Annotated in this window: 103 protein-coding genes (1 of these 103 running past the window's edge); 61 read left to right on the top strand and 42 right to left on the bottom strand. The window is 67.4% G+C overall.

What is annotated here, in order from left to right:
- Positions 1-926 carry the 5' portion of a hypothetical protein gene (locus ABD231_RS28160; RefSeq protein ID WP_344158452.1) on the bottom strand. The gene continues 400 nt to the left of window position 1, outside the view, so the window shows 926 of its 1,326 coding nt (coding positions 1-926); it begins with the start codon at positions 924-926; its stop codon lies beyond the left edge, outside the window.
- 258 nt (positions 927-1,184) lie between these two features.
- On the opposite strand from ABD231_RS28160, the gene ABD231_RS28155 reads away from it, so the two are divergent.
- The 3 genes from ABD231_RS28155 to ABD231_RS28145 all read left to right on the top strand — a co-directional run bounded on the left by ABD231_RS28155 (position 1,185) and on the right by ABD231_RS28145 (position 13,192).
- Positions 1,185-4,736, top strand: coding sequence for a LamG-like jellyroll fold domain-containing protein (locus ABD231_RS28155; protein WP_344158450.1), 3,552 nt, complete (start codon positions 1,185-1,187; stop codon positions 4,734-4,736).
- A gap of 12 nt (positions 4,737-4,748) precedes the next feature.
- Positions 4,749-11,561, top strand: coding sequence for a polymorphic toxin-type HINT domain-containing protein (locus ABD231_RS28150; protein ID WP_344158448.1), 6,813 nt, complete (start codon positions 4,749-4,751; stop codon positions 11,559-11,561).
- A gap of 974 nt (positions 11,562-12,535) precedes the next feature.
- Positions 12,536-13,192 (top strand): RraA family protein, encoded by a 657-nt coding sequence (locus ABD231_RS28145; protein ID WP_344158446.1) that lies wholly within the window; start codon positions 12,536-12,538, stop codon positions 13,190-13,192.
- A gap of 238 nt (positions 13,193-13,430) precedes the next feature.
- On the opposite strand, the gene ABD231_RS28140 is transcribed toward ABD231_RS28145, so the two are convergent.
- A complete protein-coding gene (locus tag ABD231_RS28140) occupies positions 13,431-13,937 on the bottom strand; it encodes a DUF402 domain-containing protein (RefSeq protein WP_344158444.1) in 507 nt (168 codons plus the stop codon).
- 148 nt (positions 13,938-14,085) lie between these two features.
- Between ABD231_RS28140 and dxs the strand changes: the two genes are divergently transcribed.
- The 5 genes from dxs to ABD231_RS28115 all read left to right on the top strand — a co-directional run bounded on the left by dxs (position 14,086) and on the right by ABD231_RS28115 (position 21,653).
- The gene (gene dxs, locus ABD231_RS28135) at positions 14,086-15,972 is read left to right on the top strand and encodes a 1-deoxy-D-xylulose-5-phosphate synthase (RefSeq protein WP_344158780.1); all 1,887 of its coding nucleotides are present in this window, start codon (positions 14,086-14,088) and stop codon (positions 15,970-15,972) included.
- Positions 15,973-15,985: 13 nt separating this feature from the next.
- Entirely contained in the window at positions 15,986-17,323 is a 1,338-nt protein-coding gene (locus ABD231_RS28130; RefSeq protein ID WP_344158442.1) for a gluzincin family metallopeptidase, read from the top strand.
- A gap of 83 nt (positions 17,324-17,406) precedes the next feature.
- Positions 17,407-18,762: a hypothetical protein gene (locus ABD231_RS28125; protein WP_344158440.1), complete on the top strand. Its 1,356-nt coding sequence runs from the start codon at positions 17,407-17,409 to the stop codon at positions 18,760-18,762.
- A 69-nt stretch (positions 18,763-18,831) separates the two neighbouring features.
- Positions 18,832-20,313 carry an amino acid permease gene (locus ABD231_RS28120; protein ID WP_344158438.1) on the top strand — a complete coding sequence of 494 codons (1,482 nt, stop codon included), beginning with the start codon at positions 18,832-18,834 and terminating at the stop codon, positions 20,311-20,313.
- Positions 20,314-20,372: 59 nt separating this feature from the next.
- Positions 20,373-21,653: a gluzincin family metallopeptidase gene (locus ABD231_RS28115; RefSeq protein ID WP_344158436.1), complete on the top strand. Its 1,281-nt coding sequence runs from the start codon at positions 20,373-20,375 to the stop codon at positions 21,651-21,653.
- Here ABD231_RS28115 and ABD231_RS28110 read toward each other — a convergent pair.
- Entirely contained in the window at positions 21,643-23,751 is a 2,109-nt protein-coding gene (locus ABD231_RS28110; RefSeq protein WP_344158434.1) for a 3-hydroxyacyl-CoA dehydrogenase NAD-binding domain-containing protein, read from the bottom strand. The genes ABD231_RS28115 and ABD231_RS28110 overlap by 11 nt on opposite strands.
- Complete coding sequence (locus tag ABD231_RS28105) at positions 23,748-24,947, bottom strand: thiolase family protein (protein WP_344158432.1); 1,200 nt, start codon at positions 24,945-24,947, stop codon at positions 23,748-23,750. Before ABD231_RS28105 ends, ABD231_RS28110 begins: the two co-directional genes overlap by 4 nt.
- A gap of 134 nt (positions 24,948-25,081) precedes the next feature.
- On the opposite strand from ABD231_RS28105, the gene ABD231_RS28100 reads away from it, so the two are divergent.
- The 4 genes from ABD231_RS28100 (at position 25,082) to ABD231_RS28085 (ending at position 27,490) form a co-directional block, all read left to right on the top strand.
- A complete protein-coding gene (locus tag ABD231_RS28100) occupies positions 25,082-25,744 on the top strand; it encodes a hypothetical protein (RefSeq protein ID WP_344158430.1) in 663 nt (220 codons plus the stop codon).
- Complete coding sequence (locus ABD231_RS28095; RefSeq protein WP_344158428.1) at positions 25,741-26,409, top strand: dienelactone hydrolase family protein; 669 nt, start codon at positions 25,741-25,743, stop codon at positions 26,407-26,409. The genes ABD231_RS28100 and ABD231_RS28095 overlap by 4 nt, the downstream gene beginning before the upstream one ends.
- On the top strand, positions 26,406-26,894 hold the full coding sequence (locus ABD231_RS28090; protein ID WP_344158426.1) for a glutathione peroxidase: 489 nt from the start codon (positions 26,406-26,408) through the stop codon (positions 26,892-26,894). The genes ABD231_RS28095 and ABD231_RS28090 overlap by 4 nt, the downstream gene beginning before the upstream one ends.
- A 62-nt stretch (positions 26,895-26,956) precedes the next feature.
- On the top strand, positions 26,957-27,490 hold the full coding sequence (locus tag ABD231_RS28085) for a VOC family protein (protein ID WP_344158424.1): 534 nt from the start codon (positions 26,957-26,959) through the stop codon (positions 27,488-27,490).
- Here ABD231_RS28085 and ABD231_RS28080 read toward each other — a convergent pair.
- Both ABD231_RS28080 and ABD231_RS28075 read right to left on the bottom strand, forming a co-directional pair.
- Positions 27,487-28,743, bottom strand: a complete 1,257-nt coding sequence (locus tag ABD231_RS28080; RefSeq protein ID WP_344158422.1) for an HRDC domain-containing protein — start codon at positions 28,741-28,743, stop codon at positions 27,487-27,489. The genes ABD231_RS28085 and ABD231_RS28080 overlap by 4 nt on opposite strands.
- On the bottom strand, positions 28,740-29,342 hold the full coding sequence (locus tag ABD231_RS28075) for a DUF3000 domain-containing protein (protein ID WP_344158420.1): 603 nt from the start codon (positions 29,340-29,342) through the stop codon (positions 28,740-28,742). Before ABD231_RS28075 ends, ABD231_RS28080 begins: the two co-directional genes overlap by 4 nt.
- A 131-nt stretch (positions 29,343-29,473) precedes the next feature.
- Here ABD231_RS28075 and hemE point away from each other — a divergent pair, with 131 nt between their 5' ends.
- From hemE to ABD231_RS28050, 5 genes are read left to right on the top strand one after another with little or no spacing between them, the layout of a single operon-like run.
- Positions 29,474-30,514, top strand: a complete 1,041-nt coding sequence (gene hemE, locus ABD231_RS28070) for a uroporphyrinogen decarboxylase (protein ID WP_344158418.1) — start codon at positions 29,474-29,476, stop codon at positions 30,512-30,514.
- Positions 30,504-31,004 carry a GNAT family N-acetyltransferase gene (locus tag ABD231_RS28065; protein WP_344158416.1) on the top strand — a complete coding sequence of 167 codons (501 nt, stop codon included), beginning with the start codon at positions 30,504-30,506 and terminating at the stop codon, positions 31,002-31,004. Before hemE ends, ABD231_RS28065 begins: the two co-directional genes overlap by 11 nt.
- Positions 31,001-32,410 (top strand): protoporphyrinogen oxidase, encoded by a 1,410-nt coding sequence (hemG, locus tag ABD231_RS28060; protein WP_344158414.1) that lies wholly within the window; start codon positions 31,001-31,003, stop codon positions 32,408-32,410. The genes ABD231_RS28065 and hemG overlap by 4 nt, the downstream gene beginning before the upstream one ends.
- The gene (hemQ, locus tag ABD231_RS28055; protein ID WP_344158412.1) at positions 32,407-33,102 is read left to right on the top strand and encodes a hydrogen peroxide-dependent heme synthase; all 696 of its coding nucleotides are present in this window, start codon (positions 32,407-32,409) and stop codon (positions 33,100-33,102) included. Before hemG ends, hemQ begins: the two co-directional genes overlap by 4 nt.
- 4 nt (positions 33,103-33,106) lie before the next feature.
- On the top strand, positions 33,107-33,484 hold the full coding sequence (locus ABD231_RS28050) for a VOC family protein (protein WP_344158410.1): 378 nt from the start codon (positions 33,107-33,109) through the stop codon (positions 33,482-33,484).
- Here ABD231_RS28050 and ABD231_RS28045 read toward each other — a convergent pair.
- The 4 genes from ABD231_RS28045 to ABD231_RS28030 all read right to left on the bottom strand — a co-directional run bounded on the left by ABD231_RS28045 (position 33,481) and on the right by ABD231_RS28030 (position 40,259).
- The gene (locus ABD231_RS28045) at positions 33,481-35,457 is read right to left on the bottom strand and encodes an AAA family ATPase (RefSeq protein WP_344158408.1); all 1,977 of its coding nucleotides are present in this window, start codon (positions 35,455-35,457) and stop codon (positions 33,481-33,483) included. The genes ABD231_RS28050 and ABD231_RS28045 overlap by 4 nt on opposite strands.
- Positions 35,458-35,651: 194 nt before the next feature.
- Positions 35,652-36,068: a peptide-methionine (R)-S-oxide reductase MsrB gene (msrB, locus tag ABD231_RS28040; RefSeq protein ID WP_344158406.1), complete on the bottom strand. Its 417-nt coding sequence runs from the start codon at positions 36,066-36,068 to the stop codon at positions 35,652-35,654.
- Positions 36,069-36,134: 66 nt separating this feature from the next.
- On the bottom strand, positions 36,135-38,525 hold the full coding sequence (locus ABD231_RS28035) for a lamin tail domain-containing protein (RefSeq protein WP_344158404.1): 2,391 nt from the start codon (positions 38,523-38,525) through the stop codon (positions 36,135-36,137).
- A 138-nt stretch (positions 38,526-38,663) separates the two neighbouring features.
- Positions 38,664-40,259, bottom strand: a complete 1,596-nt coding sequence (locus tag ABD231_RS28030) for a M4 family metallopeptidase (RefSeq protein WP_344158402.1) — start codon at positions 40,257-40,259, stop codon at positions 38,664-38,666.
- Between the two features lie 157 nt (positions 40,260-40,416).
- On the opposite strand from ABD231_RS28030, the gene ligD reads away from it, so the two are divergent.
- Entirely contained in the window at positions 40,417-41,478 is a 1,062-nt protein-coding gene (ligD, locus tag ABD231_RS28025; RefSeq protein ID WP_344158400.1) for a non-homologous end-joining DNA ligase, read from the top strand.
- On the opposite strand, the gene ABD231_RS28020 is transcribed toward ligD, so the two are convergent.
- The 3 genes from ABD231_RS28020 to ABD231_RS28010 form a co-directional block, all read right to left on the bottom strand.
- Positions 41,475-41,891 (bottom strand): hypothetical protein, encoded by a 417-nt coding sequence (locus tag ABD231_RS28020; protein ID WP_344158398.1) that lies wholly within the window; start codon positions 41,889-41,891, stop codon positions 41,475-41,477. The two genes, ligD and ABD231_RS28020, sit on opposite strands and share 4 nt — an antisense overlap.
- 101 nt (positions 41,892-41,992) lie before the next feature.
- Positions 41,993-42,748 (bottom strand): SDR family oxidoreductase, encoded by a 756-nt coding sequence (locus tag ABD231_RS28015; protein WP_344158396.1) that lies wholly within the window; start codon positions 42,746-42,748, stop codon positions 41,993-41,995.
- A gap of 71 nt (positions 42,749-42,819) precedes the next feature.
- Positions 42,820-43,602: an SURF1 family cytochrome oxidase biogenesis protein gene (locus ABD231_RS28010; protein WP_344158394.1), complete on the bottom strand. Its 783-nt coding sequence runs from the start codon at positions 43,600-43,602 to the stop codon at positions 42,820-42,822.
- 91 nt (positions 43,603-43,693) lie between these two features.
- Between ABD231_RS28010 and moaA the strand changes: the two genes are divergently transcribed.
- Positions 43,694-44,716 (top strand): GTP 3',8-cyclase MoaA, encoded by a 1,023-nt coding sequence (gene moaA, locus ABD231_RS28005; protein ID WP_344158392.1) that lies wholly within the window; start codon positions 43,694-43,696, stop codon positions 44,714-44,716.
- Between the two features lie 19 nt (positions 44,717-44,735).
- Here the strand turns inward: moaA and ABD231_RS28000 are convergent, their stop codons facing one another.
- Both ABD231_RS28000 and ABD231_RS27995 read right to left on the bottom strand, forming a co-directional pair.
- Positions 44,736-44,942: a hypothetical protein gene (locus ABD231_RS28000; RefSeq protein ID WP_344158390.1), complete on the bottom strand. Its 207-nt coding sequence runs from the start codon at positions 44,940-44,942 to the stop codon at positions 44,736-44,738.
- A gap of 189 nt (positions 44,943-45,131) precedes the next feature.
- Entirely contained in the window at positions 45,132-45,491 is a 360-nt protein-coding gene (locus ABD231_RS27995) for a DUF3099 domain-containing protein (protein ID WP_344158388.1), read from the bottom strand.
- A gap of 49 nt (positions 45,492-45,540) precedes the next feature.
- Here ABD231_RS27995 and ABD231_RS27990 point away from each other — a divergent pair, with 49 nt between their 5' ends.
- The 6 genes from ABD231_RS27990 to ABD231_RS27965 all read left to right on the top strand — a co-directional run bounded on the left by ABD231_RS27990 (position 45,541) and on the right by ABD231_RS27965 (position 50,309).
- Positions 45,541-45,753: a dodecin gene (locus ABD231_RS27990; RefSeq protein WP_344158386.1), complete on the top strand. Its 213-nt coding sequence runs from the start codon at positions 45,541-45,543 to the stop codon at positions 45,751-45,753.
- A 42-nt stretch (positions 45,754-45,795) separates the two neighbouring features.
- A complete protein-coding gene (fabG, locus tag ABD231_RS27985; protein ID WP_344158384.1) occupies positions 45,796-46,500 on the top strand; it encodes a 3-oxoacyl-[acyl-carrier-protein] reductase in 705 nt (234 codons plus the stop codon).
- Positions 46,501-46,527: 27 nt separating this feature from the next.
- Entirely contained in the window at positions 46,528-47,298 is a 771-nt protein-coding gene (fabI, locus tag ABD231_RS27980; RefSeq protein WP_344158382.1) for an enoyl-ACP reductase FabI, read from the top strand.
- A complete protein-coding gene (locus tag ABD231_RS27975; RefSeq protein WP_344158380.1) occupies positions 47,298-49,004 on the top strand; it encodes a Mur ligase family protein in 1,707 nt (568 codons plus the stop codon). The genes fabI and ABD231_RS27975 overlap by 1 nt, the downstream gene beginning before the upstream one ends.
- Positions 49,005-49,047: 43 nt before the next feature.
- Complete coding sequence (locus ABD231_RS27970) at positions 49,048-49,911, top strand: hypothetical protein (RefSeq protein ID WP_344158378.1); 864 nt, start codon at positions 49,048-49,050, stop codon at positions 49,909-49,911.
- A 65-nt stretch (positions 49,912-49,976) separates the two neighbouring features.
- On the top strand, positions 49,977-50,309 hold the full coding sequence (locus ABD231_RS27965) for a peptidase inhibitor family I36 protein (protein ID WP_344158376.1): 333 nt from the start codon (positions 49,977-49,979) through the stop codon (positions 50,307-50,309).
- A 1,055-nt stretch (positions 50,310-51,364) separates the two neighbouring features.
- Here ABD231_RS27965 and ABD231_RS27960 read toward each other — a convergent pair.
- The 11 genes from ABD231_RS27960 to ABD231_RS27910 form a co-directional block, all read right to left on the bottom strand.
- Positions 51,365-52,099: a hypothetical protein gene (locus tag ABD231_RS27960; protein ID WP_344158374.1), complete on the bottom strand. Its 735-nt coding sequence runs from the start codon at positions 52,097-52,099 to the stop codon at positions 51,365-51,367.
- A complete protein-coding gene (locus tag ABD231_RS27955) occupies positions 52,096-52,626 on the bottom strand; it encodes a SigE family RNA polymerase sigma factor (RefSeq protein ID WP_344158372.1) in 531 nt (176 codons plus the stop codon). The genes ABD231_RS27960 and ABD231_RS27955 overlap by 4 nt, the downstream gene beginning before the upstream one ends.
- A 54-nt stretch (positions 52,627-52,680) precedes the next feature.
- On the bottom strand, positions 52,681-53,823 hold the full coding sequence (locus ABD231_RS27950; protein ID WP_344158370.1) for a Dyp-type peroxidase: 1,143 nt from the start codon (positions 53,821-53,823) through the stop codon (positions 52,681-52,683).
- The gene (locus tag ABD231_RS27945) at positions 53,820-54,320 is read right to left on the bottom strand and encodes a copper chaperone PCu(A)C (RefSeq protein WP_344158778.1); all 501 of its coding nucleotides are present in this window, start codon (positions 54,318-54,320) and stop codon (positions 53,820-53,822) included. The genes ABD231_RS27950 and ABD231_RS27945 overlap by 4 nt, the downstream gene beginning before the upstream one ends.
- A gap of 42 nt (positions 54,321-54,362) precedes the next feature.
- On the bottom strand, positions 54,363-57,167 hold the full coding sequence (gene cphA / locus ABD231_RS27940; RefSeq protein WP_344158368.1) for a cyanophycin synthetase: 2,805 nt from the start codon (positions 57,165-57,167) through the stop codon (positions 54,363-54,365).
- Positions 57,164-58,240, bottom strand: a complete 1,077-nt coding sequence (locus tag ABD231_RS27935) for a cyanophycinase (protein WP_344158366.1) — start codon at positions 58,238-58,240, stop codon at positions 57,164-57,166. Before ABD231_RS27935 ends, cphA begins: the two co-directional genes overlap by 4 nt.
- Before the next feature lie 45 nt (positions 58,241-58,285).
- Positions 58,286-59,236 (bottom strand): DUF1996 domain-containing protein, encoded by a 951-nt coding sequence (locus ABD231_RS27930; protein ID WP_344158364.1) that lies wholly within the window; start codon positions 59,234-59,236, stop codon positions 58,286-58,288.
- A 1-nt stretch (position 59,237) separates the two neighbouring features.
- On the bottom strand, positions 59,238-60,626 hold the full coding sequence (locus ABD231_RS27925) for a glycoside hydrolase family 16 protein (RefSeq protein WP_344158362.1): 1,389 nt from the start codon (positions 60,624-60,626) through the stop codon (positions 59,238-59,240).
- Between the two features lie 72 nt (positions 60,627-60,698).
- Entirely contained in the window at positions 60,699-61,571 is an 873-nt protein-coding gene (locus tag ABD231_RS27920; RefSeq protein WP_344158360.1) for a GNAT family N-acetyltransferase, read from the bottom strand.
- A 60-nt stretch (positions 61,572-61,631) separates the two neighbouring features.
- Positions 61,632-62,849, bottom strand: a complete 1,218-nt coding sequence (serB, locus tag ABD231_RS27915; protein WP_344158358.1) for a phosphoserine phosphatase SerB — start codon at positions 62,847-62,849, stop codon at positions 61,632-61,634.
- A 69-nt stretch (positions 62,850-62,918) separates the two neighbouring features.
- The gene (locus ABD231_RS27910; protein WP_344158356.1) at positions 62,919-63,653 is read right to left on the bottom strand and encodes a hypothetical protein; all 735 of its coding nucleotides are present in this window, start codon (positions 63,651-63,653) and stop codon (positions 62,919-62,921) included.
- Positions 63,654-63,720: 67 nt separating this feature from the next.
- Between ABD231_RS27910 and ABD231_RS27905 the strand changes: the two genes are divergently transcribed.
- The 4 genes from ABD231_RS27905 (at position 63,721) to ABD231_RS27890 (ending at position 67,340) form a co-directional block, all read left to right on the top strand.
- Positions 63,721-64,503 (top strand): ABC transporter ATP-binding protein, encoded by a 783-nt coding sequence (locus ABD231_RS27905; RefSeq protein ID WP_344158354.1) that lies wholly within the window; start codon positions 63,721-63,723, stop codon positions 64,501-64,503.
- A gap of 173 nt (positions 64,504-64,676) precedes the next feature.
- Complete coding sequence (locus tag ABD231_RS27900) at positions 64,677-65,213, top strand: NfeD family protein (RefSeq protein ID WP_344158352.1); 537 nt, start codon at positions 64,677-64,679, stop codon at positions 65,211-65,213.
- A gap of 132 nt (positions 65,214-65,345) precedes the next feature.
- The gene (locus ABD231_RS27895; protein ID WP_344158776.1) at positions 65,346-66,485 is read left to right on the top strand and encodes an SPFH domain-containing protein; all 1,140 of its coding nucleotides are present in this window, start codon (positions 65,346-65,348) and stop codon (positions 66,483-66,485) included.
- 108 nt (positions 66,486-66,593) lie between these two features.
- Positions 66,594-67,340 carry a sulfite exporter TauE/SafE family protein gene (locus tag ABD231_RS27890; RefSeq protein ID WP_344158350.1) on the top strand — a complete coding sequence of 249 codons (747 nt, stop codon included), beginning with the start codon at positions 66,594-66,596 and terminating at the stop codon, positions 67,338-67,340.
- Here ABD231_RS27890 and ABD231_RS27885 read toward each other — a convergent pair.
- Positions 67,324-67,974, bottom strand: coding sequence for a TetR/AcrR family transcriptional regulator (locus ABD231_RS27885; RefSeq protein WP_344158348.1), 651 nt, complete (start codon positions 67,972-67,974; stop codon positions 67,324-67,326). The two genes, ABD231_RS27890 and ABD231_RS27885, sit on opposite strands and share 17 nt — an antisense overlap.
- 50 nt (positions 67,975-68,024) lie before the next feature.
- On the opposite strand from ABD231_RS27885, the gene ABD231_RS27880 reads away from it, so the two are divergent.
- Together ABD231_RS27880 and ABD231_RS27875 are read left to right on the top strand one after the other, a co-directional pair.
- On the top strand, positions 68,025-68,978 hold the full coding sequence (locus ABD231_RS27880) for a quinone oxidoreductase family protein (RefSeq protein WP_344158346.1): 954 nt from the start codon (positions 68,025-68,027) through the stop codon (positions 68,976-68,978).
- An 11-nt stretch (positions 68,979-68,989) separates the two neighbouring features.
- The gene (locus ABD231_RS27875; protein ID WP_344158344.1) at positions 68,990-69,418 is read left to right on the top strand and encodes an organic hydroperoxide resistance protein; all 429 of its coding nucleotides are present in this window, start codon (positions 68,990-68,992) and stop codon (positions 69,416-69,418) included.
- 24 nt (positions 69,419-69,442) lie between these two features.
- On the opposite strand, the gene ABD231_RS27870 is transcribed toward ABD231_RS27875, so the two are convergent.
- The 3 genes from ABD231_RS27870 to ABD231_RS27860 all read right to left on the bottom strand — a co-directional run bounded on the left by ABD231_RS27870 (position 69,443) and on the right by ABD231_RS27860 (position 71,238).
- Positions 69,443-70,267 carry a helix-turn-helix domain-containing protein gene (locus ABD231_RS27870; protein ID WP_344158774.1) on the bottom strand — a complete coding sequence of 275 codons (825 nt, stop codon included), beginning with the start codon at positions 70,265-70,267 and terminating at the stop codon, positions 69,443-69,445.
- A gap of 150 nt (positions 70,268-70,417) precedes the next feature.
- Positions 70,418-70,948, bottom strand: a complete 531-nt coding sequence (locus ABD231_RS27865) for a YbaK/EbsC family protein (RefSeq protein WP_344158342.1) — start codon at positions 70,946-70,948, stop codon at positions 70,418-70,420.
- Positions 70,945-71,238, bottom strand: a complete 294-nt coding sequence (locus tag ABD231_RS27860) for a GNAT family N-acetyltransferase (protein ID WP_344158340.1) — start codon at positions 71,236-71,238, stop codon at positions 70,945-70,947. Before ABD231_RS27860 ends, ABD231_RS27865 begins: the two co-directional genes overlap by 4 nt.
- A gap of 264 nt (positions 71,239-71,502) precedes the next feature.
- Here ABD231_RS27860 and ABD231_RS27855 point away from each other — a divergent pair, with 264 nt between their 5' ends.
- Positions 71,503-73,083 (top strand): MFS transporter, encoded by a 1,581-nt coding sequence (locus ABD231_RS27855; protein ID WP_344158338.1) that lies wholly within the window; start codon positions 71,503-71,505, stop codon positions 73,081-73,083.
- Here ABD231_RS27855 and ABD231_RS27850 read toward each other — a convergent pair.
- Positions 73,076-74,011, bottom strand: a complete 936-nt coding sequence (locus tag ABD231_RS27850; protein ID WP_344158336.1) for an alpha/beta hydrolase — start codon at positions 74,009-74,011, stop codon at positions 73,076-73,078. The two genes, ABD231_RS27855 and ABD231_RS27850, sit on opposite strands and share 8 nt — an antisense overlap.
- A gap of 117 nt (positions 74,012-74,128) precedes the next feature.
- Between ABD231_RS27850 and ABD231_RS27845 the strand changes: the two genes are divergently transcribed.
- The 3 genes from ABD231_RS27845 (at position 74,129) to ABD231_RS27835 (ending at position 77,789) form a co-directional block, all read left to right on the top strand.
- Positions 74,129-75,391, top strand: a complete 1,263-nt coding sequence (locus tag ABD231_RS27845) for a PucR family transcriptional regulator (RefSeq protein WP_344158334.1) — start codon at positions 74,129-74,131, stop codon at positions 75,389-75,391.
- Positions 75,376-76,839, top strand: a complete 1,464-nt coding sequence (locus tag ABD231_RS27840) for a cobyric acid synthase (RefSeq protein ID WP_344158332.1) — start codon at positions 75,376-75,378, stop codon at positions 76,837-76,839. The genes ABD231_RS27845 and ABD231_RS27840 overlap by 16 nt, the downstream gene beginning before the upstream one ends.
- Positions 76,840-77,231: 392 nt before the next feature.
- The gene (locus ABD231_RS27835) at positions 77,232-77,789 is read left to right on the top strand and encodes a DinB family protein (RefSeq protein ID WP_344158330.1); all 558 of its coding nucleotides are present in this window, start codon (positions 77,232-77,234) and stop codon (positions 77,787-77,789) included.
- Between the two features lies 1 nt (position 77,790).
- Here the strand turns inward: ABD231_RS27835 and ABD231_RS27830 are convergent, their stop codons facing one another.
- The gene (locus tag ABD231_RS27830; protein ID WP_344158328.1) at positions 77,791-80,328 is read right to left on the bottom strand and encodes a phosphocholine-specific phospholipase C; all 2,538 of its coding nucleotides are present in this window, start codon (positions 80,326-80,328) and stop codon (positions 77,791-77,793) included.
- 496 nt (positions 80,329-80,824) lie between these two features.
- On the opposite strand from ABD231_RS27830, the gene ABD231_RS27825 reads away from it, so the two are divergent.
- From ABD231_RS27825 to ABD231_RS27795, 7 genes are all read left to right on the top strand, one after another.
- Complete coding sequence (locus tag ABD231_RS27825; RefSeq protein ID WP_344158326.1) at positions 80,825-81,946, top strand: CaiB/BaiF CoA transferase family protein; 1,122 nt, start codon at positions 80,825-80,827, stop codon at positions 81,944-81,946.
- A 13-nt stretch (positions 81,947-81,959) separates the two neighbouring features.
- On the top strand, positions 81,960-83,102 hold the full coding sequence (locus tag ABD231_RS27820) for an acyl-CoA dehydrogenase family protein (RefSeq protein ID WP_344158324.1): 1,143 nt from the start codon (positions 81,960-81,962) through the stop codon (positions 83,100-83,102).
- A 48-nt stretch (positions 83,103-83,150) separates the two neighbouring features.
- Entirely contained in the window at positions 83,151-83,747 is a 597-nt protein-coding gene (locus tag ABD231_RS27815; protein WP_344158322.1) for a sulfite oxidase-like oxidoreductase, read from the top strand.
- On the top strand, positions 83,717-84,457 hold the full coding sequence (locus ABD231_RS27810) for a ferredoxin reductase (protein ID WP_344158320.1): 741 nt from the start codon (positions 83,717-83,719) through the stop codon (positions 84,455-84,457). The genes ABD231_RS27815 and ABD231_RS27810 overlap by 31 nt, the downstream gene beginning before the upstream one ends.
- 169 nt (positions 84,458-84,626) lie before the next feature.
- Positions 84,627-84,887 carry a DUF6510 family protein gene (locus ABD231_RS27805; protein WP_132408755.1) on the top strand — a complete coding sequence of 87 codons (261 nt, stop codon included), beginning with the start codon at positions 84,627-84,629 and terminating at the stop codon, positions 84,885-84,887.
- Positions 84,888-84,989: 102 nt separating this feature from the next.
- Positions 84,990-85,208: a hypothetical protein gene (locus ABD231_RS27800; RefSeq protein WP_344158316.1), complete on the top strand. Its 219-nt coding sequence runs from the start codon at positions 84,990-84,992 to the stop codon at positions 85,206-85,208.
- A 22-nt stretch (positions 85,209-85,230) separates the two neighbouring features.
- A complete protein-coding gene (locus ABD231_RS27795; RefSeq protein WP_344158314.1) occupies positions 85,231-85,950 on the top strand; it encodes a GAF and ANTAR domain-containing protein in 720 nt (239 codons plus the stop codon).
- Here ABD231_RS27795 and ABD231_RS27790 read toward each other — a convergent pair.
- On the bottom strand, positions 85,947-86,708 hold the full coding sequence (locus ABD231_RS27790) for a MerR family transcriptional regulator (protein WP_344158312.1): 762 nt from the start codon (positions 86,706-86,708) through the stop codon (positions 85,947-85,949). The two genes, ABD231_RS27795 and ABD231_RS27790, sit on opposite strands and share 4 nt — an antisense overlap.
- An 85-nt stretch (positions 86,709-86,793) precedes the next feature.
- On the opposite strand from ABD231_RS27790, the gene ABD231_RS27785 reads away from it, so the two are divergent.
- From ABD231_RS27785 to aac(3), 6 genes are all read left to right on the top strand, one after another.
- Positions 86,794-88,011: an acetyl-CoA C-acetyltransferase gene (locus tag ABD231_RS27785; RefSeq protein WP_344158310.1), complete on the top strand. Its 1,218-nt coding sequence runs from the start codon at positions 86,794-86,796 to the stop codon at positions 88,009-88,011.
- Positions 88,008-90,143 carry a 3-hydroxyacyl-CoA dehydrogenase NAD-binding domain-containing protein gene (locus ABD231_RS27780; protein WP_344158308.1) on the top strand — a complete coding sequence of 712 codons (2,136 nt, stop codon included), beginning with the start codon at positions 88,008-88,010 and terminating at the stop codon, positions 90,141-90,143. The genes ABD231_RS27785 and ABD231_RS27780 overlap by 4 nt, the downstream gene beginning before the upstream one ends.
- 263 nt (positions 90,144-90,406) lie before the next feature.
- Entirely contained in the window at positions 90,407-91,690 is a 1,284-nt protein-coding gene (locus ABD231_RS27775; protein WP_344158306.1) for an ABC transporter substrate-binding protein, read from the top strand.
- A complete protein-coding gene (locus ABD231_RS27770; protein WP_344158304.1) occupies positions 91,687-92,649 on the top strand; it encodes a carbohydrate ABC transporter permease in 963 nt (320 codons plus the stop codon). The genes ABD231_RS27775 and ABD231_RS27770 overlap by 4 nt, the downstream gene beginning before the upstream one ends.
- Positions 92,649-93,533, top strand: a complete 885-nt coding sequence (locus ABD231_RS27765) for a carbohydrate ABC transporter permease (protein ID WP_344158302.1) — start codon at positions 92,649-92,651, stop codon at positions 93,531-93,533. Before ABD231_RS27770 ends, ABD231_RS27765 begins: the two co-directional genes overlap by 1 nt.
- A gap of 219 nt (positions 93,534-93,752) precedes the next feature.
- A complete protein-coding gene (aac(3), locus tag ABD231_RS27760) occupies positions 93,753-94,553 on the top strand; it encodes an aminoglycoside 3-N-acetyltransferase (RefSeq protein ID WP_425554216.1) in 801 nt (266 codons plus the stop codon).
- 512 nt (positions 94,554-95,065) lie between these two features.
- Here the strand turns inward: aac(3) and ABD231_RS27755 are convergent.
- Complete coding sequence (locus ABD231_RS27755; RefSeq protein ID WP_344158298.1) at positions 95,066-95,596, bottom strand: YbhB/YbcL family Raf kinase inhibitor-like protein; 531 nt, start codon at positions 95,594-95,596, stop codon at positions 95,066-95,068.
- A gap of 135 nt (positions 95,597-95,731) precedes the next feature.
- Between ABD231_RS27755 and cobT the strand changes: the two genes are divergently transcribed.
- Genes cobT through ABD231_RS27740 form a run of 3 tightly spaced genes read left to right on the top strand, consistent with a single transcriptional unit; the run spans position 95,732 to position 98,816 of the window.
- Positions 95,732-96,772: a nicotinate-nucleotide--dimethylbenzimidazole phosphoribosyltransferase gene (gene cobT, locus ABD231_RS27750; RefSeq protein WP_344158296.1), complete on the top strand. Its 1,041-nt coding sequence runs from the start codon at positions 95,732-95,734 to the stop codon at positions 96,770-96,772.
- Positions 96,769-97,995: a uroporphyrinogen-III C-methyltransferase gene (gene cobA / locus ABD231_RS27745; RefSeq protein ID WP_344158294.1), complete on the top strand. Its 1,227-nt coding sequence runs from the start codon at positions 96,769-96,771 to the stop codon at positions 97,993-97,995. Before cobT ends, cobA begins: the two co-directional genes overlap by 4 nt.
- Positions 97,992-98,816, top strand: a complete 825-nt coding sequence (locus tag ABD231_RS27740) for a TrmH family RNA methyltransferase (RefSeq protein WP_344158292.1) — start codon at positions 97,992-97,994, stop codon at positions 98,814-98,816. Before cobA ends, ABD231_RS27740 begins: the two co-directional genes overlap by 4 nt.
- On the opposite strand, the gene ABD231_RS27735 is transcribed toward ABD231_RS27740, so the two are convergent.
- Positions 98,810-99,655: an SCO6745 family protein gene (locus tag ABD231_RS27735; protein ID WP_344158290.1), complete on the bottom strand. Its 846-nt coding sequence runs from the start codon at positions 99,653-99,655 to the stop codon at positions 98,810-98,812. The genes ABD231_RS27740 and ABD231_RS27735 overlap by 7 nt on opposite strands.
- 193 nt (positions 99,656-99,848) lie before the next feature.
- Here ABD231_RS27735 and ABD231_RS27730 point away from each other — a divergent pair, with 193 nt between their 5' ends.
- Genes ABD231_RS27730 through ABD231_RS27715 form a run of 4 tightly spaced genes read left to right on the top strand, consistent with a single transcriptional unit; the run spans position 99,849 to position 104,296 of the window.
- Positions 99,849-101,255, top strand: coding sequence for an aldehyde dehydrogenase family protein (locus ABD231_RS27730; RefSeq protein WP_344158288.1), 1,407 nt, complete (start codon positions 99,849-99,851; stop codon positions 101,253-101,255).
- An 8-nt stretch (positions 101,256-101,263) separates the two neighbouring features.
- Positions 101,264-102,571, top strand: a complete 1,308-nt coding sequence (locus ABD231_RS27725; protein ID WP_344158286.1) for an ABC transporter substrate-binding protein — start codon at positions 101,264-101,266, stop codon at positions 102,569-102,571.
- A gap of 1 nt (position 102,572) precedes the next feature.
- The gene (locus tag ABD231_RS27720) at positions 102,573-103,460 is read left to right on the top strand and encodes a carbohydrate ABC transporter permease (protein WP_344158284.1); all 888 of its coding nucleotides are present in this window, start codon (positions 102,573-102,575) and stop codon (positions 103,458-103,460) included.
- On the top strand, positions 103,457-104,296 hold the full coding sequence (locus ABD231_RS27715; RefSeq protein WP_344158282.1) for a carbohydrate ABC transporter permease: 840 nt from the start codon (positions 103,457-103,459) through the stop codon (positions 104,294-104,296). Before ABD231_RS27720 ends, ABD231_RS27715 begins: the two co-directional genes overlap by 4 nt.
- On the opposite strand, the gene ABD231_RS27710 is transcribed toward ABD231_RS27715, so the two are convergent.
- A complete protein-coding gene (locus ABD231_RS27710) occupies positions 104,286-105,044 on the bottom strand; it encodes a helix-turn-helix domain-containing protein (RefSeq protein WP_344158280.1) in 759 nt (252 codons plus the stop codon). The genes ABD231_RS27715 and ABD231_RS27710 overlap by 11 nt on opposite strands.
- 87 nt (positions 105,045-105,131) lie before the next feature.
- Here ABD231_RS27710 and ABD231_RS27705 point away from each other — a divergent pair, with 87 nt between their 5' ends.
- Positions 105,132-105,512: a nuclear transport factor 2 family protein gene (locus ABD231_RS27705; protein WP_344158278.1), complete on the top strand. Its 381-nt coding sequence runs from the start codon at positions 105,132-105,134 to the stop codon at positions 105,510-105,512.
- Here ABD231_RS27705 and ABD231_RS27700 read toward each other — a convergent pair.
- A complete protein-coding gene (locus ABD231_RS27700) occupies positions 105,507-106,544 on the bottom strand; it encodes a LacI family DNA-binding transcriptional regulator (protein WP_344158276.1) in 1,038 nt (345 codons plus the stop codon). The genes ABD231_RS27705 and ABD231_RS27700 overlap by 6 nt on opposite strands.
- Positions 106,545-106,571: 27 nt before the next feature.
- Here ABD231_RS27700 and ABD231_RS27695 point away from each other — a divergent pair, with 27 nt between their 5' ends.
- Both ABD231_RS27695 and ABD231_RS27690 read left to right on the top strand, forming a co-directional pair.
- Complete coding sequence (locus ABD231_RS27695) at positions 106,572-107,093, top strand: GNAT family N-acetyltransferase (protein WP_344158274.1); 522 nt, start codon at positions 106,572-106,574, stop codon at positions 107,091-107,093.
- 7 nt (positions 107,094-107,100) lie between these two features.
- The gene (locus ABD231_RS27690) at positions 107,101-107,655 is read left to right on the top strand and encodes a phosphotransferase-like protein (protein ID WP_344158272.1); all 555 of its coding nucleotides are present in this window, start codon (positions 107,101-107,103) and stop codon (positions 107,653-107,655) included.
- Between the two features lie 4 nt (positions 107,656-107,659).
- On the opposite strand, the gene def is transcribed toward ABD231_RS27690, so the two are convergent.
- Positions 107,660-108,259 (bottom strand): peptide deformylase, encoded by a 600-nt coding sequence (gene def / locus ABD231_RS27685; protein WP_344158270.1) that lies wholly within the window; start codon positions 108,257-108,259, stop codon positions 107,660-107,662.
- A gap of 42 nt (positions 108,260-108,301) precedes the next feature.
- Positions 108,302-109,117, bottom strand: coding sequence for an LLM class F420-dependent oxidoreductase (locus ABD231_RS27680; protein ID WP_344158268.1), 816 nt, complete (start codon positions 109,115-109,117; stop codon positions 108,302-108,304).
- A gap of 77 nt (positions 109,118-109,194) precedes the next feature.
- Here ABD231_RS27680 and ABD231_RS27675 point away from each other — a divergent pair, with 77 nt between their 5' ends.
- A complete protein-coding gene (locus ABD231_RS27675; protein ID WP_344158266.1) occupies positions 109,195-110,679 on the top strand; it encodes an AAA family ATPase in 1,485 nt (494 codons plus the stop codon).
- Here the strand turns inward: ABD231_RS27675 and ABD231_RS27670 are convergent.
- Positions 110,676-111,023 (bottom strand): winged helix-turn-helix transcriptional regulator, encoded by a 348-nt coding sequence (locus ABD231_RS27670; RefSeq protein ID WP_344158264.1) that lies wholly within the window; start codon positions 111,021-111,023, stop codon positions 110,676-110,678. The genes ABD231_RS27675 and ABD231_RS27670 overlap by 4 nt on opposite strands.
- A gap of 65 nt (positions 111,024-111,088) precedes the next feature.
- Here ABD231_RS27670 and ABD231_RS27665 point away from each other — a divergent pair, with 65 nt between their 5' ends.
- Positions 111,089-111,775: an NADPH-dependent F420 reductase gene (locus ABD231_RS27665; protein ID WP_344158261.1), complete on the top strand. Its 687-nt coding sequence runs from the start codon at positions 111,089-111,091 to the stop codon at positions 111,773-111,775.
- Here the strand turns inward: ABD231_RS27665 and ABD231_RS27660 are convergent.
- Entirely contained in the window at positions 111,715-112,554 is an 840-nt protein-coding gene (locus tag ABD231_RS27660; RefSeq protein WP_344158258.1) for a helix-turn-helix transcriptional regulator, read from the bottom strand. The genes ABD231_RS27665 and ABD231_RS27660 overlap by 61 nt on opposite strands.
- Positions 112,555-112,655: 101 nt before the next feature.
- Between ABD231_RS27660 and ABD231_RS27655 the strand changes: the two genes are divergently transcribed.
- On the top strand, positions 112,656-114,107 hold the full coding sequence (locus ABD231_RS27655; protein ID WP_344158255.1) for an MFS transporter: 1,452 nt from the start codon (positions 112,656-112,658) through the stop codon (positions 114,105-114,107).
- On the opposite strand, the gene ABD231_RS27650 is transcribed toward ABD231_RS27655, so the two are convergent.
- Positions 114,093-114,911 carry an isocitrate lyase/PEP mutase family protein gene (locus tag ABD231_RS27650; protein WP_344158250.1) on the bottom strand — a complete coding sequence of 273 codons (819 nt, stop codon included), beginning with the start codon at positions 114,909-114,911 and terminating at the stop codon, positions 114,093-114,095. The two genes, ABD231_RS27655 and ABD231_RS27650, sit on opposite strands and share 15 nt — an antisense overlap.
- Between the last annotated feature and the right edge of the window lie 432 nt (positions 114,912-115,343).

The raw sequence follows: 115,343 nt of genomic DNA, 5'->3' as shown, positions 1-115,343 counted from the left end.
TGGTAATAGCCGGTGGCGGTGGGCACCGAGGTGACCGAGAAGTGGCCGTCGGCGTCGGTCTTCGGGACGTCGGGGACGAACTCGCAGCGCTCGAACTCCTCGCACCGCTGCAGTCCGAACTGGCGGTTCGCCATTGGTTGCCAGCCGTCCGGGGACTTCCAGGTCAGTTGGCCGCTGATCGTGACCGGCTCGCCGTACTTGACCTGGCGCGGGGCGACCCTGATCGGGAAGCGGGTCGGTGCGGGCTGCACCGAGATGCGCTGGGTCTGCGACTCGGCGAACGAATACCCGCTGGCGTGCTCGACCCGGGCGGTGATGTCGGCTTCCTGGGTGAGCGGCACCTGGGCGGTGAAGCGTCCGTCTGCGGCGGTCTGTACTTCGACGGTCGGGTCCCACGTGGCTGTGATTCGGACTGTGTGTCCCGAGATCGGCCGGACCAGGCCGTCTGTCGGCCAAAGGCCCGTCAGCGTGCCTTGCACCTGCACCGTACGGCGGCTGTAGGTGATCGTCGTGTGATCGAAGGCCAGCGCGCTGAAGATCGGCTGGATGACGTAGTAGAGCGACCCGGCGTCCCGCTTGGAGGCTCGCTGGCCCAGCGTGTCCATCGCGTCGACATCGATCTGATAGCTGCCCAGCTTGTCGAGCTGAACCCTCGTGCCTGCGGTGAACACGCCGTCCTGAACCGTGCCGCTGGACAGGCTGAAGTCGGTCACGGTGGCGAGCTCCTCGCCGGTCGCATAGGACCGAATGTGTGCCGTCAACCCTTCGATGCCCGCCTCGGCGCTCGCGCTGATCTGCACGAACCCCTTGTCGCTCAGTCCGTTGAACGCCCGCCCGATCTGCGGCGGACTCGCCGCCGTCGCCACCGACGGCACCACGGCGATCATGGCCAAGGCCATCACAAATGCCAGTACCAGACGCCTCATTCGGCTTCCCCCAGATCCCCAGCGGCCCCACTAGCGCGCCGCCAAAAGTAGACACCGGCAGCACATGCCCCGCAACACAACCGACTTGCAGGAACGTGCAACCTTGCCCCGAGATCGCCCACGGACCTTCCAACCCAGCACCTTGCAGTTGGCGGAACTTGTATGGGTCGTTTGTATGGGTTGTCGCTGTTGGTGCTCACGCAGACGACCTAGAGTGACCACTCTCGGGATGATGTAACTGACAGTGGGGTGGGGAACGTGAGGCGGGGATCTCGTGCTGCTTCGGCATGCCTATGGCGTGGCCGGACTTCAATAGTCGTACTGGCGGCACTCGCCGTGCTGACCACCAATCTGCACGCGCTTCCGGCGATTGCCACATCGCCGCCGGTGCCCAAGGTCGGCCGCGACGCCGACGAGGCATCCAGGTTCGCCGTCGCCGGCAACGCCCCGGTCGAGGTCGCGGACCGAACGACAGAGACATCGCTGACGTTCGCCAATCCGGACGGTTCCTTGACCTCTGAGATCTCGAACGGTCCGGTTCGGGTCAAACGCGACGGTGCCTGGCGTGCGATCGACACCACACTGGAGTTCCGCGCCGACGGGTCGGTCGGGCCGAAGGCCGCAGCGTCCGAGATCTCGCTCTCCGGTGGTGGAGCGGGCCGGATCGGGAAGATGGGCGTCAGGGCTGGTACCTGGACACTGAAGTCACCGTGGACGCTCCCGCGTCCGACGCTGGCCGGTTCGACCGCCACCTACGCCGAGGTCCTGCAAGGCATCGACCTGGTCCTCGACGCCACCTCCGAAGGCTTCAGCTACAACCTGGTCGTCAAGACCCGGGAAGCGGCGTCCAACCCGGCGCTGAAGTCGATCCATTTCCCGGTCGAGACCGCCGGCCTGTCACTGCGGACGAACCGCCCCGAAGGTCCGGCGTACGTCGGTGCCGACGGCCGCTTGGTCCTCACCGCCGGCGACGCGATCATGTGGGACGCGGCAAAATCGAGCCCGCAGGGAAAGACCGCCGTGCCGCGCAAGTCAGCCCAGCTCGTCGAGGACGGCCCCGCCGGCGCCCACTCGGCCGAGATGGAACTCCGCGGCGACGAGAACGGCCTCACGATGGTCCCCGACGCCACCCTCCTGACGGCCCCGTCTACCGTCTACCCGGTCGTACTGGACCCGGAAACGAAACCGGTCGGCAGGAGCGCATGGGCGGCCGCCTGGCAGCTCTACCCCACAACGTCGTTCTACAAGACTAGCCACAGCCTCGGCGTCGGTTACGAGGACTACGAGCAGCACAAGATCGTCCGCTCGTTCTTCCAGTACGACACAACGGCGTTCCGCGGCAAGAAGATCTTGGGCGCGGTCATGACGGCCTTCGAAACGCATTCCGCGAGCTGCACACCCAAATCGGTGACAGTCAGCCGCACCACAACCATCACGACCCGAACCACCTGGAACAACCAGCCGGGTGTCCAGATGCAGGCCGGTCCCAACCAGATCTTCGCGCACGGTTACAACTCCGCATGTCCCGACGCCTATGTCGAGTTCCCGGTGACGAACGCCATCGTCGACACGGCCGCCCACGGCTACGGAACCGCGACCTTCAGACTCAGCGCCACCAACGAGACCGACGGCCTGGCCTGGAAGCAGTTCAAATCCGACAGCATTCTCCGCGTCGACTACGTGACGCCGCCGGACGTACCCCGCCAGCTCGGCCTCACCGATCCCGCCACCGGCTGCGACACCGCGGCAGATCCGGTGAACGTAGGCTCGTTCAGCCTCCAGTTCGCGGTAGAGCCAATCCTCCAGGGCCGCGTCAGCGAGCCCAACGCCCGTCTCCAGTCCGAACTCGAGATCTACAGCAGCACCGGCCATCTGCACATGACGCGGAAGCTGGGTCCTGACAGCCCTGGCACTGTCCAAAAGATCTCGATCCCGAACACGAAAGAGTCGGGCACCTTTACGGACGGTGCGACCTATCACTACCGGGCGCGAACGCTCTATCCGCTCCCGGGCGGGGCGACTCTATACTCGGACTACCGGGGATGGTGCTACTTCAAGGTGGACCGGTCGGCGCCGGATCCGCCGACCGTGACGGCCGCGTTCGGCGGTACCCAAATCAAGAACTGTATGGATGCATCCACGGTTTGCGACGAGGTTGCCCCTTTCGCCAGTGCCGTCGACTTCACGGTCAAAGCAGCGGCAACGTCAACCGACGTGGTCCGTCACGAGTACTGGTTCGACGGGCAGGCAGCACGCGGGTCGATAACCGGGAAGACCGGCACCGTGGCGCTGAAGCCACCTCATGAGGGCCGGAACACCTTGCACGTCCGGAGCTTCGACAGCGCCAACCACGCCGGCCGGCCCGCCGACTTCCGTCTCTTTGTGAAGGCTGCCTCGCCGCCCGTCGGTGACTGGTCGTTCGATGACGGGACCGGGACGAGTGCGGCCGACGCCTCGGCAACTCCGCATCCGTTGACTCTCTACGGTGGGGCCACCTTCGATGATGCAGGCCGTGATGGCAAGTCTCTTCAGCTCGACGGTGTGAACGACTACGCCGAGACTGCAGCGCCAGTCGTCGACACGTCCAAAGGCTTCACCATCTCGGCCTGGGCTCGTCTCTGGACTTCCTCTGACGCCGTGGTCCTTGGCCAGGCCGGAAACATCGCGAGTGCTTACCAGTTGGGCTACTCGGCTTCGGCGAAGCGATGGATCTTCCAACGAGCCACAACCGACACGATGTCTCCGGCGATCATCAAAGCCAGCTCGGACGAACCTGCAGTACTCGGTGCCTGGACCCATCTCGCAGGTGTGTACGACAGCGGGACCTCACAGCTTCAGTTGTACGTCAACGGCCGTCTGCAAACGCAGGGCACGGCAACTTACCCGTTCGACAAAGCCTGGAAGGCCGCCGGTTCGTTCAGTGTCGGGCGTGGCCAGTACAACGACGTCTTCCAGCATCATTTCCCGGGTTCGATCGACCGGGTTCAGGTCTGGCAGCGTGCCTTGTACGACTACCAAACGATGGCCGGCACGAACGTCAAGCAGGACGAGGTGGCTGTGGTCAGCGCCGCGGCGAAATGGCCGCTCGACGGCGCCTCCCAAGGAAGCGATCAAGTGTGGCGCACCACCGAGTCCGTTTACGGCGCGAACATGGTGATCTCGGGATTCGGCTCCACTGCTGATCAGTCGACGCCGTTCGTAGAGGATGACCAACGCGGCAAGGTTCTCCAGTTCACCGGCGCGGCCAGCGAGGCGCTCTCGTTGCCCCGGCCGGTGGTCGATGCGGGGACCACGTTCTCGGTAGCAGCCTGGATCAAGCTTGCGGATCCCACAAAGCCGGCTGTGGTCGCTCGCCAAGCGGGCAGCGATCGCGATGCCTGGCGCTTGGAATGGAAGCCCGGCGCACCCGGCGCTTTCGGCGGGCAATGGCAGTTCTCACATGCACGTGCGAGCGTCAACCAGGAGGACACAGCGATCTTTCCTGAGGACTACGACAACTTCGCCAACGATGAGTGGCGGCTCCTGATCGGCACCTACAACGCCAACGCGCCATCGCCGACGAACGAGCGCGAATTGGGCGCGATCGACCTGACGATGAATATGAGAACGAGGGATCAGGGACTGGTGGCACACACCTCGCCCTACCGGCTCGGTAGCACCGTGGTCGGCAAGGGACGCACGGCCGGTGGTGAGTTCGCCGGTTTGATCGACGACTTCCGCATGTACGTCGGTCCACTGGCGGGTCCGGCAGCGATTTGCAGAGAGTTCCCCGAGATCGGCAGCGATGTCTGCCCCGCATCGGCCGGCTGAGAGGAAGACGACATGTCTCGACGTTTGAGTGGCTTTGTCTTCGGCCTTACGGCGTTTTCGCTGCTGGCGGCGGGTCTGGCCGTTCAAGAGACCAGCGCGCGAGCCGACTCGCAGACATCCGGTCTCCCGCCGGCCGTTCCGCGCCACGATGCCAAGGTGCTGGCAATGAATTCGGCGGCCGCTGAGAAGTCCGCGGCGGCCCGGGCGGAAACGATGCGGCCTTCGGATGCTGTGCGCCCGCCGACGTGGCCAGCGCCGATGGATCGGATCGTGCAGCTGTCTGGAATCCCCAGCCTGGCGCGGAAGACGCCGCCGGATACAGACGCCGTTCGGCTCGTGGCGCCTGCCCGCCAGGCTGATAAGGCGCCAAGCACTGCGCGCCTGAAGGTGTTGGACCAAGGAAAAGCGTCCGCTGCCGGTATTACTGGCTTCCTGGTGACCATCGCTCGCGCAGATGGACAGAAAGGCCAGTCGAAGGCGGAGTTGACTGTCGACTACTCGGCCTTCGCGCGGGCCGTCGGTGGCGACTGGGCCGCGCGGCTCGAGCTTGTCTCACTCCCCAAATGTGTTCTGACGACGCCGACCAAGGCAGGCTGCTCGACCCCGAGCCCGACTGGGTCTGTCAACAACCAGGACAAGGGCACGCTCATGGCACCGGTCTCGGTTGGGGCCGACGAGCAGGTATTCGGCGTCACGGCGGCATCCGCTTCGAGTAATGGCGACTACACGGCGACGCCATTGTCGCCCGCGTCCTCGTGGTCCGCCGGCCGCAACAGCGGCGATTTCACCTGGAACTACCCGCTCCGGGTCCCGCCGGCACCGGCAGGCCCAGTCCCTAGCCTCTCCATCGACTACTCCGCTCAGTCGGTCGACGGTCGTACGGCCGCCTCGAACAACCAGCCGTCCTGGATCGGTGAGGGCTTCGACCTGAGCGAGTCCTACATCGAGCGCAAGTACGGGTCGTGCAACGACGACGGCCAAGCCGGCAAGTACGACCTGTGCTGGAAGTACGACAATGCGACGCTCGTCCTGAACGGCCAAGGCGGCGAGCTCGTCAAGGGCGAGAACGGGTGGCGTGTCAAGAATGACGACGGCTCGAAGATCCAACGAGTCGTGACGTCGACAGGCGCTGATGGCGATGAGAAGGAGCAGTGGCTCGTCACCACCCTCGATGGCACGAAGTACTACTTCGGCCGCGAGAAGGTCCTGCCAGGCAGCTCGGACCCCACTACGAACTCGGTCTGGACGGTCCCGGTTGCCGGTGACGACAGCGGTGAGCCTTGCCACAAGGCGACCTTCGCCACGTCGTTCTGCGACAACCAGGAGTGGCGCTGGAATCTCGACTATGTCGAGGACACGCATGGCAACACGATGTCGTTGTGGTATGAGAAGGAGACCAACTACTACGCGAAGAACGGCGCTACGACCGCGACGAAACCCTACGTCCGTGACGGGTATCCCACCAAGATCCTGTACGGGCAACGCAAAGAGGCCATGTCCCTGAACGCACCGATGCAGGTGTGGTTCACCACGCAGGAGCGGTGCCTCAAGGATTGCTCTTCCCTGACAAGCGCTACGAAGCAGCGCTGGCCAGATGTTCCGTTCGACCAGATTTGTGCCGCGGGTGCGACCTGCACGAAGACGGGGCCGTCGTTCTTTTCACGCCGTCGCCTCGAGCAGGTGACGACCAAGGTCCTCAAGGGCTCCACACCACTGGACGTCGATCGTTGGCAGTTGGTCCACGACTTCCCTCCCTCGGGCGATGAGATGTCGGGAAGTTCCTTGTGGCTGAACGCGATCACACACACCGGACTCGCATCCGGCACGGCAGCGTCTCCGCTGACGGTCACATTCGGCAAGTTCGGGCTGCCGAACCGTGTCGACTCGTTGGAGGACGGCATCTCGCCGATGCGAAAGCTTCGCGTTGGCGAGATCTGGACCGAGACAGGTGCCCACATCGTCGTGAACTACGCCGAGCCGGAGTGCATTGCCAAGACGAAGACAGATCCCGGCAAGCTGCCCGCATCAGCGGCGTCCAACACGATGCGTTGCTACCCGGTGAACTGGCAACCGCCGCAGTCGGAACCGCGTGACGACTGGTTCCACCGGCACGTCGTCACCCAGATCCGGGTGAACGACGCCACCGGCGGAGCCGATCCGGTCGTGACGAATTACACCTACGGTGGCGGCGGTGCTTGGCACTACCAGGAAAGTCCTCTGGTGCCGCCGAAGGAGCGCAACTGGTCCGAGTGGCGCGGCTTCCGTACCGTGACGACCAGCTCCGGGGATCCGGTCGCCGAAGGCCCGAAGTCGCGGACGGTCACGTCGTACTTCCGCGGTATGGACGACGACTGGGCGAATGCCAATGGCGATCGCAAATCGGTTGCGATACCCGACAGTCAAGGCGGTTCCCGAGTGGACGCGCCGCCGCTGGCCGGCCTGGTACGAGAGGCGATTACCTACGCGGCGATCAACAGCAACGCTGAGATCTCCGGGTCGCTGACGGACTATTGGGTCGGGGAAACCGCCGTACAGACTGTCGACCCGACCACCGTGCCAGTCACCAAACAGATCGTCCGGCGAGCGAACTTCGTCAAGCCGTCCACCGTGACGTCGCGGATCCCACGCGACGGCGGTCGAGTCGATCTGCTGCACACGGCGACGACAACCTATGACACCGACACCGGTCTGCCGACCACGTCCGAGGACCTCGGAGACCCGGACAGGGCAGACGAGGTCTGCACCGTCACGTCGTACGCAAAGAATGCCAGCACCGGACTGCGTGGCCTGGTGTCGCGAGTCGTCGTGTCGAAGGGACGCTGTGACGCGGACTCCGCAAACCCGCCGCAGAGCCGGTTCGTCGCGGACGAGCGGAAGATCTACGACGAGGGCACTTTCGGCACAGCGCCGACCAAAGGCGAACTCCGCTCGACTCAGCGGGCAACCAGCTACACGCCGGCGGGGACACTGAACTATCAGACCACCGGTACCACGCACTACGACACGCTCGGCCGGCCAGTGTCCACGACGGATGCACTGGAACGCACCTCGACGACCAGTTACGTGCCCACGGGCGCCGGTGCTCTCCTGGAGACGACCACGACCTCGCCGCCGATAACTCCGGGCAGCCCGAACAGTCCGGCTCTCAAGACGAAGGTCACCTATCGCCCGGAGTGGGGGAGCAAGGCGCAGGAGACCGACCCGAACGGCAAGGTCACCGACCTCGACTACGACGCTCTGGGGCGGTTGGCCGCTGTCTGGCTCCCGAACCAGTCGAAGGCCGAGAAGAAGCTCGCCAACATGCGCTACACCTACAACTTGTCGTCCTCAGCCCCGTCCTATGTGCGCACTGATGACCTCAACATCACCGCCGACGGCTACTTGTCCGGTTACGCCATCTACGACTCGCTGCTGCGCAGTCGGCAGACTCAGGCGGTCGCGCCGAACGGCGGTCGTCTGATCAGCGAGACGAAGTACGACACACGCGGTCTCGCAGTTCTCCAGAACAAGGACCTATGGAACTCGGCAGCGCCTTCGGGCGGCCTCGCGGTGATCTTTGATACGGAGGTTCCCAACCAGACCCTCACGGCCTTTGACGGTGCCGGTCGCCAGACGATCTCCACTTTCGCATCGTCGGCGGTCCCCAGATGGTCGACCCGCACCCTCTACGCCGGCGACAGGGTCACCACGCTGCCCCCGAACGGAGCACCTGCCACTGCTGAGATCAAGGATGCACGCGGTCAGGTGGTCGAGCGGCGCGAGTACGACGGATCGACAGTGACACCGGGTTTCATCGCAACGAAGTACGCCTACGACGTCGCCGGCAAGCTGACCCAGATGACCTCGGCCGGGTCAACCTGGTCGTATGGCTTCGACATGCTCGGTCGCACGGTCAGTTCAACCGACCCGGACTCCGGCACGACGGCCTACGAGTACGACGGTGCTGACCGTTTGATCGCTCTGACCAACGCCAACCAGAAGAAGCTGATCACCAGCTACGACAACCTCGACCGGAAGACGGCGATCCACGAAGGCTCGAAGACCGATGACAACTTGAGGATGGGCTGGGACTACGACGCACCAGGCAACCTCGGGCAGCTCTACCAAAGTGTCCGGTACCCGGGCGGCAAGGCAGGTGCGGCGTACAAGTCGAAGATCACCGCTCGCAACGTTCTCTATAAGCCCACCGTGACGCAACTTGTCATTCCCGGTGTGGAGGGATCCGAATTGGCGGGCACCTACGAGACGAGCATCGGCTTCATGCCTGATGCCGAGACCATCCGGTTCACCGAGGTCCCAGGTAAGGGCAACCTCGGTCTCGAGCGACTGCAGTACAGCTACAACAACCTCGGCCAGCCGGTCGTGATGCAGAACTCGCAAAACTTCGTCTATGTGAAGGACGCGCAGTACTCGGCGGTCGGAGACCCTGAGAAGTACATGCTCGGCGAACAGCTCGTCGACATCTCCTATACCTACGACCCTGGAACCCGTCGTCTCCTGACGAGTTCGGCAGCCCGCTCGCAGATCTTCACGAACCACCAGTACGCGTACGATCCCGCCGGAAACCTGCTCCAGGACGACAACAAGGTCGACGGCGATGCCCAGTGCTACAAGTACGACGGGCACGCCCGGCTGACCGATGCGTGGTCGCCTGGCAACGCGAACTGTGCGGTTGCCCCCTCGGTTACCGGCCTTGGTGGACCAGCGCCGTACTGGCAGTCCTGGACCTACACCCCGAGCGGTCTCCGGCAGACCCAGACCGATCACGCCTCGGCCGGCACCACGACCGAGACCTCTACCTATGACCCTGCCCAACCCCACACCTTGAAGTCCGTCACTACAACCGGCGCGGCTCCGAAACCGCCCGCGAACTACACGTACGACGACGCCGGCAACACCACACAGCGGCCCGATCCCGACAGCGGAGTCCAGGCTCTGACCTGGAACGCGGAGAACAAGCTGCAGAAGCTCGAGAACGCGGCAGGTGACACGTCCTACGTATACGACGCCGACGGTGGCCTCATCCTGCGCAAGAGCCCGGGCGAGACTACCCTTTATGTGGGTTCCCTCGAAGTCACGCTCGACACGACGACCAGGACTGTCACGTCGAAACGCGAGTACGCGATCAACAACCAGCCGATCGCGGTCCGCTCAAGCAGTTCTGACCTCGACTGGCTGGCTCCGGACCACCACGGAACATCCAGCGTTGCCATCGACTCGAGGACGCTGGTTCCGACCAAGCGCTACACGACACCGTTCGGTGAAACCCGAGGAACCGAACCCACCACCTGGCCCGACAATCACGGCTTCCTGGGCAAGCCCGAAGACAAGACCACCGGCTTGACCCACATCGGAGCCCGCGAGTACGACCCATCCGTCGGCAGCTTCATCAGCGTCGACCCCCTGATGGACACCTCCGACCCGCACCAAATGCTGGGCTACACCTACGGTTCCAACAACCCTGCGACTGTCTCCGACCCCACTGGTCTCAGGGAGCGCGAAGAAACCGGCGGCGGCGTCGGCTGCTCAGGCCCGTGCGGTGGCAGCACCACCAGCACCACCCGTCCTACCAACGACCGCGGTACCAACGACGGTGGCTCCGGCGGCGACAACGGCGGCAGCAACGGTGGTGACGGTTCGGACAATGACAACTCCGGTGGCGGAGGCTTCTTCGGAAACCTTAGTAAGGCCGCTCACAAGATTGCGCACAACATCGACCGCAGCAGTGAGATGTTCCTCGACTACCAAGGCGGCATCGGTGCCCAAGCGATCGACACAGCGAAGGGCCTGTACGCCAGCAGCCAGCAAAGCTTCCAGTGCTACGCCTTGCTGAACTGCTCGTCCCAAATTGAGACAGCCAAAACCATTGTGCGTGACCCAAAGTCCCTCTGGGATGCGATGGTCGCTCCAGTCAAACAAGACTGGGCCAACGGCGAGAAGTCCAAGGCATCAGGCCGAGTCGCCTTCATGGTCGGCGAGGCAATCGTCGGTACCAAGGGCGGCAGCAAGCTAGCCTCCACCCTCGCGGCCACGAGCCGAACGGCGGCGTCGGGCACCGGTAGAGGATTCCTGGGCGGGCTTCGGAGCCTAGTCACAAGAAACCGAGGAAAGTGTAGTTTCGCGGGCGCCACCGCGGTGTTGATGGCCAACGGCGCGCAGAAGCCAATCAACGAGATCAAACCCGGCGAGAAGGTCGTCGCCACTGACCCAAAAACCGGCCAGCGAGCTGTGAAGACCGTCCTGCAGGTGTGGGTACATAACGACACGCTGACAGATCTCGTAGTCGACGGTGGAAAGGTGACGACTACAGAGGATCACCCCTTCTGGTCGATCACTGACAACCGTTTTGAGCGTGCTGACGAACTGTCGCCAGGCGAGAAGGCCCTCAATGCTGCCGGACGCCCGGTGGCGGTCGTGGGGCTCGCGCCACAGACCGCCCGTCAGGCGCTGGCCTACAACCTGACAGTCGCAGACATCCACACGTACTATGTGCTGGCTGGTGTGACTCCGATCCTCGTTCACAACACAGGACCGAACTGCAAGATTCCGCTCGGAGGCAAGAATGGTGATGACCGCGGCGGAGACGACTTCCATGGTAGTGACTATTCATTGGATGAGATCGCCGAGTTCGTGAATGGGCATACCGGTGATGGAAATCCAGCCATGGGTCGGCCCACTGCGGTCGAGGTGGAAACTGCAATGAGGCAAGCTGGTCCTCATCAAATTGAGGGACAGAATTCGTCCCGGTTTGACCACGATGGGGTTCGCGTCATCGTGAACTGGGACAAGCCGTGGAAGTCAACGGCCTACTATCCGGGAAGGTGATTTGATGCCGCAGAATCAGGCGCGTGACTGGCTGGGCCGCCACCTTGGAGCGGCTGAGATAGATCGGTTCGAGCGTGTGTCGGTGCAAGTGACTCCTGGCCGATCATTGGATCTGGTTACGCTGGTGCTCGGATGGTATGAGCATGTGACGCGGATAGAGAGAGAGCTTGGCCTCCCCGACTCTGATAGGTCGGTCTGGGGTGCGCATGACTTGATTGCAGCTGACATCCTTCGGGATTTGATTGACAGAGCACTGGAAATGGTTCCGCTAGGGGAGCTTGGAAATCTTCTCGCCGCGCTCGATGAGGTGGGTTCGAGGTTTCGCTCATATACGGAAGCCGACCAACGTGGGGCACTTCTTCGGCTTCATGGCGAGGAGCCCGACCCGCGCGGATGGTGGTGGGATCGCATTCCGTGCGCCGGGCCGATTCGTAGGGAACTGGACCGGTTGCCTGCGTCCTTCTGAAACCTTGAGGCCAACGCGGCCATCGACCTTGCAGTGGGTCCCAGAGAGGTCGCCGTCAGGATGTGAATCCGCAAGTCTGCTAGGGCTGAATGGGCGCGGCATTCCGGACGAGAGGGTTCTGGCGGACGGTCAGGGGCGGATCGACTGGTTGACGTGCCGCGGCGGCGCCTGGGGTGCGCTTCATTCGGCGAACCATCGTGGTGACTGGCACTGATGGCTAGCGCGAATGCGGAGTTGCCGGGTTTCCAGATCGTGCTGGAGATCCAGCGGCTGCGTGACTCTGTTGCCCGGATAGCCGAGTTGCAGGAAGGTGCAAGTTTGCTGTGGGGGGTGGATTGTGTACGGGGAGTGGTTGAGGATAGGTCGGGTCGCGTTCCGAGAGGGCGCGGGTTGATCGGCCCTTGTCGGCTCAGGGGGGCTCCTAGCCGGCGGGGGCCGGTTGCTGTCTGGGGGTGGGTGGTGCTGGTCCGGTGGCGATGCTGCTGGTTTCGGATGTGAGGATCGGAGTATGACGACCGGTACCCTGCTTGACCGCTTGCGGGAACTGTCCACGACGAGCCTCGTCGATGCTGCGCCGACGTTGCGGATTCTGCCGCCGGGCCTGCGTCCGGTCGCGCCGGGCGGTCGGCCGGTGGGGCGGGTCGTTACCGTACGGGCGAATCGGGACCTGATGTCGGTGATTCAGGGGTTGCGGGAGTCGGGTTCTGGGGACGTGCTGGTGGTTGACGCCGGTGGGGACGACAGGGCTGTCGCGGGTGAACTGTTCTGCACCGAGGCTCAGCGTCGCGGGCTGGCTGGGCTCGTGATTGCGGGACGCTCTCGCGATACGGCCACTGTGGCCCGGCTGTCGATGCCGGTGTGGTCCATGGGATTCGCCCCGAACGCGTATCCGGCGAAGGCTCTCCCCGAGACCGGAATCGATCTTGTTCTCGAGGGCGTCCGGGTTCGGCCGGGGGATCTGATCGTCGGCGACGACGACGGGTTGGTGGTGGGTTCCGAGCAGGAGTTCGCTTCCGCCGTTGACGGGGCAGAGGCGATCGAGGCCCGCGAGCGGGACTTGCAGGCGCGCTTGCTCGACGGTTCGTCCCTCTTTGACACCTTGAACTACGACGATCACCTGGCCGCCCTCCGCGAGGGCCGTCCGACCGCACTCGCCTTCGGCTGAGGGCCAGTTGCTGTCCGGACTGAATTCGGTGGTCCTCGACGCGCTACGACAAGCTGTTCGGCCTCGACTGTGGGCAGATTGCTGCCGGTAAACGATGGAAAGCGGCACGGAGGTCACACTCGACCGCCACTTCTCACAGTCGGCGGATTTGCCGGCCATCACAAGTGGGCGAATTCCGCCGGTGTGGGCGGGACGCGTCGGATGGTGGTCCCTTTGGCCTGGCGGTCCGGTGGGTCGGCTACCTGGAGAGGGCTCGGACTGCTTCCAGGTAGGGCTGGTACGCGGACTTGAAGGGCTCGGCGGTGGTGATGTTGGCGGCCAGCCAGGTGCAGGTGGCTTGGGCGGTGGCTACTACCTGGGGTGGGTAGGCGTATTTGACGCGGTGGGCCTCGAACTCGTCCTCGTCCATGACTCGTACGGCGCCGGTGCGGAGCAGGCGGATGTCGAGGTCGAGGTCTACGAGGGTGACGGTGTCTACGCCGAAGACGGGCGGCATGGTGACGTCGCAGTAGATCCTCGTCGCATGCGGGTCGTCGTTGAAGAGGGCGGACCACCATTGGCCTCGGGGGAAGAGGCGGACCCGGTGGTGGTCGACGGTGATCCAGGTGCCGTCGGCGCGGCGGGCTCGTTGGCCGGGGCGGGAGCCTACCCAGAGGCCGTGTTCGTCTTCGCCTAGGTGGACGGCCTCCATCAGGCGGTGTGGGGTGCCGTCGTACTTGGTGAACAGGGTGGTCACCTGATGCATGCGGTCACTGTAGGGGAGACCCCGAACTAATCACGGTCAGTGAGCGTCTCGAAGAGTGAGATTCACCGCACGTGCCCGGCCAGTTCGGAATCGCGGGGGGCGCATGCATAGACTCAAGCATTCGAGGATGACCGGTGGAAGGGGCTCGATGCGCGTGCTGGAGACGGTCGGCGGTCCGGCAGATCTGAAGAAGCTGACGCCGAGGGAGCTCACCGATCTGGCGGCGGAGATCCGCGACGTACTGGTGGAGACCGTGTCGCGGACCGGGGGGCATCTCGGGCCCAATCTGGGCATGGTGGAGATCACGCTGGCGATGCACCGGGTGTTCGACTCGCCGACGGATCGGCTGGTCTACGACACCGGGCACCAGACGTATGTGCACAAGTTGCTGACCGGACGGGCACCGAAGTTCGACAGCTTGCGGCAGGAGGGTGGTCTGAGCGGCTACCCGAGCCAGGCCGAGTCCGAGCACGACATCGTGGAGAACAGCCACGCCAGCACGAGCCTCTCGTACGCCGATGGTCTGGCGAAGGCCTACCGGCTCCGCAAGGAGAACCGGCATGTCGTCGCGCTGATAGGTGACGGTGGTCTGACCGGCGGCATGGCGTGGGAAGCGCTGAACAACATCGCGGCCGAGAAGGACCTGAAGCTCGTCATCATCGTCAACGACAACGGCCGGTCGTACAGTCCGACCGTCGGTGGCCTGGCGACGCACCTGACCGCGCTGCGCACCAACCCGCGGTACGAGAAGATCCTCGACCTGATCAAGAAGAACCTCGGCCGGACGCCGTATGTCGGCCCCCCGATGTACGAGGTGCTGCACGGGGTGAAGAAGGGGCTGAAGGACATGCTCGCCCCGCAGGGCATGTTCGAGGACCTCGGCCTCAAGTACGTCGGTCCTGTCGATGGCCATGACCGCGAGGCGATGGAGGACGCGCTTCGCAAGGCGAAGGCGTTCGGCGGCCCGGTGATCGTGCACGCGGTCACCCAGAAGGGCTTCGGGTACGCGGCGGCCGAGCAGGACGAGGAGGACAACTTCCACCAGATGCGCCCGGCCAACAAGCCGCGCGGCTGGACGGATGTGTTCGCCGAGGAGCTGGTCCGGATCGGTCACCGCCGGCCGGACGTGGTGGCGATCACCGCCGCCATGATGAACCCAACCGGCCTCAACCAGTTCGCGCAGGCCTTCCCCGACCGCACATTCGACGTCGGGATCGCCGAGCAGCACGCGGTCACCAGTGCCGCGGGTCTCGCGATGGGCGGCATGCACCCGGTCGTCGGTCTGTACGCGACCTTCCTGAACCGGGCGTTCGACCAGCTGCTGCTCGACGTCGCGCTGCACAAGTGCGGTGTCACCTTCGTGCTCGACCGTGCCGGCGTGACCGGTGACGACGGCGCGAGCCACAACGGCATGTGGGACATGTCGCTCCTCCAGCTCGTCCCGGGTCTGAGACTGGCCGCGCCGCGGGACAGCACGCGCTTGGTCGAGCTGCTGAACGAGGCGGTCGACGTGAGCGACGCCCCGACCGTACTGCGCTATGCCAAGGGCGAGGTGTTCCCGGACATCGACCCGATCGACCAGGTCGGCGGACTCGACGTACTGCATCGTTCCGGCACGGATGTCCTCCTTGTCGGGATCGGCTCGATGGCCGCCACCGCGATGGATGTCGCGCAGCGGCTGCAGGCGCAGGGCATCGGCGTCACCGTGGTGGACCCGCGCTGGGTGAAGCCGGTCGATCCGAAGCTGGTCGAGCTGGCGCCGCAGTTCAAGCTGGTCGTCACGGTCGAGGACAACGGCCGCGCCGGTGGTTGCGGCGTGATGATCGCCCAGGCGCTGCGCGACCACAACATCACGACGCCGGTGCGTGACTTCGGCATCCCTCAGCAGTTCTTGGAGCATGCGAAGCGTGCGGCGGTTTTGCAGGAGATCGGCCTCACCGGTCAACAGATCGCGAGAGACGTCATCGAGGCCGTTGCCCAGACGCAGGGTGAGTCGATCAGTGAGCCAGCGACTGGTCGGCCAGGCGGAGTCTGAGCAGGCGGCCTGAGTGGGCCGCCATGCGGCACCCGCGCGGCGTCGGGCGGCGGGACGAGCCCGTACGCCGCTGTGGCCTTTCCTGCTGTCATTCGTCCTGGTCGCGGCGGCGGTCGCGGGCGGCCTCGCGCTGCATCAATCCACCACCCAGGCCGAGCAGCCGGCCAAGACCGCCCCGAAGACACCGGATATCGATCTGGTCGCCCGGGCCGCGGCCGTCGACAAGGTCCTGAAGCGCCGCGCCCAGGCCGTCCTCCAGGATGACCAGGCCGCCTTCCTCGCCGATGTCGATCAGGCCAACCTGACCCTGATCGCCCGGCAGCGCACGCTCTTCACCAACCTGACCCAGTTCGGCTTCGCGAAGCTCGCCTATCAGCAGCTCGCCCAGCAGTACGACGACGCCGTCACCCGCAAGTACGGCCCTTCGACCTACGTGGTGGCGGTCGCCATGACCTACCAGATCCGCGGGATCGACACCGTCCCGGTGAAAACCATGCTCGGTTACACCTTCCGCGAGCGCGCGGCCGGCCGTTGGACCCTCGTCTCCGACCAGGACATCGACAAGCGCTTGCCCCGGGGTTCGCACGAGGAGGCCTGGGACACGGGCGAGGTCCTCGTGAAACGCGCTACACGGGTCCTTGTCGTCGTCGAGAAGGGCCAGCAGCAGCTGGCGACCAAGCTGACCGGGATCGCGACCAGCGCGGTGAAGGCGGTCAGCAAGAGCTGGCCGGGCGGTTGGACCGGCTCCGGTGTGGTGATCGCGCTCGACGACAAGATCGTCCGCGGCGCCGACTACACCGTCCCGAAGAACGCCGAGGACGCACTCGCGATGGCGACCTGGGTCTACCGCACCTTGCCCGGCGAGGTGAGCGGAGCCGGCGAACGCGCCGACTCGTACGTCGTGATCAATCCGCGCAACCGCGGCCGGATCGACGCCCGCACCCTCGCCCACGAGTTCACCCACGTCGCCACGGCGTCGTACGGGCCCTATGCGCCGCGCTGGCTGGTCGAGGGCGCGGCCACGTACGTCGAGTTCCTGCCGATGGACGGTGCCCAGGACCTGGCGCTCCCGAAGTACCGGCAGGAGGTGCGGACGAAGTACCTGGCGAAGGCGAAGAGTCTGCCGGCCGACGCGGTCTTCTTCCAGCGCCCCGACAGTTCGTACCCGCTGTCCTGGCTCGCGGTCGACTACCTGTTCGACCGCTTCGGTGGCACAGAAGTCGCCACGCTGTATCAGGAGCTGGCCGCGCTGGGCTCCAACCAGGAGGAGCGGGACCGGATCATGACCGAGCATGTCGGCCTCACGGAGACTGCTCTGTTCCGGGCCCTGAAGACCGCCGCCGCTTCGTGACCGGCGTGTTGGTGGCGGAACGCCGCGAAACGAGTAAGGTGGCCGGGCTGTAGACAGACGGGTACTCGGAGGAACGACCCGACGTGAGTGCGACCATCCCTAGCGCCCCACCGCCAGGCGCATCGGCTGGCCCTGGCCGCTGGCTGGGGTTGCTGCTGGCGGTAGCACTCGTGTCCGGCGGTGTGGCCTACGCCGTGAACGAGCGGTCCGAGGACGCCCGGGCCCGGGTGACTGCGCCCGAAACCCCGCCCGAGACGCCGCGATCGCCGTCGAAGGCGTCGACGGCCGCGACCGCTCGCCGGGTGGCGATCGACACGATCCTGATCCGCCGCGCCCAGGCAGTGCAGACCGGGAACCTGACGCTGTTCCTCAAGGATCTCGATCCGTCGAACACCAAGCTGATCGCGCGGCAGAAGGTGCTGTTCGCGAACCTGGTCGAGCTGGGTTTCACCGAGCTCGGGTACAGCCAGGCCGAGGAGCGCTTCGACCCCGCGGTCGTCAAGGCGCGCGGACGAGCGACGTACCTGGTCCGGATCCTGATGCGCTACCAGATCCCCAAGGTCGACGTGGCGCCGGTGACGACCGAGCTCGGCTACACGTTCATCAGCCGGGCCGGCCGCTGGGTGCTGACCGATGACGACGACCTGGACAAGGACCTCGGCCCCGGCGCGCACCGCGAGGCCTGGGACCTCGGCCGGATCGAGGTACTGCGGGGGCCGCGCGTCCTGGTCGTGGTCGAGAAGGGTGACCACGAGCGCGGTCGCGCGATCCTGACCGAGGCGGCCGAAGGGCTGACCGAGGTGCGGGACTACTGGCCGCGCCGCTGGCGTGGATCGGCGCTGATCATCGCGCTCGACGACACCGAGGTCCGCGACGCGCGGTTCGCCGACGAGGACATCGAGTCGGCGGCCAGTGCGGGGTCGACGTTCTCGTCGCTGCCCGGTCAGGACACGGCCGACGGCACCGTGGCCGGCGCCTACATCGTGATCAACCCGAACCAGCGCGACCAGGTCGACGAGATCCTGCTGTCGCACGAGCTCACCCATGTCGCGACCGCCGACCTTGGCGGGTACGAACCGCTGTGGCTGGCCGAGGGCGCCGCGGAGTACGTCTCCTGGCGCGGTATCGAGGCGCTCGGCGGTCCCGGCGAGGTGTCCAAGTGGGAGCAGGAGGTCATCGACGACGCGCTGCCGACACTGCACTCGCTGCCGACCGACGCCGGCTTCTACGAGAGCTCAGCCGACGTGTACGGCGTGAGCTGGCTGGCCGTCCGCTACCTGGTGCAGCGGATCGGTCTGGACGCGGTCGAGGAACTGTACGAGGACATGGCTGCCCACGGCATCAACCAGGTGTCCCGCGACCGCATCCTGCTCAGCCGCAGTGGTCTCACCGAGGTCACGTTATGGACATCACTGCGGACATACCGGCCGCAACGCTGAGTGCCGAATTGACCTCGCGCTGTCAGAGAGGCAGGCTCGGAGGGTTCCGTCCATCCTGAGGAGGCGCAGATGAGTCTTGTGCGGAAGAAGTCGATCGAACAGTCGATCGCGGACACCGACGAGCCGGAGTACCAGCTCAAAAAACGCCTCACCGCTCTAGACCTGACAGTCTTCGGTATCGGTGTGATCATCGGTGCCGGCATCTTCACCCTCACCGGCCGGGCCGCCAAGGCCTTCGCCGGCCCGGGTATCGCCCTGTCCTTCGTGCTGGCCGCGGTCTGCTGCGCGCTGGCCGCCCTGTGTTACGCCGAGTTCTCCTCGACCGTCCCGGTGTCGGGATCGGCGTACACGTTCTCGTACTTCTCCCTCGGTGAGATCTTCGCCTGGATCATCGGCTGGGACCTGCTGCTCGAGTTGATGCTCGGGGCAAGCGTCGTGGCCCAGGGCTGGTCGACGTACGCCGCCTTGTTCCTGGAACAGATCGGGTTGGGCTGGCCCGAGTCGATCGGGCCGGACAGCAGCGTGAACGTGCTGGCGATGCTGCTCGTGGTCGTCCTGGCCACGCTCGCGACGATCGGTATCAAGGAGTCGATGCGCGTCAACCTGGTGCTGGTCGCGATCAAGCTCTTCGTGGTGCTGTTCGTGATCGTCGCCGGCCTGTTCTACATCAAGGGCTCGAACCTGACCCCGTTCATCCCGCCGAGCGTGCCGGCTCCGAGTGGCGATGTGACGATCACGACGCCGTTGTTCCAGGCACTGTTCGGGTTCACGCCGTCGACGTTCGGTGTGATGGGTCTGGTCTCCGGTGCGTCGCTGGTGTTCTTCGCGTTCATCGGGTTCGACGTGGTCGCCACAACCGCCGAAGAGGCGAAGAACCCGCAGCGCGATCTGCCGCGCGGCATCATCGGTTCGCTGGCGATCTGCACCGTCCTGTACGTCGCCGTCTGCCTGGTGATCACCGGCATGGTCAAGTACACCGACATCAGTGGTGAGGCGGCGCTCGCCGAGGCGTTCCGCTCGGTCGGTCAAGGTGGGTTCGCCACGCTGATCTCGGCAGGTGCGGTCGCCGGTCTGACCACCGTCGTACTGACGCTGATGATCGGCGCGGCCCGCGTGGTGTTCGCGATGAGCCGTGACCACCTGATGCCGCGTCAGCTCGGCAAGGTGCACGCCAAGTGGGGTACGCCGTACCGGTTGACGATCGGTATCGGTGTCGTCGTCGCGATCGTGGCCGGCGTGACCCCGATCGGCAAGCTCGAGGAGATGGTGAACATCGGCACCTTGGCCGCGTTCACCCTGGTGTCGATCGCGGTGCCGCTGCTGCGTAAGAGCCGTCCGGACATCAAGCGTTCCTTCCGGGTGCCGTGGAGCCCGGTGATCCCGATCGTGGCGGCGCTGATCTGCCTCTACCTGATGCTGAACCTGTCGCTGGAGACCTGGCTGCGGTTCGCGATCTGGATGGCGATCGGCTTCGCGATCTACGCCGTCTACGGCTACCGCAAGAGCCGCGTCGGCATCGAGCAGAAGACCGGGGAACAGGTCCAGGCCTGATTCACTCTCCGATGGTCGGCTGTGGATAGGATCAGCCGACCATCGGAGGGGGAGTACCCATGAAGCACCCGCGGCGTCTGGTCGCCGGGCTCACCACGCTGGCGATCGCCGGTGCGGTGGCTGTGGTCGGCGTACGGCTGCAGCAAGGCGCCGCGGCACCGGGCGGGCAGGCTGTCGCGGTCAAGGCGAAGCCCGGCGCCGACACGGCGGCGCGCAAGCAGCAGATCAACAAGCTGCTGAGCGCGCGGGCCGCCGCAGTGCGCAAGGGTGATGTGAAGGCCTTCCTCGCCTCGGTGGACAGCAAGGACGCCAAGCTGGTGGCGCGGCAGCGGATGCTGTTCGCGAACCTGCGCCAGCTCGGATTCCTCAAGCTCGAGTACTCGCTGGCCAACGAGCACGAGGTCCCGCGGCTGGTCGCCAAGTACGGCCCCACGGCGTTCTCGTCCCGGGTGCTGATGCGGTACCAACTGGCCGGCCTGGATGCCAAGCCGGTCCAGACCGACGTCGCCTACACCTTCGTACGACGCGCTACCGGCTGGATGCTGGTCGAGGACGGCGCGATCGACGAGGTGCTCAGCCCCGACGGTCACCGGCAGCCGTGGGACTTCGGGCCGATCAAGGTCATCCGCCGCGGCAAGGTCGCGGTCGTGGTCGCCCAGCGCGAGGCCGCCCTCGGTCAGAAGATCGCCATCGCGTCCCAGAAGGCAGCCACCGGCGTACGACGGCATTGGTCGCGGCCGTGGGACGGCTCGGTGATGGTCGTGGCGATGCCCGACGCCCAGGTGCTGTCCCTGCTGTGGACCTCCGGAACCGGCCGCGGCTGGACGATCGCGGCGAAGGCCGTCCCGGTGTACGAAGGGGATCCGACCGGGATGCGGAAGGCCGCACCGGCCGGCACGCGGATCGTGGTGAACCCGTCGGTCCGCAAGGAGCTCGACGAGGACCTGCTGGTCCACGAGATGACGCACGCCGCCACGCAGCGGCTTGGCCGCCAGGGCCCGATGTGGATGGTCGAGGGTCTCGCGGAGTACATCCGCTGCGCGGTGATCGAGGACGACCCAGCGTGGACGGTCGACCCGTACCGCAAGCAGGTCCGGAAGACGCTGCCCTCGATGAAGGCACTCCCTGGCCGGGCGGAGTTCGGCGCGGCCGGCAGTCGCTCGTACGGGCAGAGCTGGTGGGTGGTCGAGTACCTGGTCGACAAGCTGGGGGAGAAGAAGGTGGCCGCCCTGTACGCCGACCTGGCCAGTCACGAGAACGGGGCCGACGCCATCCTGAAGAAACACTCCGGGATGACGCCGGCCCAGTTGCTCGCAGCCGTCAAGAAGTTCAGAGGCTAGCGAGCCCACGCGGCAGGAATCGGCTGCCGTTGACCTTCTCGGCGATACCGGAACGGTCCAGGTACGGCGTGATGCCGCCGAGGTGGAACGGCCAGCCGGCACCGAGTAGCAGGCACAGGTCGATGTCCTGCGCCTCGGCCACGACACCCTCGTCGAGCATGATCTTGATTTCTTCGGCGAGTGCGGTGAGCACGCGCGTGCGCAGGTCCTCGGCGGACGACGGCTTGTCGCCAACGGTGACGAGCGCCTCGATCTCCGGGTCGACGACCGGCTTGCCCTCGGGCCAGATGTAGAACGACGGCTTGCCGGCGGCAACGACCTTGGCCAGGTTCTCCGAGACCGCGAACCGGTCCGGGTACGCCCGGTTCATCGTCTCCGCGACGTGCAGCGCGACCGGGAGGCCGACCAGCTGGAGCAGCACGAACGGCGGCATCGGCAGACCGAGCGCCGACAGCGCCTTGTCCGCCTCGGGGATCGGCGTACCCTCATCAACCGCCGCACTGACCTCACCGAGGAAGCGCGTCAGCAACCGGTTCACCACGAAAGCCGGGGCGTCCTTGACCAGCACACACGACTTCTTCAGCTTCTTGCCGACCGCGAACGCGGTGGCCAGCGTGGCGTCGTCGGTCTGCGCGGCGCGGATGATCTCCAGCAGCGGCAGTACGGCGACCGGGTTGAAGAAGTGGAACCCGACCACGCGCTCCGGGTGCTCCAGGTCCGCGGCCATGTCGGTGATCGACAGCGACGAGGTGTTGGTCGCGAGGATCGCGTCCGGCCGGACGATCTTCTCCAGGTCGGCGAAGATCGTCTTCTTCAGCTGCAACTCCTCGAAGACGGCCTCGATCACGAAGTCGGCGTCGGCGAAGACCGCGCGATCCACGGAGCCGGTGACGAGCGCCTTCAGCTGGTTCGCCTTGTCCGGCCGGATCCGCCCCTTGCCGAGCAGCTTGTCGATCTCACCGTGCACGTAGCCGACACCGCGGTCGACGCGCTCCTGGTCGAGGTCGGTCAACACGACCGGCACCTCGAGCCGCCGTACGAACAGCAGCGCCAGCTGGCCGGCCATCAGGCCCGCGCCGACGACGCCGACCTTGTTCACCGGGCGCGCCAGCGACTTGTCCGGCGCACCGGCCGGCCGCTTGGCCCGCTTGTTGACCAGGTCGAAGGCGTAGAGGCCGCTGCGCAGCTCCTCGCTCATGATCAGGTCGGCCAGCGCCTCGTCCTCGCCCGCGAACCCGCGGTCGCGGTCGTTGTCCTTGGCCGCCGCGATCAGATCCAGAGCCCGGTACGGCGCGGGCGCCGCGCCGCTGACCTTGATGTCGGCAAATCCCTTGCCTCGGGCAACGGCTGCGTCCCACGCGTCGCCACGATCGATCTCGGCGCGTTCGACGACGATCTCGCCGTTCAGCACCTTCGACGCCCAGAGCAGCGACTGCTCGAGGAAATCGGCCGAGTCCAGCAGCACGTCGCCGATCCCGAGCTTGACCGCCTCCGGACCGCTGAGCATCTTGTTCTGGTTCAGCGCGTTCTCGACGACGACCTTGACGGCCTTGTCGGCGCCGATCAGGTTCGGCAGCAGGAAGTTGCCGCCCCAGCCCGGGATCAGGCCGAGGAAGACCTCGGGCGTGGACAGCATCCCGGCCGCGACCGAGATCGTCCGGTACGTCGCGTGCAGGGCGACCTCGAGGCCGCCACCGAGCGCGACGCCGTTCACGAAGGCGAACGACGGCTTGCCACCGTCGACCAGCTTGCGCATCACGCCGTGGCCGATCTTGCCGAGCGCCAGCGCCTGCTCCCGGTCGGTCAGCTTCGGTACGCCGGTCAGGTCGGCGCCGGCGGCCAGGATGAACGGCTTGCCGGTGACACCGATCGCGACGATGTCCTCGCGGGCCAGCGCCGCGTCGATGGCCGCGTTCAGCGAGCCGAGACCCTTGGGTCCGAACGTGTTCGGCTTGGTGTGGTCGTGCCCGTTGTCCAGCGTGATCAGCGCGAGAGTCCCGGCCTTGTTCGGCAGGACGACGTCCCGCGAGTGCGCCAGCGTGACGACCTCGTCGGTCGAAAGGGCCGAAGCCGAGTCGATCAGTTCCTGCAAGCTCATGCGGCTGCGCCTTCCCAGTTCGGGTTCTCCCAGATGACCGTTCCACCCATGCCGAGGCCGACGCACATCGTGGTCAGGCCGTAGCGGACCTCGGGCTTGAGCTCGAACTGCTTGGCCAGCTGGGTCATCAGCCGGATGCCGGACGAGGCGAGCGGGTGACCGTAGGCGATCGCGCCGCCGTACGGGTTGACCCGCGGGTCGTCGTCGGCGATGCCGTAGTGCTCGAGGAACGCCAGCACCTGCACGGCGAACGCCTCGTTCACCTCGAAGGCCTGGATGTCGTCGATGGTCAGCCCGGCCAGCTTCAGCGCCTTCTCGGTCGCCGGCACCGGACCGAAGCCCATCACCTCGGGCTCGACGCCGACGAAGCCGTAGGAGACCAGCTTCATCTTCGGCTTCAGGCCCAGCTCCTCAGCAGCCTCGGCCGAGGTGATCAGCGCGGCGGTGGCGCCGTCGTTGATACCGGCCGAGTTGCCCGCGGTGACCCGGCCGTGCGGCCGGAACGGGGTCTTCAGCTTGGCCAGGTCCTCCAGCGTGGTGCCCGGGCGCATCGGCTCGTCGGTGCTCGCCAGACCCCAGCCGAGCTCGGCCGAGCGGGTCGCGATCGGCACCAGGTCCGGCTGGATCAGGTCGTTCGCGTAGGCCTTGGCGGCGCGCTCCTGGGACAGTACGGCGAACGCGTCCGTGCGCGCCTTGGTGATCGAGGGGTACCGGTCGTGCAGGTTCTCCGCGGTCGACCCCATCACCAACGCGCTGGTGTCGACGAGCTTCTCGGAGATGATCCGCGGGTTCGGGTCCACGCCCTCACCCATCGGGTGCCGGCCCATGTGCTCGACGCCGCCGGCCACGACCACGTCGTACGCGCCGAAGGCGATCCCCGAGGCGAGCGTGGTGACAGCCGTCATCGCGCCGGCGCACATCCGGTCGATCGCGTAGCCCGGGGTGGTGTTCGGCAGACCGGCCAGCAGAGCCGCCGTCCGGCCGATGGTCAGGCCCTGGTCACCGATCTGGGTGGTGGCCGCGATCGCGACCTCCTCGACCTTCTCCGGCGGCAGCGCGGGGTTGCGGCGCAGCAGCTCGCGGATGCACTTGATCACCAAGTCGTCGGCGCGGGTTTCGGCGTACTGGCCCTTGGCCTTGCCGAACGGGGTGCGAACGCCGTCGACGAAGACGACATCGCGGATCTCACGGGGCACGGGAGCGCTCCTCTGGGGTTGGGAAAGCTAAGGCGATGCTACCCGTCGGTAACAGAACTGCCCAACCGCCGCGCGTTGTGCGGCTGCTCACACAGGCGCATGCTGAGACGACAGGTACTTATCGGGAGCGTTCAATGAACGACTTTGATCTCTCAGTCCCGGTTCTGAGCCGGGGGAAGCACCGCAATCCGCGCAAGGGCGCGTGCTTCATGGAATTCGCCTCGTATCTGGCCGGGGAGCCGTGGTCCGACCATCCGGCCTGTACGCATCCCTTGCTGGCCGGCGTGGCCCGCGACGTCAACGACTGTACGTCGGACGCCGGGCGGACCCGGCTCGCGCCACTGATCCCGTCGGTGATCGGGCTGACCCCGGACGACCCACACGTCGTACCGCGGGTGACTGCTCGTTGCATCCAGCACGCGCTGCCGGTGGTGTCGCAGGAGCGTCAGTACATCCTGGCCGTTGCGCTGATCGTGGGGGAGCGCCAGCTCGCGCTGATCGACGGGCGTCCGCTCGACGACCTCGAGCCGGAGTCGCGTGAGGTGCTGGAGTCGGTTCCGGCCGCTACCAAGTGGGCGCGTTCCTTCACTGGACGGAACCACCGCGGTACGCCGGACTTCGCGCGCCGGACCGCTCCACGGGCAGTGTCGTGTGCGGTCGAGGGGATTTCGCAGGCGTGTGTGCGGAACCCGGATGAGCGGCTGTTCGATCTGCTGACCGCGGCGATCGAGGAAACCAAGAGCTGGGTGCCCGTGACACGGTCGATTCGGCAGGAGGCCGTACCCTTCACTGTGTGACTTTGGAGATCGATACCGCTACAGGTTTGATGCCAGTCCGCGAGTGGGGAGACCCTGACTCGTCCGCGCCCGGAATCCTGCTGCTGCAGGAGATCTTCGGGATCTCGCCGTACATCGAGCAGCGCGCTGTCGACCTGGCCGCGCTCGGGTACTACGTGGTCGCCCCGGAGATCTACTGGCGCCTGGACGACGTCGACCTGGACGAGGACGCCGACGATCTGCTCGAACGCGCCATCGCGACGATGCAGCGGCTCGACTGGGACCAGGCGGTGACGGATTCGGTGGCTGCGCTGGACTACCTGCGCGGCCGCGATCGCCGTACCGGGCTGGTCGGCTTTTGCTTCGGCGGTGGGCTCGCGTTCAACGTGGCCGCGGTGTCGCCGGCCGATGCGCTTGTCAGTTACTACGGCTCGGCGCTGCCGAATCTTCTGCACCTCGCGCCGGATGTGACCGCGCCGAGCCTCCACCACTTCGGTGACGCCGACGACTACTTGTCGGTGGATGACGTGGTGGCTGGTTTGCCTGGTACCGAAATCCACCGTTACCCGGGGGCGGGTCACGCCTTCGACAACCCGATGCCGGCCTTCCACGACATCGACGCCTCGGTGCTTGCGTGGAAGCGCACGACCGATTTCCTCTCTCGCAAACTGCAAGGAGCCGCATGAGCCTGTATGACATCCCGCTGACCACGCTGTCCGGTGCACCGACTTCGCTCGGTGACTACAAGGGCAAGGCCGTCCTCCTGGTGAACGTGGCGTCCAAGTGCGGGCTCACCCCGCAGTACGAAGGCTTGGAGAACCTGCAGAAGACGTACGCGTCGCGCGGTTTCACGGTCCTCGGTGCGCCGTGTAACCAGTTCGGTGGCCAGGAGCCGGGGACCGCGGAAGAGATCGACACCTTCTGCTCGATGACCTACGGCGTCACCTTCCCGATGCTGGACAAGCTCGAGGTGAACGGCGACGACCGCCACCCCCTGTACGCCGAGCTCACGCAGACCGCGGACGCGGCCGGCGAGGCCGGTGACATCCAGTGGAACTTCGAGAAGTTCCTGATCAGCCCCGAGGGCACGGTCGCCGCGCGGTTCCGCCCGCAGACCACCCCGGAGTCGGTCGAGGTCGTGTCAGCGATCGAAGCACAGCTCGCGAAGTAGCGGACAAAAATTGGCCGCTTCTCCTCATAGGGTCGGACCAACCGATCACGAGGAGAAGCGCCATGACCGTCACCCCGGCCTCCGAGCCCACGACGCCCGCCCCGGAGGCGTCTGCCGCCGTCACCCCGATCCCGGACGGGTACCACTCGGTGACCCCGTGGATCATCGGCCACGACACCGCCGGCCTGATGGACTTCCTCGCCGCGGCCTTCGACGCCGAGGACCTCGGTGGCCGGATGGTCGACGAGCAGGGCCGGATCGGCCACGCCGAGATGCGGATCGGCGACTCGATCGTGATGATGTTCGACAAGCCCGACTGGCCGCCGACCCCGGCGTTCCTCCGGCTCTACGTCCCGGACATCCACCAGACCCTGAAGAACGCCGTCGCCGCCGGCGCCACCGTCGTCACCGAACCGACCCACCTCTTCTGGGGTGACCTGGTAGCCCGCCTCCACGACCCCTTCGGCAACCTCTACTGGCTCCAGTCCCGCATCGAGCTCGTCGACGAAACCGAAATCAACCGCCGCTTCGCCGACCCCAAATTCACCGAAGCGATGACCTACGTCACCAGCTCAATCTTCAAACCCAAGGTCTAGTCGATTTTTGCGGCTGGTTCGGTGGCTATGGCGTTGGTGAGGGTTTCGGCGGTGAGGGCTATTTGCCAGTCGCGGGCGTGGTGGTCGCGGAGGAAGGTGGAGACCGCGGTCAGGTCGGCGTCGGCGGGTGGGGCCCAGGCCAGGCGGCGGATCGTGTCGGGGGACAGGAGGTTCTCCGTGGGGAGGCGGTGGGCCTCGGCGATCTCGGAGACTGCGGTGCGGGCGGCGGAGAGGCGGGCGGCCGCATCGGGGTCGCGGTCGGCCCAGGCGCGAGCGGGGGGCGGGCCGTCGTACCGGGGGCCTTGTTTGGGGAGTTCGGTGTCGGGGAGGTGGCGGGCGTGGTCGACTGCCTCCCACCAGGTGCGCATGTGGCGGTGAGCGCCGCGGCCCTTGAAAGCGGTGAGCTTCTGGAGGGTGTCGCGGTCGGCGGGCATCGCAGCCGCGGCCTCGACGATCGCGGCGTCCGGGAGGATCCTGCCGGGGGAGATGTCGGCTGACGACGCGATCTGGTCGCGGGCCTCCCACAACGCCCGTACGACGGCCAGGCTGCGGCGATTGCGGACTCGGTGCATGCCTGAGGTCCGGCGCCAAGGATCTGGCTTCGGTTCACGCGGTGGCGCGGACAGGATCGCGGCGAACTCCTGCTCGGCCCACTCCCACTTGCCTTCGCGGCGCAACTCGGCCTCGATGGCGTCGCGGAGCTCGATCAGCATCTCGACGTCCAGAGCGGCGTACACGAGCCAGGGTGCGGGCAGCGGCCGGGTCGACCAGTCGGCCGCCGAGTGCTCCTTGCGCATCCGGTAGCCGAGGACCTCGCTGACGAGTGAGGCGAGACCGACCTTCGGGTAGCCGAGGAGGCGGCCGGCGAGCTCGGTGTCGAACACCTTGCGCGGGATCATGCCGACCTCGGCGAGGCAGGCCAGGTCCTGGTTGGCGGCGTGGATGATCCACTCCGCGTCGATGATCGCGTCACCGAGTGCGGATAGGTCACCGAACGGGATCGGGTCGACCAGCGCGGAACCGGAGCCCTCGCGGCGCAGCTGCACCAGGTAGGCGCGGTGCGAGTAGCGGTAGCCGGAGGCGCGCTCGGCGTCGACGGCGACCGAACCGGTACCGGCCCGGAAGGCCTCGATGATCTCGGTCAGCGCAGGGTCGGTGTCGACGACATCGGACAGGCCGTCGCGGAGTTCGAGGAGCGGCAGCTCAACTGTCGGCTCTTCCGGTACTGGCGGCTGGGGGTCGGCCTGGCTCATCGGCCCCGCTGTCCGCGCCGGGTCGGCATCGCGACCACCCCCGGCGGAACCGGCGGCAGCCCGGCCGCCGTACAGAGCACTTCGCCCCAGGCCTCGGCGTGCTTGGTCACGTCCACGAGTCCACCGGGTCCGGGCACGGGGCTCCAGGACGCACGGATCTCGATCTCCGCCGTCGCGTCGTCGTCGGCCATCCCGCCGAAGCTCTCCGATACCACGCGAGTGACGGTACCGCTCGGGGCCAGGTACTCCGCACCCCGGTCCGCCAGCGCCTCCATCAGCCAGGTCCAGCCCACGCCACCGAGCAGCGCGTCCGTCACCATCTCCGGTTCGACGGCAGCGCGCACATACGCGACACAGCGGAAGGTCGACTGCCAGGCGTCGTTACCGGCCGGGTCGTAGAGGACGACGAGCCGACCGGTGGCGACATCGTCACCGTCGATCGTCACATCGGCGCTGACCGCGGCCGCATGCGGAGCGATCCGCTGCGGTGCAGGCATCTCCTCGACGAATACTTCTGGCCGGAACCGGGCACCGCGCAACTGCGTCACGGCCTCGGCAAACTCCGCGGGTGGCGCGTCGACCTGCTTGCGGGCACCCATGCTCCGCAGCCTACGACTGATTACGCACCGACGCGCGTTTAGACGCGCCGGTAACGGCCCGTACGCGGAGCGAAAACCTGCACTGGCCAGGCCCGGAAAACCCGTTGTGCGGTGCGTGGGATCATCGTGGGGTGCCCTCGACGCTTGCCCGTTCCCCCTTCTTGCTCGCCGCCCGTGGTGAGCCCGGCCCGCACACTCCGGTGTGGTTCATGCGCCAGGCCGGCCGTTCGCTGCCCGAGTACCGCGCGGTCCGGGAGGGGACCACGATGCTCGAGTCGTGTATGCGGCCCGACCTCGTCGTCGAGATAACGCTGCAGCCGGTACGCCGTTACGGCGTCGACGCGGCGATCTTCTACTCCGACATCGTGACGCCGCTGAAGTCGACCGGGTTCGGGGTGGAGATCAAGCCCGGTGTCGGACCGGTGGTCGCGGACCCGATCCGGGACCTGGCCGGGGTGGATGCGGTCCGCCCGGTGACGCCGGCGGACGTGCCGTACATCACGGAGTCGGTGCAGGAGCTCGTACGGCAATTGGGGGAGACCCCGCTGATCGGATTCGCGGGCGCGCCGTTCACGGTGGCGTCGTACCTGGTCGAGGGTGGGCCGAGCAAGGACCACGCCAAGACGAAGGCGCTGATGCACAGCGACCCGAAGCTGTGGCACGCGCTGGCGGATCGGTTGGCGGATGTGGCGATCGCGTATCTGACCGTGCAGGTCGAGGCGGGGGCGTCGGCGATTCAGCTGTTCGACTCGTGGGCCGGTGGGTTGTCGCCGCGCGACTACGAGCGGTTCGTGCTGCCGCATTCGGCGAAGGTGTTCGAGGCGCTGGCTGCGTACGACGTACCGAAGATCCACTTCGGGGTGAATACCGGTGAGCTGCTTGGCCTGATGAGCGCCGCTGGTGCTGATGTCGTAGGTGCCGATTGGCGGGTGCCGCTCGGCGAGGCCACGCGGCGGATCGGTGGGAAGCCGGTGCAGGGGAACCTCGATCCGGCGCTGCTGCACGCGGGCTGGGAGGTGCTGGAGGCGGAGATCGACCGGATCCTGGTCGAAGGGCAGGCGGCTCCGGGGCATATCTTCAACCTCGGCCATGGGGTTCCGCCGGATGCCGATCCCGAGGTGCTGAACCGGATCGTCAAGCACGTGCAGTCGAAGTCCGCTCGTGCTGTCTGAGTACGGCGTCACTCTCGAACGCCTGACCGCGGATCACGCCGACGCGCTGCTGGCTTTTGAGCGCGAGAACCGTTCGTACTTCGCCTTGTCGATCGCCGACCGTGGTGACGAGTTCTTCGAGCATTTCGCGGAGATCCTGGACGCACGGTTGGTGGAGCAAGCCGAGGGTGTCTGCCAGTTCCACGTGCTCGTGGAGCCGAGCGGTGCCGTCGTCGGCCGGGTGAACCTCGTCGATGTCGAGGACAGGTCGGCCGAGCTGGGTTACCGCCTCGCCGAACGCGTCACCGGCCGCGGGCTGGCGACAGCCGCCGTACGAGCGATCGTGCGGATCGCGGCGAGCGACTACGCCCTTAAGCAACTGACCGCAGGCGCAGCACGCGCAAACGTTGCCTCGTGGACCGTGCTGGAACGAACGGGCTTCCAACGTATTGCGGAAACCGAAGGGCCGAGGCCGCAGGTGGCGTATGAGCTGAGCTTGGAGGGTTTGTGAGTCGGGTTGTTGTGGTGGGTGGCGGGATCAGCGGGTTGGCGGCTGCGCATGCGTTGGCGAATGGGCCCAATCCGCCGCAGATCACGGTGCTCGAGGGGTCGCCGCGGCTGGGTGGGAAGTTGGCCGGGGCTGAGGTTGAGGGGGTGCCGGTTGATTTGGGGGCTGAGTCGGTGCTGGCTCGGCGGCCGGAGGCTGTGGAGCTGATCAAGGCGGTTGGGCTCGCTGACGAGCTGGTGCATCCGGCAACTACCTCGGCTGGGTTGTGGGTCGGCGATCGGATTCGGGCGATTCCGCCGACGGTGATGGGCGTTCCGGTCGACCCGGCCGCGGCGGCCGACGTACTGGGGGAGGCGGCGGCTGAGCAGGTTGCGCGGGAGGCGGAGTTGGGGCCGCCTGCGCTCGAACAAGATGTGGCGATCGGGCGGTTTGTGGCCGAGCGCATGGGGTCGGCGGTGACGGAGAAGTTGATCGATCCGTTGCTTGGTGGGGTGTACGCGGGCAAGGCGGATGAGATCTCGCTGGCCGCAGCGGTCCCGGATCTGTACGCGAAGTTGCGGACGGCACCTAGCCTGCTCGCCGCGACGGGCGAGTTGCGGGAGGCGGGCCAGAAGCGGGCGGGTGAGCCCGTGTTCGCCGGGATCGTCGGTGGCGTGAACCGGCTGATCACCGCGCTGGAGCAAGACCTCCTCGCCCGCGGCGTCACCATCCAACGACAACTCGCCGTACGGCGGATCACCCGCACGCCGGACGGGTTCGAACTGGAAGCCGGTCCGGTACCGGCGCCGACGTACCTGACCGCCGACGCGGTGATCGTCGCGACCCCGGCCGCGCCTGCGAGCCGGATGCTGGCCGACCTGGTGCCGACGGCATCGACCGAGCTGGCCGCGATCGAGTACGCGAGTATGGCGATCGTCACGCTCGCGGTCCGCAAGGACGACTGGCCCGCCGACGCGACTGGCTCCGGCTTCCTGGTCCCTTCGGTCGAGGGCCGGACCATCAAGGCCTCGACGTACTCACACGCCAAGTGGCAGTGGTCGAACGACGCCGGGGGAGACCTCGCCGTACTGCGGACCTCGGTCGGCCGGCTCGGTGAGGAATACGTGCTGCAGCGGTCCGACGAGGAGCTCGTCCGGCTGGCCGTGTCCGATCTGAAGCAGGCGATCGGCCTCCAAGGACCGATCGTCGGCTCGATCGTGACTCGCTGGGGCGGCGGGCTTCCGCAGTACGCCGTCGGTCACCTCGACCGCGTCGACCGCGTGGAAGCGGCCATCGCCGACGTACCGGGGTTGGCCGTGGCAGGCGCGGCGTACCGGGGTGTCGGGATCGCCGCCTGTGTGGCCTCGGGTGTGAAAGCGGCCACCCGGGTGCGTGGTTTCACCGATTCATTGGAGAGAATGGTCCCGTGACGGACAAGCCGAAGGCGCGCGAGCTGAACAATGTGATCCGCTACACCATGTGGTCGGTCTTCAAAGTCGAGACCCCGCTCGGTGACGCGGACCGTGACGAGCTGACCGCGGAGCTGTCCGAGCTGGTCGGCAAGCTCGCGGCCGACGACGTGGTGATCCGCGGGATCTACGACGTCGAGGGTTTCCGCGCCGACGCCGACTTCCTGGTCTGGTGGCACGCGCCGACCTCGGACGCGTTGCAGAAGGCGTACCACGCGCTGCGCCGGTCCCGGCTCGGCCGGCACCTGGCCCCGGTCTGGTCGCAGCTCGCGCTGCACCGGCCGGCCGAGTTCAACAAGAGCCACATCCCGGCCTTCCTCGCCGACGAGGAGCCGCGCGCGTACGTCTGCGTGTATCCGTTCGTCCGCTCCTACGAGTGGTACCTGCTCCCCGACGAGGAGCGCCGGTTCATGCTGGCCGAGCACGGCAAGATGGCCCGCGGCTACCCGGATGTGCGGGCCAACACGGTCGCCTCGTTCGCGCTCGGCGACTACGAGTGGATGCTGGCCTTCGAGGCCGACGAGCTGCACCGGATGGTCGACCTGATGCGCGACCTGCGGGCGTCCACCGCGCGTCGGCACGTGCGTGAGGAAGTGCCGTTCTACACCGGCAAGCGCACCGAGCTGGGCGACCTGATCGCCAACCTGGCCTGACATCATGCACCGCAAGGCGTTCCCGGTGCTCTACGTGAGCAATGTCCGGCGGTCGGTCGAGTTCTACGCGCTGCTCGGCTACGAGATGACATACCAGTTCCCGCTCGAGGGCGACCCGCACTATGTCGGCCTCGAGCGCGGCGAATCCTCGCTCGGGATCGCCGACTCCAACTGGCCGGAGGCGACCCTCGGCATCACCGTCGGTACGGCGCCGCGCTTCGAACTCTTCGTGTACGTCGACGATGTCGAGGCCGAGGTGGAGATGTTCCGCAAGCACGGCCACCCGATCCTCCAGGAGCCGGCGACCATGCCGTGGGGCGAACGCCAGGCCTACCTCGCCGACCCCGAAGGCAACCCGGTCGCCCTGGCCACTCCGGTTTAAGTGCCGGGCTTCTGGAACAGGTAGTCCTCGGCCCGCATCGACATCGGCGGCCGGACGTCCTCCGGCAGCAGCTCGCGGAGGTCCTTCTCCGTGAGGGAGTCGGGGTCGCGGGCGGACAATCGCGTGGCCTGGTTGGAGATCGCCTCTTCCAGAACGTTCCGGATGAAGCGGCCGTTGCCGAAGTTGTGGCCACGTGGTGACGGCGGAATGATCGACCGGACGACATCCAGTACGTCGTCGCTGTACGTCATCCCCTTGTACCGCGCCTGCAGCTCGAAGATCGCGACCAGCTGGTTCGTGTCGTACTCGGCGAATGACAGCAGCTTCGGGAACCGCGATGCCAGACCGGTGTTGGACTCCATGAACCGCTGCATCTCGCGGTGGTACCCGGCCACGATCACGATGCAGTCGTTGCGGTGGTCCTCCATCAGCTTCAGGATCGTCGCGATGGCCTCCAGCCCGTAGTCACCCGGGCTGTTCTCGGGCACCAGCGTGTACGCCTCGTCGACGAACAGCACGCCGCCGATCGCCTCGCGGAACTTCTCCGCGGTCATCGGCGCCGTCGTACCGGTGCTGGAGCCGACCAGGTCGGAGCGGTCGACCTCGACCACGTGACCCTTCTCCAGTACGCCGAGCTGGTGGTACATGCGGCTCAGCAGCCGCGCGATCGTCGTCTTCGCCGTACCGGGTTTGCCGACGAAGACCATGTGTCGTGCCCGCTCGTGGCTCGGCAGGCCGAGCTCCTGGCGACGCAGGTTGGTCTTGACCTCGGCCACCATCTTGCGGACCGAGTCCTTCACCGATTCCAGCCCGACCAGCGAGTCGAGCTCGGCGAGCGGGTCGTTCGTGAAGTCGACCGGTCCCAGCGCAACAGGCTTGGCAGCCGCCTGCGGTGTGGTCTGCGCGTTGTCCCAGGCAGAGGAGAGAGAGGTCTCCGCCTGCTCGGCTACGGCCACGGGACGGCGGTCCCGATCGAGGAGCCGGAAGAGCGCGTCGAGGTCCGGAATGAGCGGATCCGGCCAGGGCGCGTCGCCGAGCGCACCGGACAGGTGGACCGAGACACGGGTCGCCGCAGCGGCCCAGGTCTGGGCGGCCGCGCGCTGGTCATGCCGTACGGCGCGACCCAGCCACTCGGTGTTCGCCTCCAGCCAGGCTTGCGGACGGAACCCGGTCCGCGCGGACGCGAACGCCTTCTCGACGTCCTGAGCGGCCGGGCCGAGAATCTGCGCGACCCCCGGCGGGAGGTTGGTGAGCCGCCCGGCCAGAATCATCCCGGCCATCAGCTGCGCGAAGTCACCGGCGTACTCGTCCGGGATCGTCATCAGCAGCTTGGCGTGCGCGTCCCGCAGCGAGTTCAGCGAGTACTTCAGAGCGGCGTTCGGGCCGGCCAGCTCCGGCAGTACGGCGTGCTCCGCGTCCGTGAGCGCGGTCGTCCGCCAGTACTGCACGATCGCGGGGTAGTCAGCGGTCATGTGCAGGTGGATCGCATCGCGGTCGGCGAGGACCCGGTCGAACGCAGCCGTCAACGCCTTTGCCCGGGCCGCCAGCGGCGGCGCGTCGGTGAACATGGCCACCACGTCCCGCGACACCTCGACGGCGTGCTTCCGCCCCTGCTCACGGAACCCCTGCGCGCCCGCGATCACCTGCAACGGCCAGTCGGTCGGTGCGACCCGCACAATGTGCCCGGCACCACCGATCCGGTACGTCGGCCGCTGGAACTCGCGCGCGAGGACCGCACCGAGATCGGCGTGGTCGCCGTGCAGCACCGGAATCCATCCGCCGAGCAGCGGAGCCACCTGATTTGTGAACCAGACCGCGGCCGGGGTCCCCTTCGCGAATCCCGCGAACGCATCCGGACGCAGCGGCCGCAACGACCGCTGGTCCTGGCCCCACGCATGCAACCTCTGCCGGACGGCCGTCACCCAGGCCCCCGGCACCTCCCACGCCTGCTCAGCACCCAGGACATCCAGCACGGTCGCAGTCTAGTGGTCGAGGGGGTGTCTCTTGGGCCCACGCCTACTGCGCTGCACTCGGCACGGCACCTCGCCGCACTGGAGGAAAGGCCACGATGGAAAAGCATCGAGGCCTCCCCTCCAGCACACCGAGCTACCGCACCGAGCACATGCTCGCTACGGCGCGGACCCAAGAGACACCCCCTAGCAGTCGATCACTCCGGCTGCAGCGCCAGGCTGACGCTGTTGATGCAGTACCGGAGGTCGGTCGGCGTGCCGTAGCCCTCGCCCTCGAACACGTGGCCCAGGTGCGAGCCGCAGTTCGCGCAGCGGACCTCGACGCGCTTCATCCCGAGGGCGGTGTCCTCGATGTACTCGACCCGGTCCTCGGCCAGCGGCGCGAAGAACGACGGCCAGCCGCAGTGCGAGTCGAACTTGGTCTCGCTGCGGAACAGCTCCGCGTCACAGGCCCGGCACTTGTAGACACCGATGGTCTTGGTGTCGGTGTACTCACCGGTGAAGGCTCGCTCCGTACCGGCCTTGCGCAGCACCTGGAACTCCGCGGGGGACAGCTGCGCCTTCCACTCCGCGTCTGACTTCTCTACGGCGTACTGCTTGGTCGAATCAGTCACGTCCCCAGTATCGGCGGTAGCGCAAGGAAAACCTTGCACTACCGCCAACACGTAAGACTCCGGCAATCAGCGCACCCAGGACGGGAGCGGGATCACCCGCACCACCTGGGGGTCGTGGTCACTGATCTGGTCCGGGAACTCCGCGTTCATGTGCACCACGTCGTACGACGAGGCCGGCTGCAGGTTCTTCGAGATCAGGATCTGGTCGAGGATCTGGCTGTTGCCCTCGAACACGTAGCTGTAGCGCTCCTTCAGCGGCAGCGTCCGGGGCATGTCGATCAGTGCGGTCTTGCCCGACCCGACCAGGATGTCCGTGGTCTCGGAGAAGTCGAAGTCGTTCAGGTCACCGAGCACGATCACGTTCGCCCCGGTGTCCTTGGCGAAGATCTGGTCGACGAAGCCACGGACCGCCTGCGCCTGCTGGTGCCGCTTGGCCGCGGTCACCTGGACCGGCGGCTGGGTCCGGCCCCAGAGCGGGTTGTCGCCGCCCTTGGAGCTGAAGTGGTTGACCACCACGAACAGGCTCTGGCCGTGCCAGGTGAACTCGCCCGCGAGCGGGACCCGGGTCGCGGCCCACGCCGGGTTGGCCGGGTCGACGCGACCGGGGGAGGCGCTCAGGTGCGGCCGGCCCCGCCGGTCGGTGGTGATCGTGGTCGCGACCGCCGAACCGCCGCCGGCCCGGTCGACGAACTTGACCGCCTTGTCGGTGCGGTAGAGGAACGCGACCCGGATGTTGCCGCCCGGCTCACCGCCCTCGGCGTTGTTCACCGGGTCGATCTGGCGGTAGGCGTACTGCGGTCCGCCCGCCTTCACGATCGCCGCGGTCAGCAGATCCAGGGTCACGTTCGCGGCCGTCGTACCGGAGTTGGTCGCGCCGTCGTTGTCCTGAACTTCCTCGAGGCCGATGATGTCCGGCGATGCGAGGTTCTTGACCACGGCCTGCGCGAGCCCGTCGAACTTGGCGTCGCCGTCGGACGGGTCGAGGTTCTCCACGTTGAAGGTCGCGACCGACACCTGCAGCGGCGAGGACGCCTTGGTCGTCTCGCGCTTCACGCCACCGTCGATCACGGTCGGCGTCGTGGTCGGCAGCAGCTTGAAGTTGCCGAACCCGTAGTCGACGACACCCGCGACCGTCCCGGCGAGCTTGTCACCGGTCTTGGCGTCCGGGATCGGGGTCAGCAGGTCGTCGAGCAGGATGCGCTCGGGGTTGCTGTCGGTCTTCTGCAGCACGATGCCGCCACGGACCGTCCGCACCCCAGCCCCAGCCGGTACGACGGACAGCTCGCGGAAGGAGGATGTCGGGCCGGTGACCTGCGGCTGGTCGATCCCGGTCCACATACCCTCGAGCGACTCCCAGAAGTCCAGACCGTCCTCGGCCGGATCAAAAGTCCCAGTCGTCTCGACATCACCGGACGAGTCGTTGTCGATCACAGTCGACGGCGGCACTCGCCCACCCGGGCCGACCAGCGTCGGAGCCGGTACGGCGGCAGTCCCGGTGACCGTGATCTTCGCCTGCGTCAGCTCGGTCGTGGTGAGGTTCGTGACACCGCCTGAGCCACCCGGCCGGAACTCGGTCACGGTGCCCTGCACGGTCACGGCGTCACCCACCGACACGGTCGGCGCGGAACTCGTGAAGACGAACAGGCCCTCGCTGGTGGCCGGGTTGTCGTCCGGCTGCGGGTCCTGGAACCAGAAGCCGTTGCCGCTCTTGGCGATCACGACACCGGTCACATTGCCGACCAGCTTGCCGACGAGCGGCGAGAGGTGCGCGGCACCCTGGATGTCGTGGATCTTGGCGTCGATCGGGTCCGGCGGCGGCGGAGTGTTGGTGAGCACCTTCGGCGTCGGCGCGAGCTCGGCGAACTCGGTGCCGTTGTTGTCGGCGTCCGTGGTCGGCACCTTGCGGGTGGCCGACGTCGTGTTCGAGGTGCCCGGTGCGGCGCTGGTCTCGAAGTCGTTGGCCGCGCCGTACCCGACGAAGTCGATCACGCCGGGCGCCGTGGCGCAGCCGGTCGTGCAGCTCAGGCTGGTGGCCGAGTTGACCAAGGCGACCTTGCCGGAGGCGGCGGACATGTTCACGCTGCCGGTGGCGTCCGGTGTCGGCAGCGGCTGCCCGTTGGCACCGCCGGACGCGCCCTGGGCGAGGTAGACAGCGCCGGGGGCGATCGAGCCGGTCAGGTTGATCTTGTTGGCCCACGAGGTGCCGGCCGCAGAGGCGTACTGAATCGTCCAGCCGGTCAGGTCGACCGGCGCGGAGCTGTTGTTGGTCAGCTCGATGAAGTCGTTCGTGTACGGCGCCCCGCTGTTGCCGCCACCGCCGTACACCTCGGTGATGACCACCGAGGCGGAGGCGGCGCCCGCCGGGTTCGCCGCGATGACGGCCGCGCCGGAGGCGATAAGAGTGGAAGTGATGACCAGGGCGCCCAGGCGGCGTCGTGATCGAAGATGGGCAGACATGTCGCGGATTCTCACACCCGCATAGGTCCGCCGGAAGGTCCAATGCGTGAACAGCAGGTTCCGTTGCCGATCCGCAGGGGGGATCATTCGCCGGTCCTGCCCGCCCCAGTGGGACAGGACCGGCGAAATCACAGGGAGTTAGTTGACGCTCACTCCGGTCCAGGCGGCGGCAACAGCGGCCCGCTCGGGGCTGTTGGCGCCGTACAGGTCGCTGGCCGCGTTCAGCGTCGCGGTCCGGGCCTGGGCGTAGTTGGTGCTGGTCGTCATGTAGACGGTCAGCGCGCGGTACCAGATCTTGCCGACCTTGTCCCGGCCGATGCCCTGCAGCGTGCTGCCGTTGCAGGTGGTCGAGTTGTGCTGCAGGCCGCCGAACACCTTGGCGCCGGTGCCCTCGGCGAGCAGGTAGACGAAGTGGTTCGCCACGCCGGAGGAGTAGTGCACGTCGAGGTTGCCGACACCGGACGACCAGCAGTCGACGGACTTGCCGTCCTTGCTCGGCTTGTCCATGAAGCGCAGTGCCGGGCGGTCCTTCATGATCTCTTCGCCGATGTAGTAGTCACCCGGGTCGGAGGCGTTGTTGGAGTAGAACTCCACCAGGGTGCCGAAGATGTCGCTGGTGGCCTCGTTCAGGCCGCCGGACTCACCGGAGTAGGTGAGGTTCGCGGTCGCCGAGGTGACGCCGTGGGACATCTCGTGGCCGGCCACGTCGATCGAGACCAGCGGTCCCGCGACGACGTTGTCGCCGTCGCCGTACGTCATCTGCTTGCCGTCCCAGAAGGCGTTGACGTAGTTGGTGCCGTAGTGCACGCGGCTCGGGACACCCTTGCCGTTGTTGAAGATGCCGTTCCGGCCGTGGGTGTTCTTGTAGTAGTCGAACGTCGTCGCGGCGCCGTAGTGGGCGTCGACCGCGGCGCTGGCGCGGTCGGCGTTGGTGCCGTTGCCCCAGTGGTTGTCCGCGTCGTTGAACTTGGTCGGCACGATGCAGCCGAAGCCGAACAGCTGGCACAGGATCGACTCGGTCTTGTTGTTCGCGTCGCCGGTCGCGCCGTTGCCACGGACCGGGTCGGTCAGCGTGAAGCCGCCGGTCGCCGGGGTGGTGTCGATCGGCACCGTCCCGGAGTACAGGCTCTGGCCGTCACCGGTCGCGGTCTCGATGTGCTGCTCGCTGATCAGCTTGGCGCCGGTCACGGCGTCGATCGTGGTGGTGATGTGGCTGGGCGTCCCGTCGGCCTGGGTGCCGGTCGTGGTGACCAGGTACGCCAGTCGCGGCGCGCCCTTGCGGGCCTCGATCACCAGCGCGGGCTTGCCTTCGGCCTTCTGGCCCTTGGCGAGTGCCTTGCCGGTCGCGGTGGCGATGCTGACCTTCGGCGTCCGGTCGACGTTCGCGCTCCTGGTCAGGGTGATGCTGGCGCTCTTGAAGGCGCCGGCGGCGTCCTGGTGGACGACGACGTCGCCACCGAGCACCTTGAGCCCACCGATCGTCCGGTCCATCCGGACGTGCGTGGCGCCGCTCTTGTCGACGATCACGTCGCGGACGGCGAACGCGTCGGCCGTGCCGGCCTTCAGCGCGGCGAGGTTGTCGCTCACTGCTGCTTTGGCCCGGGCGACGGCAGCCGCAGGACTGGGGACGGGGGCTGCCGTGGGCGCACCGGTGGCGGTGGTGGCCGAGGTCAGCCCTAGGGCGGTGGTGGTCGCTACTGCGGTGGCAGCGGCGAACAGGGCGGATCTGTTCATCCTCGCGCTCCTCTTAGAAGCGTCCCGGAGGCCTCACGCCCCAGGAACGAAGTGCACGTACGTTACCGCCCAGTTACCGGACGTGCCTAGCCTTTACGAAAACTTGCCTTTCCGCAGTTTTCCGCCGTTTGTCGGTGCCACGCGGTAGCGTCACCGCATGGCGGCGACCAAGGCAATCGAGCTCGAGATCGGTGGTCGGCAGGTGCGGGTGAGCAACCCGGACAAGCCGTACTTCGCGGATCGCGGGCTGACCAAGCTCGACATCGTGAACTACTTCGTCGCGGTCGGCGACGGCATCCTGGGCGCGCTCCGGGACCGGCCGACCACGCTCGAGCGCTGGCCGGGCGGCTGGTTCGAGGGCGCCAAACTGTCCACCCGGGCCGACAACCGCGGCGATGCGTTCTACCAGAAGCGGGTCGCCAAGGGCGCGCCCGAGTGGGTGGAGACCGCGACCATCAAGTTCCCGAGTGGCCGGCCCGCCGACGAGGTCTGCCCGACCGAGCTGGCCGTGGTCGCCTGGGCCGCCAACTTGGGCACGCTGACCTTCCACCCCTGGCCGGTCCGCCGGCCGAACGTCGACAATCCGGACCAGCTCCGGATCGACCTCGACCCGCAGCCGGGGACGGACTTCAAGAGCGCGGTCGCGGTGGCTCCGGCGCTGCGTGAGCTGCTCGCCGAGCACGGCCTGGAGGGTTTCCCGAAGACCTCAGGCGGCCGCGGCCTGCACGTCTACGTGCCGATCGAGCCACGCTGGGACTTCATCCAGGCGCGGCGGGCGGTGATCGCGCTCGGGCGTGAGCTGTCCAAGCGGCTCCCCGAGCAGGTCACGGTGAACTGGTGGAAGGAGGAGCGCGGCGAGCGCATTTTCATCGACTACAACCAGATGGCCCGGGACCGGACCATCGCCTCGGCCTACTCGGTCCGTCCGAACGCGCGGGCGCGGGTGTCGGCGCCACTGCGCTGGGAGGAGCTCGAGGACGTCGTACCGGATGACTTCGATGTGCTCACGATGCCGGCCCGGTTCGCCGAGGTCGGTGACCTGCACGCCGCGGTCGGCGAGCAGGCCTTCTCCCTCGACTCACTGCTGGAGCTGTCGGCCAAGCATGAGCGTGATCATGGCGAGGCCGATCTGCCCTACCCGCCCGAGTACCCGAAGATGCCGGGGGAACCCAAGCGGGTGCAGCCGTCCAAGGACCGCGACCGACCGAAGGACGACTAGGCGGTGCCGTCCTTGTAGACCGGGTGGTAGTCGGTGTTGCCGTTGACCTTCACGACCCAGACGCGGACCGGGGTTCCCTCCGAAAGATCGCCGCTGGCCCAGCCCGAGCAGTACTCGGCGGCGTGACCGCGGGTGCTGACCACCCGGTCGATGTCGCCGTCGCGGCGGATGTCCAGGCGCACCTCGATTCCCCACCCGTCCGCCTCGATGTCGCACGCGGCGATCGCGTCCCCGGGTGCGGTTCCGCCATGGAACGGCCGCGGGTCGTCGCCCGGGTCCTGCTGCCAGAGCCCATAGCCGCCGCCCTCGTAGGCGCCGTAGCTGAACGACGCGGCGTTCGCGACGCCGGTCGTGGTGACCACCAGTGCAAGTGTGCCGAGCAGTACGCCGGCCGTCCGGATCTTGGCGCGCATGGATCAGTTCCTCCCAAGGGGCGAATGAGGCTGTTAGAAGATAACAGCGCCTCTGTGATCTATGCGAGTAATTACCAAGAAATGCTGTGAAGATCCCGTGCCTAGAACGTGCGGAGTGCGCCGCCGTCGATCGGGATGATGGCGCCGGTCAGGTACGACGCGGCGGGGGAGAGGACGAATGCGGCAACTCGGCCGAACTCGTCGGGATCGCCGTACCGGCGGAGCGGAATGGTCCGCTCGGCGCTGCGGCGGGCCACCTCGGGGTCGCCGCCCTTGCCGTCCAGTTCCTTGAGCCGGTCAGTGGCGATCCGGCCGGGGAGCAGGCCGTTGACGCGGACGCCGTTCGGGCCGAGCTCGTCGGCGAGCGTCTTGGCGACCATCGCGAGACCGGGCCGCAGGCCGTTGGAAATCGCCAGGCCGGCGATCGGGGACTTGACCGACGAGGACAGCACGAACGCGATCGACGTACCGTCCGAGCCGGCCCGGGCGACCGACTTCGCGATCCGCAGACCACCGAGGAAGACGCTGTTGAAGGCGGCCTGCCAGTCGGACTCGTCGGAGTCCAGCGCGGTCCCGGGCTTCGGGCCGCCGACGCTGATCAGGGCACCGTGCAGGGCGCCCCACTTGGCGATCGCGGTGGCCGCCAGCCGCTCGGCGCTCTCCGGATCGGCGTTGTCGACCGGGATGCCGACGACGTTCTCACCGAGCTCGGCGGCGGCGCGGGTGATGTTCTCCTCGCTCCGGCTTGAGATGACGAGCCGGGCTCCGTCGGCGGCCAGGGCCTTCGCGGTGGCGAAGCCGAGGCCGGTGCTGGCACCGGTGACGATGTAGATGCGGTCGCGCAGTCCAAGGTCCACGGCACCATCCTGCCTCACTGCCGCAAGGTCCGCACCTCGACAGTTCGTGGCCGACGGCAAGCGTTCGTTTGTCAGTCCCGAGGGGTCGCGGGTTCCGGCTCTTCGTTGCGCTCGGCAACAACTTCGCCGGCCGCGTCGGTGGCCGGCCGGCGGGTGAAGTAGACCAGCCCGGCGACGGCGAGGATCGCGAACAGGAACCACTGCAGGGCGTAGAAGAAGTGCGGTCCGCTGTCGATCTCGGGCCCGGGGAACTTCCCGAACGCCGGGTCGTTGGCCGGAACCTGGCTGTCGATCATCAGGTAGCCGTCATACAGGTCCAGACCAAGGGCCTTCGCGTACGCCGGCCCGTTGATCAGCCGCGCGGTCCCGTTGTCCGGCGTACCGCCATTGGTGCTTCCGCCGCGCTCGCTGCGCTGCAGCCGGCCGGTGATCGTCACCTCGCCATCCGGTACGGCGGGCACCTTGCCCGGGGCGAGTTCGGCGCCTTGCCGGGCCAGGAACCCGCGGTCGACCAGGATCGCCTTGCCGCTCGGCAGTACCAGTGGGGTGACGATTTCGAATCCGGGCCGGTCGTTCACGTTCCGATAGCGCAGAACTATCTGCTTGGCGGCGTCGAAGCGGCCGGTGACCTCCGCCGTTCGCCACGCGTGCTGGTCGCCGACGACGCCCTGCGGGCCGACGATCTGGTCGAGCGGCGCCGGTGCAGCGGCCAAGTTTGACGTGGTCACGCCGTTGCGGACCTCCCGGTCGTGCAGCCGATGCAGTTGCCAGCGGCCGAGCTGAACGCAGACCGTGGCCAGGACCAGGATCGTCAGCGCGGCGCCGAGCCACCGGACGTTCATCAGTCGACGCACGTCTCGAACTTAAGCCATCGCAGAAAGACCGGGGTGGTGGGGTGGGGAAGGTCTTGGGCCGCAGTCCGTCGTCGGCACGTACTCTGGGCTGGTGAGGGCAACCGATGAGGTGGCGACGCAGGCAGGTCTGGCAGACACGTACGGCCGGATCGCCACGGATCTGCGCGTCTCGCTCACGGACCGTTGCAATCTGCGCTGCACGTACTGCATGCCGGAAGAGGGCCTGGACTGGCTGGCCAAGCCGGAACTGCTCACCGACGACGAGATCGTCCGGCTGGTGGGGATCGCGGTCACCCAGCTCGGTGTGCACGAGATCCGCTTCACCGGTGGCGAGCCCTTGCTGCGCCGCGGCCTGGTCGACATCGTCGCCCGTACGACGGCGCTCACGCCGCGGCCCGAGGTGTCACTGACCACGAACGGGATCGGCTTGGCCCGGCAGGCGGTCGCGCTCAAGGCGGCCGGGCTGGACCGCGTGAATGTGAGTCTCGACACCATTCGTCCCGATACTTTCGTTGAGCTGACCCGGCGGGATCGCCTGAAGGACGTGCTCGCCGGGATGGTGGCCGCCCAGGAGGCTGGGCTCACGCCGGTCAAGGTGAACGCCGTACTGATGCGGGGCATCAACGACACCCACGCTCCGGAGTTGCTGGAGTTCTGCCTGGAGCACGGCTACGAGCTGCGGTTCATCGAGCAGATGCCGCTGGACGCACAGCATGGGTGGAACCGGGCCACGATGGTGACGGCCGACGAGATCCTCGAACAGCTCGGTGAGCGGTTCGGTCTGGAGCCGACCGATGCGGCGGCCCGGGGGAGTGCGCCGGCCGAGATCTTCAGTGTGCGCGGCGGTTCGCAGACGGTCGGGATCATCGCGTCGGTGACGCGGCCGTTCTGTGGTGATTGCGACCGCGTCCGGCTGACCGCCGATGGTCAGGTGCGCGACTGCTTGTTCGCCCGGACGGAATCCGATCTGCGCACGGCAATGCGTTCCGGTGCCGATGACGCGGAACTCGCGGATCGCTGGCGGCGCGCGATGATGAAGAAACTCCCGGGGCACGGGATCAACGATCCGGCGTTCCTGCAACCCGTTCGCCCGATGTCGGCGATCGGCGGATAACCGGAAATGTGCTTTTTCGCTAAGACTCCGCTGTCGCGCTGAAAGGTTCGACGTCGCGCAGGAATCCCCGCCGGTCCAGGAAGTCGGACAAGGTCGCCTTGTGTTCGTCACAGGCCAGCCAGGTCTTGCGCCGGTCCGGGGTGTGGATCTTGGGGTTGTTCCACAGCACCGCCCAGGTGGCGGCGTTGCCGCAGCCCTTGGACGAGCAGATCTCTGGCATAACCATTCCTGATCCCTCAATTATCAATAGCCTGGGGTAAATGAACCGGGACCCCGGCACAAATGAAGCGACGTCGGACAGCCACGGGGGGAGCCGTCCGACGCCGCATCAAGTCTCTGAATTCCAACCGTGAACTTCAGAGCACGCGGGAGATTCTGACACGGAACCCGGCGAACTTTCCAGTCCCGGCACAGATCACTTTTCGGTGTCGGTCTGTCGCACCGGTTCGGGGTCCTCTTCGGCCCGGATCACCGGGCCCGGCGACGCCTCCAGCGCAGGCCGGTCCGGGGCGACGTACGGCGTACCGCTGTCCTGGGTCGCGGTCTTCGCGACGTTGGCCAGCACGACCGCGAAGTACGGCAGGAACACCGCACCGACGACGAACATCCAGCGCCACGGCGACGGCGTCAGCACCGCCAGCACGAAACACACGACCCGCAGTCCCATCATCGCGGCGTACCGGATGATGCGGCTGTCCAGGTCTTCGGAACGGCTGGGCTGGGCACTGGTCACCGAAATGACCGTTTCGCCGGACCGTTCACGACGTTTGGACATCTATCCTCCTCACCAATACCCACGGTACGCCGCTACGGAAGGACACCTGATGACGGATCGGACCTATCGCGTGACAGAGATCGTCGGTACGTCGAAGGAGGGGGTGAACGAGGCCATCACCAACGGGATCACCCGGGCCGGCGAGACGCTGCGGCACCTGGACTGGTTCGAGGTGACCCAGATCCGCGGCCACATCGTCGACAACCAGATCGACCACTACCAGGTCGGCATGAAGGTCGGTTTCCGGCTCGAAGACTCCTGAGGATAGCGTTCGGCTACGACTGCCGACGGGTGAGGAGTTCTTGTGAGCAGGTCTGTGCTGGTGACCGGGGGCAACCGGGGGATCGGTCTGGCGATCGCGACTGCGTTCAAGGAGGCCGGTGACCAGGTCGCCGTCACCTACAACAGCAGCCCGCCGCCGGACGGATTCCTCGGGGTGAAGTGCGACATCACCGACCAGGAGCAGGTCGACGCGGCGTTCGAGACCATCCAGGACCAGCACGGTCCGGTCGAGGTGCTGGTCGCCAATGCCGGGATCACGCGCGACACGCTGCTGCTGCGGATGTCCGACGACGACTGGGACTCGGTCATCGACACCAACCTGACCGGTTCGTTCCGGGTCGCCCGGCGGGCGGCCAAGGGGATGCTGCGGCTGCGCAAGGGCCGGATCGTCTTCATCTCCTCGGTCGTCGGTCTGCTCGGCCAGGCCGGTCAGGTCAACTACGCGGCCAGCAAGTCAGGTCTGGTCGGGATGGCCCGGTCGATCGCGCGCGAGCTCGGCAGCCGCGGGATCACCGCCAACGTGGTCGCGCCGGGATTCGTCGAGACCGACATGACCGCAGTACTGCCCGAAGACACTGTGAAGCAGTACCTCGGCCAGATCCCGCTCGGCCGGTTCGGCCTGACCGAGGAGATCGCGCACGCGGTTCGCTGGCTCGCCTCCGAGGAGGCCGGGTACATCACCGGTGCGGTGATCCCGGTCGACGGCGGCATCGGCATGGGCAACTGACAACACTCTTGTAGAAGGGGGACGCCGGTGGGCATCCTCGACGGCAAGCGGATCCTGGTCGCCGGGGTCACGCTGGACTCCTCGATCGGCTTCGCGACGGCCAAGGTGGCGCAGGAACAGGGCGCCACCGTGCTGATCTCGAACTTCGGCCGGGCGCTGAGCATCACCAAACGGATCGCGAAGCGGCTGCCGACCGAACCGCCGGTGCTCGAACTCGACGTGACGAATGCCGAGCACCTGGCCGCGCTGCCGGACGCCGTACGGGAGCATGTCGACGGTCTCGACGGGGTCGTGCACTCGATCGCGTACGGGAACCCGGAGACCATCCTCGGCGGCAAGTTCCTCGAGGGGCCGTGGGATGACGTCGCGCAGGCTGTGCACGTCTCGGCGTACTCGCTGAAGGCGCTCGCGACCACCTGTGCGCCGCTGATGCCGCGCGGCAGCAGCGTCGTCGGTATGACGTTCGACGCGACCGTTGCCTGGCCGGGCTACGACTGGATGGGTGTGGCCAAGGCCGCGCTCGAGTCGACCAGCCGCTACCTGGCCCGCGACCTCGGCGCTGCGGGTATCCGCTGCAACCTCGTTTCGGCCGGCCCGCTCAAGACGCTGGCCGCCAAGGCGATTCCGGGCTTCGAGAAGTTCGAGGAGCCCTGGCTGGAGCGCGCCCCGCTCGGCTGGGACCCGACCGACCTGGAGCCCACCGGCCGCACCATCGTTGCACTGCTGTCCGACTTCTTCCCCTCCACCACCGGCGAGATCATCCACGTCGACGGCGGCTACCACGCGATGGGAGCGTAGTGTCCACGTCCCTTGTTGAGCTCCGTGTGCTGGACGGCGCCAACCTGTACTTCAGCCGCGCGGCGGTCAAGCTCACGCTCGACGTGACCGCGCTGGTGGACGCCCCGGCCCCGGCCGCGAAGGCGTATGCCCAGGCCGTCGGCCTGGGCGCAACCCGGCCGGGGCGGATCGGCTCCGGGTTCCGGCAGCGATTCGCGATCCGGGTCACCGGACACGTCGTACGGCGGATCGCCCGCGAGGCCGGGATCGGCCGGATCGGTGTCCGGGTCCGGCCGGAGTCCGACAATCACCGCCTGGTCGTGGCCTTCCCCTGGGCCCACGAACAGCGCGCACGGGCGCTCGCGGCGGCGATCGTCGAGGTACTGGACGCGTTCGGCGCCGAGCATCTGCCCGAGCTGATGACGACCGTCGGCGAGCGGGTGCGCAACGAGCCGCCCGGTAACGTGCCGCCGACCATCCGGCCGAAGGTGCCGGTCGTCGCGGTCACCGGCACCAACGGCAAGACCACGACCTCCCGGATGATCGCCCACATCGGCCGCGCCGCCGGGCTGCACGTCGGCTGGTCGAGTACCGACGGCGTCTACTTCGACGGCGAACTGGTCAAGTACGGCGACTTCTCCGGCCCGAGCGGCGCCGGCCAGGTACTGTCCCAGCCGGGGATCCAGTTGGCGGTCACCGAGACCGCCCGCGGCGGCATCCTGCGCCGCGGCGTCGGAGTCGCCTCGAACGACGTCTCCGTCGTCACGAACGTCACCGCGGATCACCTTGGTCTGGGCGGGATTGACACCGTCGACCAGCTCGCGGAGGTGAAGGCGGTCATCACTCAGATCACCCGCCCACGCGGTTGGTGCGTCGTGAACGGCGACGACCCACGCACGTTCGCGATGCGACTCGGTTCGCCGGCCAAGTGCTGGGTGTTCTCGCGGGACCCCGACTCGCCGTCGATCCGCGCCGTACTCGACGAAGGCGGCCGGGCGACGACTGTCCTCGACGGCTTCATCACGGTGCTCGACCAGGCGACCGATCCGGAACCGCTGCTGAAGGTCGTCGACGTACCGATGACGTTGTCTGGCTTGTCGCACTACAACGTCGAGAACGCTCTCGCGGCCGCGTCGGCAGCGCTCGGGCTCGGGTTGCCGCGGGCCGCGGTGATCGAAGGGCTGAGCTCGTTCGCGCCGAACGAGAACAACCCCGGCCGGATGAACATGTACTCGCTGCGCGGCTTCACCGTGGTGATCGACCTCGCCCACAACGAGGCCGGCCTGGAAGCCCTCCTCGAGATCATGAACGGCGTACGGCACGAGGGTTCGCGACTGCTGCTCGCCCTTGGCTCGCCAGGCGACCGCGCTGACGACATGGTCTCCGCGTTGGGCGCGATTGGTGCGCGTGGTGCGGATCAGGTCGCGATCGGGCACAAGAGCGAGTACCTGCGCGGGCGGCCGCCGTCCGAGCTGGAGGCCGTGTTCCGCGAAGGAGCGGCATCGGTCGGCGTCGACGACGTACCGGCGTACCCGACCGAGCTGGAAGCGGCGCAGTCACTGGTCGCTCAGGCGCAGCCAGGTGACGTAGTCGCCGTCATGTCTCTGCAGGATAGGGCGAGTCTTGACGGCTGGTTGCGGTCCGAGGGAGCTACCGTCGACACACCGGAAGACCTGAAGTCCAAGGTCGAAAGAGCCCAGCCCAGGGTGGGTGGGCGGGGAAATTGACAGAGCTCCCACCGCCCTCGGTTGGGGCGGGACGGGGATGAGGATGCGCTACCTGTGGTCGATCCCGGCTGCTGCCGTCGCCTGGTTCGTGGGTGGCTTCTCCGCCGTGTACCTGAAGGGTCTGCCGAGCGGTACGACGATCTTCGTACCGCCGCGGCTGGATCTCTTGCTGCTAGGCGGATTCGCCGGGGGAGTGCTGGCAGGCCTGTTGGTCGCCCGCGTTAGAGCCGCCTTGCCGTTGGTGCTGATCGTTGCCGCCGGCGCCTGGTGGCTCACCGGCAATCCCTGGCAGGAGCGGGACCTGCTGATCTCGTTGCTGGTGGCAAGTGCTGTCGGCGGTGTCTTGGGTGCCCTAGGCACCAGAAGCTCGGTGGTCGCCGCATTCGCGCTCGCGCTGCCTCTTGCGTGGTATGCGCTCCGTCCGGCTGGTCAGCTGACCGACTTCCGCTGGCTTTGGCAGCTCAACGGGCTCCTTGTCGGGGTCGGTCTCGCGCTGCTGCTGTACGTCGCTTGTTGGTTGCGCGGGTGGCGGTCGGCGTATTTCTGGGTGCCGTTGACCGCGTGGTATCTCGCCTCGTTCGGTGTGGTCGCTGCGGTGCAGGCGGTCGACCGGGCGCCGACCGGTCAGGCGTTCAACCCGACGGTGGATGCGGCGATGGACGCGTTCTTCAATTCGCTCGGGCCGATCTTGCGGGAGTACGGGGCGTGGCTGGTCGTGGCCGTTCTGCTCGCGATCCCGATGGTGGCGCTCAAGCTCCGCGCCCTCCCGCCGGTCCCGCCGCCGCCCGACCCGTACGCCGACCGGACGAACGACGCCGTACTGGGTGACGACCTGGACTGGATCGACCGCGACGAGCCTCGACGCCGCTTGTTCTCCCGCCGCAACACGCCGGAAAGCGCAGTCTGAGTGAACGTTCAATCATAAACTCGTCGGTGACAGAGACCGCCCCTCTCTCACCAGGAGTCGCTTTCATGAACCTCCGCATCGTCCTTCTCGGCGCCACCACTGTTCTGCTTGGCGCCGTCGCCAGCCCGGCGTCGGCGTACTCGGAAAGCACCGCGTGTGAGCCCGGCCAGGCCTGCTTCTACGAGACGACGAGCTTTGGGGGGAAGAGCGTGATCTACAACGACGTCCCCGCCGCCTGCACCCAGCTGGCCATCGCTCCCGGTTCCCTCTTCAACTGGTCCACCGAAGACGTCCTCCTCTACCGCACCCCCGACTGCTCGGGCAGCCCTTCTCTCGAGCCCGCCAACAATTTCCACAGCTACCCCAGCACCAAGTTCCTCAGCTTCCGAGCCGGCTGATCAGTCCGCCTCGCCGGACCTGCGCCACTCATCAACCCCGTTCAAGTCCTCCCCGCTCAGCGCGCTGAGCGTGAACCCCGCGACCGCCGCCAAGTTAGTGAGTGGTGGCGGTCCGCCTGACGCGATCACCCCTCACTCCGGGCCCGCGCGCTCCTTCGTCGCGTGCTCCCGCCCGTGCGCCCCACCCACCCGTTCACGCGGCTGCCGCCGCTTCCTTCAAACGCTTCCGCCCAGCTGCTCATTCGCAATCAGCCGCCGCTCCAGCCCGCTCCTTCGTCGCGTGCACCGCGGCTAGCTGACACGCGGTTGTTGGGATGGGGCGGCGCGGGGCCCTCGACAGGGGCTGGGGTGGTCAGCGGTCGCGCTGGCGCGGTCCTCGGGGGCTGGGGTGGTCACCGGTTGGTGTTGGCGCGGCTATCAGGGCTGGGGGTGGTGTTGGCGCGGTTGTCAGGGGGCGCGGTTGTCAGGTGGGGCTCGCGGGGTGGGGCGTCGTTCGGCTCGTGCTGGACGCCCGCGCATTGTCGGTAAGGACACGTAGTAGTGCCGCAACACCGGTCGCCACACGCTCACCCACGCTTGACCGGAGCCTCCGGAGGCGACCTCTACGTGTCCTTCCCGACGCCTGTCGCCCCTCGCTCCGGGCACGCGCGCTCCTTCGTCGCGTGCTCCGCCCGTGTGCGCCCCGCCCACCCGTTCACGCGGCTTCCGCCGCTTCCCCTCAAGAGCGTTTGCGCCCAGCCGTTCATTCGCAAGCAGCCGCCGCTCCAGCCCGCTCCTGCGTCGCGTGCACCGCGGCTAGCTGTGAGGTGGTTGTGGGGGTGGGGGCGCGGCGGAGCCCGATCGCCGGGGGCTGGGTGGTGCCGGGGCCGGGGGCGCGCCGGGGCCCGGTCAGCGGGGCTGGGGGTGGCTGGTTCGCGGCTGGTGGTCGCCAGACCTGATTGATTGGCGTGGGCTGGTGGTTCGCGCGGAGGTGGGCGGTTCGCGCAGGTGGCTAGCAGCTTCCGGCGGGCTAGCGGAAAAGCTTCCCGCGGGCTAGCGGAAAGGCTTCCGGCGGGCTAGCGGATCGGGCGGCCGTTGGCGTCGAGTGGGACGGCGGTCCAGTCTGGGGCGGGGACGCCCTCGAAGGCGACTGCGAAGAATCGCTTGGTGCTGCTGGCGGGGGTGCCGACCGCGTCGACGACGTAGGTGTGCTTGCCGTGGGTGACTCGGACCTTGCGTGCTGCGGCGGTGGTCGTGCCCGCGAGGATGCCGATGCTTTCGCCCTCGTGCCCGAGGCCGGCCCGGAGCCGCGGATAGCCGTCTGGCTTGCAGATCGGACCTTCGCCTGAGGTCATCGAGATTGTGTCCGGATTGCTGATGCCGCGCCACAGGTTGGTGTTCTGGAACACCACGCAGCCGCGGCGGGCGCCGACGATCCAGTTGTACTTCCCCACCTTGCCCTGGGCGAGGTGGTACAGGTCATGCGTGCCCGGAACCGCCTTGTGCACCCACGGGTCAGGCAGGCGGAACGTGGGCTGCGGAACGAGCGTCGGTTTCGGGAGAAGCGTCGGTTTGGGGATGAGTGTCGGTTTCGGGGTGGCGGCGGTCTGGGTGTCGGGTCGCAGGAGGGCACCGGCGAGTGGTGCGGCGGTGAGTGCGACCGCGGTGACTGCGGCGGTGGCGAGGATGCCGACGGTGGTCCGGCGACGGCGACGGCGGGTGATGCCGGTTCGCACCAGGCCGGCGGGGTCGATGGGTTCGGGCCGGTCATCGGTCAGGGTGGTGAACTTGTCGGCCAGGTCGTGGGTCATGCGATGCCCCTTCCGGCCAGGACGGCCAGTTCATCGGGTGTCGTGAAGTCGAGGTCCGCGCGCAAAGCGTCCAGGCCGCGGCGGGTGTGTTGTTTGACCGAGCCGACCGAACAGCCGAGCAGGTCGGCGACAGTGCGTTCGGACAGGTCTTCGGCGTACCGGAGGTAGACGGCAGCGCGCTGCCGCGGGCTCAGCTGAGCCATCGCGCGTCGGAGTGCGAGCCGCTCGTCGACCTGGCCGGTGACCGCGGCGATCGCGGTGTCGGGCGGGGTCTCGGTCGGGTGCTCACCGAACCAGCGGCGGCGTCGGGCGGATAGGAACGTGGTAGTCACGATCCGCCGCAGGTAAGCCTCCGGACTGCCGGTGCCGGCCTTGCCCCAGTGGAACCACAGTTTGGTGAACGACTCCTGCGCGAGATCCTCGGCCCGTTGGTGGTCCAAGGTCAGTGCGTACGCCAGGCGGGCGGTCGCGCTCCAGCGCGCTCGCACGAAGTCGTCGAAGTCCGTCTCGGTCGGACGGTCTCTCATCGGCATCGCCTCCTCACCCTTAGAACGCTGTGGCGAGCGTGCCAGGGTGACAGGTCAGCCGAGAAGCTTCTCGCCGATCCATCCGGTGGGGTGGAAGCCGGGTGGGATGGCGAAGACGGCGGAGCCGATCGTGGTGGTCCACTCGTTGAGCGCGTCGGCGGCGTCCAGGCGGGCCAGCAGGGGGAGGAACTGCCCGGCTATGTCGGCTTGATAGCTGAGGAAGATCAGGCCGGACTCGCGGTTCGTACCGGTGTCGTGGACGTAGTTGAGGCCCTTGCGGAAGATGCGGCGGCCGTCGTTCTCGGAGTGGTGCGAGAGGCGGGCGTGGGCGTTCGCGGCGATCGCCGGGCGGCCGTCGGCGTCGCGGGCCGCGAGGTTGAGCTCGTCGTGCTCGGCGGTGCCGGTGAGGGGTGCGCCGGTGCTCAGCTTGCGTCCGACGGCGCGTTCCTGTTCGGAGCGGGTGAGTTCGTCCCACGTGTCGAGGTTGAGTTTGATCCGCCGTACGACGACCGTCGTGCTCCCGTCCGCCGCCCAGACCGTCGCATCGAACTCAGGTGTCCCGACCGCGGGGTTGCCGGTGCCGTCCACCTGACCGAACAGATTCCGCCCGGTCACCGGCTTCCCGTCCGGCCCCGTGCTGTTCCAGAACCCCGTCTGCCGCCACACCGGCACCGCAAACGGCTTAGCATCCGCAACAAACCGCCGTACGGCGTGCACGACGCTGAGCTCGTCATCCGCACCGACGAGGATGAGCAGATCACCACCCGACCACTCGTCCCGCAACCGGTCATGCCGCATCACCGGCAGATCATCCAGCCCAGCCGGTTTGTTGCCAGCGAGCTCGAACACCCGAGGCCCGAAACCAACCGTCGTGGTCAGCGCGACATTCGCCGAAGCCAGTTCTGGTGCCGTGTCCCCAGGCACCGGTCGACCATTGCCCAAAGCAACAACATCCGCCGACCATGACCGCATCAACCGCGCAAGCGCAGCCTTGTCGGTCGACGGCAAGAGCTTGAACGCCACCAACTCCCCATGCCGAGGCGAGGGCGCGGTGATCCCCGGCTGGCGATCGCCGTACGGGGAGATGAGCCGACTGGGTGGTTCCTTGTCGAGGGCAACTACGGCAGCACCGGTGGCGGCGGCGCCTGCGGCAGCTGCACCGGCGTACCCGAACAGCTGTCGCCTCGTCGGCTTCACTTCGGGGTCGGGTGGTAGTGCTCTTCTTCTTCGGTGAAGGCTTTCACCGGGAGCTTGAGGTCGTGGGTGGTGTTGTCGGAGAACTTGAGGGTCAGGGGGACCTCGTCGCCGGGTTTGAGGGGGTTCTTGAGGTTCATCAGCATGATGTGGTCGCCGCCGGGGGTGAGGTGGGCGTGAGAGGTGGCGGGGACGGTGACGCCGCCGGCCTTCTCCTGCATGACCATCTTGCCGTCCTTCTTCGTCATCTCGTGCAGTTGGACCAGGCCGGCGACCGGGGAGGTTGCCGAGATCAACTTCACGTCGGCACCCCCGGGGTTGGTCAGGGACATGAAGGCTGCGGTCATCGACTTGTCCTTGGTACCGACCGTCGCGCGCACCCAGGCATCCTCGACCAGCACGCCAGGCGCCGCGGCAGCCGGTTGCGGGGTCGCCGCGGTTCCACAGGACGACAGCAGGACCGGGAGAGCGACAGCGATGGTGGCCGCGAGCAACTTCATCTTCACGCACGGCCAACGCCCCCGCCCTCCGCGGAGTTCCCGCTAGGCGTCGGAGGGATCCTCAGTTTCGTCGGAGGGCTTCACGAAGTCCGGGTCGCCGCCCTCGTCACCTGAGCGGGCACCCGCCTGGGCCAGATGCGACACCGACTCCAGCTCGGCCAGCACAGTCTGGTGCTGATCGACACACAAGACGACCAGATCACCACGGTTCGACCGGGCCAGCGCGTGCCGGATCGCGGTCAGTTCGTCGATGACGATCTCGACCTGACGGCACCGAGCCCCGGCATCCATCGCGCTCCGAACCCCGGCCTCGATCAGCGCGGCCAGCTCGCCGCGCTTCCGCCCGCGCAGCCGTGCGTCCTCACGGACAATCACGACATCGAAGTGCTGAGCAGCGATCTCGCCGAGCTCGTGGATGTCCTCGTCCCGCCGGTCGCCCGCGGTGGCGATCACGCCGATCCGCGACGGCCGCCCAAGCTCGGACGACGCGATCAGGCTCTCGCCCAACCGGTCCACGAAGTCACCCAGCATCCGCATCGCAGGCGCGTTGTGGCAATAGTCGACGATCACCGTCCGACCGTCGACGTCGATCTCGTTCAGACGCCCAGGCGACAGATAGTACGACGTGTTGAACGTCCGCAGGCCTTGCCGGATGTCGTGCAGCGGCGCACCCGCGGCGAACGCGGCAGCAGCCGCGGCCATCGCGTTCTGCACGTTCATCATCGCCCGCCCACCGAACGTTGCCGGGAGCAAGTGTGTCCACGCGAGCTGCATCGAACGGCGACCGTGCTTGACCACGATCATGTCGCCCAGGTCGGAGCGCTCGAGGACGACAGCACGTCCACCGCGCCGGCAGTGACCCTCGATGTAGTCGCGGACCTCGCTGCCCGGTTCGGCCATGCTGAACCACACGACCTGTCCGGAACACTTGCGCCGCATCTTGCGAACCAGCGGGTCGTCGGCGTTCAGTACGGCGTACCCGGTCCGCGGCACCGCCTCGACCAGCACGCCCTTCACGTCGGCCAACTGCTCCAGCGTGTCGATCCCACGCAGTCCAAGGTGATCCGGCTGCACATTCAGTACGACGGCGATGTCGTTGCGCTCGTACCCGAGCCCTTCCCGCAGGATCCCGCCGCGGGCAACTTCGAAGACCGCGAAGTCGACGCGCGGATTCTGCAACACCATCCGAGCGGACTTCGGCCCGGACGCGTCGGAACGAATCACCAGCCGCTCGTCGATCACGATGCCGTCGGTCGACGTCATACCGACCTTGCGGCCCATGCCCTTGAAGACGTGGCTGATCATCCGCGAGGTGGTGGTCTTGCCGTTCGTGCCGGTGACGGCGACGATCGGGATCCGGCTGGTCGCGCCCGGCGGGAAGAGCATGTCGACGACCGGCTTGGCGATGTACTGCGGTTCGCCGATCGTCGGGTTCGTGTGCATCCGGAATCCCGGAGCGGCGTTGACCTCGCAGATCGCGCCGCCGGTCTCGCGCACCGGCTGGGTGATGTCGGGGCAGATGAAGTCGATCCCGGCGATGTCGAGCCCGATCATCCGGGCCGCTTCCTCGGCGATCTCGACGTTCTCCGGGTGCGCTTCCCAGGTCCGGTCGATGGAGATGCCGCCGGTGGACATGTTGCCGGTGAGCGTGAGCTTCACCATCACGTCCTCAGGCGGTACGTCGTCCAGTTCGAAACCCTGGCTGCGAACGAGCTCCCGGGCGGCCGCGTTCACCGTGATCCGGGTCAGGATCTTCTCGTGCCCGACCCCGCGGCGCGGGTCGGCGTTGGTGATGTCGACCAGCTCGGCCACCGTGTGCACGCCGTCGCCGACCACGTGCGCGGGGACGCGCTCGGCGATCGCCTCCATCCGGCCGTTGATGATCAGGCAGCGGTAGTCCTTGCCGACAACCATGTTCTCGACGATCACCCAGCCGCGGCGGGACTGCTCGGCGGCGATCGGGAAGGCCTCCCGAACGTCGTCGGCGTTCAGTAGGTTCAGGCAGACGCCGCGGCCGTGGTTGCCGTCGAGCGGCTTGCACACGACCGGGTAGCCGATCTTGTTCGCGATCGAGACCGCCTCGTCGACCGTCCGGATGGACTCCGACCGCGGCACCGGCAGACCGGCCGACGCGAGCAGGCGGGTAGTGAGGTCCTTGTCACTGGCCACGTCGACCGCGATCGAGCCGGTCTCCGACGTCATCGTGGCCCGGATCCGCTTCGCGTGCACACCCTGACCGAGCTGAACCAGGCTGGCCTTGTTCAGCCGGATCCACGGGATGTCACGGGAGACGGCTTCGTCGACGATCGCCTGCGTGGACGGACCGAACGCCGTACGCTCCGCCTGTTTGATGAACTTCTCCAGCTCGACAGTGAAGTCGAAGTCCGGATCCGGCTGGACGAGGTTGTTCACGAACCGGACGGACAGCTCACCGGCAGCGAGCCCGACCGCCTCATCGGCGTACGCGTAGACGATGTTGTAGGTGCCGGGACGGCCCTTGACCTGGCGGGTCTTGCCGCGCCGCATGTCGTGGCCGGCCTCCTGCTGCAGCTGGAGCGCCACGTGTTCGGCGATGTGGCCGAGCCAGGTGCCCTCGTTGAGTCGCTCGATGAATCCGCCGCGGCGACCGCGCGAGCAGTGGTGCTGGTCGAGCCGGGGGAGGTGCTCGAGGAGCTTCTCGGTGAACCCGGGGATCGTGTTCGACGGGAAGTTCTCCAGCGAGCCCAGGTCGACGACCAGGTGAATGGCCGGGTCGTAGCTCCACACGTTCGGCCCGCGGTAGACGCGGGTCTCGATGATCTTGAGGTCCGGACTCGGCGTCCCGTGGGTGTCGGTTGAATCGGTCATGCGGTCCCACTGTCTGGTTGCAGGCGGTCGGGGGTGTCGAGGTCGGCGCCGGCCGGGATCGGCTCGGTCGCCTCCGGTCTGGACTCCCCGGCGGCCGACGAGCGGGCTGTTTTGGCCGTCCGCCGCCCGGCCCGCTTCTTGCGATCCGCGTAGTACTTGGGTGAGACGCCCTCGGCCGCGATCTCCTTGGCCAGCTTGCGCAGATCCGCCTCGGCGGCCTCCAGCCCGGCGATCTCCTCGGCCGGCGGCTGCGGCCCGTAGGACAGCAGCACCCGCGCCTCGAGGTCGAACGTCGCCGTCGCCGGCAGCACATGCAGCACGACGCCCGACGCGAGCAGCGGTTCGGACCGGCTCGCGTTGTGCGCGTTCGAGGTGATCCGGCTCCCGTCGAAGATCGTCACGGCACCGCGGCCGACCACCTCGAGGTGAGTGCCTCGTACGACGGCCGCCGTGTCCTCGTCGACCCCGATCCCGAGCAGCCCGGGGGACTGGGCGACCAGCGACAGCAGCCGCCCGTACCGGTTCCGCTGGGCGAAGTGCTGGTCGACGATCGCGCCCTGCACCAGACCGAGCCCGTTGGACAGCTGGCTCATCCGCTGCCGCGGAGTCGCGCCGGACCGGCCGAAGGCGATCATGTGCTCGGCCAGGATGCTCGCACCGGCCGACGTACCGCCGACCGCCGCCCCGCGCGCGTGAGCCGCGGTCACGGCCCGACCGAACGCCGTACCGGTGACAACCCCGGACAGCTTCAGCTGGTTGCCACCGGTCATGAAGATGCCGGTGGCGTCGTGCAGCGGTGCGATGAACGCCGGGTCGTCGGCGTCCTCCCGGTTCTCCGGGCGGACCCCGACGACGCTCTGCGCACCGAGAGCCGCGAACAGCGCGTGGTAGACGTCGACCACATCCGGCCCGAGCGCGGACGCGGTGGGTACCACCACGATCCGCGCCTTCGAGCCACCGGCGGCCTCGACGAACTCCTGCAGCACCGTGCGCTTCTTCAGCTTGTCCTCGGCACCGCCAATGGCGAACAGAGCCCCCGGCCCGCTGTTCACCCCACCCAGCTGTTCTGACATAGCCGAAGGATAAGTGCTCGGCCCCCAGGAGGCCGCAATCCGGCCTTACTGCTGGATGGGATTGCCGTCAGTACCGCACACGTAGCCGGCCCGGATGCAGTTGTCGACGCGCCGCTGGAGCTCGGCCGGGTCCCAGACGTTCAGGAAGTCGCCGTGGAACGTGTAGCCGGGTGCGGTGGTGACATTGCTCCCGTTCCGGGTGCCGGCCAGGGTTAGTCCGCCACCGTTGACCGGATAGGTGATCAGGAACTCCAGTCGCGGTACGACGACCGGATGCGTGGACGGACACGTCGTACCGACCGGGAACGCCATGTGGTCCTTGTGGTTCGGTGAGTCGAGCCGGGTGCCGTCCCAGCAGGTCGGGAAGTCCAGGTAGTTCTCCAGCTTGGTACCGGGCGGACAGACCAGGAAATCGCGGCTGGACTGGCTCTGGCCGACACAGGACCACCGGGCGGCCGGGTTCTGGTCCGGACTGGTCGCGAGCGCATTGCCGATCACATAGCGCAGACCCTGTGGATAGGCCCGAGCGTTGGTGCGGTCGGTGATGCCCTGGTAGTAGATGGTCACTCGCTCAGGCGCGACCGGTACGCCGTTCTTGTACAGCGTCGGAGTCCAGTACGCCGATTTGTCCGACACCGGATCGCAGTTCGTGCCACCGAGCCGCAGCGACTGCAGAGTCGAGTTGGCGTTGGTCGTGGTGTTGCCGAAGAACTCGTGGATGTGTGAACCACCGGACTGGCCGGGGAACACGATCGGATCGTCACCGGCCCGGTGACTGCTGCGGCACTCGGCCCGGAACTCCGAGCCGCGAACCGGTGCGGCCTGAGCGGCCATCATGGCCGCCTCCTCCGCCTTACTCGGTACCTGACCGTGTTGCGAGTGGTCCATCGCCGAGTGGTCGACGCCCGCCTGGCTGGTGGGCTGGTCGTGGATCACCAATGCGGTGACCACACCGATCAGCACCACACCGGCGGCGAGAAGCTTCGCCGTACCCATGTCAGTGTCCGAAGGTGAACCAGTTGACGTTCACGAAGTCCGCCGGCTGACCACTGGTGAAGGTCAGGTAGACGTCATGGACTCCGGTGACCGCACTGATGTTGGCGGGTACGCTCCGCCAGCTCTGCCAGCCTCCTGTGTTGGCGACGGCGAAGCTGCCGATCGGAGCGTTGCTGCGACTGTCCAGGCGTACCTCGACCAGCCCACTGACCCCACCAGAAGCACCGGACGCGACGCGGCCGACAAACTGGTGTGCAGCGGAACTGCCGAAGTCGATGGCCGAGTACCGGGCCCAGTCACCATTGCCGAGCCCCATCAGGTTCTGACCGCCGCCGGAGTCGCTGGTTGCCTCGACTCCCGTACCGCCCTGCTCCTGGTAGGACTCGGCCTGCAGAGTGCTGTAGGCGTTGCCCCCGCCGCCGGGAGGCGGTGAGGTCGGAGGCGGTGAGGTCGGCGGGGGAGTCGTACCGCCGCCCCGCTGCGTCACGGCGACGTAGTCGACGATCATCGGCCGGTCAGGCACGGTCTCGGCGCGCGGGGTCGGCCCGTTCAGTGCATCCGGGAACGCACCGCCGATCGCGACGTTCAGCAGGATGAAGTACCCCGCATGCGAGGTCATGTTGGCCCACGTGTCGGCCGGGAGTTGGCTCTGACTGATCGTGTGGAACTGCTGACCGTCGACGTACCAACGGAACTGGTTGGGCGAGATGCTCGTGTCCCACTCGAACCGGTAGGTGTGGAACGCCGATTGGCAGCTGGAGCCTGGGCAAGCGCGGTTGCTCGCGATACCGGAGGTCTCGTTGCACGGGCCGCCGGGATTCACGCCGCAGTGCAGCACGGCCCAGACCGAGTTGATCCCGTTGACGTTCTCCATGATGTCGAACTCGCCGATCCCCGGCCAGTTCCAGTAGTTGCCCCGGTACGGCGACCCCAGCGCCCAGAAGGCCGGCCAGTAGCCGAGAGCCGCGTTGCCGGTGACGTTCGGCATCTGGATCCGGCTCTCGATCGCCAGTACGCCGTTCGACGGGGGCTTGAAGTTGCTGCGCTGAGTCTCGATCCGGGCGGACGTCCAGTTGCCGGCGCCGTCGCGGCGCGGCGTGATCCGGAGGTTGCCGGCGCCGTCGAGGCCGAGGTTGTTCGTACTGCTCGTGTAGTTCTGGATCTCCCCGGTTCCCCAGTTCCCGGGACCGCCGGGATAGGCATGGCCGGTATCGATGATCCAGTTGGCGCCGGACGGCAGTGTGTTCGCCGGTCCGTTGAAGTCGTCGACCCAGACTGTGGACCAGCCGGCCGGTGGGGTTGGGGCGCTCGCCTGCGCGACGACGGTCAGCGAGGCGGCGATGAGGAGTGGGGCGGCGAGTGATGCGATGAAGAGTGGGCGGGAACGCATGGCGACCTCCGAGGCGGGTCGAGGCCAACAGTTGTCGCCAATGTGAGCGCTCTCACGCTCGCTGTCAACAGTTCACAACCACAGCCGATGAACCGTCGTACTGCGCCGGACCCGCAGCCCGAGGTGCTCGTACATCGCCAGTGCACCGGTCCCCGAATGCGTCCACAGAGTCAGGTTGCCGCGCCCGAGCCGGTGGAATTCGGCGGCCGTCCGGTCGAGCATCGCCCGCGCGATTCCCCGGTTCCGGTGATCGGTGGCGACCGCGAGCTGTTCGACGTACCCCTCGTCGCCATCGAGTGCGATCACCACGCCGACGACCTCGTCCCCGTCGTACGCGAGCGTGGAGGCGTCCGGCCGGAAGCTGGCCCGCGCGACCGTCAGCTCGGCCCACTCCTCGAACGACTTCCGCCGGGACCCGAACTCGGCGAACGCCCCTTCAACCACCTCATGCGCCTCCTCGGCACGAGCCGAGTCATAGGCCTCCAACCGAATCCCAGCCGGGGCCTCACACGGTTGGCTCCTGAGCGGGCGCTCCAACAACCAGTTGACCGCGAGAACGTCGTACCCCCGCCCCTGCAACAGCTCGGTCCCAGCCTTGTCAGCGTCATCCACCGTCTGCGCGATCCAGTCGCTCCCGACCTCCCGCGACCGCGCCTCGGCCCAGTCGAGCAACCGGCTCCCGAGCCCCAGTCCCCGGTACGCCGGATGCACGTCGACCTGAGCCCGTTTCCCACCGTGGTTCCACGCCCACCCCACGAGCTCGCCACCCGGCGCCTCGAGCACAAGCGTGTCGAGCGCCAAGTCGATCAACGGCCGCCGCAAATCCGCCGCCACCCGATCGGGGACCACCTCGGCCCGCCCATGCCACCCAACCTCAGCCGCCGCGATCACCCCCCAGATCGCCCCCGCATCCCCAACCCCCGCAGCCCGCCCACTGAACTCCACAACCCCAGAGCGTAAGCCCCCGTTCGGTGGGTGAACCCCGGGTTACCCCACCAAGTGCGTCTAGGCGGGTTGGTCGGCGTCGGCGGTTTCTACTTCCTCGCGGCTGATGCCGAGGAGGTAGAGGATGGTGTCGAGGTAGGGGACGCTGACGTGGGTGTCGGCGGCGGCCTGTACGACGGGTTTGGCGTTGAAGGCGACACCGAGGCCGGCGGCGGCGAGCATGTCGAGGTCGTTTGCGCCATCGCCGATCGCGACCGTCTGCGAGAGCGGGGTCTTCGAGCGCTCGGCGAACTGCCGCAAGGCCGTGGCTTTGCCGGCCCGGTCGACGATCTCGCCGATCACGCGGCCGGTGAGTTTGCCGTCGATGATCTCCAGCTCGTTCGCCTTGGCGTAGTCGATCCCGAGCTCGGCGGCGAGTTTGTCGGTGATCTGGCTGAAGCCACCACTGACGATCGCGAACTGGTACCCGAGCCGCTTCAGCGTCCGCACGAGTGTCCGCGCACCCGGTGCGAACTGGATCGCGTCGTACACGTCGTCGAGTGCGGACGCCGGCAGCCCGGCCAGCGCCTTGACCCGGTGCTCGAGGGACTCGGCGAAGTCGAGTTCACCGCGCATCGCCTGATCGGTGACCCGGGCAACTTCGGCCTCCCGACCGGCGTGGCCAGCGAGCATCTCGATCACCTCGCCCTGGATCAGCGTGGAGTCGACGTCCATCACGATCAACCGCTTGGCCCGCCGGTACAACCCACCGTCCTGTACGGCGACATCGAGCCCCTGCCGAACACCCTCCTGCGCGAGCACAGTCCGCAGCGTCTCCGGTTCCGCACCGGAGACCGCGATCTCCATCGCCGTCACCGGGTACCGCGCCATCCGGCTGATCCGGTCGATGTTCGCCCCGGTGTCCGCGATCCGCCCGGCGATCGCCGCGAGCCCGACCGCCGACAGCGGGTGCCCGATCACGGTCACCTGGCTGCGGCCCTTGCGCCGGGGTTCGTTGTCGCCGACACCCTTCTTCACCGAGATGTCGATGTCGAGCGCAGCGGCGAGCTGCTTGAGCTCTTCCTTCAGGTTCTTGTGATCGCGCGGCGCCGACAGCAGCACACCGAGGATCAGCCGACCCCGGAGCACGACCTGCTCCGCGTCGATGACCTCCAGCCCGCGGGTGGCCAGCGTGGACAGCACGGCAGACGTCAGCCCCGGCCGGTCCGTACCGGTCAGCGTGACCAGCAGTGTCGGACGATCCGAAGAATGCATCTCAACCTCAGGCAGCAATGTCATCTCACCCTGAACGCTACCCACAACACCTGTCACCCAGTGGTCCGGTCCACATCCCAAACATGAACAGGGTCAGTCGGGGAGCGGGGGAGCGCAGGCGGCGACGAGGGCTCGGCGGGCGGCGGTGGCCAGGGCGAGGAGGGTACGGCGGCGTGCGTCGGCGTCGGTGGTGGTGATGGCGGCGCCGTCGTCTTCGAGGGCTGCGTCGGCGATCGCGAGCAGGCGGCGGGCGGTGGCGGCGGACTTGACCGCGCGGGACGGGTAGCCGGGAGCCAGGTCGTCGCCGCGGCCGGTGCCGATCCGGCGGATGTCGATGAGGGCGTCGGCCACCTCGGGCTTCCACCGGGCGACATCCAGGGCGGCCAGTGAGTCGGCGGCTTCGATCATCGCGAGCCGAAGAGCCCGGTCGGCCTCGCCGAAGTCGGCCGGCGGGGGACTGGTGGCCGGGAGTGCGGTCCATTGGACAGCAGGACCGACGTACGCCGGGACCAGGCCGAGGTCCGGTCCGGTGAACACGACCGCTTCGCCGGACTCGAGGGCCAACTCGTTGAACGCCGGTGGTCCGGCCAGGCCGATCGGGTCACCGGGAATCGGCAGCGCGAGGTGAGCCTGCTTGGTGCCGGCAGCGCGCAGCAGGTTGAGCGCAACGGGCAACGTCGCGGGCTCGGGATGGCCTGGCAGTCCGGCGACGTGGTGCCCGACGTCCGCACCGAGGATCTTGTGCGCGGCGGTGTCGGGATCGCAGGCGCCGGTCAGCATCGCGTTCGTCCACACGGTGAACCGGACCGAGGCGGAGGTGGTCAGCACGCAAGCCAGTGTCTCACTCGCGTGCCCGGCGTACGGCACCCGGCAGGCACCACGTAGGTTTGCCCGCATGACTGCTGTGGTGGAGCTGGCAGATGTCTCGATCGTGCGCGGTGGCGCGCGGCTGCTGGACGGTGTCGAGTGGACGGTCGACGAGGCCGACCGCTGGGTCGTGATCGGCCCGAACGGTGCGGGCAAGACCACCCTGCTGCAGATCCTGGCCGCCCAGATCCACCCGACCTCGGGTGTCGTCGGTCTGCTCGGTGAGGTGCTCGGCGCGATCGACGTCTTCGAACTCCGCCCGCGCATCGGCATCACGAGCGCGGCACTGGCCGACCGCCTGCCGAGGGGCGAGCGAGTCTCCGACGTCGTCGTCTCCGCCTCGTACGCCGTCCTCGGGCGCTGGCGCGAGGAGTACGACGAACTCGACCACCAGCGGGCCAAGGAACTGCTGACCGAACTCGGTATCGCGCACCTGAGCGACCGCACGTTCGGCACGCTGTCGGAGGGTGAGCGCAAGCGCGTCCAGATCGCCCGCGCGCTGATGACCGACCCCGAACTGATGCTGATGGACGAGCCAGCCGCCGGCCTAGACCTGACCGGCCGCGAGCAACTGGTCCGCTCCCTCAGCTCGATCGCCACCGCCGTCGGCGCTCCCGCGATGGTCCTCGTCACGCACCACGTCGAGGAGATCCCACCCGGTTTCACCCACGCCCTCCTGCTCAAGCAGGGCCGAGTCGTCTCCGCCGGCCCGATCGCCCAGGCCCTCACCTCCGAAACCCTCAGCGACACCTTCGACATCGCCCTCTCCCTCACCCACGAGGACGGCCGCTACACCGCCCGCGCCCTCTGACCCGTCGTACGGCATCTGATGGGTGAACCCACGAGGTTGTGGGTTCTGCACCCTCATGCGGGTGCAGAACCCACAAGCTGATGGGTGAACCCACGAGATGGTTCGGGAGCCGGATGGGTAACGGGTGCGTCATAGAGCCTGCCGAAAGTCCCGAACGTGGATAGGGTTGGCAGATGGATTGGTTGCGCGAGAACCTGTGGGTCGCCTGGCTGTCGATTGCCGGCGTACTGGCTCTGGCCGAGCTTGCCTCGCTCGACTTCACCTTGCTGATGCTGGCGGCCGGTGCGTTCACGGCCGCGGGCGTGGCGGCGGTCTTCCCCGGACTGCTCTGGCTGCAGATCGTCGTCGGCCTGGTGACCGCGGCCGCGATGCTGGCCGCGATCCGGCCGATGATCGTCCGGAAGATCCATGACGGCAAGGAGCTGAAGACCGGTTCGGCCCATGTCATCGGGCGCACCGGCACGGTCGTGAAGGAGATCCACCCGGACGGCGGTGGCTCGATCCGGCTCGGCGGTGAGCTCTGGACAGCCCGCCCGTACGACGATGTGTCGACGATCAAGCCCGGGACGCGGGTCGAGGTGATGTCGATCGACGGCGCGACCGCGGTGGTCTATCCGATCAGCGAGCCGGTGCGCCACGAACTGGACACGCACCCCGGGCTGAACGACCCCGAACCAGGTCCGCAACCGCCTCAGTCGCCCGCGCAGTAGGCTCGAAAGCAGGGACGTCGAGCAAGTTGCTCGAACAGGCAGCGACGCGCCGGGAACCGGACCGCCACTTGCCCCGTCGATAGGAAAGACTGTCCGTGCCTTGCGGGTTCTGTCGAGTTGGAGGGTCCAGTGATCGGCTTCCTTGTGGTGCTGGCGATCGTCGCCGTTCTGGTGATCGTCACCCTGGCCAAATCAGTAAGGGTGGTGCAACAGCAGACCGTCGGGATCGTGGAGCGGTTCGGCAAGTACAAGACCGGCCTGCAGCCGGGCCTGAACCTGCTGACCCCGTTCGTCGACAAGGTCCGCTACACCATCGACATGCGCGAGCAGGTCGTCTCGTTCCCGCCGCAAGGCGTGATCACCGAGGACAACCTGATGGTGTCGATCGACTCCGTCATCTACTTCCAGGTCAACGACCCGGTCCGGGCGACGTACGAGATCTCGAACTACATCCAGGCCATCGAGCAGCTGACCATGACGACGCTGCGGAACATCATCGGTGGTATGGACCTGGAGCAGACGCTGACCTCGCGTGAGGAGATCAACGAGAAGCTCCGCTACGTGCTCGACGAGGCCACCGGCAAGTGGGGGATCCGGGTGAACCGGGTCGAGCTGCGCTCGATCGACCCGCCGCCCTCGATCCAGGACTCGATGGAGAAGCAGATGCGCGCGGACCGCGACAAGCGCGCCGCGATCCTGACCGCCGAGGGTATGCGGCAGTCCGCCGTCCTTTCGGCCGAAGGCCAGAAGCAGTCCGCGATCCTGACCGCCCAGGGTGACAAGGAGTCCCGCATCCTGCGCGCGCAGGCCGAGCGGGAGGCCCGGATCCTGAAGGCACAGGGTGAGGCGCAGGCCATCACCACGGTCTTCAACGCGATCCACGCCGGCAAGCCGGACCAGGGTCTGCTCGCCTACCAGTACCTGCAGATGCTGCCGTCGATCGCCCAGGGCGACGCGAACAAGCTGTGGATCGTGCCGAGTGAGATCGGCGACGCGCTCAAGGGTCTGGGCAGCGCAGTCGGCCAGGTGGCCGGCATTCCGCAGAAGGCCGAGGGCAACTGGCAGGCGCCGGAGATCACCGATGCCGCGGCCGGCCCCGAGGTCGAGGGCGGTGTGCAGGACAAAGCCGTCGCCGAGGCCGACAACGCCGTACAGGAGGCCATCGCGGCCGCCCAGAGCGCCGCGGTCAGCGGCCGGACCACTCCGGCCCCGGCGCCGTCGACCAGCCCCGAGCACACCCTGCCGGAGGCAGAGCCGCCGCTCGAGCGCTGAGCAACGTTCACGACAGGGCCGTCCGGGTTTCCGGGCGGCCCTGTTCTTCGTTCACCCTCCGGACTGGATCGCGAGGTTGGTCGTCCGGCACCGTAGAGTCAGGCAACGATGACATGGTTCGAGGCGCTGTTCGTCCTGGTGGCGGGAATGGGCGCGGGCACGATCAACGCCGTGGTGGGTTCGGGCACGTTGCTGACCTTCCCCGCCTTGCTCGCTGTCGGCATCCCACCCGTGCTCGCGAACGTCAGCAACAGCGTCGGTCTGGCTCCCGGTACGGCGGCCGGTGCGATCGGTTACCGGCGTGAGCTCGAGGGCCAGCGCGGCCGGATGATCCGGCTGATACCGGTCTCGTTGGCCGGCGGTGTCATCGGGGGCGTGTTGTTGCTCACCACACCCGAGTCCGCGTTCCACGCCGTCGTACCGGTTCTGATCCTGCTGGGCTGTCTGCTGGTCGCGTTCCAGCCGTGGTTGTCGAAGTGGATCAGCGTCCCGTCGCACACCCATCGCGGCGCGTGGTGGGTGCTGCCCGCGGTCTTCGCCACCGGCGTGTACGGCGGGTACTTCGGCGCAGCCCAGGGTGTTCTGCTGATGGCGATCCTCGGTCTCGGCCTGGATCCGGACCTGCAGCGGATGAACGGCCTGAAGAACGTGCTGGCCACGGTCGTGAACACGGTGGCCGCGATCCTGTTCATCATCGTCGCCGACGTGGACTGGCTGGCCGCGGCATTGATCGCGGTCGGATCCACGATCGGTGGTTTCCTGGGCGCCCGCTACGGCCGCAAGCTGCCGCCGATCGCGTTGCGCGGGCTGATCGTGTGCATCGGCATCGTGGCCATCGTCACGATGCAGTTCTGACCGTCAGACCCGCCAGCAGCAAGTCCAGCCCGTAGTCGAACTGCGTCTCGCCGCCGGTCGTCCGGGCGAGCTCGGGAGCCAGTTCGATCACGGTCGGAAAGTCCCGTGACGACAGCGATTCCATCGACGCACGCAGTCGCCGCAACGAGTCCGGGTCGGACTGCTCGGCGGCCATCTGGATCTCCCAGGTGGTTGCCCCGAGCACATAGGTGAACAGCGTCGTGTGGGTGCGGGCCGCGATCTCCGGCTCGAATCCGGCGGACCGCAGAACGCTCAGCAGACCTTCGGCGACCCGGGCGGTCTCGTGGCCGCTCAGCGGCCGGCTCGCCAGTAGTTGCGCAAGGCAAGGATGCTGGAGCATCAGGACACGCAGATCCCGGCACACCGAACGCACCTGGTCAGGCCAGGGGAGACCCTCGGGCGGGGGCGGCATCAACCCCATCAGGTGGTCGCGGATGGCGTCGTACAGGTCGTCCTTGTTCCGGAAGTAGGTGTAGAGGGCCATCGGCCCGACCCCGAGCTCACCGGCGACCCCGCGCAGGCTGAACCCGTCGGCGCCCTTGGCCTCCATCAGCTCCAAGGCCGTCCGGACGACGAGGTCCGAGCTCAGTGTGTTCCGCGGCGTGCGCGCCATGTGACGTAGCTCCCTTCGATCTTCCTAACGTACAGTGTATAGTACAACGTATGCGAGCAATCGAGATCACTGAATTCGGTGGACCTGAGGTCCTCAAGGTCGGCGACGTTCCGGATCCGGTCGCCGGTGACGGCCAGGTGCTGATCACCGTCGATCACGCCGGGATCAACTACGCCGACACCCATCAGGTGGAGAACAGCTACCTGCAGGCGGCCAAGCTGCCGATGATTCCGGGTGGCGAGGTGGTGGGTCACACCGCCGACGGCCGCCGGGTCGTCGCGCTGGTCGGTTCCGGCGGGTACGCCGAGCAGGCTGTCGCCCACGCGCCGTACGCCTGGGATGTTCCCGAGGGCGTCACCGACGGGCAGGCCCTCGCGCTGGTGCTGCAGGGCACGACCGCCTGGCACCTGCTGAAGACTTCGACGCATTTCCAGCCCGGTGAGTCCGTGCTCGTGCACGCCGGTGCCGGCGGCGTCGGATCGCTCGCCATCCAGCTGGCCAAGCACTGGGGTGCCGGCCGCGTGATCGCGACCGCGTCGTCGGAGGAGAAGCGCAAGCAGGCGCTCGAGCTCGGCGCCGACGCGGCCATCGACGGTACGCCGGAGGGTCTCAAGGACCGCATCATCGAGGCGAACGGCGGCAAGCCGGTCGACATCGTGCTCGAGATGGTCGGCGGACCGACGTTCGACGAGTCGTTCGCGGCACTGGCCAAGTTCGGCCGCCTGGTCACCTTCGGTGCGGCCTCCCGGCAGTCAGCGGCGCCGATCGAGTCGAGCCGGCTGATGAAGGGCTCCAAGACCATCGTCGGCTTCTGGCTGGCCGACTGCTTCGGCGACCCGAGCCTGCTCGGTGACCCGCTGACCGAGCTGTTCGGCCTGGTTGCCGACGGCACGCTGCGCCCGATCGTCGGCGGCGAGTACGGACTGTCCGAGGTCGCCACCGCTCACGAAGACATGCGAGCCCGCCGTACTGTCGGCAAGCTCGTCCTCGACCCCACGCGCTGAAGGAGAGACATATGACCATCCCGGTTGAGAAGGTTCTGTACACCGCCAAGGCCACCGCGGAAGGCGGCCGCGACGGCAAGGTCGCCAGCAGCGACGGCAAGCTCGAGGTCATCGTGGCCCCGCCGGCCGAGCTCGGTGGTACAGGCAACGGCACCAACCCGGAGCAGCTGTTCGCGGCCGGCTACGCCGCCTGCTTCCAGAGCGCGATGCTGACGGTCGCCCGCCGGCTCCGCGTCGACGTGACGGGTTCGACCGTCACCGCCGAGGTCGGCCTCGGTGCGATCGCCGGCGGCGCCTACGGCCTGCAGGTCGCGCTCGTCGTCAGCCTGCCCGGCCTCGAGCAGGACGTCGCCCAGGACCTGGTCGAGAAGGCCCACCAGGTCTGCCCGTACTCCAACGCCACCCGCGGCAACATCGTCGTGGACCTGAAGCTGGCCTGATGAAGCTGGACTGACTCCGTCCAGTCAGTCCAGGCGCGCCAGGGCCTCTTTCAGGAGGCCCTCGGTCGCGCTGACGGGTGCCGCCGCGATCGTGAGCCCCTCCATGATCGCGGCGTACTCGTCGACCTCCTCGAGTTTGTCGAGGTAGAGCGCGCTCGCCGCGTGCTCGATGTAGACGATGTCCGGCAGGTCCCCGTCGGGGAACCGCAGGATGCTGAACGCACCACCCGCGCCGGGGTAGCCGACACTGCTGAACGGCATGATCTGCAAGGTGATGTTGGGCTCTCGCGCCACCGTCATCAGGTGCTCGATCTGAGCCCGCAGGATCTCGGCGCCACCGACCGGCCGGTGCAGCACCGACTCGTCGATGACCACCCACAGCCGCGCCGGAGTTGAGCGGCTGAGGATCTTCTGGCGGGTCACCCGGAGCGCCACGCGCTGCGCGACCTCTTCGTTCGGCAGGTAGGTCTTGCCGAGCTGTACGACGGCCCGCGCGTACTCCTCGGTCTGCAGCAGTCCGGGGACGAACATCACCTCGTACGTCCGGATCAGCGTCGCCGCGACCTCGAGACCGACGTAGTTCGTGAACCAGGTCGGCATCACATCGCCGTACCGGGACCACCAGCCGGGGTTGTTCGCGGCGCGTGCCAGCTCCATCAGCCGGAAGCGCTCGTCGTCGTCGCGCATCCCGTAGAGGTCGAGCAGGTCGCTGACATCGCGTTCCTTGAAGCCGACCCGGCCGAGCTCCATCCGGCTGACCTTCGACTCCGACGCGCGGATCTGCCAGCCCGCGTCGGCGCGACTGATCCCGGCCTGCTCCCGCATCCGCCGGAGCTGGCCGCCCAGCATGATCCGCAGTGCCGTCGGCCCACCGTCACCACTGCCGCCGCCGGTCACCGTCACCCCATCACCCGCCACACCCGTCCACTCACCCATTTCAGCCCGCGATGCTACTCCGTGTCCACGGGCCAGGGCGGGTCGCCGCTCCGAGGAGCCAGATCACCTTTGCGCGAGCGCGAGGACGGTGGCCGTCGGTAGCTTGGCTAGTTCGGTGCCGTCGATCAAGATCTTGGAGGCGCGGATCCCGCTTCCGATCACCACCAGACCGGCCGCGACGACCGCTTCGTCGACCAGCACCGGCCACTCGACCGGCAGTCCGATCGGCGTGATCCCGCCGTACTCCATCCCCGTCGTACCGACTGCGTCGTCCTGTGCGGTGAACGAGATCTTCCGGACGCCGAGGTGTTTGCGGATCACCCCGTTCACATCCGCGCGGTCGTCGGCGAGCACCAGCACCGCGGCGTACGACGACTCACCGCCGCGCTTGCCGAGCACGATCACACAGTTGGCCGACGCAGCCATCGGTACGTCGTACTCCGCGCAGAATGCGGCCGTATCGGCCAGGCCCGGATCGATCGCCGCCGCGTACGCCGGGAGGTCGCCGAGTGCATCACGAGTCGGCGGGGCCAGCAGCTCCGGTACGTCGGCCGCCGGCTGCCAGGCGAGTTTGCCGAGAACGGGTGCCGTCATCGCGCGTCCACGAGGTCGGCGTACTCGGTGTGTTTGGCCAGGTAGTCCTGGTAGTACGGGCAGGCGGGCTTGACCCGCAGACCGAGCGCACGGGCGTCGTCGAGCGACTTCACCGCAATCGCGCCGGCCACACCGCGCCCGCGGAAGTCAGGCAGCGTCTCGGCGTGCAGGAAGCTGATCACGCCGGGGTGCAGCGCGTAGTCCACGAAGCCCATCAGGTTGCCGTCGGCGTCGAGAGCCTCGTACCGGCTGCGCTCCTTGGCATCTACCACGCTGATCTCGTTCTGCATACCGGCAACTTTAGCGGGGCGTCGTAGGTAAACCTCGGCACTGGCGGCGCCCAGGCAGGCACCTCGCGGCGTTGGAGGAAAAGCCACGATGGAAAAACATCGCGGCTTCCCCTCCGCCTTGCGATGCACCCACCTGGACACCGCCAGCACTCGAGCTTTACCCACGACCCCCCGCTATGTCGGGTTTGGAATGCGGTGTCCAGGGGGTACGGGCTCCGATGGGCGTCTCCCAGCCGAGGGGCGCCGGGCTCGGGAGGAGCAGGGATGAGCAACGAGCACGCGCTGGACGAAGGTAAGCCGATACCCAGTCTCGTCCCGGCCCGAATGGACCGATTGCCGTGGACAAGATTCCACTGGATGATCGTCGTCGGACTCGGTGTCTCATGGATTCTGGACGGTCTCGAGATCCAGCTCGTCTCGCTGGTCGGCAACACGTTGAAGGAAGGCGCGACCCTCGGGCTGTCCACCGCCGAGGTCGGTCTGCTGGCCTCGATCTACCTGGCTGGCGAGGTCGTCGGCGCGCTCTTCTTCGGCCGGCTGACCGACAAGTGGGGCCGGCGCAGCCTGTTCATCATCACGTTGATGGTCTACCTGATCGCGTCCGGCGCCGCCGGTCTGACCTGGGACTTCTGGTCGCTGGCGCTGTGCCGGTTCGTGGCCGGGATGGGCATCGGCGGTGAGTACGCCGCGATCAACTCCGCGATCGACGAACTGATCCCGTCGAAGTACCGCGGCCGCGTCGACATCGGCGTGAACGGCACCTACTGGGCCGGCGCGCTGATCGGGTCCGCGGTCGGTCTGGTCTTCCTGAACACCGACATCATCCCGATCGAGTGGGGTTGGAGGCTGTGCTTCCTGGTCGGTCCGGTGATGGGTCTGATGATCATCTACTTGCGTCGGCACATCCCCGAGAGCCCGCGCTGGCTGATGACGCACGGCAAGGTCGCCGAAGCCGAGGCGACCGTCGACCGGATCGAGGACACCGTGCGCGCCCAAGGTGGTCAGCTGCGCGAGGTCAGCCCGGACGAAGCCATCAACGTCGTCGACTATCCGCCGGTGACCTATCGCGAGATCGCCCGGGTGATGTTGCGCGACTATCGCAGCCGCTCGTTCCTCGGCTTCTCGATGATGGTCACCCAGGCCTTCCTCTACAACGCGATCTTCTTCACCTATGCGCTGGTGCTGAAGTCGTACTTCGGGTTGAGCGACTCCGGGGTCGCGTTGTACTTCTTCCCGTTCGCGATCGGCAACCTGGCCGGGCCGCTGCTGCTCGGGCATTGGTTCGACACGATCGGCCGGCGGAAGATGATCTTTGCGACGTACTCGATCGCTGCGGTTGTTCTATTCATCACTGCGTTGCTCTTCAACTCTGGTGTGCTGACTGCGACGACACTGACGCTGATGTGGTGTGTGGTGTTCTTCTTCGCCTCGGCCGGGGCCTCGTCGGCGTACTTGACGGTCAGCGAGATCTTCCCGATCGAGTTGCGCGGCCAGGCGATCTCGTTCTTCTTCGCGATCTCGCAGCTCACTGGTGGAGTTGTGGCCCCGTTCCTGTTCGCGTCGCTGATCGGTGAGGGTGAGCACCCGGCTCGCGGTCCGCTGGCGGTCGGCTATGTCATCGGTGCGGTGGTCATGCTGATCGGTGGGGTGATCGCCTGGTTCTTCGGCGTCGATGCCGAGGGGCAGTCGCTGGAGAACATCGCGAAGCCGCTGTCCGCGCGGGAGGGCGGTACGACGTTCCAGGGAGCGGCTCCGCGACTGCCCAGCACCGACGCTCAGGGGCGCCGGATCACGCCGGTCAAACCCGAGTCGGAACAAGGCGGGAAGGAACCGCCCGTCAGCTGAGTGCGCGGCGGATGGCGTCCATCACGTCGGATGCCATCCGCTTGCTCACCTCTGCGGTCGCGACCAGGCCGGAGCCGTGGAAGGTACCGCGGTAGTGATGCAGTTCGGTGCTGACCCCGGCTTGCAGGAGTCGCTGGGCGTAGATGATTCCTTCGTCGCGCAGCGGGTCGAACTCACACACCGAGACGTAGGCGGGCGGGAGGCCGGACAGGTCCTCGGCACGGGACGGAGCGGCGTACTGGAGTCCTAGGGTTTCCGGTGTCCCGGAGAGGTAGTACTTCCAGCTGTACTCGGCGGCTGGGCGGTTCCAGAGCGGGGTGTCGACGAACTCTCGCATCGACTCGGTCTCGAGGCGGTCGTCGAGCTCGGGGATCTCCAGGACCTGGAAGCAGATCGCCGGGCCGCTTCTATCGCGGGCAAGTAGAGCGACGCCGGCGCTCAACCCACCACCCGCGCTACCGCCGCCGACCGCGATCCGGTCCGGATCGACACCGAGCTCGTTGGCGTTCGCGGCCAGCCATTCGAGCGTCGCGTAGCAGTCCTCGAGGCCCGCCGGGAACGGGTGCTCCGGCGCGAGCCGGTAGTCGGGGGAGACGACGACCGCGCCGGCCTCGGCCGCGATGTCGACCGCACCCTGCTCCATCATTTCGATGTCGCCCATCACGAACCCGCCGCCGTGGATGTAGACGAACCCGGGCCGCAGCCCGTCCAGCCCGGTCGGCGTGTACACCTTCGCGCGAATGTCGTACCCGTCCCGCCCGCGGATCGTCACCTCACGGATCTCGATCCCATCCGGTACGACGACCGGCGGAATCAAATGCTGCAGCTCCGACCGCTGCGCCCGCACGACCGTCATGTCACTCAGGTCGACCTCCGGAATCATCGCCAGCCAGGGCGTCAGTTCCGGGTCGATCGCGTACTTCGTCATCGTGGTACCTCTCTGCTCGCCGACCCCTCGAGCATCCCGGGCCGGCCCACCACCGCGCAGCCGCCGGGTGGCGGAGATCCAGGCCTCGCATTCCGCCGTTCGGCGTAACCTCACTGTATGAAAGGCCTGTTGCTGCGCCTGTCGTCACTCGACGCCGACGCCGAGAGCGCCGTCCGCGTCATCGGCTTCTTCGACGCCCTCATGACCGACCGAGCCGAGCTGACAACTCTCCTCCGCAGCACAGCCGCCCTAGCCGAATGCCCAGTAGGCATCGACGCCCCCGCCCGCGGCCTGGTCCTCCGCGCCAACCCCACCGGCACCATCGACCTAGCCGAACCCCCGCCCAACGCCGACCTCCGCGAACACAACGACACCCGCTTCTGGCTAGCCCGCCCCACCACGCCCCTCCCGCTAGACGAAATGGTCCTGGAACGCTTCGCCCTGGCCGGCTCAATCCTCCTGGACCGAACCCTCAACAACCTCCCCGCCGTAGGCGACCCAGCCTTGGTCGAGCTAGTAATCTCCACCACCGCCGGCATCCCCGAACGCTCGAGAGCCCTACACCTCCTAGGCATAACCCCAACAAGCACCCTCCGAGTAGCCGTCTCAACCCCACCCCCACCCACCCCAGGCACCTCCGCCCCCGCATCTCGTCCGGCCGCTGCAGGCGGCCCCGCTCCTGGTTCCACGGCCGAGAGTCACTCCGGCCCCGCACCTCGGTCTCCTGCGGCAGGCGACTCCGCCCCCACCGCTCGTCCCGCGGCTGAGGGCGGCTCCGGCCACGCTCCACGTTCGACCGGTGCCGGCGAACCCGGCCCCGCCCCGCGTTCCACAGTCGTGGTGCAGGCCGCTCCTTCCTCAACCACCTCGCGCGTGATCTCCGGTCCGGGCGGCTCACACCTGGTGAGCCTGTGGACCGACCCTGACGCGCGACCGGCGGCCGACGTACGGACTGGGGTTGGGCCGATCGTGCCGGCGATTCGGGCGGCTGACTCTTGGCGTGATGCTTGTACGGCGCTCCGACTCACCTCGCCCGAGGCACCCGTCGTACGGGCTGACGATCTGGGCGGTCTGCTCGTGGTGGTCGAGCGACTGCGGCCCGAGGACATCGCCGCCTCGCCCGACGTCGCCGCGCTGGACCGAATCGCCGCCGAGCCAGGTGGCGCCGACCTACTCGCGATCCTGCGTGCGTACTCCGTCACAGACTCGGTCCGCAAAGCCGCCGCGCTCGTCTTCCGGCACCACAGCACGGTCGCGTACCGGCTCGAACACGCCGAGTCCGTCCTCGGGTTCCCGTTCAGCAACGCGGGCGGCCGGTTCCGCCTGCATCTGGCGCTGACGATGCGAGCCTTAGGATCAACTCCGTGGCAGGACTCCTGATTGCTGGTACGACGTCCGACGCCGGCAAGACGACCGTGGTGACCGGACTGTGCCGCTGGCTGGCTCGCCAGGGTGTGCGGGTGGCGCCGTACAAGGCCCAAAATATGTCGAACAACTCGATGGTCTGCGCCGACGGTACCGAGATCGGCCGGGCCCAATGGATCCAGGCGATCGCGGCCGGCGCCGAGCCCGAGGCTGCGATGAACCCGGTCCTGCTCAAACCCGGCAGCGACCGCCGCAGCCACGTCGTCCTGATGGGCCAGCCCTGGGGCGAACTCTCCGCCCGCGGCTTCCTCACCGAACGCGCCGAGCTCGCCAAAGCCGCCTTCGCCGCGTACGACGACCTCGCGTCCCGCTACGACGTGATCATCGCCGAAGGCGCCGGCAGCCCGACCGAGATCAACCTGCGCCAGTCGGACTACGTGAACATGGGCCTCGCCCAGCACATCAAGTCGCCCGTCGTCGTGGTCGGCGACATCGACCGCGGGGGAGTGTTCGCCTCGATGTTCGGTACCGTCGCGCTCCTCGACGCGGCCGACCAGGCGTTGATCAGCGGGTTCCTGATCAACAAGTTCCGCGGCGACGTCTCGCTCCTCCAGCCCGGTATCGACATGCTCACATCGGTCACCGGCCGCCCGACGTACGGCATCCTCCCGTGGCTGCCCGAACTCTGGCTGGACTCGGAAGACGCCCTCGACATCCCGGTACGCCGAACCGCCGCGAGCGCCGATGTCCTGTCGATCGCCGTCGTCCGCTTCCCCCGGATCAGCAACTTCACCGACCTGGACGCCCTCGCCGCCGAACCCACGAACAGCGTCTTCTTCACCACCAGCCCAGCCGAAATCCGCGACGCCGACCTGGTCGTCCTCCCCGGCTCCCGCGCCACCGTCTCCGACCTCGCGTGGATGCGCTCCCTAGGCCTGGACACCGCGGTCACCACCCGGGCCGCCCAAGGCCGCCCGATCCTAGGAATCTGCGGCGGCTACCAACTCCTCGGCGGCCCCATCACCGACCCCCACGGCGTAGAAGGCGGCGGCACCCACATCGGCCTAGGTTTGTTGCCCGTAGCAACCGAATTCGCCCGCGCCAAAACCCTCGCCCGCCCCGCCCCGACCGCCTACGAGATCCACCACGGCGTAGTAACCGTCACCGGAGACGCGGATCCCTTCCCCGGCGGCTGCCGCACCGGCAACACCTGGGGCACCATCTGGCACGGCCTCCTCGACGACGACCCCACCCGCCACACCTTCCTCACCGAAATAGCCGCCCTCACAGGCAAACCCGCCCCCGACCGCACCACCTCCTTCACCACCCTCCGCGAATCCCGCCTCAACCGCCTAGCCGACGCCATCGACGAACACGTAGACACCACCGCCCTCCTACGCTTGATCGAATCCGGCCAACCCCCCACCCCCTTCATCCCCCCAGGCGCCCCCACCCTCCCCTGACCCCGTCCACCATCGGCTGCTGCCACCGAGCCCTCGCAACCAGTCGTCCCCGCGAGCGCCGGGGCTGCCTGTCGGGTTGGGGGGTTGCCCCCTGAAATTTTCGATGGGCAACCCCCCAGCTCGAGGGATATCCCCGCGAATGGGGGGTTCGCGCACAAGGGCCGAGGAGGGGGAGGCTCGTCGGTGCCGGGGGTGAGGCGACCATCTGCTGGGGGTGTGAACAGGAACTGGTGGGCCGAGACAGGGAATAACGTGTTCAAGCCCACCACCGGGTTTGCTCACCCCCGCGGACTGGCTGGAATCTCGCCCGCGGCGGCGGGCGCTGGGCCTGGCGCGCTGGTCCGCGAGTTCGCGCGGGCGAATTGTCGGGGCGGGCGGTTAGCGTGCTGGGTATGAAGACGGTGCTGCATGATTATTTGAAGGACACTCGGGCGTTGGTGCTGGCGAAGTTGGATGGGTTGAGTGATTACGACCAACGCCGTCCTCTGGTGCCGTCGGGGACGAATCTGCTCGGGCTGGTGAAGCACTTGGCGGGGATCGAGTACGTGTATCTGGGGACGAGCGTGGGGCGGCCGCCGAAAGAGCAACTGCCGTGGGAGGCGGATGGGTCGGTGTGGGAGGGGGCGGACATGTGGGTGCAGCCGGGGGAGAGTTCGGAGTACATCACCGGGCTTTACCGCGAAGCCTGTGCGCACAGCGATGAGTCGATCGCCGAGCTTGAGCTGGACGCTCCGGCGGAGGTTCCGCATTGGGCGCCGGAGAAGCGGCGTACGACGTTTGGGGCGCTTCTCATCAGGGTGGTTGACGAGACGGCGCATCATGCCGGCCATGCCGACATCGTCCGGGAGCTGATCGACGGCCAAGGGGGCCGGGACAGCGACGCTATGGACGACGCCGGCTGGTCGGAGTACTACACCACCATTCAGCGTGCTGCCGAGGCATTCAAGTAGGTCACCAGCCCAGCACGGTGAGTTCGGCGGCGCTGGTCCACGGGCCTCGGTTGCCGGCTTCGGTCAGGGCGCGCAGGCGGAGGTACCGGGCGGTCGTCGGCCAGCAGCGGATGGTCTTGGCCGCAGCTGTGTCGGCGAAGCGGCCGGTGGCGTGGGCGGAGCCCCAGTTGGTGCCGTCGGTGCTGAGGTAGAGCTCGTACTGGCCGATGCGCCCATTCGCGCTCCCGTCCTGCCGAGGCAGATAGGTGAGCCCGGTGACAGTACGCGCGGAACCCAGATCGAGCTGGATCTCGTGCGGCAACGGAGCAGCTGGATCACTCCAGCGTGAGTGCCAGTACGTCGACGTGTTGCCATCGACCACCGCGGTTGCCGGATTGCCCGTCTCCTGGCTGTCGAACGAGCGCACCGAACACGTGAGCCGCCCGGACGACATCACCGGATCGCTGACACTCGCGACCCCCTTCTCGAGGTGTCCGGCGAACCGCCGGACGAACCCGTCGGTGGTGTCGGCGGTCGCGGTCAGGTCGTACCAGCCGTCGGCGCCATTCGCCGTACTCCACCAATCCTCAACCGAAGCACCGGCCGCCACCCCGTACGTCCAAGGCCCACCAGCGCGGTTGTTCGTCTGGATCGTGACCACGCAAGCCTTCGTCCCGGCGTTCGTCATCTTCAACCAGACCAGATCGTCGGCGGGCGCATACCGCAGCGTGACCTCGGGGTTGGCGTTGCCGTTCGTGGTGGCGGTGATCCGGTTGCCGGCGAAACGACGGACGAAACCGTTCGGCCCGACCACGGTCAGATCGTAAGCACCACCCGGCGTACCGGCTTGCCAGTAGTCGGAAATGTTGCTTCCGGCACCGACCGTGTAGCGCCACGGACCATCCGTGCGGAAGGCATTGGCATACACATAAAAGTGCGCCCCGGCAGCCCCGCTGTTGGCGAAGTCGATCCAGAAGTTGTCGGCGGCAACTCGACCCGAGACGGTCAACGTGTACGGCACCGGCCGAGCCGTCCGCGGACCCGGCTCCTGAACAGGCAACACCTGGTTCGCCGGGGGAGCCGGGTACGTCGTCTCCCAGCCAGGCGTAGGTGGTGTCGTGGGCAGCGACGGATAGCTGGGGTTGGTCGTCGTCAGATCAAGCGTGGAAGTCAGGTCCCCGCACACTGCACGCCGCCACGGGGAGATGTTGGGTTCCGCGATCCCGGACCACTTCTCGAGGAACTGCAGCACCGACGTGTGGTCGAAGACCTGTGAGCTCACATTCCCACCGCGACTCCAAGGCGAAACAACGAACATCGGCACCCGCGTACCGAGCCCGATCGGCTCACCGTTCACGAGCTCGTCGGCAACCCCAGGCGTCGACTGACCCTCAGAAGTGGACACCGGCGGCACCGGCGGCGGGACATGGTCGAAGAAGCCGTCGTTCTCGTCGTACGTGATCAGCACGAGCGTCTTGTTCCACACCTGCGGATTCGACGCGAGCTTGTCGAGGATCTCCTTGGTGAAGTTGGCGCCCTCGGCCGGACCCCACGCGGGGTGTTCGCACTTCGGTTCCGGCGCGACGATCCACGACACCGCCGGCAGCCGCCCATTGGTGATGTCGTCCGCAAACGCAGGCACCAATTGATCCGCCGCCACCCGAGCCAGACCGCGATCGTAGAGCCGCCGCTCGGCCGGGGTGAGTGTCGCGACACCGTCAGCGAGCTGCTGCAGCAGAGTCGCGCGCTGCGAAGCATTGCCCGGTCGCACCCCTTGGTCGTAGAAGAACTCGAGCTTGCTGTACGACGTCTTGGCGAGCGCCTTCTTCCCGACATCGAGGAACTTCTTGAAGAAGTCGAGCGAGTTGTCCCCGTAGTTGTCCCACTCCTGGTAGACCCGCCACGTCTTGCCCGCCGCCTCAAGACGTTCCGCGTACGTCGTCCACGTGTACCCCGTGTGTCCCGGGTTCTGCCAGGCATCGTTGCCGATCGCACGAGTCGACGTACCGGGTTCGAAGCCGAGCATGCCGGTGAACAGGTAGAACCGGTTCGGATTCGTCGGTCCGAGTTCGGAGCAGTGGTAGGCGTCGCAGATCGTGAACGCATCGGCGAGTGCGTAGTAGAACGGCAGCTCGGAGCGGAGATGCGTCGCCATCGAGTACTTCGTCTTCTGCGGAATCCACTGGTCGTTGCGGCCGTGGTTCCAGGCCCGGTGACCGGTACCCCAGTCGTGCGGCGTGCCGGTCATGTACTGACTGGCCACCGGATATGGCAGCACGTACCCGGTCCCGCTCGGCTGGTGGAACACCGACCGTCCGGTCGACAGGGTCCGCGCGAGCGGATCGTTGAAGCCGCGGACCCCGCGCAGCGTGCCGAGGTAGTGGTCGAACGAACGGTTCTCCTGCATCAGGATCACCACGTGTTCGATCATCTCCAGCCCGCCGGCCGGGGCAGGAGCCGCGAGGGCACGCTGCAGGCTGTCGGGTAAGGCCGAGAACACGCTCGCGGTCGCGGCGGTGAGGCCGGCGGTCTTGAGGAAGTCTCTCCGGTCCATCGTCATCGTTACACCTGTTCTGTCGGGGCGGCGCCATCAAGGTGGAAGACGTTCGGTAACGGTGTAAGGGCCTGCGGTGACGGCGTCAAGGCCTGTCGCTCCGGATGGTCCGGTGCTACCGTCGAAGGTCAGTGCCCCAGACCACGGCAACGGTCAGTCGTCGAGTAGGGGCAATTTTCATGTACATCGCAGCGCCAGTCGCCGAACTGGGCTGCTCATTCTTGTGGCCGGGGGGTCCTCAGCTGCTCGCCGTCGGCGATCCGGCGACGGCCCAGCACCTCGGCTCCTGGTCGTTCGGGCGGCCCGGCGGGACTCATCCCTTCGTCGGCGCTGTATTGGCCGCTGTCTGCACTCCTCCACGGCGGCAGCACGCCATCCACCAGATTCCTCCCCCTCGCCGGCAGTGCCCGGACCTGCCGGCTCGTACCTCCGCTGTCCCGAGACCGATCGGCCGCGCCGGATGACTTGACGACTGTGACAGTAGAACTGTCACAATGGCGGCATGGGACCTCTGGAGGGCGTGCGCGTCGTCGAGCTGGCCGGCCTCGGCCCGGCGCCGTTCGCCTGCATGATGCTGGCCGAGCTCGGTGCTGACGTCTTGCGGATCGAGCGGCCGGGCGGCGGTTTGGCGATGGGACCGCCTGAGCTGGAGCTCGTGAACCGCGGTCGCCGCAGCGTCGCGCTCGATCTGAAGAACCCGGCCGCGATCGACGTCGTACGGCGTTTGGTCGCGCAGGCCGACGTACTGGTCGAAGGGTTCCGGCCCGGGGTTGCCGAGCGGCTCGGAGTCGGCCCGGACGACTGTCACGCGCTCAACCCGCGCCTCGTCTACGGCCGGATGACCGGCTGGGGGCAGGACGGGCCGCTCGCCCAGTCGGCCGGGCATGACATCGACTACCTCGCGCTCTCGGGTGCCCTGCATCTGATCGGCAGGGCCGGGGGACCGCCGCAGGTCCCGGCCAACCTGCTCGGTGACTTCGCCGGCGGTTCGCTCTACCTGGTCGTCGGCGTACTGGCCGCCTTGCACAACGCCCAGCGGACCGGCGAGGGCCAGGTCGTCGACGCCGCGATCGTGGACGGCTCGGCGCATCTGACGACCATGCTGCTCGGCGCGCTCGCGGGCGGTTCCTGGAAGCAGGAGCGGGGGACGAATCTGCTCGACACCGGCGCCCCGTTCTACGACGTGTACGAGACGGCCGACGGCAAGCATGTCGCGGTCGGCGCGATCGAGCCGCAGTTCTACGCCGAGCTGATCAGCAAGCTCGGCATCGAGGCACCGGATCGCTACGACCCGGCGAACTGGCCCGAACTGCACAAGGTGCTCGCCGAGACCTTCCGGCAGCGACCGCAGGACGAGTGGACCGAGCTCTTCGACGGCTCCGATGCCTGCGTGTCCCCGGTCCTGCCGCTGGCGGGGGACCACCCGCATCTCGAGGCTCGCGGCACGTTCGTCGACAAGGACGGCGTCCGCCAGGCCGCGCCAGCTCCCCGCTTCTCCCGTACGCCGACCACTCTCGACCGCCCGCCCGCAAAGGCCGGTCAGCACACCCGGGAGGCACTCGCCGACTGGGGCATCACCGACATCGACGGTCTGATCGAGACTGGCGCCGCCGTACAGAACTGAGAGGAATCCGCCTGTGGAACGTCAGCTCTTCGACGCCGATCACGATGCCTTCCGGGAGACCGTCCGGGCCTTCTGTGACAAGGAGATCGTCCCGCATCACGACAGCTGGGAGGCGGCCGGCATCGTGCCGCGGGAGCTGTGGACCGCGGCCGGTGAGGTCGGTCTGCTCGGCTTCATGGTCCCCGAGGAGTACGGCGGCGGCGGGGTGCGCGATTTCCGGTTCAACGCCGTGCTGCTCGAGGAAGCGGCCCGGGCGCACGCCAGTGGGGTCGGATTCTCGCTGCACACCGACATCGTTTCGGCGTACCTGCTCGACTATGCCAACGACGAGCAGAAGGCGCGCTGGCTGCCCGGGTTCAGCTCGGGGGAGACGATCACCGCGATCGCCATGAGCGAGCCTGGTGCCGGCAGCGACCTGCAAGGTATCCAGACCACCGCTCGCCGCGACGGTGACGACTACGTGCTGAACGGCCAGAAGACCTTCATCTCCAACGGCATTCTCGCCGACCTGGTGATCGTGGTCGCCAAGACCGACCCGGCCGCGGGCGCCCAGGGCATCTCACTGATCGTGGTCGAGCGCGGGATGCCCGGCTTCGAGCGCGGCCGCAACCTCGACAAGATCGGCCTGAAGGCGCAGGACACCGCCGAACTCTTCTTCGACAACGTCCGGGTCCCGGCCGCCAACCTCCTCGGCGAGGAGGGCCAGGGCTTCGTCTACCTGATGCAGAAGCTGCCGCAGGAGCGCCTCGCGATCGCCGTCATCGCGGTCGCGGCCTGCGAGAACGTCCTCGACGCGACCCTGAGCTACGTCAAGGAGCGCACCGCGTTCGGCCGCCCGATCGGCTCCTTCCAGAACAGCCGCTTCGTGATCGCGGAACTCGCCACCGAGATTCAGATCGCCCGCGTCTTCGTCGACCGCTGCATCACCGAACTGAACGCCGGCACGCTCACCGTCGCCGAGGCCGCGATGGCCAAGTGGTGGACCACCGAACTCCAGAAGAAGGTCGTCGACCGCTGCCTGCAGCTGTACGGCGGCTACGGCTTCATGACCGAGTACCCGATCGCCAAGGCCTATCTCGACACCCGTGTCCAGACCATCTACGGCGGTACCACCGAAATCATGAAGGAGATCATCGGCAGAACGATGGGCATCTGAGAGGTTCAGGTGGTTGACTGCCCTCAGGATGCCTGAGGGAGGTCGGCCATGGGGATTGTTTCGCCGGGGTTTACCGGTCGTCGCCGGAGTGCGGAGGAGCTGCCGCCGGGGCAGTACCTGACACACGACTTCCCGGTGCTGTCGGCCGGGCCGACGCCGCAGGTGCGGACCGAGCACTGGGAATTCACCGTGACCACGGAGACCGGTGAGAAGCACAAGTGGGACTGGGCTTCGCTGCTCGCGTTGCCGTCCGAGGAGATCACTAAGGACATCCACTGCGTGACCCGCTGGTCGAAGCTGCAAACCGAGTGGCAGGGCGTCTCGCTCGGCACGTTGCTGGCCGATGTCGAGACCTCGGCCGACTTCGCGCTGGTGAGCAGCTACGGCGGCTACACGACCAACCTGCCGCTGGACGACCTGCTGGACGGTCAGGCCTGGATCGCCTACGAGTACGACGGCGACCCGATCGATCCCGAACATGGCGGCCCGGCGCGGTTGCTGGTGCCGCATCTGTACTTCTGGAAGAGCGCCAAGTGGGTGCGGGGCCTGGTGCTGTCCGACAGCGAAGACCTGGGATTCTGGGAGACGGCCGGTTACCACGAGTACGGAGACCCATGGAAAGAACAGCGGTACGCCGGCGACTGAGCTGGCAGGTCGCCACCGTCGCCGATGTACGACGGGAAACCGCGACTGCCCGCACGATCGTGCTCGACGTTCCGGACTGGCCCGGTCACCTGGCCGGGCAGCACCTTGATGTCCGGCTCACCGCGGATGACGGCTACCGCGCGTCCCGGTCTTACTCGATCGCGTCCGCCTGGACCGGTACGACGATCGAGTTGACCGTCGAGTCGGTTCCGGATGGCGAAGTCTCGCCGTACCTGGTCGACGTACTGAAGCCGGGCGACCCGCTCGAGCTGCGTGGCCCGGTCGGCGGCTGGTTCGTCTGGAAGCCCGAGCAGGAAGGGCCGGTCCAGCTGATCGGCGGTGGATCCGGCGTCGTTCCGCTGCGGGCGATGTTGCAGGCCCACACCTCCAGTACGACGCCCTTCCGGCTCCTGTACTCCGTCCGTCGCCCCACCTCGGTGATCTATGTGGACGACCTGCGCGACCTGGCGGCGTCCGACAACGTGCACGTCAGTCTCGTCTACACGCGCGAAGCGCCGGCGGGCGAGACTCGAGTCGGCCGCATCGACGCCGAGACGATCGAGCAGCTCGCATTCACCCCGGCTGACGAACCCACGACGTACGTCTGCGGGCCGACGCCGTTCGTGGAGACCGTGGCCGACCTCCTGGTCGCCGCCGGCCACGATCCCGCCCGAATCCGAACCGAACGCTTCGGACCGACAGGAGGTTAGCGCATGTCTCTCAATTCTCCGCCTACTGCGCGGCACTCAGCACGGCACCTCGCCGCACTGGAGGAAAGGCCACGATGAACACCGCATCGAGGCCTCCCCTCCAGCACGCCGAGCTACCGCACCGAGCACCTGCTCGCTACGGCGCAGAATCGAGAGACAGGCGCAAGCGATGACCGACTACCTGGACGGCAACGCCGCCGCCGGCGCGTTGAGCGAGGTGTTCGCGGTCGATGTGACGGCCGCGATCGCTCGCTGCGACGGCTGCGGCCAGACCGGCGTCTTCGCCGACACCCGCCTCTACCTGAACGCGCCGGGCATGGTCGCCCGATGCGCAGGCTGCGATCACGTACTGCTGCGCGTGGTCACCACCCCGACCGAGACGTACGTCGACCTCCGCGGCCTCACCTACCTCCGGCTACCGACGCCCTGATTACCTGGTGCAGCAGGGGTTCGGAGCGTTAATCTGGCCGAAGTTTCGGTGACCCCAGACCCTGGTGCCGATTCTGCAGCCGATCAGGGTTGTGGGGGGCGGATGACGCCTGACTATCTGGACCGTCTGGCCCGGTCGGAGCCGTTGGACAGCTGGCGCCCGGACGAGCTGGTCGCCGCGCTCGCGATGGTCGAGGGGCTGGATGCGACCCGCAAGCGCTGGGAGCCCAGCACGGTGGTCGTCGACATCCGCTACGCGAGGTACCGGCGTCGGCTCCGGCAGGAGCTCGACCACCGGATCGCGGACGACAACCTGCTCTGACGTCTGAAGTGGAGCGTGGGGGATGAGCGCATCTGACCGCAGGGTGCGAGAGGTCTTCATCGAGCTGGCCGACACTCTCGTCGACGACTTCGATGTCATCGAGTTCCTCGATCGGCTCGCTGTCCGCTGCACTGAGCTGCTCGAGGTGACCGGATGCGGCATCCTGCTCGCCGACCCCCAGGGCAATCTCAATCTGATCGCCGCGTCGACGGCGGAGGCCAGGCTGGTCGAGCTGACCCAGGTGCAGAAGTCGGAGGGGCCCTGCCTGGAAGCATTCCGGACCGGCCGTCCGGTCCAGCGCGCCGACCTGTCCGACGGCGACCCGCGCTGGCCGCTGTTCACCGCCGCTGCCCGCGAGGCCGGTTTCCTCTCAGTACAAGCGCTGCCGATGCGGTTGCGCGATGTCGTGATCGGCGCTGTGAACCTGTTGAGCGACCGTGCCGAACCGCTCGACGTGGACACGATCGCCCTCGGCCAGGCGCTCGCCGACGCCGCCACGGTCGGCATCCTCAATCAGCGAGCACTGGTCAGGCAGGAGGAGCTCAGCCAGCAACTCCAGGCCGCGCTGAACAGCCGCATCCTGATCGAGCAGGCCAAGGGCTACCTCACGCACAGCCTCGGCCTGGACGTCGACGACGCCTTCACCGAGCTGCGCACCTACTCCCGGTCCAACCACCGCCGGATGACCGACGTCGCCAATGACATCGTCCAGGGCCGGCTGGACATCAGGGACGCGCCCTAGCCGTCGGTACCCATGCCACGTCTACTCTGCCCGCGTTTGCTCTGCGTACGGCGGATGGTCTCGCGCTGGGTCTCACCGACGGCACGCTCGTAGGCGATCACGAGTCCCTGGATCGTGACCGGCTTGAACCGCTCGACGAGCTGCTGGATGTGTTCCGGAGCGCCGCCCGAGTCGCGGTAGTGCGGCCAGACCATGGTCCGGAACACCTCGGTCAGCTCCTCGGCGATCGCGCGGCCGTGTTCGGAGAAGACCTTGGTGACGGCGAGCACCGCATCGACCGGCAGATCCAGGTCGAGCAGTTCGGCGCCGAGTCCGAGATGGGCGGTCGCGACGTGGAAGACATCCTCGTCCGGCGTCGGCTCGACCACGCCGAGCGCGACCAGGGCGACGATGTCGTCATCGCTCAGTTCGCGGCCAGTACGTCGTACCAGCGCGGCCCGGTCGAGGGTTTCGGGCAGATCGCGCATCCACGGGGTGAGCAGCGTGCGGTGCAAGGCGATGTCCTGGGGCGTCGCGTCGGCCGGGATCCGCTCCAGGTAGCCCTCGATCGCGGACAGCGTGAACCCGTGCGCCTGCAGCTCCCGGACGAGGTCGAGACGCGCGATGTGCTCGGCGCCGTAGTACCCGACCCGGCCGCGCCGGACCGGCGGCGGGATCAGGCCGCGCCCGGCGTAGAACCGCAGCGTGCGGACCGTCATCCCGACCCGGGTCGACAGTTCGTCGACCGTGAGAGTGGCGTCGTCGGATGAGTCGGGCATGGCGGAGATCATAAACGAGTCCTCTTGACGACCGTGACACCAACACTGTCACAATGCGGGGGACGACTCGACCGACGGGAACATCATGAGTGAAGCCTTCCTGTACGACGCGATCCGCACCCCGCGCGGTAAGGGCAAGCCGACCGGCGCCCTGCACGAGGTGAAACCGATCCAGCTGATCACCGGCTTGCTGGCGGAGTACCGGGCCCGGAACCCGCAGCTCGATCCGGCGGTGATCGACGACGTGGTGCTCGGCGTGGTGACGCCGATCGGCGACCAGGGCATGGATATCGCCCGGACCGCCGTACTGATGGCCGGTTATCCGAACACGACCGGCGGGGTCCAGCTCAACCGGTTCTGCGCCTCCGGCCTGGAGGCGGTCAACCAGGCCGCGCAGCGGGTTCGCTCCGGCTGGGAGGACTTCATCCTGGCCGGCGGTGTCGAGTCGATGTCCCGGGTGAAGATGGGCTCGGACGGCGGCGCCTGGGCGATGGACCCGGAGACCGCGCTGGCCACCGGCTTCATCCCGCAGGGCATCAGCGCCGACCTGATCGCGACCATGGACGGGTTCTCCCGGACCGATGTCGACGCGTACGCCGCCGAGTCGCACGCGCGGGCCGCGAAGGCCTGGGCGAACGGGTACTTCGCGCGTTCCGTCGTACCGGTGGTCGACCGCAACGGGCTCCAGGTTCTCGACCACGACGAATTGGTCAGGCCCGGTACGACGGTCGAGACGCTGGCCGGTCTGCCCGCCTCGTTCGCGGCGATCGGGGAGCACGGCGGTTTCGACGCGGTGGCCCTCGAGGAGTACGTGAAGGTCGAGCGGATCAACCACGTGCACCACGCCGGCAACTCGTCCGGCATCGTCGACGGCGCCGCGTTGGTCGCTGTCGGCACCGAGAAGGCGGGGGAGGCTCTCGGGCAGGCGCCGCGCGGCCGGGTCGTCTCGGTCGGCGTCAGCGGCGCGGACCCGACGATCATGCTGACCGGCCCGGCGCCCGCGGCGCGCAAGGCGCTCGCGAAGGCGGGCCTGGACGCGTCCGATATCGACCTGTTCGAGATGAACGAGGCGTTCGCGGCCGCTGTCCTGCACTTCATGAAGGACCTCGGCGTACCGCACGAGAAGGTGAACGTGAACGGCGGCGCGATCGCGCTCGGGCACCCGCTCGGTGCCACCGGTGCGATGCAGATCGGAACCCTGCTGGACGAGTTGGAGCGGCGCGAGCTCCGCTACGGTCTGGCCACCCTGTGCGTCGGCGGCGGCATGGGCGTCGCGACGATCATCGAGAGGCTCGCAGCATGATCGAGTGGAAGAACGACGCCGGCGTCATCACGTTGACGATGAACGATCCGGACGCGTCCGCGAACACGATGAACGACGCGTACGTCGCGGCGATGGGCAAGACGATCGAGCGGCTCGAGGCCGAGAAGGCGCTGATCAAGGGCGTCATCGTGACCTCGGCCAAGTCCACGTTCTTTGCCGGCGGCAACCTCGAGCTGCTGATCCAGATCCAGCCCGAGCATGCACAGCAGGTCTTCGACATGGTCGAGGAGATCAAGCGCCAGCTCCGCGTCCTGGAGACGCTCGGCGTCCCGGTCGTTGCCGCGATCAACGGTACGGCGCTCGGCGGCGGACTGGAGATCGCGCTGGCGACGCATCACCGAATCGTTGCCGATGACAACCGGATCGAGATCGGCGTACCGGAGGTGACGCTCGGTCTGCTGCCCGGTGGTGGCGGCGTGACGCGAACCGTCCGGATGCTCGGCTTGCAGGACGCGTTGATGAAGGTGCTGCTGCAAGGGCAGCGGATGAAGCCTGCCCACGCGAAGTCGGTCGGGATCGTCGACGAGGTCGTGCCCGCCGATCAGCTCCTCGACGCGGCCCGCGCCTGGATCGCGTCGTACGACGGCGATGCGAAGCAGCCGTGGGATCGTGACGGGTACAAGATCCCCGGCGGTACGCCGTCCTCGCCGAAGCTGGCCGCGTTCCTGCCGGCCTTCCCGGCGAATCTGCGTAAGCAACTGAAGGGTGCGCCGTACCCGGCACCGCGAGCGATCATGAGCGCCGCGGTCGAGGGCGCGCAGGTCGACTTCGCCACCGCGTCCCGGATCGAGTCGCGGTACTTCGTGTCGCTGGCGACCGGGCAGGTCGCGAAGAACATGACCAAGGCGTTCTTCTTCGACCTCCAGGCGATCAACGCCGGGGCATCGCGGCCGGCCGGCATCCCGCCGTACAAGGCTCGCAAGGTCGGCGTTCTCGGCGCGGGCATGATGGGCGCCGGGATCGCCTACGAGTGCGCGCGGGCCGGGATGGAGGTCGTGCTCAAGGACGTCTCGCTGGAGGCGGCCGAGAAGGGCAAGGCGTACTCGGAGAAGCTGCTCGCCAAGCAGGTGCAGAAGGGGCGCAAGACGCCGTCGCAGGTCGAGGAGTTCCTCAGCCGGATCACCCCGACCGCCGACCCGAACGACCTGGCCGGGGCCGACCTGGTGATCGAGGCGGTCTTCGAGAGCGAGGAGCTCAAGCAGAAGGTCTTCGCCGAGATCGCCGGGGTGGTCGAGCCCGACGCACTGCTCTGCTCGAACACCTCGACACTGCCGATCACCTCGCTCGCCGATGGGATCGACCGGCCGGACGACTTCGTCGGGATGCACTTCTTCTCGCCGGTCGACCGGATGCCCGCGGTCGAGCTGATCGTGGGGGAGAAGACGTCCGACCGGACGCTGGCCAAGGCGTACGACGTCGTACGGCAGATCAAGAAGACGCCGATCGTGGTCAACGACAGCCGTGGTTTCTTCACCTCGCGGGTCTTCGGCACGCTGGTGATGGAGGGCGCGGCGATGGTCGGCGAGGGCGTCGACCCGGTAATGATCGAGCGCGCCGCGTCGCTGGCCGGGTTCCCGGCACCGCCGCTGGCGATGCTCGACGAGGTCACGCTGACGCTGCCACAGAAGATCCGCGACGCTGCTCGGGCGGCCGGCGGGAGCGCCGGTGCCTTCGACGACCACGCCGGGATGGCGGTCACCGACCGGATGGTCAACGAGTTCGACCGCCGCGGCAAGGCGGCCGGTGCGGGCTTCTACGAATACCCCGCCGACGGGCCGAAGCACCTGTGGCCCGGGCTGCGCGAGCACTTCACCGGTACGTCGGAGGCCACGCTCATCGACCTCCAGGACCGGTTCACGTTCATCATGTCGCTGGAGACCGTCCGGTGCCTGGATCAGGGCGTACTGCGCTCGGTCGCGGACGCGAACATCGGCTCGATCTTCGGAATCGGCTTCCCGCCGCTGCTCGGAGGTGCGCTCCAGGCGATCAACTCATACGGCGTACCGGAATTCGTCGCCCGGGCGCGGGAGCTTGCGGCGACGTACGGATCGCGATTCACTCCGACGGAGTCGCTGATCCGGATGGCCGAGGCTGGGAAATCGTTTAACTGATCACGGCCAGATACCGTCCGCGCAACATTCCACACAATCGAACAAATAGCAGCGCGCCCGGTCTTGCGCCGGGCGCGCTTTTGGGTCAGGGTGCCAGAGACTTCTTCAACGATTCACCCGAGTAACGTGCGCGGGTGGAGACTGTTGCGATGTTGGATTTAGTTGTACCGTGTGCGAAATCGGAGATGCTTAACGCTGTTAAGTAACTCGGAACTCCTGGCGTCCCAACCCCTGCGGCGCTGCTCTTCGGGAAGGTGGAATTCATGCCTGCTCATGTTCCGAACGCTGGTCTGAACCGGCGGGATCTGCTCAAGCGGGCCGGTGGCCTCGCTGCCCTCGCCGCGCTCACCGCGGCCTGTGGCGGCAATACCGGCCGCCCGTCGAGCGGCGGCAGTGGTGGCGGTGCGAAGGTCAACCTGTCGCAGTGGTACCACCAGTACGGCGAGGCCGGCACCCAGCAGGCCGCCGCGAAGTACGCGAAGGCCTACACGGACGCGAACGTGGCCGTCCAATGGACCCCTGGTGACTACGCCAGCAAGCTCGCCTCCGGCTTGCTGTCGAGCAACGGTCCGGATGTCTTCGAGAGCCAGCTCAACATCGGCATGGTGAAGAGCGGCCAGGTGGTCCCGCTCGACGACATCATCGCCGACGTGAAGAGCGACTTCTCCGAGGGCGACCTGGCCACGAACACGATCGACGGCAAGGTCTACGGCATCCGGATGATCGTCGACCCGCAGGTGATCTACTACCGCAAGTCGATGCTCGACAAGGCCGGCATCAAACCGCCGGAGACCATCGACGACCTGATCGCCGCGGCCAAGGAGCTCACCACCGACAAGGTGAAGGGCATCTTCGTCGGCAACGACGGCGGCAACGCGCTCGGCGGCCCCGCCCTGTGGTCCTCCGGCGGCACCTACCTGACCGACGACCACAAGCCGGGCTTCACCGGTGAACGCGCAGCCCAGGCCTTCGGCAAGCTGCACCAGATGTACGCCGACAAATCCGTCCTGCTGGGCGCCCCGACCGACTGGTGGGATCCGGGCGCCATCAACCAGGGCCTGGTCGCGATGCAGTGGATCGGCATGTGGGCGGTCCCCGGCATGCAGAAGGCGCTCGGCGACGACCTCGGTGTCTTCGCGTTCCCCGCGCTCGATGCCCAGGGCAAGCCGGCCGTGTACTCCGGCGGCTGGACCCAGTTCGTCTCCGCGAAGAGCGCGAACGTCGAGGCGGCCAAGAAGTTCGTGAAGTGGCTGTGGATCGACCAGGCCGAGTTCCAGGAGGACTGGTCGCTGAACTACGGCTTCCACATCCCGCCGCGCAAGAGCCTGGCCGCGAAGGCTGCCAAGCTGCAGAGCGGTGTCGCGGCCGAGACCGTCAAGCTGACCACGGACTACGGGCACACCGACAACCCGTCCTGGACCCCGAAGATGGGGACCGCCTTCGCCGACCTTCTCACCAACGTGATCAAGAAGGGAGCTGACCCCTCCGCGGAGATCACGAAGGCCGAGAAGACGGTCAACGCAGAGCTGTCGCGGCTGTTCGGATGAGCAGCAGCACCGACGTCCGCCGTACCGACTCCGCCGCGCCTGACGCGCGGCGGAAGCGGGGACGGCGGCAGAAGGGGATCGCCGGGACCACGTTGTGGTTCTGGCTGTTCGTCGGCCCGTTCGTGATCGGGCTGCTGATCTTCTCGTACCTGCCGATCATCTGGAGCCTGGTCCTCAGCTTCTTCGAGGCCTACAACACGGTCACCCCGTCGAAGTTCGTCGGTCTGCAGAACTACGTCGACATGCTGACCGACCACAACTTCCTGTCCAGCCTGGGCACGTTCACGATCTTCGCGGTCTTCATCGTGCCGCTCACCTTCGTGCTCTCGCTGGCGCTGGCGCTGCTGGTCAACCAGGTGAAGATCGCCAAGGCGTTCTTCCGCTCGGTGTTCTTCCTGCCGACCGCGTGCTCGTACGTCGTCGCCTCGCTGATCTGGAAGTTGTCGATCTTCAACGGCGTCCGGTTCGGCCTGGCCAATACCGTGCTCGGCTGGTTCGGCATCGAGAACGTCGCCTGGCTGTCGACCGTGGATCCGCCGTGGTACTGGATCCCGATCATCAGCGTGCGGCTGTGGCTGCAACTCGGCTTCTACATGATCCTGTTCATCGCCGGTCTGCAGCGGATCTCGCCGACCCTCTACGAGGCGGCGTACGTCGACGGCGCCAAGCCGGGGTGGCAGATCTTCCGCTACATCACGTTGCCGCAGTTGCGCGCGACCTCGGTCTCGGTGTTGATCCTGAACCTGATCGCGGCGTACCAGGCGTTCGACGAGTTCTACAACCTGGTCGGCAACGTCAACTACGCGCGGCCGCCGCTGGTCTACCTGTACGGCATCTCCCTCGGTTCGATCCAGGACCTCGGGCACGGTTCGGCCGGCGCGCTGATCCTGGCGGTCATCATCATGCTCGTGACCCTGTTGCAGACACGGATCTTCGGCTTCGGAAAGGCAGGTGACTGATGGCCACCGCGGAACGTACCTCAGGCACGCTGGAGCCGATCGGCTACACCCGCAGCCCGCTCGGCCGCGTCGGCATCGGCCTGCGCTGGCTCGCCCTGCTGATCGCAGTCATCCTGTTCCTGCTGCCGTTCTACCTGATCCTGCGCAACGCCCTGTCGACCGAAGCCGACATCACCGCACCGGACTGGACCCTGTTCCCGCCCGAACTGCAGTGGGGCAACATCAAGGAGCTGTTCAACGACACCCAGGTCCCGATGGCGCGCGCGATGTACAACTCCGCCGTCGTCGGCATCCTCGGTACGGCGGGCCAGCTCCTGCTCGCGTCAATGGCCGGCTACGGCCTGGCGCGGATCCCGTACCGGCACGCCGACAAGGTCTTCTACTCGGTCGTCGCGACCCTGATGATCCCCGGCGCGGTCACCTTCATCCCCAGCTTCATCGTGGTCTCGTCACTGGGCTGGGTCAGCACCCTGCGGGGTCTGATCATCCCCACGCTCTTCAGCGGATTCGCCGCTTTCCTGTTCCGGCAATATTTTCTGAATTTTCCCAAGGAACTCGAAGAAGCAGCCCGCGTCGACGGAGCCGGCTATTTCGGCGTCTTCTGGCGCATAGTCGTCCCCAACTCGCTGCCCTTCTTCGCCGCCATCGCCGCCATCACCTTCATCGGCAACTGGAACTCCTTCCTCTGGCCCCTGGTCATCGGCCAGGACTCCAGCTCCTGGACCATCCAAGTGGCGATGTCCACCTTCATCACCGCCCAGACCGTCAACATCCACGAACTCTTCATGGCAGTAGCGGTCTCAATCCTCCCGCTGGTCCTGATCTTCGCCTTCCTCCAGCGCTACCTCATCCAAGGCGTAACCCAATCCGGCATCAAAGACTGACCAAGGACACCGCTCCGCGGCGGCCATTCCCCCGGCCGCCCACCCGCCCCCGGTGGGGAGTCCACCAGGCTCCCCACCGGCGCTCGATCCGCCGACCGACAGGACGTATATATCCACGAGCGCCCGATCCGGCGCTCCCACCGCCTGCGCCTCCACCTTGGTGGCCGTATACGTCCTGTTGTTCCGCAGAATGGTGTGATGGCTTTTCCTAGTGCGGTGATGTTGGGTGACCCGGACTTCGTGCCGGTGACGCGGAGTGGGATCACGCGGGGTGTGCAGGCACTCGGCGTGCGGGCGGGGGACGTGCTGATGGTGCACGTGCGGTTGTCGGCGCTGGGCTGGGTCGTGGGCGGTATCGACACCGTGGTCCACGGCCTGCGCGACGCCGTCGGCCCCAACGGCACCCTGCTCGCCTTCTGCGGCTGGGACGACAGCCCGTACCACGTGAAGTTCTGGCCAGAGACCTGGCAACGCGCGTACGACGACCTACCGCCATTCGATCCGGCGGTGTCGTCAGCACGCCGCGACTTCGGCCGTTTCCCGGAACGCCTACGCACCTGGCCAGGCGCCTCCCGAAGCGGCCACCCCGAGGTGAGCTTCGCGGCCCTCGGCCCGCACGCGAGCGACCTGCTGACCGAGACCGACGACCCATGGGGTCCCGACGGCCCACTCGGCCAACTCGTCGCACTCGACGGGCGAGTGCTGTTCCTGGGCGCCCCGCTGAAAACGCTCACCTTGTGCCACCACGCCGAAGCCATCGCCGATGTAGAAGGCAAACGGTTCCACGAATACCGCATGCCGGTCGGCGCCGAGTGGCGCGACTACAGCACCCTCGACACCTTCTACGGCTCACTCCCGTACGACGCCCATGGCATCGACCACCCGGTCGCCGTACTGGCCGAGCAAGCCGTCCAAGCAGGAGCCGCCCGCGAAGGCAAGCTGGGCGAGGCGACCACCTGGCTCTTCAACGCTCCAGCCACCGTCGCAGCCGCCGTCCACTGGATCGAACGAACCTTCTAATCGCCCAACCGACAGGGTGGGGTCGTACGGCGCCCGGCGTCGCGTCGCTCGGATGCGGCCGGGTTCGTACGGCGGTGGTTGCTCGCCGCTGCGGCCGGATTTACAGAGGGGGTGTGCCTGGCCGGGCGGTGGCTGGGCTGCTTGGCGAGGTCGGCGGCCAGAGGTGAACGTTGCCAGGGCTTCCGGGCTGTGGTCACCGCCGGGGGTGAGGAGGCCAGTCAGCTGACCCGCCGCGGTGGATTGGACTTGTTCGGGGTGCTGTCTGGGGGTGCTGGGGTGTCCTACCTCCCGAAAACGACGGGTGGGACTCCCCGGCCTCATCACCGAGCAGGCATCAGCTGAGGCCGAGCTCCCCAGCCCCCGCATACCGCGCCGGCCCAGCCAACAACCGGGGGTTTGGATAGGAAATCGTGGGCTTGAACAGGTCATTTCCTGTTCAAGCCCACCATGCGGTCTCCACACCCACGACTCCGTCTTACAGTCCCAGGCGTCTGCGTCCTGCCCGTTGGGGGCTACTCCGCGGTCTGGTAGGTCGGGGTGAGGATCGCGCGGGCGAGGGTGTGGAAGGCGAGGTTGAAGCCGACAACCGCGGGGGTGGCTTCGTCGTCGACGTCGAGGGCTTCGATGTCGAGGGCGTGGACTACGAAGTAGTAGCGGTGGTTCTGGTCGCCTGCGGGCGGGGCGGCGCCGCCGTAGTTCTTGGTGCCGAAGTCGTTGCGGACGTGGAAGGCACCGTTCGGGAGGCGGTCGGTGGAGCCTGCGCCGGTTTCGAGGGAGGTGACGTCGGCGGGGAGGTTGACCAGGACCCAGTGCCAGAAGCCGGAGACGATCGGGGCGTCGGGGTCGAAGCAGGTGACGACGAAGCCCTTGGTCTCGGCGGGGAAGCCGGACCAGCTCAGCTGCGGGGAGGTGTTGCCGGCGGCGAAGACCTGGGCGTCGGAGAGTTGCTTACCCTCCGTCACGTCAGTGCTGGTGAGGGTGAAACCGCCCACCTCGGGGAGTAGTTCGTACGGGTCCGGTGTGACGGGACGGTCGAGCGACATCTGGGGTCCTCCCCGATCTGTGACGTGTGGTGTATCCGACATTACTGTCCATCGGATCGCATGCCGTCCGAGGGGACTCGCCCGAGGATGCGAAGATCGGTGCACGAGTGGGCACCGAACAGTGGAGGGCATGCGGTGGAGGAGTACCTGGCGCGGATTGCGCCCGCGGACGAGGTGGCGATGCGGGCGGCTGCGGAGCGTCAAGGGCAGCTCACGAAGCCGCCGGGCGCGTTGGGCGTGCTGGAGGATCTCTCCGTGCGGGTGGCGGGGATGACCGGGGTGTGCCCGCCGGCGGTGCCGATGCCGGCCGTGGTGACGGTGTTCGCGGCCGATCACGGCGTACACGCGCAGGGGGTTTCGCCGTGGCCGCAGGAGGTGACTGCCGGGATGCTGGCGAACTTCGCCGCCGGTGGCGCCGCGGTGAACGCGTTCGCCGCGAACAACCGGGTCGAGGTCCGGGTCGTCGATGTCGGCGTGGCCACGCCGGTGGAGGAGCTCGACATCGTCCACGCCAAGGTTCGCCTGGGCACGCGCGATCTGTCGGTCGAAGCAGCCCTCACGAACGACGAGGTGCGGGCCGCGATCGCGGTCGGCTTCGACCTCGCCGACACCCTGGTCCGGGACGGCTACCGCTGTCTGCTGACCGGCGACATGGGCATCGCGAACACGACCGCCTCGGCCGCGCTCATCGCCACGTTCACCGGTTCGACCGCCGAGGTGGTGACCGGCCGCGGTACCGGGATTGACGACGCGACCCTCGCTCACAAGACCGCGATTGTGCGGTCGGCGCTCGAAAAGCACGCCGTACCGGCGACTGACCCACTCGGTGCACTCCAGGCGTACGGCGGCCTCGAGCACGCCGCGCTGGCCGGATACATCCTCGGCGGTGCGGCCAACCGGGTCCCGGTCATCCTCGACGGGGTCATCGCCGGCGGGGCGGCCCTGGTCGCGCAGGCGCTGCAGCCGCACTCGATCGAGTACTGCGTCGCCGGCCACCGCTCGGCCGAACCAGGGCACGCGGTCGCGCTGAAGACGCTCGGGCTCATCCCGCTGGTCGACCTGGACCTGCGGCTCGGCGAAGGCACGGGTGCCGTGCTCGCGTACCCGATCCTGGCCTGTGCGGTCCGCGCCCTCGGTGAGATGGCGACCTTCGAGTCCGCTGGGATCGACTCGTGACCGACCAATACCTCTCCGGCCTCGTCCTCACCGGGCGCCGCGTCGTCGTGGTCGGCGGTGGCGGAGTCGCCCAGCGTCGCCTGCCACGGCTGCTCGAATCCGGCGCAGTCATCGACCTGATCTCCCCGTCGATCACCCCGACCATCGAGGGTCTCCTGGCGAACCCTTCGCTGACGTGGATCGAACGCGGCTACACGAACGGCGACCTCGAGAACGCCTGGTACGTCGTCGTTGCCACCGACGACGCGGTTGTGAACGACGAGGTGTCGCGCGAAGCCGAAGAGCGCCGCATCTTCTGCGTCCGTTCCGACGACCGTTCCCGGGCGACCGCATGGACCCCGGCGTCGGGTCAGCACGACAACGTCACCATCGGGGTGCTCGGTGGAGGCGACCACCGCCGTTCGGCGGCCGTCCGGGACGCGATCCTGGAAGGGTTGCGGACCGGTGAACTCGGCGCCCGGGACGCTAGCGGTAGGCGACCCGGCGTGTACCTGGTCGGCGGGGGACCGGGCGACCCGGACCTGATCACCGTGCGCGGCCGCCGGTTGCTCGCGGAGGCCGAAGTGGTCGTCGCCGATCGCCTCGCACCGCAACAGCTACTGGACGAGTTGTCACCCGATGTCGAACTGTTCGACGCGGCGAAACTCCCGCGTGGCCGAGCCGCCCAGCAGGAGGAGATCAACCGGATCCTGGTCGAGCGCGGTCTCGAAGGAAAGGTCGTCGTACGCCTCAAAGGTGGTGACCCGTACGTCTTCGGCCGCGGTTTCGAAGAGGCCCTCGCGTGCGCCGAAGCCGGTGTCCCGTGGACCGTCGTACCGGGCATCACCAGCTCGATCTCCGTGCCAGCAGCAGCCGGCATCCCCGTCACCCATCGCGGTGTCACCCACGAGTTCACCGTCGTCTCCGGTCACATCCCCCCGTCCCACCCGGACTCACTGGTCAACTGGGATGCGCTCGCCCAACTCTCCGGCACCCTTGTCCTCCTGATGGCAGTCGAAAACCTCCCCGCCATCACCGAACGCCTGATCGCCGCCGGCCGCCCCGCCACCACCCCCGCCGCAGCCGTTGCCGACGGCACCCTCCCCAGCCAGCACCTGGTCACCTCCGACCTCGCCAACATCGCCACCACCATGCACGAAGCCGGCGTCGGCGCCCCCGCAATCATTGTCATAGGCAACGTAGTCGAAGTAGGCAACTCAGCCCGCCCCAAGGGCTCTGCGTGAGTCAGTTGGTTGAGGTTACTGAGGCTGGGGATCCGCGGTTGGCGGATTATGTGCAGTTGCGGGAGGTTAGCCTGCGGCGGTTGCTGGAGGAGGAGCACGGGCTTTTTATTGCCGAGGGCGACAAAGTCATTCGGCGGGCGGCTGAGGGTGGGTTTGTGCCGCGGTCGTTCTTGCTGGCGCCTCGGTGGCTGGAGTCGTTGGGTGATGTGCTGGCGAAGTGGCCGGAGACGCCGGTTTACGTGGTGTCGGAGGAACTGGCTGAGCAGGTCACCGGGTTTCATGTGCACCGGGGTGCGCTCGGGTCCTACCGGCGTACGGCGGTTGCTCCGCTCGAGGAACTGCTGACCCCGGCGGTACGGCGGATTGCGATCTTCGACGACATTGTCGATCACACGAACGTGGGGGCGGGGTTCCGGGCCGCGGCTGCGATGGGTGTGGACCTGGTGCTCGTCACGCCGACCTGTGCGGATCCGTTGTACCGGCGGTCGATCAAGGTGTCGATGGGGACGGTGTTCCAGGTGCCGTGGACTCGGCTCGAGAGCTGGCCGGGGGCGCTGGGCGTCCTCAAACAGCGGGGGTTCGTGTCCGCCGCGTTGGCGCTCATCGACGAGTCGATCACGCTGGACGAGTTGGCGGCGCGGAACGACGAGCGGCTGGCGCTGATCTTCGGGACCGAGGGGCATGGGCTGAAGCCGCATGTCCTCGAGCAGGCTGATCTGACGGTGAAGATTCCGATGGCCGGGGGAGTGGACTCGCTGAACGTCGCCAGTTCGGCGGCGGTCACGTTCTACGCGACCCGGAAACCAGCAGCGCGTCAGTAGCCGACGGAGTCGATACGCGCGGCGAGCGGCTGCAGGTCGTCGATGAACTGGTCGAGCTCCTCAGGCGTCAAGCTGGCATAGGCGGGAGCGGCTGCGGCGTCGGTCTGCTCCTCGATCCGATCCTTGAGCTCTCGGCCGGCCGCGGTGAAACCGTCGGTGGAGTCGACCAAGCCACGGTCGCGGAGACGCGCGACGACGGTCTCCAGTTCGGCGTCCGACAGCGGGTCGAGCCGACCGTACTCGCGCGGCTTCATCCCACTGTCCAGCGCCGCGAACACATGCGCCTCCTGACCATCGATGCCTGCGGCAACGAGTGCGGCATTGTGCCCGTCACCGCGGTGCTCCCGCAGCAGGGTGGCCGCGTGCCACAGCCGAGCAAGCGGCTCCACCGGTACGGCGATCGACCGCAGGCCGGCGTACAGCGGCCGACCCTCGACCGGCGCGCTCATCGCCAGCCGAAGCGCGAGGTCAGCGGCCCGAGCGACAGCGGGTGTGTCGGCGAGCGGACCGAGGATGCGGCGGAGGGCCGCGACGCAGCCGGCCTCTCGCGCGGCGAGGGCCTCTGACGGAGTGGTGATGTCCCAGACACCGGTGTAGAACTCGTCGGCCATGCCCGGCGCGAAGTTGTAGAAGATCGCGTCCACGACCGCGGCCGGTACCTGGCCCAGCGGTGCGGCCCGACCGGCGAAGTAGAGCGGCCAGTAGTTGGCGGAGTCGAACCCGATCGCCTCCATCGCCTCGTTCGGCTCGTCGGACATATAGGTGACCAGGTGGATCGGCTCCAGCAGCTCCCGACCGAGGTAGCGGGCGAGGTTCGTGTCAGGGGCGGTGATGGTCATCGTGACCTCCGGTGATCGGCCGGAATCGGCCCGTTGCCGATCCCTCACCCTGGCTACGAAGTCCCTCCGCCCACTTCGACAGCCGGCCCGAAAATTCGAGGAGATCCACTCTTGACCCCACTCCGGGAATGCGCAATCCTGCGAGGAAAGCGCATTCCCGCCAAGAGAGTTCAGCAGAGTGAGTGAGGCCCGCATGGAGTACGAGGCACAGGTGTGGATCGACGGATGGGCCGAGGCCCCCGCGTCGGACTGGTCCCCGGTCCTGGACAAAGCAGCCGGTACGCCGTTCGCCCGCTACGGCACCGCTTCGTCGGAACAGGTCGACCGGGCTGTCCGCAGTGCCCGCCGGGCTCAGCCGGGCTGGGCCGAGGTGGACGCGAACACCAAGTGCGAAATCCTCCGGGCCTTCGCCCGTGAGCTGGAGAACCGGCGCGACGAACTGCTCACGCTGATCATCCGCGAGACCGGCGGTACGAGGGAGAAGGCCGAGGAGGAGCTTGGGCAGTCGATCAATCAGCTGCTGAACTCGGCCACCCAGCTCACCGAGAACGCCGGCGCGATCCTGCCGCCGTACAAGAACGGCAAGATATCGCTCTCTCGCGCGGTCCCGCTCGGCGTGATCGGGCTGATCGTGCCGTGGAACTACCCGATGAGTCTCGCGATGCGCGCGCTCGCACCGGGTCTCGCCTACGGCAACGCTGTGGTCCTCAAGCCGGCTGAGCTGACCCCGATCGCGGGCGGGCAGGTGCTGGCCGAAGCGGCGAAGGCGGCCGGGGTCCCGGCGGGCGTGTTCAACGTGGTCCCGGGAAACGGTCCGGAAACCGGGAGAACGCTCTCTGTGCATCCCGATCTCGATCTCATCCACTTCACCGGCTCGTTCGAGGTCGGTCAGCAGATCTCGGCGTTCGCGGGGAAGAACTTCCGGGCCGCGGCGACCGAGCTCGGTGGCGACAATGCGTTCGTCGTACTGGATGACGCGGATCTTGATCAGGCGGCGAGCTGTGCGCTGTGGTCCTCACTCTGGTACCAGGGCCAGACCTGCATCACCGCCGGCCGGCACATCGTGATGCGCTCGGTCGCCGACGAGTTCACCGCGGCCGTCGTCGAGCGGGTGGCCAAGCTGAGAGTCGGCGACCCGCTGAGAGACGGCGTCGACCTGGGCCCGATCATCACCGAGAAACAGCGGGAGCGCTTTCACGAGGGGCTCGTCGAGCCGTCGATCGCGGCCGGCGCCAAGCTCGCCACCGGCGGCACGTACGACGGCCTGTTCTACCAGCCGGCCGTGCTGACCGGAGTGACGCCGGAGATGCCGGTGTTCACCGAGGAGATCTTCGGCCCGGTGATGCCGATCACCGTCGTCGACACCGAGGCGGAGGCGCTCGACCTGGTGAACCGCCACCGCACGTTGATGAATTCCGTCTTCACCAAGGACCCGATGCGCGGCCTCGCCTTTGCCCAGCAGGTCAAGAGCAACGAGGTACACGTGAACGACGGCTATGCCCGGCACGGCGGCGAAGGCCAGCTGGCCGGCTACACCCATCGGCAATGGATCGGCATCCAGACCACCCCGACCGACTACCCGGCCTGGGCATCCAAGTGAGGAACCACATGTACGTACGTATCGGCGCCGGCCTCGTCATCGCTGCGCTGGCCCTGACCGCCTGCTCGGGTAACGACACCAAGACCACCAGCGGGCCCACGTCGACAGGCACCGAAAAGATCGAGTTGACCTACGTCAACTGGGACGGCGGGATGGACAAGGTCGTCGACGACTGGAACAAGCTGAACCCGAACATCCAGGTGAAGCTGACCAAACCGTCCGGCACCGGCTACACGCTCTACAACAAGCTGATCACCAACAACAAGGCCGGTACGAATCCCGACATCACCGAGGTCGAGTACCAGGCGTTGCCGGCGCTGATCGCGAACCAGGTCGTGGTCCCGATCGACGACTACGTGAAGGGGCTGGACACCAAGTACGACAAGGCGTCGCTGTCCCAGGTCCAGTTCGAGGGCAAGACGTACGGCGTACCGCAGAACGTCTGCCCGATGATCTTCTTCTACCGCAAGGACGTCTTCGACAAGCTCGGGCTGAAGGCGCCGGCGACCTGGGCCGAGTACGCGACCACGGCCGCCGCGATCCACAAGGCGGATCCGAAGAAGTACATCGGCAACTTCACCGCCGCCGACCCGGGCTGGTTCGCCGGGCTCGCGCAGCAGGCCGGGGCCAACTGGTGGAAGGCCGACGGCGACACCTGGACGGTGAACATCAACGACGCGGCCAGCAAGAAGGTCGCCGACTTCTGGGACGACCTGATCACCAAGGGTCTGGTCAGCCCGCAGCCGAACTGGTCGGCGCAGTGGAACACCGATATGAACAACGGCACGTTGATCGGCTGGGTCGGCGCCCAGTGGGGTCCGAACCAGTTGCCCTCGATCGCCAAGGACACCGCCGGGAAGTGGGCCGCCGCGCCGCTGCCGGCCTGGACCGCCGGTGACACCACCGTCGGCATCTGGGGTGGTGAGACCGAGGCCGTCACGGCGAACTCCAAGCACCCGGCCGAGGCGGCCAAGTTCGTCGAGTGGATGAACTCGTCCGAGGCCGGGATGGCCTCGCTGATCAAGAACGTCCAGGCGTTCCCCGCGTCCCCGGCCGGTCAGCAACTGCCCGAGCTGAAGAGCCCGCCACCGTTCATGTCGAACCAGCCGGACTACAACACGCTGATGGCGACCGCGGCCAAGGGCGTGCGCACGTTCGACATCTGGGGACCGAACGCGAACGTTACGTTCGACGCCTACTCCAACGCCTTCGGCAGCGCGTTGCAGAAGAAGACACCGCTCTCCGGCGCTCTCGACACCATGCAGGAAGCCACGGTCGCCGACATGAAGAAGCTCGGCTTCCAGGTCGCCGGCTGAGATGAGCCGTCCCACAAGACAGTACGGCGGGTCGCTGCCCGCCGTACTGGTCACCCCAGCCGTGGTTCTCCTTGCCCTGTTCACGATTGCCCCGGCGATCTATGCGATCTTCCTCAGCTTTCGCCGGCTCAAAGTCGGCCGTGGTCTGCTCGGCGGCGGTAAGCCGACCGAGGTGTGGACCGGTCTGTCGAACTACACCGCCGCTCTCACCGACCACGAGTTCTGGGCGAGTCTCGGACGAATGCTGCTGATCGGAGCCTTCGGCGTACCGATGACCGTCATCCTGGCGACCGTCTTCGCGCTCTGCCTGGATGCGAAACGCGCCCGGCTGACCGGCTTTGCCCGGCTCGCGATCTTCTTGCCGTACGCCGTTCCCGGTGTCGTCGCGAGTCTCCTGTGGGGGTTCATGTACCTGCCGGCGACCAGTCCGATCGGCGGCGGCACGTTGGACTACTTCGGCAACCGCGGCATCTTCTTCAGCGTCGCGAATGTCGCCGTCTGGGGTGTCGTCGGGTTCAACATGGTCATCCTCTACACGACCGTGCGGAGTCTGCCGCGGGAGTTGTTCGAGGCGGCCGAACTCGACGGCGCATCCGAGTTCCAGATCGCGGTCCGCGTGAAGCTCCCGTTGATGGCACCCGCCGTCGCGATGGTCGCGTTGTTCTCGGTCATCGGTGCCCTGCAACTGTTCAACGAACCGACCACCCTCAAACCGCTGGCGAACGCGATCTCGTCCACCTGGGTCCCGCTGATGCGCGCCTACACGGACGCGTTCGTCGACAACAGCATCTACGAAGGCGCAGCGACGTCGTTCCTGCTGATCCTGATGACGGTCGCGGCGACCGTGGTCGTCTCGGCGATCGGCCGCCGGATCGGGAGGACCCGATGACTCAACGAACGCGCTGGGTGCCGACGCTGATCCTGCTGATCGGAGCCTTGTACTGCGTACTGCCCGTGCTGTGGATCCTGATCGCGTCGACCAAGACGAACGATGAGCTGTTCTCGACCGCACCCTTCGTGCCGGTCTTCAATGGCGGTTTCTGGTCGAACCTGGATGCCTTGTTCAGCTACAACGACGGCATCTTCGGCCGTTGGGTAGTGAACTCGGTGATCTACGCCGTCGGCGGAGGATTGTTGTCAACGGCAATCGCCGGGGCGGCCGGGTATGCCTTGGGCAAGTACCGGTTCACCGGAAGCGTCGTACTGTTCCGGGCGATCGTGGCCGCCGTGCTGCTTCCGCAGATCCTGCTCGCGGTACCGCAGTTCCTGTTGCTGGCCAAGGTCGGGATGACCAACAACTACGCCGCGGTGTTGTTGCCGCAGCTGGTCAGCCCGTTCGCGATCTACCTCTGCAAGATCTACTCCGAGGCCTCGGTCCCGGACGAGATCATGGAGGCGGCCCGGATCGACGGCGGCAGCGAATGGCGGATCTTCCGATCGGTCGGGGCGCCCATGATGCTGCCGGCGCTGGTGACTGTGTTCCTGCTGCAGTTCATCGGGATCTGGAACAACTTCCTGCTCCCGTTCGTGATGATCAACGACGATCACCTGTACCCGCTCACCCTCGGGCTCTACGGGTTGATGATCATCACCGGCGGCCAGGCCGCGCAGTACTCGATCGTGATCGCCGGCGTACTGGTCTCGATCGTGCCGCTCGCGATCCTGTTCCTGAGCCTGCAGCGCTACTGGAAGCTCGACCTGATCAGTGGTGGCGTCAAGCTGTAGGGCGCTCGAAGTACGCCGCGGTCTCCGCGTCCGCGGGGTAGTAGGCCTCGACGGCGAGGTCGTTGAGAGTGAGGTCGAGGGGTGTGCCGAAGGTCGTGATCGTCGAGAACAGCTGCAACTCGACACCCTCGAAGCGGATGACCATCGGGATCACGACCTCGGCCTCGACCGTTTCGCCGGTATCACCGTCCGCGAGCAGCTCGGCGTACAGGGCGGTGAGCCGGGGATTCGGGGCGGCGGCCAGTTGCCGCCGTACTCGGGAGCGGAACACGTTCCGGACGTCGCCGAGGTTGGCGACCAGGGGTGCGAGCCCGCGGGGGTCGAGGCCGAGCCGGATCAGGTTCATCGGTTGCAGCAGTTCGGGCGCGACGCCGACGAGGAAGGGCTCGACGGCACGGTTCGTCAGGACGATGTCCCAGTGGCGGTCGAAGGCGATCGCCGGGTAGGGCTCGTGCGCCCGCAACACTCGATCGACCGCGGCTCGCGCCATCGACAACGCCGTACTGTCGAGAGGAGTTTCGGCGTACCGGGGTGCGAAGCCGGCCGCGAGCAGGAGTGCGTTGCGCTCTCGCAGCGGTACGTCGAGTTGTTCCGCGAGCCTCAGCACCATGTCGGCACTCGGCTGCGATTTCCCGGTCTCGACCAAGCTGACATGCCGTGGCGAGACGTCAGCGGCGATCGCGAGATCGAGTTGGCTGAGTTGCCGCCGATGCCGCCATTGCCGAAGGAGTTCGCCGACCGTTGCCATGGTCAACGAGCCTACCCATCTCGGGCCGGATGTCGATGAAATGCGATGTCATCGACAGCGACCGGACGGCGCCTCAAAACTGCTGCCATGACAACTGAGAACGAACAACTCGTGCAGCAGACAATGGCCCAACTCCTCGGCGAAGGCGGCGTCGCCGCTGTGGAACACGTGCTGAGTGAGGACTTCCGGCACTACCGCCCGGAGGGCCTGATCCGGAACAAGAGCGAGTGGCTGGCCGATATCTCCAAGTCCCTGCTCTCGCTGGAAGGGATGCAGGTCGAGATCCTGCATCTCCTGTCCGACGGCGATTACGTCGTCATCCACACCCGCCGTCGCCTGCCCGACGGCAAGCCGGGAATCGTCGTCGTCGACATCCTGAAGATCACCGACGGCCAGTTCACCGAGGCGTGGGAACTCGTCGAGCCGGTCGCCTCAGCGGAGGCACACCTGACGTGGTGGGACCTATAACGGCGGCGTGCTGGCGCGGATGACCGGATAAGCGGGCACGGTACGCCGGGTCAACACCTGATCGGTGGTGGTCGCGCGGTACACGGCCTCCTGCGCGACGGCGTTCAGAGCGACATGCACAGTCGTCAGCTTCGGTACGACGTCGCGCAGGGTGCTGATGTCGTCGAATCCGGCCACGCCGACGTCCTCCGGCACCCGCAGACCGCGCTCACGCAGTCCGGCCAACGCGCCGAGCGCCATGTCATCGGTCACCGCGAACACGAGGTCGAGCTCGGCCGCCTCCGCGTCACTGAGCCCGAGAACGAACTCGCGGGCCCCGACCCAGCTGAACCCGGGCTGATGCACCTGGACGCGAGTACCCCCGGACTCGGTCAGCCCGGCCACGAACCCCTCGACCCGCTGCTGCATCGAGAGCAGGGGAGTGGCGCTGCCGAGGACCAGGCAGTTTCGGTACCCGAGGGTGGCCAGCTCACGTGCGAGCTGCCGCGAACCCTCGTGGTTGTCGAAGTCGACGGTCTCGAACGGCAGGTCGGACCGGCTGATCAGGACGACCCGGCCACCGGTCTCCTCGTACCGCTGCAACTCGTCGATCAGCGCCTGCTCCGACGGCGGATCGACGTACCCGGTGCCAGCCAGGATGATCGCGCGTGGCTGCTGACCGCGGAGCTCGCGGATCAGGTCGAGCTCACGCTCAGCCTGCCGCTCGGTGACCGCGATCGAGACGTGCAGCCCGATCGCCTCGGCCTGTTTCATGATCTCGGCCGCCATCGCGGAGAAGTACGGGTCGGAGATCAGGCTGATCACCAGGGCGATCGTGCGCGATGTTCCGCGGGCCATTGCCTGTGCGGGCAGATTCGGCGTGTAGCCGAGCTCGCGGGCGGCGCTCAGCACGCGCTCGCGATAACTTGGAGCGACCCGGCGGGAGCTGCCGTTGAGCACCCGCGACGCGGTCGGCTGGGAGACCCCGGCGGCCCGCGCGACGTCGTCCAGCGTGACGGGACGCCTCTGCGTAGATTCCCCCGGTCCGTTCATCGTTGCAGTTTATCGATAGGGGAGACGATGCGTACGACTGAACGCCTGATCCTGCGGCCGTTTCAGGACAGCGATCTGGACGCCTGGGCCGCGCTGAACAGCGACCCCGACGTCATGCGCTTCATCGGTGGGCCACTGACCCGGGCCGAATCGGATCGCGAAGCGGCCGGGATCAACCAGACGTGGGAGAGCGAGCGCTACGGCTTCCTGGCCATCGAGCGTGCCGCCGACGGCGCGTTCGTGGGCGCCGGCGGGCTGTCGCGCGAGCAGTGGTATCCCGACACGCTCGAGGTCGGCTGGCGGTTGGCCCGCGAGTACTGGGGGCACGGCTACGCCACCGAGGCGGCCGCGCACTGGCTCGCCTACGGTTTCACCGAGCTTCAGTTGCCACGGATCAACTCCGTCACCGACACGCCGAACGAGCGCAGCATCGCCGTGATGCGCCGCCTCGGGATGACGTTCGAGCGCGTCACCGATCTTGAGTTCGACGGCGAGACCTTCAACGCCACCGTTTATTCGATGACGGCCGAGGCGTTCCGCATGATCTGATGTCGGCATGCCCAAGGTCGTCCTCGTCACCGGTATGCAGGCCGCCGGCAAGTCCACGATCGCGCCGCTGCTCGCCGCCGAGCTCGGCCCGCCCGCGGCCACCATCGACGGCGATGTCTTCTACCACGGTGTGGTCGCCGGTGCGGAGGGGATGACTCCGGATCCATCGCCGGAGGCTGTGCGCCAGCTGGAACTCCGGTACGCCGCCAGTCAGCTGATCGCTCAGCACTATGCGGACAACGGATTCGACTTCGTCTGCAGCGACATCATGCTCGGTGCGCACGTCGAGCAGTGGTTCGCGGGACTGCGGGATGTCGAGCCCTACCTGGTCGTGCTCATCCCGTCGGTCGAGTCGATCGTGGAGCGCGAGATCGGTCGCGGTGGCCAGAACTCGTACCGCGCCTGGCAGGAAGAAGGCGCGTCGCTGGCGGACGGCGTACGGGCTTTGCAGGCTGGACTGCAGGAGATTCCGCGCCGGGGTCTGTGGCTGGACACCACCGGTCAGACCCCGGAGCAGACGGTCAAGGTGATCCTCGCGGATCTGGAGCAGGCGCGCTGGTGACCGCCTAGTTGGCGGAGACCTCTTCGTCCTCGTGGGCGACCATCGGAGTGATCGGCCAGTCCTCGGGGTAGTCGGACGCGAGCTCCTCGGCCTCGTTGAAGAGGCGCTTGCGGTACTTGCGGGAGAGCCGGTCACCGAAGACCGTGCCCTGGGTGTGGTCGGTCTCGTGCTGCAGGCAGCGGGCCAGCAGGCCGGTGCCCTCGTACGAAACCGGCTCACCGTGCTCGTCGACGCCGGTCACCTTGGCGAAGTCAGGCCGGACGCACTTGGTGAACGCGCCGGGCAGCGACAGGCAGCCCTCGTCGCCCTCGTCGAGGCGCCGGTCCTTGCCCTCGGGGAGCTCGATGACCGGGTTGCAGACGACGCCTTCGACCCGGTTCCCGTCCTTGTCCGGGCAGTCGAAGATGAACAGCTGCAGGTCGACCCCGACCTGGTTGGCGGCCAGGCCGACGCCCTCGGCCGCATCCATCGTCGAGAACATGTCGGCCACCAGCGTCTGCAGCTCGGGACCGAACTCGGTCACCGGCTGGTTGAGGTGGTGCATCACCTCGGTGCCCCAGCGGGTGATCGGCCGGACGGAACCACGCTCGTACTTCGAAACCATGCGGGAAATCCTATCCGGCCGACCGCCACACCGGCGTACTGGCTACTTGCCGTTGACCTCGTCACGCCACGCGACCCAGTCGCGCAACTGGCCGAGGTCGTAGTCCGGGCCGGAGGCCGAGACGGTGAACAGCCGGGTGCCGACGTCGAGCAAGCTCTTGCCGACGGCGTCCGGCGACTTGTCGCCGACCGCGGTCGAGCGCTCGATCTCACCCGGGTCGCGGCCGATCGTCTTGCAGTGCTCATCCAGTACGGCGTGCTTGTGCGCGATCGTCTCGGCGTCGCCGAAGCCGTGCCAGATGTTGGCGTGCTGAGCGACCAGCTTGAGCGTCTTCTTCTCGCCGCCACCGCCGATCAGCACCGGGATGTCGCGAGTCGGCTTCGGGTTCAGCTTGGCCCAGCGCGCCTCGATCCGCGGCAGCGCCTCGCCCAGCGCGTTCAGCCGGCCGCCCGCCGTACCGAACTCGTAGCCGTACTCGTCGTAGTCGCGCTCGAACCAGCCCGAGCCGATGCCGAGGATGAGCCGGCCGTCGCTGATGTGGTCGACGGTGCGGGCCATATCGGCCAGCAGGTCGGCGTTGCGGTAGGAGTTACAGGTGACCAGAGCGCCGATCTCGACCCGTTCGGTCGCTTCGGCCCACGCGGCCAGCATGGTCCAGCACTCGAAGTGCAGGCCGTCCGGCTCCCCGGACAGCGGGTAGAAGTGATCCCAGTTGAAGGCGATGTCGACGCCGATCTCCTCCGCCTGGGCGACGGTACGCCGGATGTCGGCGTACTCCGCGTGCTGCGGCTGAATCTGGAAACCGATCCGGACGGGGTAGGCCGCGTACGGACGCTCGGTGGACTCGGAATCTGTCATGGTAGAGATCCTATCCGGCGTTTCGGAGGGCCCTCCGGATCGGGTCCGGGGGACGGACAGTGGGGAGGACGGCCGGGATGCCGGACGAGCACGAGATCGACGAGTTCGCACGCCTGTTCACCGGGTTCCTGGAGCGGATGCAGAACCACCGTGGGCAGGCCGGTACCCGCGCAAGCCTTCGGGACAGGCTGATGGAGCACCTGGGCGCCGAGCCGGAGCAGATCCCGGTGGTCTCGTCGAGTTTCGCGCCGTACGACCTGCCGAACGTACAGCTGGCGATCGAGGCCTGGTTCGACTCCTTCGAGCTGGTCGGCCTGGCCGGTTCGAACCGCGGCCACTACTCACTGGGCGAGGTCCTCGAGCAGGCCGTCTACGACCGCTTCGGGATCGGCGCGGTCGACTACGTGCGGGTCCCGATCGACATCGACGAGGAGATGGACTGCGTCGCGTTCGGCTTCTACCTCGGCGTCCAGGGCGACGACCGGTACGTCGCCCTGTTCCGCGCCCCGAACCCGCAGTACGGGCGATCGACCGTCGATCTCGAGGTGCTGACGGTCGGTGAAGGTGCGGGGGACCGGTTCCTGAACGCGCTGCCCGAGCTGATCCGGACGCACAACGTGTTCCGCGGCAAGGTGGTCTCGTTCGAGGGCACCGAGTTCGGTCAGGGCGTGGGACCGTTCCGGCTGCACCCGCGACCGGGGATCACGCGCGACGACGTGGTGATGCCGGACGGCGTACTGGAGCGCGTCGAGCGCGAGGTGGTCGGGATCGCCGACCACCGCGAGACGCTGCTGGCGGCCGGTCAGCACCTGCGGCGGGGCGTGCTGCTCTACGGTCCGCCGGGGACCGGCAAGACGCACACTGTGCGCTATTTGCTGTCCCGCCTGCCTTCGTTCACGGTCGTGCTGCTCGCCGGCACGAGCATCCACTTCATCGCGCAGGCCTGTGCGCTGGCCCGGATGCTGCAGCCGGCGCTCGTCGTACTGGAGGACTGCGACCTGGTCGCCGAGGCGCGCGACTACTCCCGCGGGATGGAGAACCCGCTGCTCTTCCAGGTTCTGAACGAGATGGACGGGCTCGCTCAGGATGCTGACGTGGCGTTCCTCCTCACGACCAACCGCGCCGACCTTCTCGAGCCTGCGCTCGCGCAGCGGCCCGGCCGCGTCGACATGGCGGTTGAGGTCCCGCTCCCGGACACGGACGGTCGCGCGCGACTGCTGCGCCTGTACGGTCCGGCTCTCGACCTGTCCGCTGAGATTGTCGATGAGGTGGTCGAGCGCACCGAAGGCACCACGGCTTCCTTTATGAAGGAGCTGGTACGGCGCACTGTCCTGCTGGCCGCTCAAGCCGGCGCGGCCCCAGACGCCGAGCACCTGCGGGCGGCCGTCGAGGAGCTGCTGTCGTCGCGCGACGCGCTTACCCGCCGCTTGCTAGGCGCATCCGCCTCCGATTCGTATGACGCTGGGCCGCCTGTGCCTGGCATCGCGCCAGCCGCCCATCCAGGGATCTACACCGGCGATCAGGCTTACACCTCGTCGATCCACATCGCGTACGACGACTAGGCGCCGGCCGCCTCCTGCGCCGCCATCACCGTCTCCGCGTGGCGCTCGGCCCAGTCGCCGAGCGCCTGGATCGGGACCAGCAGGTCCTCGCCGGCCGCCGTCAGCGAATACTCGACGCGCGGCGGGGCTTCGGCGTACCGGCGTCGCTCGACCAGCCCGTTGGCCTCCAGCCGCCGCAGCGTCTCGGTGAGAACCTTCTGGCTGATGCCACCGATCTGCTGGCGCAGCTCACCCGGCCGCCCGGAGCCCTTCGTGAGCGCGTACAGCACGACCATCGGCCACCGCCCGCTGAGCACCTCGACGGCAACCCGCGCCTGACAATCGGAGAAGAATCTCGGCTCCACGTCCTCCATTGTGCCCCGCTGTTACACACCGATCGGTTCCTTTTGGCCTGGCTAGCGTTCTGGGCATGCGAATCGGAATTGTCGGGAACGGCGGGATGGCGGAGGCCCTGGGGCGACACTGGGTGTCGGCCGGGCACGAGGTGATGATCGGCGGACGGGATCCGGGGCGGGCCTCGGCAACGGCCGAGCGGATCGGGGCGACATCAGGCTCGTTGCAGGAGGCAACGACATACGGCGAGGTGGTGCTGCTCGCCGTACCGGCCGAGGTGGTGGTCTCGGTGGTCACGCAGCTCTCCGTCGCGCCGGGCACAGTACTGATCGACTGCACGAATGCGCTCGACCACAGCGACTTCACCCTCGCTCAGCCCGCGGTGGCCTCGGCGATCAGTCAGGCGGTTCCGCACGCGCACGTGGTCAAGGCCTTCAACCTCGCCGCGGAAGCGGTCTGGCGAACTGCGCCCCATACCTTCGACGGCGTACCGCTCGGAGTCCCGCTGTGCACCGACGACTCCGCCGCCCTGGCTCAGGTCTCGGAGCTGGTCCGCGCCGTCGGCTGCACGCCGGTCCCAGCAGGCGGCCTGGCCCGCGCCCGCCTCCTCGAAGCAACCGCCGCCCTAGCCATCGGCATGTGGGTCACCGGCGCCGACGTACGCGCCACCTTCCCGCCTTTGGCCGCCGCCTTCGGCGACACTCATCCCACCGAGCTGAGCAGTCGGAGGGCGTCGGCTGACGCGGCGTCGACTGGGGTGTAGACCTCCAGGCGATGGCCGGGGCTGTCGGGCTGGAGCCACACCTGGTAGTCGACGTCGAGTGCGCCGACGATCGGGTGCTGCAGGTGCATCGTGCCGACGGTGCAGTCGGCGACCTCGCCTGCGGCCCAGATGGTTGCGAATTCGCTGCTGCCGATCGCCAGCTCGCCGATGAGTTCGGCCAGGTGGGCGTCGGTGGGGTAGCGGCCGGCGGTCAGGCGCAGGTAGGCCACGTGGATGCGGGCGTTCTCGGCCCAGTTGCGGTACAGGTCGCGACTGAGCGGGTCGAGGAAGTACATCCGGGGGATCGACGGACGACGCCGCGGGTCGGCGGGAGCGTCGTACGGGTGATGCCCGGCGAACAGGGCGTGGCCCATGCGGTTCCAGGCCAGGACATCGCCGCGGCGGCCGAGTACCAGGGCCGGGGTCGACTCCTGGAGGGCGGCGAGCAGCGCGAGAACCCGGGGGTGCGGCCGCTCGGGTCGGCTGCGGACCAGCCGGGTGGTGGTTGGACGCTGGGCGAGATTGTGAAGGTGGGCAGTCTCGGCGGGATCGAGTCGCAGTACCTGGGACAGGGCGTCCAGGACCTGTTTCGACGCCGTACCGGCCTGGCCCTGCTCGAGCCGCGTGTAGTAGCCGGGGCTGACACCGGCCAGATGGGCGAGCTCCTCCCGCCGCAGGCCCGGGACCCGACGCTGCCCGTACTGCGGCATGCCGACCTCGGCGGGCGTGATCCGCGCCCGCCGGGTTCGTAGGAAAGTGCCGAGCCCTTCGAGTTCCATCTCTCGATCGTAGGCGGGCGGATGCGACGGTGGGTGCACCTGTCATGGATACCCACGAGCCGGGCTGGTTGCCGGCTGCGCGGCCCGGCAGCGTTCGGGCTATGCAGACAGCGCTTGTACGACGGCCGTGGCTCGGCCTGCTGGTCATTCTCGCGCCGGTGCTGCTGGTCGCGATGGACGGCTCGGTGCTCTTCCTGGTGATGCCGGAACTGACCACGGCTTTGCGGCCGACCGCCGACGAATCCCTGTGGATCCTCGACATCTACGGCTTCGCGGTCGGCTCGCTGCTCGTTGCCTTCGGCAGCATCGGTGACCGGTACGGCCGGTTGAGACTCCTGATGATCGGTGCTGCGCTCTTCGGAATCAGCTCGGCCGCGGCGTCGTTCGCGCAGACGCCGAGGCAGCTGATCGTGCTGCGGGCGCTGATGGGTATCGCGGGCGCGACCTTGCTGCCGTCGGCGCTTGCTGTCCTGGGCGAGCTGTTCCCCGATGGACGGCTGCGGTCGCGGGCGATCGGAATCTTCGCGGCCGCGTTCGCCGGCGGGTTCGCGATTGGGCCGGTGGTGGCGGGGCAGTTGCTGGATCGCTTCTGGTGGGGCTCGGTGTTCTTGATCAATCTGCCGGTCGTGGTGGTGTTCCTGGTGCTAGCGCCGTTCCTGCTGCGGGAGGTGCGCGCGGTCCGGCGGGGGACGGTCGACGTACCGAGTGTGCTCACGTCGGCGCTCGGCCTGCTGCTGACCGTGTACGCCGTGAAGCGTCTCGCCGCGGGTGGTCTCGGCGTGACGCCGTTCGTTCTCGGTACGGCGGGGTTGCTGACGCTGTCGTGGTTCGTACGACGGCAGCGGCGGCTGGAGTATCCGCTGATCGACGTCACGCTGTTCCGCGACCGGGTGTTCAGCCTCGCGATCGTCACCGGCCTGGTGCCGTTGGCGGCCTGGTCCGCGACTGCCTACTTGGCGGGCATCCACCTCCAGTCGGTCCTCGGGTTGCCGGTCCGCCAGGCCGCCCTCCTCGCCGTACCAGGTGCCGTCGTGCTAACGGTCACCTGCGTCGTCACCCCGGCCGTGGTCGGCCGGATCGGCGTCCGCGCAGCACTTGTCGCGTGCCACGGGTTTGTCGCGGTAGGCCTGCTCCTGCTGCTCTTCCTCGACGCAGACGGTGGCATCGGCTGGTACGTCGGCTCAACCGCGATCGCCGGAATCGGCTACGGCATCTCATTCAGCGTGGTGGCCGACACCGCAGTCGCCGCGGTCCCCACCGAGCGCGGAGGCTCGGCCGCCGCAATCGCCGAGACCAGCAACGAGCTCGGCAATGCCCTCGGCATCGCACTACTCGGATCACTGGCCGCACTGGTCTACCGCCTGCAGGCTCCGGACGCCGCGAGCACCCTCACCGAGACCGTGCAGACTCCCGGCATGTCACCCGCGACAATCGCTCGCGCCGAGGCCGCCTTCGTCCTCGGCCTGCACGTCACGGTCGTCGTCATCGCCGTACTCCACGGCACCCTCGCCGTACTCTCCGCCCGCTGGATCCGAGCGTCAGCGACCCGCTGAGCGCGCGAAGAGTTCGTTGAGTTCGGATTGGGGGATCTGGTCCTTCGCGAAGGTGATCGTGCCGTGGGTGGCGAGCTCCTCGGCGCTGCGGCGGATGAAACCGAGCGCCGCCCGCGCGATGCTGCCGCCAAGGCTGATCCGCTTCACTCCGGCATCCAGCAGGTCAGGCACAGTCAGCGTCGACGAGCCGAGCCCGATGACCACGTTCACCGGACTGTCGACCTCCCGGACGATCGTCCGGATCGTGTCGAGGTCATTCACCCCAGGCACGTACAAACAGTCAGCCCCAGCCGCCCGGAACCGGTTGGCCCGCTCAATCGACTCCGCGAGCGAGGTCGGCGTCCGCAACAACTGCCCATCCGTGCGAGCCGTCAGCACGAAGTCCGCCCCAGCCGCCTCCCGAGCAGCGACAATCCGGTCAACGGCCAACTCCACGTCGTACAACTCATGGCCGTCATAGTCCTCGATATTGCCACCCGCCAACCCAGCCTCACGAGCCAACGTGATCGTCTCCGCAACCCGCTCCGGCGCCGCGCCGTACCCATCCTCAAGATCACCACTCACCGGTACGTCGACCGCCCCGGCAATCTGCTGGATCCGCTCGAACATGTCCTCCCGCGACACACCCGGCGCTCCGTCAGGCAGCGTGTGATCCCCCTTGGCCAGCGAGAACGCGATCCCCGCACTAGTCGTAGCAATCGCCGAAAACCCAGCCGCAGCAAGCAAAACCGCACTCCCCGCATCCCAAGCATTAGGCATCACAAACCCGCTTGGAGCTTCGTGGAAAGCGCGAAATCCAGTCATACCGAGATCCTGCCACCCCCCACCGACACTCCCGAATCATTTGGTGGGTGCACCCCACCAGGTAGGACGTTCCCACCCCAGAACCCGGTGGGGAACCTCCGCACACCCTGACCATCTGATGGGTTCCCCCATCGGATGGTGGGTTCTGCACCCGCATGCGATGGGGGAACCCACAACCTCATAGGTGAACCCATCAGATGGGGCGGGGTGGGGCAGGTACGGCGGAGGCGGCGGCCGAGGGTTCGAGCCGGTACGACGATGGGCACGGGTCAACCATCTGCGCTGGCCGGAAGTGGTTGAGGGGTGCTCAAGGTGCGCCGGCCGGGGCAACCTTGAGCACGGTTCGACCGTTTGGGTGGGTGCCGGATGGTCGGTGGGATGCTCCTATAGCTGTCAAGTGGTGGTTTGTGGTTGGAGTGCTTGGCGGATGTG

The organism is Kribbella yunnanensis (genome assembly GCF_039529655.1).
In the GTDB taxonomy this organism is placed as follows: domain Bacteria; phylum Actinomycetota; class Actinomycetes; order Propionibacteriales; family Kribbellaceae; genus Kribbella; species Kribbella yunnanensis.
The sequence above is the reverse complement of the archived record's forward strand: the minus strand, read 5'-3'. Positions and strand labels throughout refer to the sequence as shown.

Coding starts and splice junctions, on each gene's coding strand:
- ABD231_RS28150 (WP_344158448.1), top strand. CDS start 4,749: ATGTCTCGACGTTTGAGTGGCTTTGTCTTCGGCCTTACGGCGTTTTCG.
- ABD231_RS28145 (WP_344158446.1), top strand. CDS start 12,536: ATGACGACCGGTACCCTGCTTGACCGCTTGCGGGAACTGTCCACGACG.
- ABD231_RS28140 (WP_344158444.1), bottom strand. CDS start 13,937: ATGCATCAGGTGACCACCCTGTTCACCAAGTACGACGGCACCCCACAC.
- dxs (WP_344158780.1), top strand. CDS start 14,086: ATGCGCGTGCTGGAGACGGTCGGCGGTCCGGCAGATCTGAAGAAGCTG.
- ABD231_RS28120 (WP_344158438.1), top strand. CDS start 18,832: ATGAGTCTTGTGCGGAAGAAGTCGATCGAACAGTCGATCGCGGACACC.
- ABD231_RS28115 (WP_344158436.1), top strand. CDS start 20,373: ATGAAGCACCCGCGGCGTCTGGTCGCCGGGCTCACCACGCTGGCGATC.
- ABD231_RS28110 (WP_344158434.1), bottom strand. CDS start 23,751: ATGAGCTTGCAGGAACTGATCGACTCGGCTTCGGCCCTTTCGACCGAC.
- ABD231_RS28100 (WP_344158430.1), top strand. CDS start 25,082: ATGAACGACTTTGATCTCTCAGTCCCGGTTCTGAGCCGGGGGAAGCAC.
- ABD231_RS28090 (WP_344158426.1), top strand. CDS start 26,406: ATGAGCCTGTATGACATCCCGCTGACCACGCTGTCCGGTGCACCGACT.
- ABD231_RS28085 (WP_344158424.1), top strand. CDS start 26,957: ATGACCGTCACCCCGGCCTCCGAGCCCACGACGCCCGCCCCGGAGGCG.
- ABD231_RS28080 (WP_344158422.1), bottom strand. CDS start 28,743: ATGAGCCAGGCCGACCCCCAGCCGCCAGTACCGGAAGAGCCGACAGTT.
- ABD231_RS28075 (WP_344158420.1), bottom strand. CDS start 29,342: ATGGGTGCCCGCAAGCAGGTCGACGCGCCACCCGCGGAGTTTGCCGAG.
- ABD231_RS28050 (WP_344158410.1), top strand. CDS start 33,107: ATGCACCGCAAGGCGTTCCCGGTGCTCTACGTGAGCAATGTCCGGCGG.
- ABD231_RS28035 (WP_344158404.1), bottom strand. CDS start 38,525: ATGTCTGCCCATCTTCGATCACGACGCCGCCTGGGCGCCCTGGTCATC.
- ABD231_RS28030 (WP_344158402.1), bottom strand. CDS start 40,259: ATGAACAGATCCGCCCTGTTCGCCGCTGCCACCGCAGTAGCGACCACC.
- ligD (WP_344158400.1), top strand. CDS start 40,417: ATGGCGGCGACCAAGGCAATCGAGCTCGAGATCGGTGGTCGGCAGGTG.
- ABD231_RS28020 (WP_344158398.1), bottom strand. CDS start 41,891: ATGCGCGCCAAGATCCGGACGGCCGGCGTACTGCTCGGCACACTTGCA.
- ABD231_RS28000 (WP_344158390.1), bottom strand. CDS start 44,942: ATGGTTATGCCAGAGATCTGCTCGTCCAAGGGCTGCGGCAACGCCGCC.
- ABD231_RS27995 (WP_344158388.1), bottom strand. CDS start 45,491: ATGTCCAAACGTCGTGAACGGTCCGGCGAAACGGTCATTTCGGTGACC.
- ABD231_RS27990 (WP_344158386.1), top strand. CDS start 45,541: ATGACGGATCGGACCTATCGCGTGACAGAGATCGTCGGTACGTCGAAG.
- ABD231_RS27970 (WP_344158378.1), top strand. CDS start 49,048: ATGCGCTACCTGTGGTCGATCCCGGCTGCTGCCGTCGCCTGGTTCGTG.
- ABD231_RS27965 (WP_344158376.1), top strand. CDS start 49,977: ATGAACCTCCGCATCGTCCTTCTCGGCGCCACCACTGTTCTGCTTGGC.
- ABD231_RS27960 (WP_344158374.1), bottom strand. CDS start 52,099: ATGACCCACGACCTGGCCGACAAGTTCACCACCCTGACCGATGACCGG.
- ABD231_RS27955 (WP_344158372.1), bottom strand. CDS start 52,626: ATGAGAGACCGTCCGACCGAGACGGACTTCGACGACTTCGTGCGAGCG.
- ABD231_RS27945 (WP_344158778.1), bottom strand. CDS start 54,320: ATGAAGTTGCTCGCGGCCACCATCGCTGTCGCTCTCCCGGTCCTGCTG.
- cphA (WP_344158368.1), bottom strand. CDS start 57,167: ATGACCGATTCAACCGACACCCACGGGACGCCGAGTCCGGACCTCAAG.
- ABD231_RS27935 (WP_344158366.1), bottom strand. CDS start 58,240: ATGTCAGAACAGCTGGGTGGGGTGAACAGCGGGCCGGGGGCTCTGTTC.
- ABD231_RS27930 (WP_344158364.1), bottom strand. CDS start 59,236: ATGGGTACGGCGAAGCTTCTCGCCGCCGGTGTGGTGCTGATCGGTGTG.
- ABD231_RS27925 (WP_344158362.1), bottom strand. CDS start 60,626: ATGCGTTCCCGCCCACTCTTCATCGCATCACTCGCCGCCCCACTCCTC.
- serB (WP_344158358.1), bottom strand. CDS start 62,849: ATGACATTGCTGCCTGAGGTTGAGATGCATTCTTCGGATCGTCCGACA.
- ABD231_RS27905 (WP_344158354.1), top strand. CDS start 63,721: ATGACTGCTGTGGTGGAGCTGGCAGATGTCTCGATCGTGCGCGGTGGC.
- ABD231_RS27900 (WP_344158352.1), top strand. CDS start 64,677: ATGGATTGGTTGCGCGAGAACCTGTGGGTCGCCTGGCTGTCGATTGCC.
- ABD231_RS27890 (WP_344158350.1), top strand. CDS start 66,594: ATGACATGGTTCGAGGCGCTGTTCGTCCTGGTGGCGGGAATGGGCGCG.
- ABD231_RS27885 (WP_344158348.1), bottom strand. CDS start 67,974: ATGGCGCGCACGCCGCGGAACACACTGAGCTCGGACCTCGTCGTCCGG.
- ABD231_RS27880 (WP_344158346.1), top strand. CDS start 68,025: ATGCGAGCAATCGAGATCACTGAATTCGGTGGACCTGAGGTCCTCAAG.
- ABD231_RS27875 (WP_344158344.1), top strand. CDS start 68,990: ATGACCATCCCGGTTGAGAAGGTTCTGTACACCGCCAAGGCCACCGCG.
- ABD231_RS27870 (WP_344158774.1), bottom strand. CDS start 70,267: ATGCTGGGCGGCCAGCTCCGGCGGATGCGGGAGCAGGCCGGGATCAGT.
- ABD231_RS27865 (WP_344158342.1), bottom strand. CDS start 70,948: ATGACGGCACCCGTTCTCGGCAAACTCGCCTGGCAGCCGGCGGCCGAC.
- ABD231_RS27860 (WP_344158340.1), bottom strand. CDS start 71,238: ATGCAGAACGAGATCAGCGTGGTAGATGCCAAGGAGCGCAGCCGGTAC.
- ABD231_RS27855 (WP_344158338.1), top strand. CDS start 71,503: ATGAGCAACGAGCACGCGCTGGACGAAGGTAAGCCGATACCCAGTCTC.
- ABD231_RS27850 (WP_344158336.1), bottom strand. CDS start 74,011: ATGACGAAGTACGCGATCGACCCGGAACTGACGCCCTGGCTGGCGATG.
- ABD231_RS27845 (WP_344158334.1), top strand. CDS start 74,129: ATGAAAGGCCTGTTGCTGCGCCTGTCGTCACTCGACGCCGACGCCGAG.
- ABD231_RS27835 (WP_344158330.1), top strand. CDS start 77,232: ATGAAGACGGTGCTGCATGATTATTTGAAGGACACTCGGGCGTTGGTG.
- ABD231_RS27830 (WP_344158328.1), bottom strand. CDS start 80,328: ATGACGATGGACCGGAGAGACTTCCTCAAGACCGCCGGCCTCACCGCC.
- ABD231_RS27825 (WP_344158326.1), top strand. CDS start 80,825: ATGGGACCTCTGGAGGGCGTGCGCGTCGTCGAGCTGGCCGGCCTCGGC.
- ABD231_RS27815 (WP_344158322.1), top strand. CDS start 83,151: ATGGGGATTGTTTCGCCGGGGTTTACCGGTCGTCGCCGGAGTGCGGAG.
- ABD231_RS27810 (WP_344158320.1), top strand. CDS start 83,717: ATGGAAAGAACAGCGGTACGCCGGCGACTGAGCTGGCAGGTCGCCACC.
- ABD231_RS27805 (WP_132408755.1), top strand. CDS start 84,627: ATGACCGACTACCTGGACGGCAACGCCGCCGCCGGCGCGTTGAGCGAG.
- ABD231_RS27800 (WP_344158316.1), top strand. CDS start 84,990: ATGACGCCTGACTATCTGGACCGTCTGGCCCGGTCGGAGCCGTTGGAC.
- ABD231_RS27795 (WP_344158314.1), top strand. CDS start 85,231: ATGAGCGCATCTGACCGCAGGGTGCGAGAGGTCTTCATCGAGCTGGCC.
- ABD231_RS27790 (WP_344158312.1), bottom strand. CDS start 86,708: ATGCCCGACTCATCCGACGACGCCACTCTCACGGTCGACGAACTGTCG.
- ABD231_RS27785 (WP_344158310.1), top strand. CDS start 86,794: ATGAGTGAAGCCTTCCTGTACGACGCGATCCGCACCCCGCGCGGTAAG.
- ABD231_RS27780 (WP_344158308.1), top strand. CDS start 88,008: ATGATCGAGTGGAAGAACGACGCCGGCGTCATCACGTTGACGATGAAC.
- ABD231_RS27775 (WP_344158306.1), top strand. CDS start 90,407: ATGCCTGCTCATGTTCCGAACGCTGGTCTGAACCGGCGGGATCTGCTC.
- ABD231_RS27770 (WP_344158304.1), top strand. CDS start 91,687: ATGAGCAGCAGCACCGACGTCCGCCGTACCGACTCCGCCGCGCCTGAC.
- ABD231_RS27765 (WP_344158302.1), top strand. CDS start 92,649: ATGGCCACCGCGGAACGTACCTCAGGCACGCTGGAGCCGATCGGCTAC.
- ABD231_RS27755 (WP_344158298.1), bottom strand. CDS start 95,596: ATGTCGCTCGACCGTCCCGTCACACCGGACCCGTACGAACTACTCCCC.
- ABD231_RS27735 (WP_344158290.1), bottom strand. CDS start 99,655: ATGACCATCACCGCCCCTGACACGAACCTCGCCCGCTACCTCGGTCGG.
- ABD231_RS27730 (WP_344158288.1), top strand. CDS start 99,849: ATGGAGTACGAGGCACAGGTGTGGATCGACGGATGGGCCGAGGCCCCC.
- ABD231_RS27725 (WP_344158286.1), top strand. CDS start 101,264: ATGTACGTACGTATCGGCGCCGGCCTCGTCATCGCTGCGCTGGCCCTG.
- ABD231_RS27720 (WP_344158284.1), top strand. CDS start 102,573: ATGAGCCGTCCCACAAGACAGTACGGCGGGTCGCTGCCCGCCGTACTG.
- ABD231_RS27715 (WP_344158282.1), top strand. CDS start 103,457: ATGACTCAACGAACGCGCTGGGTGCCGACGCTGATCCTGCTGATCGGA.
- ABD231_RS27710 (WP_344158280.1), bottom strand. CDS start 105,044: ATGGCAACGGTCGGCGAACTCCTTCGGCAATGGCGGCATCGGCGGCAA.
- ABD231_RS27705 (WP_344158278.1), top strand. CDS start 105,132: ATGACAACTGAGAACGAACAACTCGTGCAGCAGACAATGGCCCAACTC.
- ABD231_RS27700 (WP_344158276.1), bottom strand. CDS start 106,544: ATGAACGGACCGGGGGAATCTACGCAGAGGCGTCCCGTCACGCTGGAC.
- ABD231_RS27695 (WP_344158274.1), top strand. CDS start 106,572: ATGCGTACGACTGAACGCCTGATCCTGCGGCCGTTTCAGGACAGCGAT.
- ABD231_RS27690 (WP_344158272.1), top strand. CDS start 107,101: ATGCCCAAGGTCGTCCTCGTCACCGGTATGCAGGCCGCCGGCAAGTCC.
- def (WP_344158270.1), bottom strand. CDS start 108,259: ATGGTTTCGAAGTACGAGCGTGGTTCCGTCCGGCCGATCACCCGCTGG.
- ABD231_RS27680 (WP_344158268.1), bottom strand. CDS start 109,117: ATGACAGATTCCGAGTCCACCGAGCGTCCGTACGCGGCCTACCCCGTC.
- ABD231_RS27675 (WP_344158266.1), top strand. CDS start 109,195: ATGCCGGACGAGCACGAGATCGACGAGTTCGCACGCCTGTTCACCGGG.
- ABD231_RS27665 (WP_344158261.1), top strand. CDS start 111,089: ATGCGAATCGGAATTGTCGGGAACGGCGGGATGGCGGAGGCCCTGGGG.
- ABD231_RS27660 (WP_344158258.1), bottom strand. CDS start 112,554: ATGGAACTCGAAGGGCTCGGCACTTTCCTACGAACCCGGCGGGCGCGG.
- ABD231_RS27655 (WP_344158255.1), top strand. CDS start 112,656: ATGCAGACAGCGCTTGTACGACGGCCGTGGCTCGGCCTGCTGGTCATT.
- ABD231_RS27650 (WP_344158250.1), bottom strand. CDS start 114,911: ATGACTGGATTTCGCGCTTTCCACGAAGCTCCAAGCGGGTTTGTGATG.